General features: G+C 74.4%; 100 protein-coding genes, 1 tRNA gene, 3 pseudogenes and 1 riboswitch (2 of these 105 cut by a window edge). Of the genes and pseudogenes, 57 read left to right on the top strand and 47 right to left on the bottom strand.

The window, feature by feature from the left end; all coding sequences use genetic code 11:
• Positions 1–147 carry the 5' end (the start) of a CDP-glycerol glycerophosphotransferase family protein gene (locus ACIOFR_RS05135; protein WP_400992550.1) on the bottom strand. The gene continues 2052 nt to the left of window position 1, outside the view, so only the first 147 of its 2199 coding nucleotides appear in the window; the start codon lies at positions 145–147; the stop codon falls past the left edge of the window.
• A 508-nt stretch (positions 148–655) separates the two neighbouring features.
• Here ACIOFR_RS05135 and ACIOFR_RS05130 point away from each other — a divergent pair.
• The 4 genes from ACIOFR_RS05130 to ACIOFR_RS05115 all read left to right on the top strand — a co-directional run bounded on the left by ACIOFR_RS05130 (position 656) and on the right by ACIOFR_RS05115 (position 2926).
• On the top strand, positions 656–1564 hold the full coding sequence (locus tag ACIOFR_RS05130) for a hypothetical protein (protein ID WP_400992549.1): 909 nt from the start codon (positions 656–658) through the stop codon (positions 1562–1564).
• Between the two features lie 189 nt (positions 1565–1753).
• On the top strand, positions 1754–2020 hold the full coding sequence (locus ACIOFR_RS05125; RefSeq protein WP_371500857.1) for a hypothetical protein: 267 nt from the start codon (positions 1754–1756) through the stop codon (positions 2018–2020).
• A 144-nt stretch (positions 2021–2164) separates the two neighbouring features.
• On the top strand, positions 2165–2587 hold the full coding sequence (locus tag ACIOFR_RS05120; protein WP_400992819.1) for a YjbQ family protein: 423 nt from the start codon (positions 2165–2167) through the stop codon (positions 2585–2587).
• A 114-nt stretch (positions 2588–2701) separates the two neighbouring features.
• Entirely contained in the window at positions 2702–2926 is a 225-nt protein-coding gene (locus ACIOFR_RS05115) for a hypothetical protein (RefSeq protein WP_400992547.1), read from the top strand.
• Between the two features lie 17 nt (positions 2927–2943).
• Here ACIOFR_RS05115 and ACIOFR_RS05110 read toward each other — a convergent pair whose 3' ends face one another.
• Positions 2944–5979 carry an AAA family ATPase gene (locus ACIOFR_RS05110; RefSeq protein WP_400992545.1) on the bottom strand — a complete coding sequence of 1012 codons (3036 nt, stop codon included), beginning with the start codon at positions 5977–5979 and terminating at the stop codon, positions 2944–2946.
• Positions 5976–7145, bottom strand: a complete 1170-nt coding sequence (locus tag ACIOFR_RS05105; RefSeq protein ID WP_400992543.1) for an exonuclease SbcCD subunit D — start codon at positions 7143–7145, stop codon at positions 5976–5978. Before ACIOFR_RS05105 ends, ACIOFR_RS05110 begins: the two co-directional genes overlap by 4 nt.
• Positions 7146–7550: 405 nt before the next feature.
• On the opposite strand from ACIOFR_RS05105, the gene ACIOFR_RS05100 reads away from it, so the two are divergent.
• The 3 genes from ACIOFR_RS05100 to ACIOFR_RS05090 all read left to right on the top strand — a co-directional run bounded on the left by ACIOFR_RS05100 (position 7551) and on the right by ACIOFR_RS05090 (position 9640).
• A complete protein-coding gene (locus ACIOFR_RS05100; protein WP_400992541.1) occupies positions 7551–8165 on the top strand; it encodes a hypothetical protein in 615 nt (204 codons plus the stop codon).
• A 74-nt stretch (positions 8166–8239) separates the two neighbouring features.
• Positions 8240–8617 carry a glyoxalase gene (locus ACIOFR_RS05095; protein ID WP_400992539.1) on the top strand — a complete coding sequence of 126 codons (378 nt, stop codon included), beginning with the start codon at positions 8240–8242 and terminating at the stop codon, positions 8615–8617.
• A gap of 219 nt (positions 8618–8836) precedes the next feature.
• Entirely contained in the window at positions 8837–9640 is an 804-nt protein-coding gene (locus ACIOFR_RS05090) for an SGNH/GDSL hydrolase family protein (protein ID WP_400992537.1), read from the top strand.
• A 48-nt stretch (positions 9641–9688) separates the two neighbouring features.
• Here ACIOFR_RS05090 and ACIOFR_RS05085 read toward each other — a convergent pair whose 3' ends face one another.
• Together ACIOFR_RS05085 and ACIOFR_RS05080 are read right to left on the bottom strand one after the other, a co-directional pair.
• Positions 9689–10825, bottom strand: coding sequence for a polysaccharide deacetylase family protein (locus ACIOFR_RS05085; RefSeq protein ID WP_400992535.1), 1137 nt, complete (start codon positions 10823–10825; stop codon positions 9689–9691).
• 146 nt (positions 10826–10971) lie between these two features.
• On the bottom strand, positions 10972–12792 hold the full coding sequence (locus tag ACIOFR_RS05080) for an AMP-dependent synthetase/ligase (RefSeq protein ID WP_400992533.1): 1821 nt from the start codon (positions 12790–12792) through the stop codon (positions 10972–10974).
• A gap of 384 nt (positions 12793–13176) precedes the next feature.
• On the opposite strand from ACIOFR_RS05080, the gene ACIOFR_RS05075 reads away from it, so the two are divergent.
• The 5 genes from ACIOFR_RS05075 to ACIOFR_RS05055 all read left to right on the top strand — a co-directional run bounded on the left by ACIOFR_RS05075 (position 13177) and on the right by ACIOFR_RS05055 (position 18416).
• Positions 13177–15960, top strand: coding sequence for a nitrate- and nitrite sensing domain-containing protein (locus ACIOFR_RS05075; protein WP_400992531.1), 2784 nt, complete (start codon positions 13177–13179; stop codon positions 15958–15960).
• Positions 15957–16373, top strand: a complete 417-nt coding sequence (locus ACIOFR_RS05070; RefSeq protein ID WP_400992529.1) for a roadblock/LC7 domain-containing protein — start codon at positions 15957–15959, stop codon at positions 16371–16373. The genes ACIOFR_RS05075 and ACIOFR_RS05070 overlap by 4 nt, the downstream gene beginning before the upstream one ends.
• 7 nt (positions 16374–16380) lie before the next feature.
• A complete protein-coding gene (locus ACIOFR_RS05065) occupies positions 16381–16818 on the top strand; it encodes a DUF742 domain-containing protein (RefSeq protein ID WP_400992527.1) in 438 nt (145 codons plus the stop codon).
• The gene (locus ACIOFR_RS05060; protein WP_400992525.1) at positions 16799–17425 is read left to right on the top strand and encodes a GTP-binding protein; all 627 of its coding nucleotides are present in this window, start codon (positions 16799–16801) and stop codon (positions 17423–17425) included. Before ACIOFR_RS05065 ends, ACIOFR_RS05060 begins: the two co-directional genes overlap by 20 nt.
• 343 nt (positions 17426–17768) lie before the next feature.
• The gene (locus tag ACIOFR_RS05055) at positions 17769–18416 is read left to right on the top strand and encodes a winged helix-turn-helix domain-containing protein (protein WP_400992523.1); all 648 of its coding nucleotides are present in this window, start codon (positions 17769–17771) and stop codon (positions 18414–18416) included.
• Positions 18417–18465: 49 nt separating this feature from the next.
• Here ACIOFR_RS05055 and ACIOFR_RS05050 read toward each other — a convergent pair whose 3' ends face one another.
• Positions 18466–19458 carry an aldo/keto reductase gene (locus ACIOFR_RS05050; protein WP_400992521.1) on the bottom strand — a complete coding sequence of 331 codons (993 nt, stop codon included), beginning with the start codon at positions 19456–19458 and terminating at the stop codon, positions 18466–18468.
• A 112-nt stretch (positions 19459–19570) separates the two neighbouring features.
• Here ACIOFR_RS05050 and ACIOFR_RS05045 point away from each other — a divergent pair, with 112 nt between their 5' ends.
• The 3 genes from ACIOFR_RS05045 (at position 19571) to ACIOFR_RS05035 (ending at position 25783) form a co-directional block, all read left to right on the top strand.
• Complete coding sequence (locus ACIOFR_RS05045) at positions 19571–20050, top strand: group III truncated hemoglobin (protein ID WP_400992520.1); 480 nt, start codon at positions 19571–19573, stop codon at positions 20048–20050.
• 70 nt (positions 20051–20120) lie between these two features.
• Positions 20121–23522, top strand: coding sequence for a BTAD domain-containing putative transcriptional regulator (locus ACIOFR_RS05040; protein WP_400992519.1), 3402 nt, complete (start codon positions 20121–20123; stop codon positions 23520–23522).
• A gap of 119 nt (positions 23523–23641) precedes the next feature.
• Entirely contained in the window at positions 23642–25783 is a 2142-nt protein-coding gene (locus tag ACIOFR_RS05035) for an MMPL family transporter (RefSeq protein ID WP_400992517.1), read from the top strand.
• Between the two features lie 87 nt (positions 25784–25870).
• On the opposite strand, the gene ACIOFR_RS05030 is transcribed toward ACIOFR_RS05035, so the two are convergent.
• Positions 25871–26449, bottom strand: coding sequence for a Clp protease N-terminal domain-containing protein (locus ACIOFR_RS05030; RefSeq protein WP_400992516.1), 579 nt, complete (start codon positions 26447–26449; stop codon positions 25871–25873).
• A gap of 3 nt (positions 26450–26452) precedes the next feature.
• On the bottom strand, positions 26453–26689 hold the full coding sequence (locus ACIOFR_RS05025; RefSeq protein ID WP_400992515.1) for an RNA polymerase subunit sigma-70: 237 nt from the start codon (positions 26687–26689) through the stop codon (positions 26453–26455).
• Between the two features lie 70 nt (positions 26690–26759).
• Between ACIOFR_RS05025 and ACIOFR_RS05020 the strand changes: the two genes are divergently transcribed.
• From ACIOFR_RS05020 to ACIOFR_RS04995, 6 genes are all read left to right on the top strand, one after another.
• Entirely contained in the window at positions 26760–27332 is a 573-nt protein-coding gene (locus ACIOFR_RS05020) for a TetR/AcrR family transcriptional regulator (protein WP_400992513.1), read from the top strand.
• Positions 27333–27358: 26 nt separating this feature from the next.
• Complete coding sequence (locus ACIOFR_RS05015; RefSeq protein WP_400992512.1) at positions 27359–27928, top strand: DUF4865 family protein; 570 nt, start codon at positions 27359–27361, stop codon at positions 27926–27928.
• 9 nt (positions 27929–27937) lie between these two features.
• Positions 27938–28333 carry a carboxymuconolactone decarboxylase family protein gene (locus ACIOFR_RS05010; RefSeq protein WP_400992510.1) on the top strand — a complete coding sequence of 132 codons (396 nt, stop codon included), beginning with the start codon at positions 27938–27940 and terminating at the stop codon, positions 28331–28333.
• Positions 28330–29220 (top strand): phosphotriesterase, encoded by an 891-nt coding sequence (locus ACIOFR_RS05005; RefSeq protein ID WP_400992509.1) that lies wholly within the window; start codon positions 28330–28332, stop codon positions 29218–29220. The genes ACIOFR_RS05010 and ACIOFR_RS05005 overlap by 4 nt, the downstream gene beginning before the upstream one ends.
• Before the next feature lie 140 nt (positions 29221–29360).
• On the top strand, positions 29361–30806 hold the full coding sequence (locus tag ACIOFR_RS05000; protein WP_400992507.1) for a PLP-dependent aminotransferase family protein: 1446 nt from the start codon (positions 29361–29363) through the stop codon (positions 30804–30806).
• A 160-nt stretch (positions 30807–30966) separates the two neighbouring features.
• A complete protein-coding gene (locus ACIOFR_RS04995) occupies positions 30967–31830 on the top strand; it encodes a universal stress protein (RefSeq protein ID WP_400992505.1) in 864 nt (287 codons plus the stop codon).
• Positions 31831–31952: 122 nt separating this feature from the next.
• Here the strand turns inward: ACIOFR_RS04995 and ACIOFR_RS04990 are convergent, their stop codons facing one another.
• Together ACIOFR_RS04990 and ACIOFR_RS04985 are read right to left on the bottom strand one after the other, a co-directional pair.
• The gene (locus ACIOFR_RS04990) at positions 31953–32708 is read right to left on the bottom strand and encodes a CbtA family protein (RefSeq protein ID WP_400992503.1); all 756 of its coding nucleotides are present in this window, start codon (positions 32706–32708) and stop codon (positions 31953–31955) included.
• Positions 32709–32732: 24 nt separating this feature from the next.
• Positions 32733–32945 carry a CbtB-domain containing protein gene (locus tag ACIOFR_RS04985; RefSeq protein WP_371500897.1) on the bottom strand — a complete coding sequence of 71 codons (213 nt, stop codon included), beginning with the start codon at positions 32943–32945 and terminating at the stop codon, positions 32733–32735.
• Between the two features lie 298 nt (positions 32946–33243).
• On the opposite strand from ACIOFR_RS04985, the gene ACIOFR_RS04980 reads away from it, so the two are divergent.
• The 3 genes from ACIOFR_RS04980 to ACIOFR_RS04970 all read left to right on the top strand — a co-directional run bounded on the left by ACIOFR_RS04980 (position 33244) and on the right by ACIOFR_RS04970 (position 35880).
• On the top strand, positions 33244–33801 hold the full coding sequence (locus ACIOFR_RS04980) for a histidine phosphatase family protein (protein ID WP_400992501.1): 558 nt from the start codon (positions 33244–33246) through the stop codon (positions 33799–33801).
• A gap of 215 nt (positions 33802–34016) precedes the next feature.
• Positions 34017–34673 carry a Pr6Pr family membrane protein gene (locus tag ACIOFR_RS04975; RefSeq protein ID WP_400992500.1) on the top strand — a complete coding sequence of 219 codons (657 nt, stop codon included), beginning with the start codon at positions 34017–34019 and terminating at the stop codon, positions 34671–34673.
• 76 nt (positions 34674–34749) lie between these two features.
• The gene (locus ACIOFR_RS04970; protein WP_400992498.1) at positions 34750–35880 is read left to right on the top strand and encodes an alpha/beta hydrolase; all 1131 of its coding nucleotides are present in this window, start codon (positions 34750–34752) and stop codon (positions 35878–35880) included.
• On the opposite strand, the gene ACIOFR_RS04965 is transcribed toward ACIOFR_RS04970, so the two are convergent.
• Positions 35873–36202, bottom strand: coding sequence for a phenolic acid decarboxylase (locus ACIOFR_RS04965; RefSeq protein WP_400992496.1), 330 nt, complete (start codon positions 36200–36202; stop codon positions 35873–35875). The two genes, ACIOFR_RS04970 and ACIOFR_RS04965, sit on opposite strands and share 8 nt — an antisense overlap.
• 155 nt (positions 36203–36357) lie before the next feature.
• Here ACIOFR_RS04965 and ACIOFR_RS04960 point away from each other — a divergent pair, with 155 nt between their 5' ends.
• Both ACIOFR_RS04960 and ACIOFR_RS04955 read left to right on the top strand, forming a co-directional pair.
• Entirely contained in the window at positions 36358–37206 is an 849-nt protein-coding gene (locus tag ACIOFR_RS04960; RefSeq protein ID WP_400992495.1) for a helix-turn-helix domain-containing protein, read from the top strand.
• Positions 37207–37356: 150 nt separating this feature from the next.
• Positions 37357–37528: riboswitch (cyclic di-AMP (ydaO/yuaA leader) on the top strand.
• A gap of 1 nt (position 37529) precedes the next feature.
• Positions 37530–38702, top strand: a complete 1173-nt coding sequence (locus ACIOFR_RS04955) for a hypothetical protein (protein ID WP_400992494.1) — start codon at positions 37530–37532, stop codon at positions 38700–38702.
• Between the two features lie 3 nt (positions 38703–38705).
• On the opposite strand, the gene ACIOFR_RS04950 is transcribed toward ACIOFR_RS04955, so the two are convergent.
• Positions 38706–39191, bottom strand: coding sequence for a hypothetical protein (locus ACIOFR_RS04950; protein WP_400992493.1), 486 nt, complete (start codon positions 39189–39191; stop codon positions 38706–38708).
• A 78-nt stretch (positions 39192–39269) separates the two neighbouring features.
• Between ACIOFR_RS04950 and ACIOFR_RS04945 the strand changes: the two genes are divergently transcribed.
• On the top strand, positions 39270–39572 hold the full coding sequence (locus tag ACIOFR_RS04945; protein WP_400992491.1) for an antibiotic biosynthesis monooxygenase: 303 nt from the start codon (positions 39270–39272) through the stop codon (positions 39570–39572).
• A gap of 3 nt (positions 39573–39575) precedes the next feature.
• On the opposite strand, the gene ACIOFR_RS04940 is transcribed toward ACIOFR_RS04945, so the two are convergent.
• A complete protein-coding gene (locus ACIOFR_RS04940) occupies positions 39576–40370 on the bottom strand; it encodes an IclR family transcriptional regulator (RefSeq protein ID WP_400992489.1) in 795 nt (264 codons plus the stop codon).
• Positions 40371–40560: 190 nt separating this feature from the next.
• Between ACIOFR_RS04940 and aceB the strand changes: the two genes are divergently transcribed.
• Both aceB and ACIOFR_RS04930 read left to right on the top strand, forming a co-directional pair.
• Positions 40561–42240 (top strand): malate synthase A, encoded by a 1680-nt coding sequence (gene aceB, locus ACIOFR_RS04935; protein WP_400992487.1) that lies wholly within the window; start codon positions 40561–40563, stop codon positions 42238–42240.
• A 196-nt stretch (positions 42241–42436) separates the two neighbouring features.
• Entirely contained in the window at positions 42437–42823 is a 387-nt protein-coding gene (locus tag ACIOFR_RS04930) for a gamma-glutamylcyclotransferase (RefSeq protein WP_400992485.1), read from the top strand.
• 9 nt (positions 42824–42832) lie between these two features.
• Here the strand turns inward: ACIOFR_RS04930 and ACIOFR_RS04925 are convergent, their stop codons facing one another.
• The 4 genes from ACIOFR_RS04925 to glsA all read right to left on the bottom strand — a co-directional run bounded on the left by ACIOFR_RS04925 (position 42833) and on the right by glsA (position 47184).
• Positions 42833–43537, bottom strand: a complete 705-nt coding sequence (locus tag ACIOFR_RS04925; protein ID WP_400992484.1) for a hypothetical protein — start codon at positions 43535–43537, stop codon at positions 42833–42835.
• Positions 43538–43589: 52 nt separating this feature from the next.
• The gene (locus ACIOFR_RS04920) at positions 43590–44198 is read right to left on the bottom strand and encodes a hypothetical protein (RefSeq protein WP_400992482.1); all 609 of its coding nucleotides are present in this window, start codon (positions 44196–44198) and stop codon (positions 43590–43592) included.
• Positions 44199–44419: 221 nt separating this feature from the next.
• Positions 44420–45439 carry a glutamine synthetase GlnII gene (glnII, locus tag ACIOFR_RS04915; protein WP_400992481.1) on the bottom strand — a complete coding sequence of 340 codons (1020 nt, stop codon included), beginning with the start codon at positions 45437–45439 and terminating at the stop codon, positions 44420–44422.
• Between the two features lie 89 nt (positions 45440–45528).
• The gene (gene glsA / locus ACIOFR_RS04910; protein ID WP_400992479.1) at positions 45529–47184 is read right to left on the bottom strand and encodes a glutaminase A; all 1656 of its coding nucleotides are present in this window, start codon (positions 47182–47184) and stop codon (positions 45529–45531) included.
• A 494-nt stretch (positions 47185–47678) separates the two neighbouring features.
• Between glsA and ACIOFR_RS04905 the strand changes: the two genes are divergently transcribed.
• The 3 genes from ACIOFR_RS04905 to ACIOFR_RS04895 all read left to right on the top strand — a co-directional run bounded on the left by ACIOFR_RS04905 (position 47679) and on the right by ACIOFR_RS04895 (position 52219).
• Entirely contained in the window at positions 47679–49814 is a 2136-nt protein-coding gene (locus tag ACIOFR_RS04905) for a TRAP transporter permease (RefSeq protein ID WP_400992477.1), read from the top strand.
• Entirely contained in the window at positions 49811–50809 is a 999-nt protein-coding gene (locus tag ACIOFR_RS04900) for a TAXI family TRAP transporter solute-binding subunit (protein WP_400992475.1), read from the top strand. The genes ACIOFR_RS04905 and ACIOFR_RS04900 overlap by 4 nt, the downstream gene beginning before the upstream one ends.
• 111 nt (positions 50810–50920) lie before the next feature.
• Positions 50921–52219 carry an ammonium transporter gene (locus ACIOFR_RS04895; RefSeq protein ID WP_400992473.1) on the top strand — a complete coding sequence of 433 codons (1299 nt, stop codon included), beginning with the start codon at positions 50921–50923 and terminating at the stop codon, positions 52217–52219.
• 59 nt (positions 52220–52278) lie between these two features.
• Here ACIOFR_RS04895 and ACIOFR_RS04890 read toward each other — a convergent pair whose 3' ends face one another.
• From ACIOFR_RS04890 to ACIOFR_RS04855, 8 genes are all read right to left on the bottom strand, one after another.
• Positions 52279–53376, bottom strand: a complete 1098-nt coding sequence (locus tag ACIOFR_RS04890; protein ID WP_400992472.1) for a hypothetical protein — start codon at positions 53374–53376, stop codon at positions 52279–52281.
• Positions 53377–53511: 135 nt separating this feature from the next.
• Positions 53512–54894, bottom strand: a complete 1383-nt coding sequence (locus ACIOFR_RS04885; protein ID WP_400992470.1) for an 8-oxoguanine deaminase — start codon at positions 54892–54894, stop codon at positions 53512–53514.
• A 63-nt stretch (positions 54895–54957) separates the two neighbouring features.
• A complete protein-coding gene (locus tag ACIOFR_RS04880) occupies positions 54958–56421 on the bottom strand; it encodes a nucleobase:cation symporter-2 family protein (RefSeq protein ID WP_400992468.1) in 1464 nt (487 codons plus the stop codon).
• Positions 56422–56709: 288 nt separating this feature from the next.
• Positions 56710–57624 (bottom strand): factor-independent urate hydroxylase, encoded by a 915-nt coding sequence (gene pucL / locus ACIOFR_RS04875; protein ID WP_400992467.1) that lies wholly within the window; start codon positions 57622–57624, stop codon positions 56710–56712.
• A gap of 25 nt (positions 57625–57649) precedes the next feature.
• Positions 57650–57985 (bottom strand): hydroxyisourate hydrolase, encoded by a 336-nt coding sequence (gene uraH / locus ACIOFR_RS04870; protein WP_400992465.1) that lies wholly within the window; start codon positions 57983–57985, stop codon positions 57650–57652.
• Positions 57986–58034: 49 nt separating this feature from the next.
• The gene (uraD, locus tag ACIOFR_RS04865) at positions 58035–58550 is read right to left on the bottom strand and encodes a 2-oxo-4-hydroxy-4-carboxy-5-ureidoimidazoline decarboxylase (protein WP_400992464.1); all 516 of its coding nucleotides are present in this window, start codon (positions 58548–58550) and stop codon (positions 58035–58037) included.
• Positions 58551–58743: 193 nt separating this feature from the next.
• Positions 58744–59115, bottom strand: a complete 372-nt coding sequence (locus ACIOFR_RS04860; RefSeq protein WP_400992462.1) for a helix-turn-helix domain-containing protein — start codon at positions 59113–59115, stop codon at positions 58744–58746.
• Positions 59112–59381 carry a thiamine-binding protein gene (locus ACIOFR_RS04855; RefSeq protein WP_400992461.1) on the bottom strand — a complete coding sequence of 90 codons (270 nt, stop codon included), beginning with the start codon at positions 59379–59381 and terminating at the stop codon, positions 59112–59114. The genes ACIOFR_RS04860 and ACIOFR_RS04855 overlap by 4 nt, the downstream gene beginning before the upstream one ends.
• A gap of 205 nt (positions 59382–59586) precedes the next feature.
• Between ACIOFR_RS04855 and ACIOFR_RS04850 the strand changes: the two genes are divergently transcribed.
• From ACIOFR_RS04850 to ACIOFR_RS04820, 7 genes and pseudogenes are all read left to right on the top strand, one after another.
• Positions 59587–60432, top strand: a complete 846-nt coding sequence (locus ACIOFR_RS04850; RefSeq protein ID WP_400992459.1) for a TIM barrel protein — start codon at positions 59587–59589, stop codon at positions 60430–60432.
• A gap of 57 nt (positions 60433–60489) precedes the next feature.
• Positions 60490–61383 (top strand): 2-hydroxy-3-oxopropionate reductase, encoded by an 894-nt coding sequence (locus ACIOFR_RS04845; RefSeq protein ID WP_400992457.1) that lies wholly within the window; start codon positions 60490–60492, stop codon positions 61381–61383.
• Positions 61384–61728: 345 nt separating this feature from the next.
• Positions 61729–62871 carry a glycerate kinase gene (locus ACIOFR_RS04840; protein WP_400992455.1) on the top strand — a complete coding sequence of 381 codons (1143 nt, stop codon included), beginning with the start codon at positions 61729–61731 and terminating at the stop codon, positions 62869–62871.
• A gap of 166 nt (positions 62872–63037) precedes the next feature.
• Complete coding sequence (allB, locus tag ACIOFR_RS04835) at positions 63038–64399, top strand: allantoinase AllB (protein ID WP_400992453.1); 1362 nt, start codon at positions 63038–63040, stop codon at positions 64397–64399.
• Between the two features lie 13 nt (positions 64400–64412).
• Positions 64413–65465, top strand: a pseudogene (alc, locus tag ACIOFR_RS04830) (allantoicase); the annotation flags it as partial.
• 257 nt (positions 65466–65722) lie between these two features.
• A pseudogene (locus ACIOFR_RS04825) lies at positions 65723–67183 on the top strand (catalase).
• 250 nt (positions 67184–67433) lie between these two features.
• On the top strand, positions 67434–68213 hold the full coding sequence (locus tag ACIOFR_RS04820) for an IclR family transcriptional regulator (RefSeq protein ID WP_400992452.1): 780 nt from the start codon (positions 67434–67436) through the stop codon (positions 68211–68213).
• Between the two features lie 113 nt (positions 68214–68326).
• Here the strand turns inward: ACIOFR_RS04820 and ACIOFR_RS04815 are convergent, their stop codons facing one another.
• On the bottom strand, positions 68327–69070 hold the full coding sequence (locus ACIOFR_RS04815; RefSeq protein WP_400992451.1) for a pyridoxal 5'-phosphate synthase: 744 nt from the start codon (positions 69068–69070) through the stop codon (positions 68327–68329).
• 149 nt (positions 69071–69219) lie between these two features.
• On the opposite strand from ACIOFR_RS04815, the gene ACIOFR_RS04810 reads away from it, so the two are divergent.
• From ACIOFR_RS04810 to ACIOFR_RS04795, 4 genes are read left to right on the top strand one after another with little or no spacing between them, the layout of a single operon-like run.
• The gene (locus tag ACIOFR_RS04810) at positions 69220–70104 is read left to right on the top strand and encodes a metal-dependent hydrolase (RefSeq protein WP_400992449.1); all 885 of its coding nucleotides are present in this window, start codon (positions 69220–69222) and stop codon (positions 70102–70104) included.
• Between the two features lie 59 nt (positions 70105–70163).
• Complete coding sequence (locus ACIOFR_RS04805) at positions 70164–71249, top strand: PDR/VanB family oxidoreductase (RefSeq protein ID WP_400992447.1); 1086 nt, start codon at positions 70164–70166, stop codon at positions 71247–71249.
• A 15-nt stretch (positions 71250–71264) separates the two neighbouring features.
• Positions 71265–72113, top strand: a complete 849-nt coding sequence (locus ACIOFR_RS04800) for a M24 family metallopeptidase (protein WP_400992445.1) — start codon at positions 71265–71267, stop codon at positions 72111–72113.
• Positions 72110–73828 (top strand): SDR family oxidoreductase, encoded by a 1719-nt coding sequence (locus ACIOFR_RS04795; RefSeq protein ID WP_400992444.1) that lies wholly within the window; start codon positions 72110–72112, stop codon positions 73826–73828. The genes ACIOFR_RS04800 and ACIOFR_RS04795 overlap by 4 nt, the downstream gene beginning before the upstream one ends.
• A 19-nt stretch (positions 73829–73847) precedes the next feature.
• On the opposite strand, the gene ACIOFR_RS04790 is transcribed toward ACIOFR_RS04795, so the two are convergent.
• The 11 genes from ACIOFR_RS04790 to ACIOFR_RS04740 all read right to left on the bottom strand — a co-directional run bounded on the left by ACIOFR_RS04790 (position 73848) and on the right by ACIOFR_RS04740 (position 87684).
• Complete coding sequence (locus tag ACIOFR_RS04790) at positions 73848–75059, bottom strand: MAB_1171c family putative transporter (protein WP_400992442.1); 1212 nt, start codon at positions 75057–75059, stop codon at positions 73848–73850.
• Positions 75056–75598, bottom strand: a complete 543-nt coding sequence (locus ACIOFR_RS04785; RefSeq protein ID WP_400992441.1) for a ParH-like protein — start codon at positions 75596–75598, stop codon at positions 75056–75058. The genes ACIOFR_RS04790 and ACIOFR_RS04785 overlap by 4 nt, the downstream gene beginning before the upstream one ends.
• Before the next feature lie 67 nt (positions 75599–75665).
• Positions 75666–76094 carry an XRE family transcriptional regulator gene (locus ACIOFR_RS04780; RefSeq protein ID WP_371500963.1) on the bottom strand — a complete coding sequence of 143 codons (429 nt, stop codon included), beginning with the start codon at positions 76092–76094 and terminating at the stop codon, positions 75666–75668.
• A 169-nt stretch (positions 76095–76263) separates the two neighbouring features.
• The gene (locus ACIOFR_RS04775) at positions 76264–78354 is read right to left on the bottom strand and encodes a tetratricopeptide repeat protein (protein ID WP_400992439.1); all 2091 of its coding nucleotides are present in this window, start codon (positions 78352–78354) and stop codon (positions 76264–76266) included.
• A gap of 89 nt (positions 78355–78443) precedes the next feature.
• The gene (locus ACIOFR_RS04770; RefSeq protein WP_400992438.1) at positions 78444–79664 is read right to left on the bottom strand and encodes a hypothetical protein; all 1221 of its coding nucleotides are present in this window, start codon (positions 79662–79664) and stop codon (positions 78444–78446) included.
• Between the two features lie 742 nt (positions 79665–80406).
• Positions 80407–80703, bottom strand: coding sequence for a hypothetical protein (locus ACIOFR_RS04765; protein WP_400992437.1), 297 nt, complete (start codon positions 80701–80703; stop codon positions 80407–80409).
• A gap of 178 nt (positions 80704–80881) precedes the next feature.
• Complete coding sequence (locus tag ACIOFR_RS04760) at positions 80882–82066, bottom strand: XdhC family protein (protein ID WP_400992435.1); 1185 nt, start codon at positions 82064–82066, stop codon at positions 80882–80884.
• Positions 82067–82166: 100 nt separating this feature from the next.
• On the bottom strand, positions 82167–83651 hold the full coding sequence (locus tag ACIOFR_RS04755) for an NCS2 family permease (RefSeq protein ID WP_400992433.1): 1485 nt from the start codon (positions 83649–83651) through the stop codon (positions 82167–82169).
• Positions 83652–83957: 306 nt separating this feature from the next.
• Positions 83958–86318 carry a xanthine dehydrogenase subunit D gene (gene pucD / locus ACIOFR_RS04750; protein WP_400992432.1) on the bottom strand — a complete coding sequence of 787 codons (2361 nt, stop codon included), beginning with the start codon at positions 86316–86318 and terminating at the stop codon, positions 83958–83960.
• Positions 86315–86800, bottom strand: coding sequence for a (2Fe-2S)-binding protein (locus ACIOFR_RS04745; protein ID WP_400992430.1), 486 nt, complete (start codon positions 86798–86800; stop codon positions 86315–86317). The genes pucD and ACIOFR_RS04745 overlap by 4 nt, the downstream gene beginning before the upstream one ends.
• Positions 86797–87684, bottom strand: a complete 888-nt coding sequence (locus tag ACIOFR_RS04740; protein ID WP_400992429.1) for an FAD binding domain-containing protein — start codon at positions 87682–87684, stop codon at positions 86797–86799. The genes ACIOFR_RS04745 and ACIOFR_RS04740 overlap by 4 nt, the downstream gene beginning before the upstream one ends.
• A gap of 458 nt (positions 87685–88142) precedes the next feature.
• Between ACIOFR_RS04740 and ACIOFR_RS04735 the strand changes: the two genes are divergently transcribed.
• From ACIOFR_RS04735 to ACIOFR_RS04720, 4 genes are all read left to right on the top strand, one after another.
• On the top strand, positions 88143–89735 hold the full coding sequence (locus ACIOFR_RS04735; protein WP_400992427.1) for a PucR family transcriptional regulator: 1593 nt from the start codon (positions 88143–88145) through the stop codon (positions 89733–89735).
• Positions 89736–90114: 379 nt separating this feature from the next.
• Positions 90115–90621 carry a hypothetical protein gene (locus ACIOFR_RS04730; RefSeq protein WP_400992426.1) on the top strand — a complete coding sequence of 169 codons (507 nt, stop codon included), beginning with the start codon at positions 90115–90117 and terminating at the stop codon, positions 90619–90621.
• A gap of 24 nt (positions 90622–90645) precedes the next feature.
• Positions 90646–92790 carry a bifunctional polysaccharide deacetylase/glycosyltransferase family 2 protein gene (locus ACIOFR_RS04725; protein ID WP_400992424.1) on the top strand — a complete coding sequence of 715 codons (2145 nt, stop codon included), beginning with the start codon at positions 90646–90648 and terminating at the stop codon, positions 92788–92790.
• Between the two features lie 40 nt (positions 92791–92830).
• Entirely contained in the window at positions 92831–94069 is a 1239-nt protein-coding gene (locus ACIOFR_RS04720) for an acyltransferase family protein (protein ID WP_400992423.1), read from the top strand.
• 93 nt (positions 94070–94162) lie between these two features.
• Here the strand turns inward: ACIOFR_RS04720 and ACIOFR_RS04715 are convergent, their stop codons facing one another.
• A complete protein-coding gene (locus ACIOFR_RS04715; protein ID WP_400992818.1) occupies positions 94163–95245 on the bottom strand; it encodes an alpha/beta hydrolase in 1083 nt (360 codons plus the stop codon).
• A 578-nt stretch (positions 95246–95823) separates the two neighbouring features.
• On the opposite strand from ACIOFR_RS04715, the pseudogene ACIOFR_RS04710 reads away from it, so the two are divergent.
• From ACIOFR_RS04710 to ACIOFR_RS04685, 6 genes and pseudogenes are all read left to right on the top strand, one after another.
• A pseudogene (locus ACIOFR_RS04710) lies at positions 95824–96057 on the top strand (sugar ABC transporter ATP-binding protein); the annotation flags it as partial.
• Positions 96054–97166 (top strand): ROK family glucokinase, encoded by a 1113-nt coding sequence (locus tag ACIOFR_RS04705; protein WP_400992422.1) that lies wholly within the window; start codon positions 96054–96056, stop codon positions 97164–97166. The pseudogene ACIOFR_RS04710 and the gene ACIOFR_RS04705, both read left to right, overlap by 4 nt.
• Before the next feature lie 63 nt (positions 97167–97229).
• Positions 97230–97316 (top strand) — tRNA-Leu (locus ACIOFR_RS04700).
• Between the two features lie 315 nt (positions 97317–97631).
• The gene (ggt, locus tag ACIOFR_RS04695; RefSeq protein WP_400992420.1) at positions 97632–99419 is read left to right on the top strand and encodes a gamma-glutamyltransferase; all 1788 of its coding nucleotides are present in this window, start codon (positions 97632–97634) and stop codon (positions 99417–99419) included.
• Positions 99420–99551: 132 nt separating this feature from the next.
• Positions 99552–100355, top strand: coding sequence for an exodeoxyribonuclease III (locus ACIOFR_RS04690; RefSeq protein WP_400992419.1), 804 nt, complete (start codon positions 99552–99554; stop codon positions 100353–100355).
• 177 nt (positions 100356–100532) lie between these two features.
• Complete coding sequence (locus tag ACIOFR_RS04685) at positions 100533–101168, top strand: hypothetical protein (RefSeq protein WP_400992417.1); 636 nt, start codon at positions 100533–100535, stop codon at positions 101166–101168.
• A gap of 36 nt (positions 101169–101204) precedes the next feature.
• Here ACIOFR_RS04685 and ACIOFR_RS04680 read toward each other — a convergent pair whose 3' ends face one another.
• Positions 101205–101933, bottom strand: a complete 729-nt coding sequence (locus tag ACIOFR_RS04680; protein ID WP_400992415.1) for a lysoplasmalogenase — start codon at positions 101931–101933, stop codon at positions 101205–101207.
• Positions 101930–102790 carry a sterol desaturase family protein gene (locus tag ACIOFR_RS04675; RefSeq protein WP_400992414.1) on the bottom strand — a complete coding sequence of 287 codons (861 nt, stop codon included), beginning with the start codon at positions 102788–102790 and terminating at the stop codon, positions 101930–101932. Before ACIOFR_RS04675 ends, ACIOFR_RS04680 begins: the two co-directional genes overlap by 4 nt.
• A gap of 136 nt (positions 102791–102926) precedes the next feature.
• On the opposite strand from ACIOFR_RS04675, the gene ACIOFR_RS04670 reads away from it, so the two are divergent.
• Positions 102927–104363: a DUF2398 family protein gene (locus ACIOFR_RS04670; protein WP_400992412.1), complete on the top strand. Its 1437-nt coding sequence runs from the start codon at positions 102927–102929 to the stop codon at positions 104361–104363.
• A 67-nt stretch (positions 104364–104430) separates the two neighbouring features.
• On the opposite strand, the gene ACIOFR_RS04665 is transcribed toward ACIOFR_RS04670, so the two are convergent.
• The 4 genes from ACIOFR_RS04665 to ACIOFR_RS04650 form a co-directional block, all read right to left on the bottom strand.
• Positions 104431–104634 (bottom strand): cold-shock protein, encoded by a 204-nt coding sequence (locus ACIOFR_RS04665; RefSeq protein WP_400992410.1) that lies wholly within the window; start codon positions 104632–104634, stop codon positions 104431–104433.
• Between the two features lie 66 nt (positions 104635–104700).
• A complete protein-coding gene (locus ACIOFR_RS04660; RefSeq protein WP_400992409.1) occupies positions 104701–104889 on the bottom strand; it encodes a hypothetical protein in 189 nt (62 codons plus the stop codon).
• Positions 104890–105058: 169 nt separating this feature from the next.
• A complete protein-coding gene (locus ACIOFR_RS04655) occupies positions 105059–105676 on the bottom strand; it encodes a TetR/AcrR family transcriptional regulator (protein ID WP_400992407.1) in 618 nt (205 codons plus the stop codon).
• 204 nt (positions 105677–105880) lie between these two features.
• Positions 105881–106792, bottom strand: coding sequence for an acyl-CoA thioesterase (locus ACIOFR_RS04650; protein ID WP_400992406.1), 912 nt, complete (start codon positions 106790–106792; stop codon positions 105881–105883).
• A 114-nt stretch (positions 106793–106906) separates the two neighbouring features.
• On the opposite strand from ACIOFR_RS04650, the gene ACIOFR_RS04645 reads away from it, so the two are divergent.
• Positions 106907–107743: a hypothetical protein gene (locus tag ACIOFR_RS04645; RefSeq protein WP_400992404.1), complete on the top strand. Its 837-nt coding sequence runs from the start codon at positions 106907–106909 to the stop codon at positions 107741–107743.
• Positions 107740–110373 carry a DUF6493 family protein gene (locus ACIOFR_RS04640; RefSeq protein WP_400992402.1) on the top strand — a complete coding sequence of 878 codons (2634 nt, stop codon included), beginning with the start codon at positions 107740–107742 and terminating at the stop codon, positions 110371–110373. The genes ACIOFR_RS04645 and ACIOFR_RS04640 overlap by 4 nt, the downstream gene beginning before the upstream one ends.
• 53 nt (positions 110374–110426) lie before the next feature.
• Here ACIOFR_RS04640 and ACIOFR_RS04635 read toward each other — a convergent pair whose 3' ends face one another.
• The 3 genes from ACIOFR_RS04635 to ACIOFR_RS04625 form a co-directional block, all read right to left on the bottom strand.
• A complete protein-coding gene (locus ACIOFR_RS04635; RefSeq protein WP_400992817.1) occupies positions 110427–111608 on the bottom strand; it encodes an MBL fold metallo-hydrolase in 1182 nt (393 codons plus the stop codon).
• 367 nt (positions 111609–111975) lie between these two features.
• Positions 111976–112431 carry a MaoC family dehydratase gene (locus tag ACIOFR_RS04630; protein WP_400992400.1) on the bottom strand — a complete coding sequence of 152 codons (456 nt, stop codon included), beginning with the start codon at positions 112429–112431 and terminating at the stop codon, positions 111976–111978.
• A 93-nt stretch (positions 112432–112524) separates the two neighbouring features.
• Positions 112525–112947, bottom strand: coding sequence for a pyridoxamine 5'-phosphate oxidase family protein (locus ACIOFR_RS04625; protein WP_400992398.1), 423 nt, complete (start codon positions 112945–112947; stop codon positions 112525–112527).
• A gap of 348 nt (positions 112948–113295) precedes the next feature.
• Here ACIOFR_RS04625 and ACIOFR_RS04620 point away from each other — a divergent pair, with 348 nt between their 5' ends.
• Positions 113296–113904: the 5' portion of a hypothetical protein gene (locus ACIOFR_RS04620; protein ID WP_400992396.1), read on the top strand. 249 nt of this gene lie beyond the right edge of the window; the window shows 609 of its 858 coding nt (coding positions 1–609); its start codon is at positions 113296–113298; its stop codon lies beyond the right edge, outside the window.

The following is a 113904-nucleotide window of genomic DNA, read 5'->3' as shown; positions in this document are numbered from 1 at the left end:
GCCGCAGCCGTCGGGGGAGAGGTCGTCGACGGCGATCACCTCGACCTCGCCGGGCCGGGCGTGCTCGGCGGTGAGCGAGTCGAGGCAGTGCGGCAGGTAGCGCTCGACCCCGTGGACCGGCAGGACGATGCTCAGGAGGGGGCTCACGCGTGGGTTCTCCGCGACGGTGCTGGACGGCTCTCGGCTGGTTCGCCGGTGCGGCCAACTCTAGCGAGCCGCGGCGGCGGGCCGATCACGGCCAAGGCGGCGGGTGCGCGGTGCGGGCGGGCGAGGGGAGAACGGCCGCGGGGCCGGAGAACGCGACCGCCGGTGCCGCGCCGTGCGAGCGGCGGCACCGGCAGTCCGGTGTGGCGGTCCGGCCGACCCTCAACGACCGACCGCCGGTCCCGTCCACCGCGGGGGAGTCGAACCGTCGCAGCGTCGAGACGGTTGAGCAGTGACTCACTGCAGTGTCGGAAGACTATTCATATGTCGAACACACAAGCTCGGGGCTCTGGGGAGCTGTCCGGTGTTGCTGCCCTGGTAGAGATATTGCTTGGAGGTTTCGGCCGCGTCAATCCCTCCGATGTGTTCAGTTTCTGAATGATGTCCGGGGCATTGCCCCGGATGTCTCCCGGCTCCTATATTGACGCGAAGTCTCATAAAGGAGCTCCGGATGGGCCGGCCGACCCCCTCCGCCAGGCCGGTCAGCCCCGCCCTGAGACTCCTCGTGCTCGGTCCCCTCGCGGTCGCCGCCGGCGGTGTCTCCCTCGCCCTGACCTTCTTCGGCGGATCCACCGAGGACCTCTTCGCCTGGCGGATGTCCCCGGTCACCGCCGCCCTGCTCGCCGCCGGGTACGGCGGGTCCTGCGTCATGCTCGGTCTCGCCCTGCGCGCCCGGGCCTGGGAGAAGGTCCGGGTGGTCACCGCCGCGAGCGCGCTCCTGATGCTGCTGGTGCTCGGCGCCAGCCTGCTCGGCCACCGTACCCTCCACCTCTCCGGCGGCTCGCTGCCGGCCTTCGCCGCCGCCTGGGGCTGGCTCGGCGTCCACCTCGCCGCCCCGCTGCTCGGCCTGGTCGCCCTGGGCGCACAGTGGCGGGTCACCGGCGCGAAGCCGCCCCGCGCGCCCCGCCTGCCCTGGTGGGTCGCCGCCCCCGTCCTCTCCAGCGGCCTCACCGTCACCACCACCGGCCTCCTGCTGTACGCCCTGCCCGAGGCCGCCGTCCGGCGCTGGCCCTGGGAGGTCCGGCCGCTGGACGTCCGGGTGCTCGGTGCCTGGTGCCTGGCCTTCGGCTTCGCCCTGCTGCTCGGCTGGTGGGAGGCCGAGCTGCGCCGGGTGCGCGGCGGCATGGCCGCGCTGGTGGTCACCGGCCTGCTCGGGCTGGCCGGCCTGGTCCGCAACGGCGGGCGGATCGACTGGTGCGGCCCGGGCGCCTGGCTGGTGGTCCTGCTGCTCGCCGCCCTCGCCGGCCTCGGGCTCTCGGGCGTCGGGGTCTCCTGGCTGATCGATCCGCCGCAGCGGGCGGCCGGTCCGGAGGTCCAACTGCAGGAGGGCGCCGGGGTGCGCCCGGCGCGGTCCGCCTGACTCCGTGCAGGCCGGGGGCGTGAATCCCGGTTTCGATGCCTACTCGTGACCCAGGCCACTCGTACCTGGTGATGTGTCAGTTCCTGCCGCACGATACGGTGGCAGGACACCAGGACGGTTGCGCGGACTCCGTCTCACACGGATAGTCTTCGCCTCACGGCCCTGGCGCCTCGTAGGGGTGGGAAACTGATGGAACACATGCAAGTGCGGACGCGGCCACGCGTGCCCGCGGTCCAGTGCGGAGTCGGCACGACCGGCCGCCGGATCGAGCGGCACCTCGCCGTGCTGGGCGCACCCGCGCTCCCGGCGGTGGACACCGCCGAAGCGCTCGGACTGATAAGGGAGCTGACGCCGCGCGGCGCCGGCACCCCGGCCACGCCCCGGCGGGCGGCCCGGGTGCGGCTGCTGACCCCGCTGCGGCGGCTCCGGCGGAGTCTGTTCGGCAGCCGGGGCTGACCCCGGCGGGCCGACGGCCCGGGAGGCATGGCCGAGGAGTACCGGCCATGCCTCGCTCAGTCATGTCCGCAGCCGCTCCCGCCGTCGTCGCCACGCCGGACCGGGCGGTCCGGAGCCGGGCCGATGATCCGTCAGGATGGCGCCATGGCGGACAACTTCCACACCATCGTCTTCGAGATCACCACCGGCTCCGACGAGGCGGCCGTCGACATCACCGAGCGCTGCTCGGCCTTCCTGACGGGCGCGGCGGCCGGCCGCAGCGGGCTGCTCAACGTCTTCGTCCCGCACGCCACGGCGGGGGTCGCGGTGATCGAGACCGGCGCGGGCAGCGACCGCGACCTGCTCGCCACCCTGCGTGACCTGCTCCCGCCCGACGACCGCTGGCGGCACCGGCACGGCAGCCCCGGCCACGGACGGGACCACGTGCTGCCCGGGCTGGTCGCCCCGCACGCCACCCTCCCGGTGGTCAACGGACAGCTCGCGCTAGGCATCTGGCAGTCCGTGGTGCTGGTCGACACCAACGGCGACAACCCGCGGCGCTCGGTCCGGCTCTCCTTCCTGGGCTGAGCCCGCGGGCGGCGGGCCGCGACCCGCGATCCGCAGCCGGTGCCGTCCCGTCCCTCCCGTCCCGGCGGCCGGACGGGGTTTGCGGCGGCCGGGTGCGGCGGGTAGGAAGACGACATGACCACCGACCGGCCCGCTCCCGCCGACGCCGCCCCCTCGTGCGAGCTCGCGCCCGCCGGCGACCCGGCCCGCGGCCTGACCGCGCCCGCCGACGGGGCCGGGCCGCGCGCCGACTGCGTCCTGTGCGGGGAGCCCACCGAGTACCCGGCCGACCACCGCGGCAGCACCCTCTGCCCGGTCTGCACCTGGCAGCAGGCCCAGCGGATCGCCTGCTCGGGCTGACCGGCGGCGCCTGGCCGCTACCTGTCCTCCCGGCCCGCCAGCCGCAGGGTGGAGCCCTGCCGGTGCTTGCGCACCAGCAGCTGCGAGGGGATCCGGCTGCGCAGGTCGGCGACGTGACTGACGATGCCGACCGCCCGGTCCCGTTCCCGCAGGCCGTCCAGCACGTCCATCACCTCCTCCAGGGTGTGCTCGTCCAGGCTGCCGAAGCCCTCGTCGATGAAGAGGGTGTCCAGCGGCATCCCGCCCGCCTCGTCCGTCACCACGTCGGCCAGGCCGAGGGCGAGCGCCAGCGAGGCGAAGAAGCTCTCCCCGCCGGACAGCGTCGCGGTGTCCCGCTCGCTGCCCGTCCAGGCGTCGACCACCCGCAGCGACAGGCCGGAGCGCTTGTTCCCGGAGACCAGGCCGTCGCTGTGGACGAGCGTGTAGCGGCCGCCCGACATCCGCACCAGCCGGTCGCTGGCCGCCGCGGCGACCTGCTCCAGCCGGGCCGCCAGGACGTACGACTCCAGGCGCATCCGCAGCGCGTTGTCCGCGGGTGCCCCGGCCACCAGGCCGGCCAGCCGGCTGATCCGGCCGTACCGCTCCAGCGCCGGGGCCAGGGCGGCGGCCAGCTCGGTGAGCCGGGCGCCGATCCGGCCGAGCGCGAGGCACCGCTCCCGGGCCGCGCTGTCCTCGGCGGCGGCCCGGCGCAGCCGCTCGGTGGCCCGCAGCAGCTCCGCCTGGGCCAGCTCCTGGTCGACCGGCGGTTCGGCGGCCGCCGCCATCAGCTCCGGGTCGGCGAGCCCGGCCTCGGCGGCGGCCCGGTCGGCCTGGAAGCGCTCCAGCCGCTCGCGCAGCGCGGTGCGCTCGGTGGCGGGCAGGACGGCGGCGCCGGCCGCGTCGGCGTCGGCGAAACCGGCCGCCAGTGCGGCCTCCCGCAGCTCCCGTTCGGTCTCGGCCAGCCGCTCGGCGGCCTGCGCCGCGGTGTGGGCGGCGGCCAGCGCGGCGGCCACCGACTCCGCCAGCGCCGCGGTCCCGGCGGCCCGCGCGGCGACCGAGGGCGCGTCGCCCCGGGCGGCGGCGATCCGCTCGGCCAGGGTCTCGACCTCGGTGGCCAGCGCCTGCGTCCGGGCCGCCAGGGCGGCCGTCCGCTCGCCCGCCTCCCGGAGCCGCTGCTGCCTGCCCTGCTGCTCGCGGACCAGCTGGTCGATCCGCTGGGCGGTCTGGCCCAACCCGTCGGCGGCCCGCAGCGCCTCGGCCCTGGCCTGTCGGACCTCGGCCAGCTCGGCCGCGAGCGCGTCCCGGCCGAGGGTGCCGGCCGAGGCGGCGGCCGCGGACTCCTCGACCCGCAGGGCCGTCAGCGCCGCCTCGGCGCCGTCGTGCTCCTCCTCGGCCCGCCGCTGGGTGTCGCGGGCGCGCCGTTCGTCCGCCGCGGTCACCGGTTCGCCGGCCGGGCGGGCCGGCGCCGGGTGCTCGGCGGAGCCGCAGACCCGGCAGGCCTCGCCGGGGTGCAGGGCGCCGGCGAGCTCGGCGGCCATTCCGGCCAGCCGCCGTTCCTGGAGGTCGAGGGTGCGGGCGCGGGCGTCCTGGGCCAGGGTGCGCAGGTCGAGCACGGTGTGCTCGGCGGTGGCGATCCGGGCGCGCAGGGCGTCCCGGCGCTCGGCGGCGGCGAGCCGGTCGGTCAGGTCGGCGCGGCGGCCGTCCAGGTGCTCGACCCGGGACTCGGCAGCGCGGGCGGCGGCCTGCTCCTCCTGGAGGGCCTTCAGCCGGCCGTCGTAGTCGACCAGCCAGTCCTGGGCCTCCTCGGCCAGCTCCTCGGCGCGGGCCCGCTCGGCGGCCAGCCCGGCGAGCTCGCCGGTCAGCTCGGACCGCCGCCGTTCGTCGGCCCGCGCGGCCTCCAGCCGGCCGAGCTCGGCCCGCAGCCGGTGCTCGGCCCCGGCCAGGCCGGTCGGGGACGCCTCGCGCAGGCCGCCGTCGAGCGGCAGCGCGGACCGCCGGACGCGGTCGTCGTCGGTGGCGGTGCGCAGTGCGGCCGAGGCGGTCGCCCGCAGGCGCAGCAGGGTCTCCACGCCCACCGCGGCCTGTGCGGCCGCCAGCCGTTCCTGCTCGCCCGCCAGTTCGGCCGCCCGGGTGGCCAGGGCGGCGGCCGCGACGGCGGCCGCGCGGTGCCGGCGCTGGCGGTCGGCGAGCCCGGCCGCGCGCTGGCGGCGCTGCTGGGCCGCGGTGTGCGCCAGCTCGGCGCCGGCCAGTCCGCTCCCGGCGACGGCCAGCTGCTCGGCGGCGCCGACCCGCAGGACGGCCGCCCAGGCCAGCACGGCGTCGGTCAGCCCGGCGGAGCCGTCCGCCGGGCCGTCCTCGGCGGGCAGCCACTCCTCGGCCGGCTCGGCCAGCGGGCCGGCCGCCTCCTCGGCGCGGGCCGCGAGGTCGCGCAGCCGCCGGCGGCCGTCGCGGACGGCGGCCTCCTGCTGCTGGCGCTGCTCGGCCAGCCAGCGTTCCAGCAGCTCGAAGCGGCGGGTGTCGAAGAGCCGGCCGAGGAGCTCGGCGCGCTGCTTGGAGTCGGCGCGCAGGAAGCGCGCGAAGTCGCCCTGCGGCAGCAGCACCACCTGGCAGAACTGGTCCCGGCTCATGCCGACGAGCTGCCGGATCTCCTCGCCGGCCTCCTGGTGCGACGTGCTCAGCGCCTGCCAGAGCGGCGCTCCGCCCGCCGGGTCGGCGACCGCCTCGCGCAGCAGCGTGCGCGGCTTCTCGACCGTCCAGCCGGTGCCGCGGCGCTTGGGCCGGCGCTGTTCGGGGCTGCGGGTGATCTCCAGCCGCCGCCCGCCGAGGGTCAGTTCGAGGCGGACCTCGGTGAGCCGGTCCGGATCGGCGTGGTCGCTGCGCAGCGGATTGCCCTTGCGGGCCCCGGGCACCTCGCCGTACAGGGCGAAGCAGACCGCGTCCAGCACGCTGCTCTTGCCGGCGCCGGTGGCACCGCGCAGCAGGAAGAGCCCGGTGTCGGCGAGCCGGTCGAAGTCGACCCGCTCGGTGCCGGCGAACGGGCCGAACGCGGTGACGGTCAGGTGGTGGAGTCTCACCGGCTCTCCTCCCGGGCTCGTTCGGTGCTCCGCCGGACCGACTCCAGGCCCTCGACCAGCCAGGCGTGCTCCGCCGCGTCGACCGGCCGGCCGGCCCGGACGTGCCGGACGAACCCCTCGGCGACCTCCAGATCGCTGCGGCCGCTGACCCGGGCCGCGTACGAGAGGGTGCCGTCGGCCTCGCCGCCCTCCGGCTCGAACAGCAGCTGCAGGGCGTGCGGGAAACGCCGGCGCAGCTCCTCCATGGGCTGGGCCGGGCGGACCGGGTCGGTCAGCACGGCCTGCACCCAGGACTGCTCGTGCGGGGTGTGCCGGGGGTCGGCGAGCAGCTCGGCGAGGGTGCCGCGGAGCCGGGCCAGCGGCCGGGGCACCGGGCAGTCGATCCGTTCGGCGGCCACCGAGCCGTCGGCGGCCAGGTCGACCAGCCACATCGACTTGCGGTGGTGCTCCTCGGAGAAGGAGTACGCGAGCGGGGAGCCGCTGTAGCGCAGGTGCGGGGCGAGGGTCTGGCTGCCGTGCAGGTGGCCGAGGGCCGCGTAGTGGACCCCGTCGAAGACCGAGGCGGGCACGCTCGCCACCCCGCCCACCGTGATGTCGCGCTCGCTGTCGCTGGCCTCGCCGCCGGTGACGAAGGCGTGCGCCAGCACCACCGCCCGGGTGCCGGCCTCCCGGCCGGCCAGGTCGGCGCGGACGGCGTCCATGGCGGCGCCGAGGACCCGGTCGTGCCCGCCGCGGTCGAGGCCGAAGCGCTCCCGGACGAGCGCGGGCTCCAGGTACGGCAACCCGTACACGGCCACCGGGCCGTGCTCGTCGGCGAGCAGGACGGGGACGGCGCAGCCGTCCGGGTCGGTGCGCAGGTGGATGCCGGCGCGGTCGATCAGCCGGGAGGCGACGCCGAGCCGCCGGGCCGAGTCGTGGTTCCCGCTGATGAACACCGTGGGCACGCCGAGGCCGGCCAGCCGGACGAGCACGTCGTCGAAGAGCGCCACGGCGTCCAGGCCGGGCAGCGCGCGGTCGTAGACGTCGCCGGCGACCAGGACGGCCTCGACCCGCTCCGCGCGGACCACCTCGACCAGGTGGTCCAGGAAGGCGCGCTGGGCCTCGTGCAGGCTCTCGCGGTGGAACGAACGGCCGAGGTGCCAGTCCGAGGTGTGCAGCAGCCTCACGCCACCGCCTCCGCCCGCATGCCCGCCACGCCCTGCTCCCTCTCGATCACCGGCCGGCACGGGGACCGGCCGACCAGCACCGAGTATCACAGGAACCACCGACAGGCCGGGCGGTTCCGGGACGATCGGGGCGATCGCGGCCGGGGTTCGGTAGGGTCCCCGCACGCGGGCGGCCCGGGGTGCCGGACCCGCCCGGCCGGCTCCGGTGCGCGCGGGCCGGGGGCCGGGGGCGGCCCGGCCGTGCCCCGGGCGGCGGCCAGGACTGTTCATCGACCGTCTGTTCGGGGAAGATCAACAGGCGGAGTGCGAGGCGGGCCCGCCGAGCCCACTCCGTGGCCCGGCGCCGGTCGCGGCCCCACCGACCGCCGGCCGCCGAGCCCGCGACCCGAGCCCGAAGGGAGACGCATGGGCCGCATCGAGTACAGCGCGGAGATCTCCGACCTGCTCGGCCGCGTGCGGCGTCGCCCGACGGCCGGCTGGCCGTGGCGGCCCGGGGAGCCGGTACCGGCGGGCCTTCCGGTGAAGCAGTCCTGGGGCTGGCTGTTCGCCCCGGACGGGCGGGTGCTCACCCTGGTCAACCCGAAGGACGGCATCGTCAGCCTGCCCGGCGGCTCGCTGGAGCCGGAGGACCTCGGCGACCCGGGCGCCGCGCTGGCCCGCGAGTCGGCCGAGGAGGCGCAGGCGGAGATCGGCCGGCCGCACTACCTCGGTTACCTGTACGACCGGGTCGGTTCGGCCAACGGCGGGCACGAGTGCGCCCGGGTCCGGATGGCGGCGGCGCTGCACCGGGTCGGCCCGACGGCACCGGACCCGGCATCCGGGCGGCACTACCGGCGGCTGCTGGTCGCGCCCGGACTGGCGGTCGAGCTGCTGGGGTGGGGCGCGCCGGGGCTGCGGCAGGCGCGGGCCGCGGTGGCGTGCGCCGTCGGCCGGCTGGGCGTGCCCGCCGTGGCCGACGAGACCATCGAGGAGCTGCCGACGGCCGGCTGCCGCTTCCCCGACGCCGGGCCGGCCCGCTGACGCCGTGCGCTCTGGCACGATGGCGGGCGCGCCCGCCGTGGTGCGCCCGCCGCCGAGCCCGGGAGCCGACCGCCGTGACCAGTCCCGCCGCCGAGCCCGGCCTCTTCCACCACGTCGAACTGTGGGTCGACGACCTGGCCGTGGCCGAGGCGCAGTGGGGCCCGGTGCTCCTGGCGCTCGGCTGCGAGCCGTTCCAGCACTGGGCGAACGGGCGCAGCTGGCGGCTCGGCCGTGCGTACCTGGTGTTGGAGCAGTCCCCGGCGCTGCTCCCCGGCGGCCACCAGCGGCTCCGGGCGGGCCTCAACCACCTGGCGGTGCACGGTTCGCGGGCGGCGGTGTCGGCGGCGCTGTCGGCCGGCTGGCGGCTGCGGGTGGACACCGGTGAGGCGGTGCACCTGATCGACGCTCAGGGCTTCGAGCTGGAGATCGTTCTGTCGCCGCGCACGGCCTGACGGAAATTCAGGATCCCGTTTCTGGGAGCCCGCTGACGGTTCGCTGAAAACCCGGCGGCCGGCGCTCTGACCTCGACCGAACGTCAACTTCCCGGTGTTCGGGCGCCGCTGGGAAAAAATTCATCCTTCGCGCGAGGGCAACTTTGGCATGACCACTATCCGGGTCGGCTACCGGCTGGTATCCAGAATGTGACCCACATCACTCTCCCGGAGGTGCTCATGCGCCGTGTCCGTAGCCGTGCCCTGCCCGCAGCCCTGACGGCGGTCCTGCTCTCGCTCGCCACCCTGGCCGCCGCCACCGACGCCGGTGCGGCGGGCGCCCGGTACGCCGCACTCGGTGACTCCTACTCCGCCGGCGTGGGCGCCGGCAGCTACCTGGGCGACAGCGGCAGCTGCAAGCGGAGCACCAACGCGTACCCGTACCTGTGGAAGAACGCCCACGGGCCGTCCGCCTTCTCGTTCGTGGCGTGCTCGGGCGCGCGCACCGGCGACGTCCTCAACAACCAGCTCTCGGTGCTGGACTCCTCCACCACGCTGGTCAGCATCACCATCGGCGGCAACGACGCCGGCTTCGCCGACACCATGCAGACCTGCGTGCTGAACAGCGAGAGCGCCTGCCTGAGCGCCGTCGCCGCGGCGAAGAACTACGCCACCACCACGCTGCCCGGCAAGCTGGACCAGGTCTACACCGCGATCCACAGCAAGGCGCCCAACGCCCACGTGGTGGTGCTCGGTTACCCGCACCTCTACAAGATCGGCGGCAGCTGCATCTTCGGCATCGGCGACACCAAGCGCGCGGCCATCAACGGCGCCGCCGACACGCTCGACGACGTGATCGCCAAGCGGGCCGCCAACGCGGGCTTCACCTTCGAGGACGTCAGAGGCCTCTTCACCGGTCACGAGATCTGCGCGAGCGGCACGGTGTGGCTGAACAGCACCACCCTCCCGGTCGACGAGAGCTACCACCCGAAGGCGGCCGGGCAGTCCGGCGGTTACCTCCCGGCCTTCACCGCCGGGGTCTGAGCGGCCGTGGGGGAGCGGCCGTGGCCGGCCGCTCCCCCCGTGGCCCGGTCAGCGCAGGTGGTCCACCAGCCCGGCGGGACGCAGCCCGGCCGCCTCGGCGGCGTCCAGCGCCCGCCGGAGGTCGTCCGCGAGGCTGTCGGTGAAGTGCAGCAGCACCACGTCGCCGGGGAGCAGCGCGCCGCCGTGGTAGACGGTCGAGCGGCCCCAGCTGAAGTCGGCGGTGGCGGTCAGCACGTACCGGATCCCGCAGGCGGCGGCGGCCCGCAGGGTGTCGGCGTTCCAGGCCAGGTAGGGCGGTCGGAAGACGGTCGGCGCGGTGCCGAACCGCCGTACCTGGGCGTCCCGGGCGTCGCAGATCTCGGCCTGCTGCTCCGCCGCCGGGAGCGTGCTCAGGTCGCGGTGCGAGACGCTGTGGTCCTGGATCGAGGAGCCCGGCGCGGCGGTGACCCGACGGAAGTACCCGGGCTGGTTGCCCGCGGCCATCGGCAGCGGGAAGACCGTCACGGGCAGTCGCCGGTCGGCGATCAGCCGGGCCGCCTCGTCGGTGGGCTGCCAGCCGTCGTCGACGGTGAGGAAGACCACCCGGTCCTCGGTCGGGACGTTCCAGGTGGCCACCGCGGGCGCCGGGGCGGCGCCGGTCAGCTCCACGTCGTCGGCCGCGAACGCGCCCTGGCCGTACCAGCCGTGGAGGTGGAGCCGGACGCTGGTGGTGCCGGCGCCGGTGGTGAACCCGGTGGTGAGCCGATGCCAGCCGTCGCCGGTGCCCGCCGTCCAGGCGGGGGCGTCGTCGTGGCCGGTGCCGGTGGCGCCGAGGAAGACGTACGAGCCGCGCACCCACGCCGACAGCGCGTAGTGCGAGCCGGGCCGCACGGAGACGGTCTGGGAGCACTCTCCGGTGGAGTCGGCGGCGGACGGCGTCACGGCCAGTGCCGAACTCCCGGCGTGGGCGGCGGTGGTGAGGACGGCCTCGGCCGGTCCGCAGGTCCAGCCGGGGACCGAACCCGGGTCGGCGAGCGGCAGGGTGGGGATCTCGAAGCCGGGATTGGTGGCCAGGTTGGTGACCGGGTCGGTGACCGGGGCGGTGCCGGTGGCCGGTACGGCCGGGGCGGCCGGTGCGGCGAGGCCGAGCACGGCCAGGGCGGCGGCCGCCGCGCAGGCCGCGACCCGACGCAGGGTGGTGGACACGGAGCAACTCCTGTGTGGGGGAGGAGAGACGGTTGCTCCCGGAGGGGCGGGAGTGGGGTCGGCAGGCCGCACCCGGACCGAGGCCACACAATGGACTGGACCAGTCACCCCGTCAAGACCGCCGGCCGGCACCGCCGTCCGGCGGATCAGCCGGTGTAGAGCTCCTCGATGTCCGAGGCGTACCGCTGCACGATCGCGTGCCGGCGCAGCTTCAGGGACGGGGTGAGCAGACCGTCCTCCAGGCTGAACTCGGTGGGCAGCATCCGGAAGGCGCGGATCGACTCGGCCCGGGACACCGTGGTGTTGGCGGCCGCCACCGCGCGCTGGACCTCGGCGTGCAGGTCCGGGTCGGTCAGCGAGGCCCACGGGTCGAGCTGCTCGCGGCCGCGGGTCTTCTGCCAGTGCGCCAGGGCCTGCGGGTCCAGGGTGATCAGGGCCGCCACGTACGGCCGGTTGTCGCCGACCACCAGGCACTGGGCCACCAGCGGGTGGGAGCGGACGCGCTCCTCCAGGGCGAACGGCGCCAGGTTCTTGCCGCTGCTGGTGACGATCAGCTCCTTCTTGCGCCCGGTGATGGTGAGGTAGCCGTCCTCGTCCAGCGAACCGAGGTCGCCGGTGCCCAGCCAGCCGTCGTACAGCGCCTCCTCGGTGCAGGAGGGGTGGTTGAGGTAGCCGGCGAAGACGGTGCCGCCGCGCACCCAGACCTCGCCGTCCTCGCCGATCGCGATGCTGGTGCCCGGGATCGGCGGCCCGACCGTGCCGAACCTGGGCCGGTCGGGCGGGGCGACGGCCACCGCGGCGGTGGTCTCGGTCAGCCCGTACCCCTCGTAGACGGTGATCCCCACGCCGGAGAAGAACAGCCCCAGTTCGCGGCTGAGCGAGGAGCCGCCGCACATCGCGTTGCGCACCCGCCCGCCCAGGACGGCGCGCAGCCGCTGGTACACCATCCGGTCGTAGGCGGCGTGGCGGATCCGCAGCGCCGCGCTGGGCCCCGGACCCCGGCCGAGGCCGCGCTGCTCGCGGGCGGTGGCCCAGGCGACGGCCACCTCGGAGGCCTGCTCGAAGAGGTCGAGCCGCCCGCTGCTCTCGGCGTTCTCCCGGGCCCGCTGGTGGATCTTCTCGAAGATGTACGGCACGGCGTGCAGGAAGCTCGGCCGGAACGAGGCCAGCGCGGGCAGCAGCGAGTCGGCCGAGAGCCTGCCGTGGTGGCCGATCCGGATCCCGCCGCGGATCGCGGCGACCTGCACCACCCGGCCGTAGACGTGCGCGAGCGGGAGGAAGAGGAGGACGGCGGGGGGCGCCCCGCCGCCGTCGCGGATCACCTCGCCCCAGCCGGTGAGCAGGGTGTCCGCCTCGGCCGCGAAGTTGGCGTGGGTGAGCAGGCAGCCCTTCGGACGCCCGGTGGTGCCCGAGGTGTAGATGACGGTGGCCACGCTGTCGGGTCCGACGGCGAGCCGCTGGCGGTGCACCAGGGCGTCCGGCACGCTGCGGCCGTCCTCCATCAGCGCCGCCACGCAGCCGCGGTCGAGCTGCCAGATGCCGGTGAGGTCGGGCAGCGCGTCGCAGATCGCGCCGATCGTCATCGCGTGGTCCTCGTCCTCCACCACGCAGGCGACGGCCTGGGTCTCGGCCAGGATCCAGCGGACCTGCTCGGCGGCGGCGGTCGGGTAGACCGGCACCGGGATCGCGCCGACGGACCACAGCGCGTAGTCGAAGAGCGTCCACTCGTACCGGGTGCTGGACATCACCGCGACCCGGTCGCCGTACCGCACCCCCCGGGTGAGCAGTCCCTTGGCGAGGGCCAGCACCTCGTCGCGGAAGCGGGCGGCGGTCACCGGCTGCCAGCCGTCGCGCAGCCAACGGGACAGCTGGACGAGGGAAGGGGTCCGCTCCGCGACGTCGTAGACGCTGTCGGCGAGGCCGCCGGTCGCCGCCTCGGCCAGGGCCGGGCTGCTGAACTCGCGCACGCTGCCCCCGATCCGACGGTCCGAGCGGTCGCCCGTCCCGGGGTGGGCCGGGGCCTGCCGGGGCGGACTGGAGCGAAGGTACCGGATCGCCGGATCGCTGCCCAGAGCTGCTGCCGACCTGATCGCGATCGGCACGTGCCAACCTCCGCAGCCCCTCGGAGTGCAGCGGGGCGAACGCGCCATCAGGGGCAAAAGGGGATGATCCGGACAGCCGTGAAGGCAATGGATATTCACCCTTCGAACAGGTGGTCAGGGAGTAGTAAGCTCACGCAGATCCAACGGCCCGGCCCCGTCGCCGGACCGATCCCACCCGCCCCGCGAGGCAGCCCCGGCCGCCCCGCCCGCACCCCTGTCCGCGCCTGGCCCACCCCTCCCGAGGACCCCATGCGTCTGCGCAGCAGCTCGATCCGCGCGAGGATCATCGCGTTGCTCATGGTGCCCATCGTGGCGCTGACCGGGTTGTGGGTGTACGCGACACTGGTCACCACGTGGGACGTCTGGGGGCAGCTCGACGTCAGCGCCACCTACCGGGCCTTCGGCGGCCCCTCCGACCAGTACGTGCACGACCTCCAGGCCGAGCGCTGGGCCGCCGTGATGCGGGTGGCCGACCGCGGCTCCCGGACCACCGCCGACGCCTACCAGGCGGCCCAGGCCGCCACCGACCGCGACCTGCAGACGCTGCGCGCCATGGTCGACGGCGCCGACGCCGGCCGGCTCGACACCGACCAGCGGCGCAAGTTCCGCGACGTGCTGAGCATGTCCGAGCAGCTGCCCGGCATCCGCAGCCGTGCCAACCAGGGCCGGGACGGCTGGGAGACCGTCATCACCGACTACGGCGGCCTGGTCCAGCCGGTCTTCACCTTCCGGTCCTCCTTCGTCGCCACCCAGGCCGGCTCGCTCGCCCGCCAGGGCACCGTCCTGGTCGAGCTGACCCGCGCCCGCGAGTTCCTCTCCCAGGAGGCGGTCGCGATGGAGGCGCTCCAGCTCACCGCGAACCCGGACGACCGCAAGGTGCAGGCGGCCCTGGACTACCAGCACAGTCAGCAGGCCCTGTACCGGATCTACCTGCCCGAGCTGGACCCGCAGGACCAGGGCGACTTCCGCGTCCTTCAGGGCGGCATCGACTGGACCACGATCGTCCGCGCCGAGCGCGCCTTCGAGGAGGCCGACAGCCGGATCCGCGAGGTCAAGAGCAACACCGACGACCCCTGGCGCGAGAACGCCGACCGGGTCCTGGCCGACCTCGCCAGCCTGAACAGCCGGCTGGACGCCGCCAACGGCGACCGTGCCCGGTCCTACGCGGTCAACTCGCTGGTGCGCGGCGGCATCGCCGGCGCCGTCGGCCTGGGCGCCGTGGTCGCCTCGATCCTCATCTCCTACCGGATCGGCCGCAAGCTCGCCCGCGAGCTGGTCTCTCTGCGCAACGCCGCGCTGGACATGTCCGGCAACCGGCTGCCCTCGGTCATGCTCCGGCTGCGCCGCGGCGAGAGCGTGGACACCTCCGCCGAGGTGCTCCAGCTCAACTTCGGCAACGCCGAGATCGGCCAGGTCGGCCGGGCCTTCAACGAGGTCCAGCGGGTCGCCGTCGAGGCCGCGGTCGAGCAGGCCGAACTGCGCCGCGGCGTCTCCGCGGTCTTCGTCAACCTCGCCCGCCGCAGCCAGGTGCTGCTGCACCGCCAGCTCACCCTGCTGGACACCATGGAACGGCGCACCGAGGACCCGGCGGAGCTGGAGGACCTGTTCCGGCTGGACCACCTGACCACCCGCATGCGCCGCCACTCCGAGGGTCTGATCATCCTCTCCGGCGGCTCGCCCGGCCGGGCCTGGCGCAAGCCGGTGCGGATGGTCGACGTGGTGCGGGCCGCCGTCGGCGAGGTCGAGGACTACGCCCGGGTGATCGTCCGGCCGTTCCCGGGCACCGGCCTGCTGGGCAGCTCGGTCGCGGACGTCACCCACCTGATCGCCGAGCTGGTCGAGAACGCCGCGGTGTTCTCCCCGCCGCACACCCAGGTGACGGTGCAGGGCGAGGTCGTCGCGCACGGCTTCTGCCTGGAGATCGACGACCGCGGTCTCGGCCTCAGCGAGCAGGCCCTCCAGGACATCAACCAGCGGCTCGCGGTGGAGCAGGAGTTCGACCTCGCCGACACCGACCGGCTCGGGCTGTTCGTGGTCAGCCGGCTGGCCCGGCGGCACGGCATCCGGGTCCACCTGCGCCCCTCGCCGTACGGCGGCACCTCGGCCGTGGTGCTGATCCCGCGCGAGCTGCTCGCCGAGGCGACCGAGCTCTCGGTCGACCAGGTGCCGGCCCAGCACGCCCCGGCCCCGGCCGGCGACGGCGGGCACGGACGGGCCGCGGCCGCCCCGATCGGCGGCGACGAGCCGGTCCGCGGCGCGCCCCGGCGGGTCGGCGGCGGCCCCAGGCCCTCGCCGGTCCAGCCCGCCAGCACCCCCGGCGGGCTGCCGCGGCGCCGGCCGGGCGGCGGACCGGTCCTGGTCCCGGCGGACGGGGCCACCGGCCGCCACCGCCGCACGGACAGCCCGGTCGAGGAGCACCCGGTGCCCACCAGCCCCGCGCACGCCGCCCCGCCGGTGGCCGGCGGCCTGCTGCCGCGGCGGGTCCGGCAGGCCAACCTGGCGCCGCAGCTCAAGGACCAGGCCGCCACCGCGGAGCCGGCCGAGCCGGCCCGTGAGCGCTCGCCCGAGGAGGCCAGGGCCACCTTCGCCTCCTTCCAGCGGGGCTTCCAGCGCGGCCGGGGCGACCGGCTCCAGCCGGCCTCCCTGACGGTCGTCCGCGAGCAGCCCGAGGAGGCCGGCGCGGCCCCCGCCGGCCGGCCGGCCCGACCCCCCGAGCGGCTTCCCGGTCCGCCCCGGCTCCGGATCGCGCTCCCCTCGGCCCCGGTGCCGTACGCGCTCCCGGCGGCCCCCGCCAGGGCGGCGGTCCCGCAGCCGTCCGGGCCGACTCCGGCCGAGCCCGTCCCGCCCGCGGCCCCCGCGCCGCCCACGGCATCCGCACAACCCGTAGCATCCGCACCACCTGCACGACCCGCACGACCCGCACGACGCGTTCGACCCGCACCACCCGTACGAGCGGCAGAACCCGTACGGCCCGCACCACCTGCTCCCGCAGCACCCGCACAATCCGCACCGGCGGAAGGAACCGAATCATGACCGCAACAGCACGGCCGTCCGGGGACCTCGACTGGCTCCTGGACGAACTGGTGGGCCGGGTGGCGACCCTGAGGCATGCGGTGATCCTCTCCAGCGACGGGCTGGCCACCGGGGTGTCCAGCGGCCTCGGCCGCGAGGACGCCGAGCACCTGGCCGCCGTGGCGGCCGGCTTCCACAGCCTCGCCAAGGGCGCCGGACGACACTTCCAGGTCGGCGGCGTGCGCCAGACCATGGTCGAGCTGGACGAGGCCTTCCTGTTCATCACCGCCGCCGGCGACGGCAGCTGCCTGGCCGTGCTGGCCGACGCGGAGTCCGACGTCGGCCAGATCGCCTACGAGATGGCCCTGCTGGTGAAGCGGGTCGGCGAGCACCTGTCCGCCGAGCCGCGGACCGAGACCCCGCCGGGGAGATGAGGGACCGATGAGCACCGAGGACGCCGACACCGAGCCCGCGCTGGACCTGTTCGCGCCCCGCACTCCCGTGGACGACCGCTGGTTCGACGACGACGCGGGCCCGGTGGTGCGGCTGTTCTCGATGACCGGTGGCCGGGCCCGGCCCGCCGACGACGGCCTGTTCGACCTGATCTCCCTGGTCACCGCGGTCAGTGGGGCCGAGCAGGCCGCCGTCGACCACCCGCTGGCGCCCGAGCACCACGCCATCCTGGGGCTCTGCCGCGACGAGCCGTTGAGCGTCGCGGAGCTGGGCTCCTACACCGACCTGCCGGTCAGCGTCGTCCGGGTCCTGCTCGGGGACCTGAACGACGCCGGGCTCGTCGACGTCACCCGACCCGTCCAGCTCGCCCAACTCCCGGACGAGCGCCTGCTGCGAGACGTGATCAATGGCCTCCGCGCACTCTGAGACAGCCGCCGCCCCCACCACCGGCTCCGACCCCGCCCCGCAGGGGCCCTGGGGGAGCACCGCGCTGAAGATCCTGGTGGCCGGCGGCTTCGGCGTCGGCAAGACCACCCTGGTCGGCGCGGTCAGCGAGATCCGGCCGCTGCGCACCGAGGAGCAGCTGAGCGAGCTCGGCCGCCCGGTCGACGACACCCACGGCGTGGAGGCCAAGCGCACCACCACGGTCGCCATGGACTTCGGCCGGATCGACCTGCGGCCCGGCCTCGCGCTCTACCTGTTCGGCACGCCCGGCCAGGACCGCTTCTGGTTCGTCTGGGACGAACTGGCCCGCGGCGCGCTCGGTGCCGTGGTACTGGCCGACACCCGCCGGCTGGCCGACTGCTTCCCCTCGGTCGACTTCTTCGAACGGCGCCGGATCCCCTTCCTGGTCGCGGTGAACTGCTTCGAGGGCACCGAGTCCTACGCGCCCGACGACGTCCGCACCGCGCTCGACCTCGACCCCGAGGTGCCCGTGCTGCTCTGCGACGCCCGCAGCCGCGAGGACGGCAAGGAGCTGCTGATCCGGCTGGTCGAGCACGCCGCCGACCGGGTCCGGGCCGCCCGCGGATGACCGCTCGGGGCCGGCAACGGCCGGGAACGGCCGGTCAGGTCCGTTGTCCGGCCGGACCGGACGAAAAGGGGACGGGCCGGGCGAGGTCCGGCCCGAGGGGGCGCAGGACCGCGTTCATCTGGTTGAATGGCCCCATGAATCGTGTCGAGGACAGCGCTGAGGGTCGTTTCGACCTTGAGCCGTTTTGGCCGTCCCGACAGCCGCACCTCTTCGACCAGACGTGTCCGGGTTCACCCCGCGCGTCCCGGCGCTCCGCGGCCTGACTCTCCGTCAGCCCGCCTGCACGGCCCGGTTCGACGCGCAGACGCTCCCACCCAGTCGTCACGCGCGAAAGAGCGGCACCATGTCTTCTTCCACGGCCACCCTGCCCGTCCCCTCCGCGACCCCGCACCTGCGCGCGGTCCGGTCCGTCCCGTCGAGCGCCGACCGCCGGCGCGAGCCCGTCCATCCGACCCGCTCCGCCGCGCCCGCCGGTCCGGTCCCGCCGGCCGGTCCGGCCGGGCTGACCGGTCTGCCGGAGGGCGCACTGGTCGCGGCGCTCCCGCACTCCGTGCTCCCGCAGAGCCTGCTCGCCCAGTACGGTGCCCAGTTGGGCGCCGCCGCCGGGCACCCGCTGGTCGGCTACCTGGTGCTGGTCCCGGCCGAGCCGGAGCCCGCCCCCGCGGCGGCCGCCCCGCCGAGGCCCGCCACGCCGCCCGCCGCCCACGGCATCAGCGTGGACCCGGACCGGCGCAACGCCCACGTCGACGGCCGGCCCCTCGACCTCACCTACCTGGAGTTCGAACTGCTGGCCCACCTCACCCAGCACCCGCACCGGGTGCACACCCGTGACCACCTGGTCTCCGCCGTCTGGGGCTACGGCCACGTCGGCGACGGCCGGACGGTCGACGTGCACGTGGCGCGGCTGCGCCGCAAGCTCGGCGCGGCCTACCGCGACAGCATCGTGACGGTCCGCCGGGTGGGCTACAAGTACTCCCCGTCCGCGGCCTGAACGGCGGCCGGGGGACGGTCCGGCACCGGCCCGCCCCCCGGCCCGCCGGCTACCGGCTGAGCAGGTCGATCTCGGCCAGCTCCTCGTCGGTCAGCGGGGCTCCGTCCAACGCGTCGATGTTCTGGTCGAGTTGGGCGGGGCTGCTGGCGCCCACGATCACCGACACCACGCGCGGGTCGCGCAGCACCCAGGACAGCGCCAGCTGCGCCAGGCTCTGCCCGCGTCGCTCCGCCACCTTGTTCAGCGCGCGCAGCTGCTCCAGCTTCGCGCCGGTCAGCGCCTGCTCCTTGAGGAAGTGCCCGACCGACATCCGCGAACCGGCCGGCACCTCACCGCTCAGGTAGCGGTCCGTCAGCAGGCCCTGGGCCAGCGGGGAGTACGCGATCAGGCTGGTCCGGGTGTCGCCGACCGCGGTCAGCAGGTCCTCCTCCTCGGGCCTGCGGTTGAGGATCGAGTAGCTGGCCTGGTTGAGCAGCATCGGGGTGCCCAGCTCGCGCAGGATCGCGACCGCCTCGCGGTGCTGCTCCGCCGAGTAGTTGGAGATGCCCGCGTACAGCGCGCGGCCCGAGCGCACCGCCGTGTCCAGCGCCCCCATGGTCTCCTCCAGGGGGGTGTCCGGGTCGTGGCGGTGCGAGTAGAACACGTCCACGTAGTCCAGGCCCATCCGGCCGAGCGACTGGTCCAGGCTGGCCAGCAGGTACTTGCGCGAGCCGCCGTCGCCGTACGGGCCGGGCCACATGTCGTAGCCGGCCTTCGAGGCGATGAACATCTCGTCCCGGTACGGCCGGAAGTCCTGGGCGAAGAGCGTGCCGAAGTTCGCCTCGGCGCTGCCGTACGGCGGGCCGTAGTTGTTGGCCAGGTCGAAGTGGGTGATGCCGCGGTCGAAGGCTCTGCGCAGCACCGCGCGCTGCACCTCCAGCGGCTGGGTGTCCCCGAAGTTGTGCCAGAGGCCGAGCGAGACGGCGGGCAGCTGCACCCCGCTGCGCCCGGCGCGGCGGTAGGTCATCGAGCGGTAGCGGTCGTCGGCGGCGAGATAGCTCATGGGCAGCATCCTGCCAGGCCCGGGGCGCCGACCGGGACCTTCGGCCCTGCGCCGTCCACGGGGTGGGACGTACGCTGGCGGGCGAGCGGACCGACCGGGAGAGGAGCCGTCGATGCGCCCCGACATCACCGACCGGGCGGACCTCGACCGCCTGCTGCGCCGCTTCTACGCGGCGGCCTTCGCCGACCCGCTGATCGGCCCGTACTTCACCGAGATCGCCGGCCTGGACCTGGAGGCGCACCTCCCGCACATCACCGACTTCTGGGAGCGCGCGCTGTTGCGCGGCGCCGAGTACCGGCGCGACGCCTTCGCCCCGCACGCCGGTCTGCACCGGCGGCGGCCGATGACCGCCGAGCACTTCGGGCGCTGGGTGCAGCTGTGGCGGGCGAGCGTGGACGGCCTGTACCGGGGGGAGCGGGCGGAGCGCGCCAAGGCGCAGGGCGAGCGGATCGCGCTGGCCATGCTGCGCCGCACCTCGGGCGCGGCGACGGACGGCGGCGCGGGCGGTTTCGTCCCCCTCGCGGCCGTCCTGCTGCGCGGCCGTCCGGCGCCCCCGGCGGTCCCGTCGAACCCTCCCGGCCCGATCGCATAGGCTCGTCACGACCCCGGAACGGCGGGCGCGAGGAGGGCGGGTGCGGTACGGCGGCGGAGCTTCGGCGTCCGTGTACGGATCAGCCCTGCCCGGCCCGGGCGGCGGCGAGCGGGTCACCCTCACGCTGCTCGGACCGCTGACCGCCGAGGTCGACGGGCGGACGGTCGCGCTCGGCGGCCCCCGCCAGCGCGCCGTCCTGGCCCGCCTCCTGGTGGCCCGCGGTGCGGTGGTCCCGGTGGACCGCCTGATCGAGGACCTGTGGAGCGGACGCCCGCCCGCGAAGGCCGCCGCCTCGCTCCAGGCCTACGTGTCGAACCTGCGCCGGCTGCTGGAACCCGCCCGCGGCCCGCGCGAACCGGCCCGGCTGCTGGTCAGCCGCGCCCCCGGCTACGCCCTGGAGCTGCCCGGTACGGACCTGGACGCCTGGGAGTTCGAGGCCCGGATGCGGGAGGCCGGCGCCCTGGTGCCGTTCGCCCGCCAGCTGGCGGACCGCGGCGGGGAGCCGCCCTCCCGCACCCTCGCCGCGGCGCTGGCGCTCTGGCGGGGCCCCGCGCTGGCCGAGTTCGCGGACCAGCCCTGGGCCCGCACGGAGATCGCCAGGCTGGACGAACTCCACGTGTCCGCCCGCGAGCTGGCCGTCGAGGCGGCGCTCGCCGAGGACCGCCCCGGCGACGCCGTACCGGACGCCCGCGCCCTGGTCGACGACCACCCGCTGCGCGAGGAGGCCCGGCGGCTGCTGGCGCTCGCCCTGTGGGGTGCCGGCCGGCAGGCCGAGGCGCTGGACGCGCTGCGCGCCGCCCGGGCCGTGCTCACCGAGGAACTCGGCCTCGACCCGCACCCGGCGCTGGCCGCGCTGGAGACGGCCATCCTCAACCAGCACACCGACCTGCTGCCGTCCGTCCCCGCGCCGCTGCCGCCCCCGGTGCGCGGCGCCGCCCCCCGCCACCGGAACGCGCCGCCGGGCCCGATCTTCGTCGGCCGCGACGAGGAGCTCCGGACGCTGCGCCGGGCCGCCCGCGAGGTCGAGGCCGGCGAGCACGCGGTCGCCGTGGTCAGCGGCGAGGCGGGAGCCGGCAAGTCCACCCTGCTCGGCCGGGTCCGGGCCGAACTGCACGACGCCGGCTGGCTGGTGGCCGCCGGCCGCTGCCCCGAGACCGAGGGCGCCCCGCCCGCCTGGGCCTGGACCGAGGCGCTCCGCGAGCTGGCCGGACAGGCTCCCCTGCCGGACCCGCTCGCGCGGCAGCTCGCCCCGCTGCTCGGCGGTGAGCCGGCCCGCCCGGCCGGGCTGCCGCAGGCCGACGCACTGGCCGGCCGCTTCCGCCTGCACCGGGCCGTCGGGGACTGGCTGCGCCGGGTCGCGGCCGGGCGGCCCGTCGCCGTCCTCCTGGACGACCTGCACGAGGCCGACCAGGAGACCCGGGCCCTGCTCGTCGCACTGTCCGCCGCCCGGCTGCCCGGCCTGCTGCTGGTGGTGGCGCACCGCCCGGGGGAGGGTGAACTCACCGACGTACTGGCCGTGCTGGCCCGCAGGTCGCCCTACCGGCTGCCGCTGGCGGGTCTGGCGGAGGAGGAGGCCGGCCGGCTGATCGGCTCGGTCTGCCCGGCGGAGGTCGACCCGGGCACCGTCCGGGCGCTCGCCGAACGCACCGGCGGCAACCCGTTCTACCTGCTGGAGAGCGCCCACCTGCTGGCCGGGGAAGGCGCGCTGGTCGCCGTCCAGGAGGTGCCGCAGGGCGTCCGGGACGTGCTGCGCCGACGCTTCTCCCGGCTGCCCGGCGCCACCGTCGAGGCCCTGCGGCTGGCCGCCGTGGTCGGCCGGGAGGCCGAGGTGGACCTGCTGCTCGCCGCCTCCGGCCAGAGCGAGGAACGGCTGCTCGACGCCCTGGAGGCGGCCCTCGTCGGCGGTCTGCTCACCGAACCGCGCCCGGGGACGGTCCGGTTCATCCACGCCCTGGTCCGCGACACCCTCTACGCCGACCTGAGCTCGCTGCGCCGCACCCGGCTGCACGGCCGGGTCGCCGGGGCGCTGGGCACCCTGCGCCCCGACCGGCTGACCGCGCTCGCGCACCACTACTCCCGGGCCGCCTCCGCGGCCACCGCCGAACTGGCCGTCGACCACTGCGTGCGGGCCGCCGAGGCCGCCGAGCGCCGGTACGCGCACGAGAGCTGCGCCGCGCTGCTCCGGCAGGCCCTGGACGCGCTCGACCTGGTGCCCGAGGGCGCCGACGACCGCCCGGCCCGGCGGCTCGCGCTGCTCGGCGCCCTGCTGCGGGCCCAGGTCCGGGCCGGCGCCGTCGCGGCCGCGCTGGCCACCAGGGCGGCCGCCGTCGGCCTCGCCCGGGAGAGCGGCCGGGCGGACCTGCTGATCGAGGCCTGGACGGCCTGGACCGAGCCGACCCCCTGGGTCGCCCACCCGTACGGCTCGGTCGACCAGGCCGCCATCGACGCGCTCACCGCCCTGCTGCGGCGGGACGACCTGCCGCCGGTCACCCGCTGCCGGTTGCTGGACGCGCTCACCTACGAACTCGACTGCAGCGGCTCGCAGGGCGGCCGGGAGGCCGGTGCGGAGGCCGTCCGGATCGCCCGCGAGGTCGGCGACCCCCGGCTGCTGGCCCGCGCGCTGGCCGCCCAGGCGCGGGTCCACGACTACGAGCACGACCTGGACCTGCGCACCGAGATCGCCGACGAACTCATCGAGCTGGCCCAGGAGTTCGACCTGCCCGCGTACCGCTGGCACGCCGAGCACCTGCACGCCACCGCGGCCGCCGTCCGGGCCGACCTGCCCGCGCTGCGGGCCCACATCGACGCCGGCCTGCGGATCGCCGAGGCCTACGGACTGCCGGAGCTGGTCGACGTCGGACTGTGCCAGCAGGGCATGATGGCGCTGGTCGCGGACCGCCCGGCCGAGGCCGAGGCGCTGTACGTGCGGGCGGTGGGCGGGCTGCGCTCGCGCGGGTCCCTGCACGCGGACGGGTTCGACGCCGTCTACCGGCTCACCCTGGCGATCCAGGGCGGCCGGCTGCGCGACGAACTGCCGCTGGTCCGGGCCGCGGCCGCGATCTACGGCCCGCTGGTCGACGACGTCCTCGCGCTCGCCCTGGCCCAGGACGGCCGGATCGAGGAGGCCAGGGCGGCCCGCACCCCGCGGCGCCCGATCACCCTCGACTACTACCGCTCGTTCTTCCTGGTGCTGCGGGCGATGGTCGTGATGGCCCTGGACGAGCGGGCCGAGGCGGCCGAGGTCCTGGCGGAACTCGCCGAGGTGGAGCACCTGGTGGCCGGCGCCGCCAGCACGTCGATCGCGCTGCGCCCGGTCGCCCTGGTCCGCGGCGAACTGGCCCGCTACCTGGGGCTTGCGGCCCAGGCGGCCGGGCACTTCCGGACCGCCGCCGAGGTGGCCCGGCGCTGGGAGTCCCCGCGGTGGGAGACCGAGGCGTTCCGGGCTCTGGCGGAACTCGGCCCGGACCTCTAACCTGCCTCCGGGACGCGGGCCCGACCCGCAGAGCTCTCCAAGTGACCGCCAAGTCGACTCCAAGCCCGACCGGCGACGCTGAGCAGGTCTTCTGCACCGGACCAGCCGAAAGGCCCGTCATGTCCTCCCTCCTCGGCCGCCTCGGCGGCGCCGCAGCCACCAGACCCTGGCACACCGTGCTGGGCTGGGTCCTGCTCCTCGCCGCCCTGTTCGGGCTCGCCACCGCCTTCGGCGGCACCCCCCGCGACGACTACCGGGTGCCCGGCACCCGTTCCACCGCCGGGCTCGACCTGCTCAGCGAGCGCTTCCCCGAGATGTCCGGGGCCAGCGCCCGGGTGGTCGTCCACGACCGCACCGGCAAGCGCGTCCCGGAGTCGGTGCTGGCCGAGGTCAGCAGCCGGATCGGCGGTGTCCGCGGCGCGGGCCCGATCGCCCCGCCGCTCTACTCCGCCCAGGGCGACACCGCCCTGCTGGCCGTCAACTACCTGATACCGGTGACCTCGTTCAAGGGCTCCGAGGGCCTGGACGCGCTGCGCGAGGCGGCCCGCCCGGCGCAGGACGCGGGACTCCAGGTCGAGTTCGGCGGCCAGCTGCCGGAGAACTTCTCGGCGCCCGACGGAACCGCCGAGGTCATCGGCATCGTCGCCGCGCTGGTCGTCCTGGTGCTGTCGCTGGGCACCCTGGTCTCGGCCGGCCTGCCGCTGGTGGTCGCGCTGGCCGGGCTCGGCGCGGGCACCGCGCTGACCACCCTGCTGGCCGCCGTCACCGACATCAGCCCGACCGCGCCGACGGTGGCCAGCATGGTCGGCCTCGGCGTCGGCATCGACTACGCGCTGCTCCTGGTGAGCCGCCACGTGGAGGGCCTGCGCAAGGGGCTGACCCGGCAGGCGGCGGCGGCCGAGGCCACCGCGACGGCCGGCTCCTCCGTGGTGGTCGCCGGCTCCACCGTGCTGGTGTCGCTGTTCGGCCTCAAGCTGGCCGGGCTGCCCACCTACTCCTCGTTCGGCTACGCGACCTTCGTCGTGGTCGGCGCCGTGATGCTGGCGTCGCTGACCCTGGTACCGGCGCTCTGCTCGCTGGCCGGGCCGCGGCTGCTGCGCCGCGCCGAGCGCCGCGCCCCCGCCCTCGCGAAGCCCGCCGGGCCGACCCGCACCGAGCGCTGGGCACAGCTGATCGGCCGCCGCCCGGCCGCCGCCGCACTGGTCTCCCTGGTGGTGCTGCTGGCGCTGGCCGCGCCGATGCTGGGCATGCGCACCTGGCCGCAGGACGCCGGCAGCCAGGCCGAGGGCAACACCACCCGCAAGGCGTACGACCTGGTGGCCGAGGCGTACGGCCCCGGTGCCAACGGGCCGCTGCTGGTCGCGGTCGACCTGCGCAGCGTGCCCGCGGCGGAGCTCCCGTCGATCACGGCGAGGCTGACCGCGGACCCGGGGATCGCGGCGGTCGCCCCGCCGCTGCTGAACCGGGCCGGTGACGCCGCCGTGCTGTCGGTGCAGCCGGCCACCGGCCCGCAGGACGAGCGGACCGCCCGGCTGCTGGACCGGATGCGTGGCGACCTGCTGCCGCCCGCCGGCGCCGAGGTGACCGGCGTGGTGGCCTCCTTCGCGGACATCTCCCAGCGGCTCTCCGACCGGCTCTGGGTGGTCGTCCCGTTCGTGGTGGCGCTCTCGCTGATCCTGCTCACCGTGCTCTTCCGGGCGCCGGTGATCGCGGTGAAGGCGGCGGCGATGAACCTGCTCTCGGTGGCCGCCGCCTACGGGGTGATGACCGCGGTCTTCCAGTCCGACGCGGGCGCGAAGGCGCTGGGCCTGCCGCACTCGGTGCCGGTCTCCAGCTGGGTGCCGATCCTGATGTTCACGGTGCTGTTCGGCCTGTCGATGGACTACGAGGTGTTCCTGCTCGCCCGGGTCCGGGAGGAGTGGCTCGCCACCGGTGACGCGCGTGGCAGCGTGATCCGCGGCCTGGCGGCGACCGGACGGGTGATCAGCAGCGCGGCCGCGATCATGGTGGCGGTCTTCACCGGCTTCGCGATCGACCCGGACATCACCGTCAAGATGATGGGCGTGGGCATGGCCGTGGCGGTGCTGATCGACGCCACGGTGGTGCGCCTGGTGCTGGTGCCCGCCACCATGACCCTGCTGGGCCGGCTCAACTGGTGGCTGCCGGCCTGGCTGGACCGGCTGCTGCCCGAGCTGCGGATCGAGCACGGCGGCGAGCCGGTGCCGGCGCCCGCCCGCGAGCCCGAGAGCGTCCCGGCCTGACGGGTCGGCCCGCCCGGTGGGGCGTCCCCGATCCGACCGGTCCGCCCGGCGGGGCTGCGAGCCCCGCCGGGCGGACCGGCGTCCGGGTCATCCCAGGGTGGCCTCGACGGCCCGGCGGACGGCGGCGAAGTCCAGTCCGTGGTCCGCGATCACCCGGGCGCCCAGCCCCTCGCCCTCGCGGAGCAGGCCGAGGACCAGGTGGCCGGTGGCGATCCGGCCGGACTCCAGGCGCCGCGACTCCCGCAGCGACAGCTCCAGGGTCTTCCTGGCCCGGGCCGTGAACGGGCTGCGCCCGCCGCGCCCGCCCCTGCCGGCCTCGCCCGGGCGGAACCAGCCGCGGCGCCGGGCCGGCTCCTCCGCCGGCGGGTCCAGCGCGCCCTGGCCGAAGACCGCCTCCACCGCCTCGCGGACGGCGTCCAGGTCGACCCCGATGGCGGCCAGCGCCGACCCGTCCATCCCGCCGTCCAGCAGCCGCAGCGCCGCCGTGCGGGCCGTGGTGTGGTCCAGGCCGCTGTCGACCAGGACGGCGGCGGACGGTTCGTCGGCGTCGGCGAGGACGGCGAGCAGCAGGTGCTCAGTGCCGATGTGCCCGTGCCCGAGCGCCGCGGCCTCCTCCCGTGCCCGCACCACCACCTGGCGCGCCGACGTGGTGAATCGTTCCAGCATTGCTCAGCCTCCGTCCTCGTTCGTGGGGAATCCCCGTCGGGCGTACTTCTTGTGGACCGCCTGCCGGCTCACGCCCAGGCACACCGCGATGTCCTGCCAGGACCACCCCTGGCCGCGGGCGTTGCCCACCTGGAGGTCCTCCAGACGGTCCGCCAGTTCGCGCAGGGCGCGCACGGCGCGCAGTCCGACGGCCGGATCGCGGCTGCTCGCGGCTGCCGCGAGCTCCTTGGTCTCGCTCATGCTGTCAACGTAGGTTGACGCCAGGGGATTGTCAACCACGGTTGACGAGCTGGATTCTGTACCTACTGGTATGTACAGTGGCCTCATGAGCACCCAGGACCGCCTGATCGAGACCACCCAGGACCTCCTCTGGGAGCGCGGCTACGGCGGCACCAGCCCCAAGGCCATCCAGCAGCAGGCCGGCGTCGGCCAGGGCAGCATGTACCACCACTTCGACGGCAAGCCCGACCTCGCGGCCGCCGCCCTGCAGCGCAGCGCCGAACAGCTGCGCGCACTCGCCGAGGAGCAGCTCGGCGGCCCGGGCACCGCGTACCAGCGGATCGCCGCCTACCTCGGCCGCGAGCGCGAGGTGCTGCGCGGCTGCCGGATCGGGCGGATGGCCCAGGACCCGGAGGTGATCGCGGACCCGCGGCTGCGCGCCCCGGTCGAGGAGACCCTCGGCTGGCTGCGCACCCGGATCGCCCAGGTGGTCGCCGAGGGCCAGGCGGCCGGCGACCTCGCCGCGGGCCCCGACCCGGACGACACCGCCGCCGCGATCGTCGCCGTCGTCCAGGGCGGCTACGTGCTCGCCCGCGCCGCCGGCTCACCCGAACCCTTCCACCGGGCGGTCCGCGGCGCCCTCGCCCTGCTGCGCACCTCCTGACGCCCACCGGATCCGAAAGGCCCGCCGTGCACGCGATGCAGTACGAGATCACCCTGCCCGCCGGCCACGACATGCGGACCGTCCACCGGCGGGTCGCCGACCGCGGCCACCTCACGGACACCCTGCCCGGCCTCGCCCTCAAGGCCTACCTGGTCCGCGAACGCGGCGACGGCACCGGCTCCCCGGTCAACCAGTACGCACCGCTGTACCTCTGGCACACCGCCGAGGCGATGGACGGCTTCCTGCGCGGGCCGGGATTCCGCACCCTGAGCGCCGACTTCGGCCGCCCGCCGGTCCGCCACTGGCTCGGCTCCGGGCTCCGGCCCGGCCCGGCCGCCGAGCTGGACCCCGACGCCGCCCGCAGGTCCGTCACCCCGATCCCGGAGACCACGGACCCGGGCGAGGCCGTCGCCCAGGCGCTGGCCGAACGCCACGACCACCCGAACCTGCACTCCGCCGCCGTCGCCGTCGACCCGTACCGCTGGGAGCTGCTGCGGTTCACCCTCTGGCACGGCCGCCCGCCCGCCGGCGCCGGGGCCGACGCCCGCGACTACCGCGTGCTGCACCTGTCCCGCCCCGAACTCCCCACCCGCTGAAGGAGCTCCGTGGAACCCGCCGACCTCACCCCCGCCCCCCTCGACCGACCGGCCGGCTACCGGGTGCTCGACACCCTGATGGACGAGCGGACCCAGCAGGCCACCCTCACCGGCCTGGACCGGCTCGCCCCCGGTTTCCCCGACTGGATCGTCACCAGCCTGTTCGGCGGTACCTACCAGCGCCCCGGCCTGGAGCCGCGTGAGCGCCAACTGCTCACCATGGCGGCCCTGGCGAGCCTCGGCGGGGTGGAACCGCAACTGGCCGGACACATCCGCAGCAGCCTGCGGATCGGCCTGACACCGCACCAGGTCACCGAGTCCTTCGTCCACCTGGCGCCCTACATCGGGGTGCCCAGGGCCCTCGCCGCGCTGCGGGCGACCGCCGACGTCCTGGCCGAGAAGTGACCCGCCGCGCCCCGCGGATCCACACCGTCCTCGGCCCGGTGGACCCCGCCCACCTGGGCCTGTGCGACGCCCACGACCACCTCTTCCTGCGCAGCCGCGCGCTGCCCGGGCTGGAACTGGACGACCCCGCCGCCGCCGAGGCCGACCTGCGCGCGTTCGCGGCGCTCGGCGGCGGTGCGGTGGCCCAGTGGACGCCGTACGGCATGGGACGCCGGATCCCCGACCTGATCGCGCTCTCCCGGGCCACCGGCGTCCACCTGATCGCCGCCACCGGCCTGCACCAGGCCGCCCACTACGACCCCGGACAGCTGCACGGGCTCGACCCGGCCGCGCTGTTCACCGCCGAACTGACCGGCCCCGGACCGCTCGGCCGGGCCGGTCTGATCAAGGTCGCCGGCGGTTACCACGGCCTGGACGCCCACGCCCGCCGCACCATGACCGCCGCCGCCGAGGCGCACCACGCCACCGGCGCGCCGATCGCCGTCCACCACGAGCTCGGCACCGCCGCCCCCGCCGTCCTCGACCTGCTCTGCGACACCCTCGGCGTGCCACCCCGCAGCGTGCTGCTCGGGCACCTCAACCGTCACCCCGACCCGCGGCTGCACCGGCAGCTCGCGGCCTCCGGCGCCTACCTGGTGCTGGACGGCCCGTCCCGGGCGCACCACGCCACCGACCACCACCTGCTGGACACCCTGGTCGCCCTCACCGAGGCCGGACACGGCGACCGGCTGCTGCTCGGCGCGGACACCACCACCGCCCCCGCCCGCGGCAACCCCGGCATGGCGTACCTGCTGAGCGGGCTGCGTCCGCGGCTGGTCCGCGAACTCGGAGCGGACCTCGCCGACACCGTGCTGCGCGCCAACCCGGCCCGGGCGCTGGCCTGGTGACGGCCCGGCCGGGACACCGCAGGCCGGGGGAGCGCCGCAGGTCGGGGGAGCGCCGCCGGTCCGGGCGCACTGCCGGTCCGGGCGCGCTGCCGGTCCCGGCACTCCGCCGGTCCGGAACGCCGCTGGTAGGGTCCGGTCCCGTGTCCGAATCCTGGGCCGACGCCGCCGAACGGATCGGCATCGACCTCCACCTGACGCTGTCCCGCCCCGGCAGCCGGCAGGCCGCCCTCACCCACGCCCTCCGCGAGGCGGTCAGGGCGGGCAGGCTCGCCCCCGGCACCCGGCTGCCGCCCTACCGCTCGCTCGCCGCCGACCTCGGGGTCGCCCGCAACACCGCGGCCGGCGCCTACGCCGAACTGGTCGCCGAAGGCTGGCTCGTCGCCCGCCAGGGCTCCGGCACCCGGGTCGCCGAGCGCGCCGCGCCGCCCGCGCCCACCCGCCGCCCCGCCGGGGAGCCGCCCCGCCCCGCCGGACCCGCCCACGACCTGCGCCAGGGCCGACCGGACGCCGGCTCCTTCCCCCGCACGGCCTGGCTCGCCGCCGCCCGCCGCGCCCTGACCGCCGCACCCGACGAGGCCTTCGGCCCCGGCGACCCGCAGGGCCGCGTCGAACTGCGCCGCGCCCTCGCCGAGTACCTGGCCCGCGCCCGCGGCGTCCGCACCACGCCCGACCGGATCGTGATCTGCTCAGGCTTCGCCCACGCCCTGCGGCTGCTGTTCGGCGGCACCGGCGGCGCCGGACGCGGGCCGCTGCGCGGGCCGTTGGCCGTGGAGGCCTACGGGCTCGCCTTCCACCGCGACCTGCTGGCGCAGGCGGGCGTGCGCACCGTACCGCTGGAGATCGACGAACACGGCGCCCGGACAACGGAGTTGGACACCCACCGGGGTCTACGGGCGGCGCTGCTCACCCCGGCCCACCAGTTCCCCACCGGCGGGTCGCTGCACGCCTCCCGGCGCACCGCGGCGGTCGACTGGGCCCGTACCCGTGACGCCCTCGTCCTGGAGGACGACTACGACGGCGAGTTCCGCTACGACCGCGAACCCGTCGGCTCCGTCCAGGGGTTGGACCCGGAACGGGTGGTCTACCTCGGCTCGGTGAGCAAGAGCCTCTCCCCGGCGATCCGGCTCGGCTGGATGGTCCTGCCCGAGCGGCTGGTCGGGCAGGTCCTGGAGACCAAGGGCCTGCGCGAGGCCTGGGCCGGCGTCCCCGACCAGCTCACCCTGGCCGAACTCCTCGCCTCCGGCCACTACGACCGCCATGTGCGCCGGATGCGGCAGCGCCACCGGCACCGCCGCGACCGGCTCCTCGCGGCCCTCGCCGCCCACGCCCCGCACATCGAGGTCACCGGGATCGCGGCCGGACTGCACGCCCTGCTGCGCCTGCCCGCCGGCACCGAGGCCGCCACCCTCGCCACGGCGGCCCGGCTGGGGATCGCCGTGGACGGCCTCGGCGTCTTCCGCCACCCGGCCGCCGCGGCGGCCCCCGTCACCGACGGACTGGTGGTGGGGTACGCCGGCCCGTCCGAGCACGCCTACGGCGCGGCCCTGGCCGCACTGTGCCGGGCCCTGCCGCCCGACCACGGCTGAACCGGGGCCGGGGCCCGCCGCCCCGGACCGGGGTTCCGCCGGGCCGCCGCTGCGAGCCACGGCGCACCGCCGCCGCGAGGCGCATCCTGGTACCAGGGCCCTGCGCGGCGGTCCCGGCCGGGGCCGGTGCGGAGGGCGTGGATCGTTCCCGGAGGCGATCATGACCAACAGAGCCCCCGCAGGCGTGGTGGCAGGGGTGGACGGCTCGGCCCCCGCCGCGGCCGCCGCAGAATGGGCCGCCCAGGAGGCCGAACGCCGAGGGTGCGCACTGCACCTGGTGCACGCCGTCAACACCGGCACCCTCACCCTCTCGCCACGGACCGGCGCCGCCGTCACCGACCTCATCCTGCGCGAGGCCCAGGACGTCCTGGACGAGGCCCTCGGCAAACTGGCCGCCGCCCACCCGGAGCTGCGCCTCACCGGGGACGTGGTGCCCAGGGACGCCGCCGAGGCCGTCCTCACCGCCGCCGAGCACGCGGAACTCGCCGTGGTCGGCACCCGCGGCCACGGCGGCTTCGCCTCCCTGCTGCTCGGCTCGGTCAGCCTGCGGGTCGCCGCGCACTCCCGGTGCCCGGCCGTCGTGGTCCGGGGCGCACCGGACACGGGGCGTCACATCCTGGTCGCCGTCCGCGACGAACGCGACGGCGAGACCCTGCGGTTCGCCCTGCGCGAGGCCACCGACCGGCGGCTGCCGGTGGAGGCCCTGCACACCTGGTCCCCGGCGGTGGCCGGGGCCGGGCAGGCGGCGCCGATGACCGACGAGGAGGCGGAGGAGGCCAGGCTGCACGAGCAACTGCTGCGCAGCACCGTCGACCCGGCCTCGGAGGAGTTCCCGGACGTGCGGGTGAACGCCCGCCAGCTCACGGGCGCCACCGCGGCGACCCTGGTCGAGGCCTCGCGCCAGGCCGCGCTGCTGGTGGTCTCCCGGCACGAACCCGCGCCGCACTTCGGGTTGCGGCTCGGGACGGCCGTGCACGCCGTGCTGCACCACGCGCACTGTCCGGTCGCGGTGGTGCCGGCCTGAGCGGCGGGCCTGAGCGGCACGCCCGATCGGCGGGCCGCGCTCGGGACCGTCCTCGGGAAGGTCCTCGGGAACGCCGAAGGCCCGGCGGGTGTCCCGCCGGGCCTTCGGGTCGAACGGGCCACTCAGACCGCAGCGGTCCTGGCGGCGGGCGCGCCGGCCGGGGCCGGGCTCAGCAGACGCTCGGCGAGGTGCCCGAAGAGCAGGCCGAAACCGCTCCACAGCGTCACCTGGATCGCCAGCGCCGACAGCCGGAACTGCCACAGCAGCGAGGCCGGGAAGTCCTCCGGCACCTCGTCCACCACCGGCAGCAGCGCGTAGGCCACACCGACGGCGGCCGCGAAGCCGAGCACCGCCACGACCGTCGCGTTCCAGTTGCCCAGGCTCGGCGCCAGCCGGCGGCCGAGGATGGTGGCCGCCACCGCGAGCAGCACGCTGAGCACCATCAGCAGGAAGTACAGCGTGGTGCGCTTGCCGATGGTCTCCGGGTCGCCCACCGACGGCGGGTTGGCCGGGTACTTCAGGAACGGCACGACGTACACCGCGAGCAGCCCGGCGCCGGAGAGCAGCGCGGCCGTGGCCCGGGGGCCGAAACGGCCGACCCGGCCCAGCGCGAAGCAGAACGCCAGCCCGGCGATGCCGCCGAACGCGAGCCCGTAGAGCAGGATGCCGGTCGCCAGGCCGAGGGTGGACTGGAGGCTGCGGCTGACCAGCTCCACCTCGCCGGCGTCGTGCGAGTGGGCGTGCGCCTCCTCGAAGCCGATGGCGGCGTCGACGTGCGGCTCACCCAGGAGGTAGGCCACGACCAGGGCGAGCACGCCGGCGGCCAGGCCCGCGAGCATGCCCCGGACGAGCAGGGATCTGACAGAGACGGAGTTCATGAGCGTTGCTTCCCCTTGTGGAGATCAGTGGCAGGGGAAGCCGAGCAGGTGCCGGCCGTCGTGGACCCACTCGTGCACCGTCTCGCCGGAGATCAGTGCGGTGGCGCCCTGCTCGGCGCCGACGAAGTAGATGACGACCAGCATCAGGATGCCGAAGAACGCCGCCCACGGGGCGATCGCCTTCAGCGAGATGGGGGGAATCGCCGGAGCGGCGGCGGGGGCGATGGGGTGAGCCATGACCGGACCTCCTGGGGGAACTCGCGTCCCGTTCGATGGAGCAGTGGACGACGGAGTCGGGTCTGACTTTCCGGCACCTGACGAGGAGTCGGGCACCGGGTACACAGTGGCGCGACCGTGCCGGGATCCCACCGGCTTCCGTCACACCGTCGTCAATTGTCGAGGTGACGGTACCGTGGGGCGGCGGCTCGGCCAAGAGCTGTCGCAGGAGCGCACGGCGCACGAGGCGGCGCGCGGCGCCGCCGCGCAACCGTACGTGTACGTGCCGGGCTTGCCGCCGGGCAGGAGGAGGGCACCGATGACGGTACGGGTGATGCTGATCTCACCGGCGGCCTCGACCGACCTGCGGGCGGCCCGGTTCGGCTCCGACGCCCCGCTCTCCGCCGCCGGCCTCGACCGGGCCCGCTCGGCCGCCGCCCGGACCCCGGGGGCGGACCGCGTCTCGACCGCCCCCGCCCGCCGCTGCGCCGAGACCGCCGCCGCACTCGGCCTGGCGGCGGACGTCGACCCCGCCCTCGCCGACCTGGACACCGGCACCTGGCGCGGCCGCACCCTCGACGAACTCGCCGCCACGGACCCGGCCGCCCTCGGCACCTGGCTCGCCGACCCCGACGCCGCCCCCCACGGCGGCGAGTCCCTCACCGACCTGACGGCCCGCATCGGCGCCTGGCTCACCACCCGGCCGCCCGGTCGCACCCTCGCCGTCGCCGACCCCGCCGTCATCCGCGCCGCCCTCGTGCACGCCCTCGCCCTCCCCCCGCACGCCTTCTGGCGCCTCGACGTCGAACCCCTCACCCTCACCCGCCTCACCGGCGGAGCCGGCCGCTGGAACCTCGCCTGCGGCGAGCGACTCTGAGCCCTCGGCCCGCCCGGGTCGGTCCCCGCCCGGGTCGGTCCCCGCCCGGGTCGGTCCCCGCCCGGGCGAGGTCGTGTGCCGGCCGGAGGGTCCACCGGTGGCGGGCCGAACGGGTGGCGGGGGCTGTGGTGCCGGTCGGTCTGCCGGATGGTGCGGCGAGCCGGGCTGATGATGTGTCGGACTGATGATCATTCAGCGGCGCGGAGGTCGGGGCCATGCGGGAACGTGCAGTCCACCTCGGGCGGATCGCCTTCGGGCTGCTGGCGGCGGTGGCGCTGTCCGTGCAGGGGTACCACGCCGTCAGCGAGGGGGAGCCGCTGACCGACTACTTCAGCTACTTCACCAACCTCAGCAACATCGCCGGCCTGCTGGTGCTGATCACCGGGGGCGTGCTCGGGCTGCGCGGGCGGCCGGGGGTGCCGGACGGGATCCGCGGGGCGATCGTGCTGTACATGGTGATCACCGGGCTGGTGTACGCGGTGCTGCTGTCGGGCTACCACCTCGGGCTGCTGCTGCCGTGGGTGAACGACATCGTCCACCGGCTGATGCCCGTGGTGTACCTCGCGGACTGGCTGATCGTGCCGCCGCTCGCCCGGCTGAGCCGGGTCACCGCACTGAAGTGGCTGGTCTTCCCGCTGGTGTACCTGGCGTACACCCTGCTGCGGGGGCCGCTGGTGCACTGGTACCCGTACCCCTTCGTCGATCCGAACCTGCACGGCGGCTACGGCCGGGTGGCCGGCGCCTGCACGCTGCTGCTCGGCGCGTTCGTGCTGGTGGCGGCGGCCGTGCGGTGGGCCGGCAACCGGCGGGCGGCGCGGCGTGCGCCGCGGCACGCCCGCACGGGCCCGGCGAGCGCCGCCGACCCGACCTGACGCCGAACGAACTGACGCCGACCCGACCTGACGCCGACCCCGACCCACCCGAACGAGAAGCGGGAGGAGTGCCGACATGGGCCTGACCAGCCACAAGGTCCTGGCGGCCGCCGTGGGCGCCGCGCTGCTGGCGATGGTCGTGACGGTCGGATGCTGGCCGCGGCTGTCCCGCCGGCACTGGGCGGCGGTGCTCGGCCGGATCGGGGCGCTGCTGGCCACCCAGCTGGCGCTGCTCTGCGCGCTCGGGCTCGCCGCCAACTCCTACTTCTCCTTCTACACCAGCTGGGACGACCTGCTGGGCACCGGCGATCCCGGTCCGGTCACCGTCCGCCCGGGGGGTGAGGGCGGACCGGCCGGGCCGGTGCAGGTGCTGGGCCGGGAGGCGGTGCAGGGCGCCGGGCCGAGCGGGCGGGACCCCGCTTCGGCGGGTGAGGTGCAGGCGGTCAGGATCGCCGGTACGCGTTCGGGGCTCAGCACCGACGGGTTCGTGTACCTGCCGCCGCAGTACTTCCAGCCCGCGTACGCGGACCGCCGCTTCCCCGCGGTGGTGGTGCTGACGGGCTTCCCGGGGGACGCCCGGAACCTGCTGACGCGGCTCAACTACCCCGGCGCGGCGCTGCGGTTGAACCGGGAGGGCCGGATGCAGCCGGCCGTGCTGGTGCTGATGCGGCCGTCCCCGGCGATGCCGGCCGACACCGAGTGCGAGGACGTTCCCGGGGGCGCGCAGGCGGAGACCTACTTCACCCAGGACGTGCCGCGGGCGGTCGCCGCCGGCTACCGGGTGGCGGTGCGGCCGCAGGGCTGGGCGGTGATGGGCAACTCCACCGGCGGCTACTGCGCGCTGAAGCTGGCGATGCGCCACCCGGAGGTGTTCCCCAGCGCGGTCTCGATGTCCGGGTACTACCGGGCCGAGGAGGACGCCTCGACCGGCGACCTCTTCGGGGGCAGCCGGCGGCGGCGCGAGGAGGCGGACCTGGTCTGGCGGCTGGCCCATCTCCCGCCGCCGGGGATCGCGGTGCTGCTGGCCGGGTCCGAGCGCGGCGACGGGGACTACTCCCGGGAGACCCGGGCGTTCGCCGCCGCGGTGCGGCTCCCGATGTCGCTGGCCACCGCGACGGTGCCGGAGGGCGGCCACAACTTCCAGACCTGGAGCCGGCTGCTGCCGTCCGCGCTGGAGTGGCTGTCGCCGCGGCTGGCGGTCAGCTGACCGGCTGGAGCTTTCCGGTGTGCAGCTCGCCGACCCGGCCGCCCTCGCCCTCGTACGTCCAGAAGACGCGCACGGTGAGCGCCTCCAGGTCCATGACGTGGCTGACCGTGATGCCGCTCTGCTCGGTCCAGCTGACGAAGTACACCTGCGGGCCGACCTGGGCGACGTGCAGCTTCACGTCCTCCCACTGGCCGGCGGACTCGCCGAGGCCCTCCCAGCGCAGCCGGGTGCCGTCGGCGGAGTAGGAGTTGCGGAAGGCGGCGCCGTTGTCGACGTCGAACAGGTAGGTACGTCCGGCGAAGCCAGGCAGGGGCGCGGTCATCTCGGGGGTGATCCTCTGAACGGTCGGCGGCGGCCGCGGCCGGGGGTCCGGCCGCTGCCTCCAACCTAGCGGACGGGCGCGCGCCCGAGCCCGCTTCGAACGGTCCGGGCGGCCGGCCTTGAGTCTCCCGCGGGGCAAGGTCCTAGATTCGGCACGTGGACGGAACGGAACGCTTGCTCACCATCGGCGCGATGGCCCGGCGCACGGGCCTGACGGCCAAGGCCCTGCGGCACTACGACCGGATCGGCCTGCTGCGGCCGGCCGAGGTCGACCGGGGCACCGGTTACCGGTACTACCGGCCCGAGCAGGTGGCCGGGGCGCGGTTGGTGCGGGCGCTGCGGGCGGTCGACCTGCCGCTGGAGGAGGTCCGGGAGTGCCTGGCCGCCGCCGATGCCGGCGACGGCGGCCGGGTGCCGCAGGTGCTCGCCACGCACCGGCGGCGGCTGCAGGCCCGGCTGGACCGGCTGCGCGGCGCCGTCCACCGGACGGATCATCTGATCGAGGAAGGGACGGAGTCGCTCATGGGTGAGGACGGAGCGGGGGCCACGGCCCCCGGGGACGAGCGGCAGCTCGCGGTGGACCTGTTCAACGGGGTCTGGCGGCTGCTGGAGCGGGAGGACCGCTCGGTGGAGGACGACGACCGGATGGTGCACATGGCGCACGCCTCACGGCACCACTGGGGGCAGGTGGGCACCGCCGTGAACCTCAGCCGGGGCGAGTGGCAGTGCTCCCGGGTGTACGCGGTGCTCGGCCGGGCGGAGCCCGCGCTGTACCACGCCCGGCGCGGGCTGGAGATCTGCCGCGCCCACGCGATCGGCGACTGGGACCTGGCCTTCGCGTACGAGGCGCTGGCCCGGGCGACGGCTGTGGCGGGGGACCGGGACCGGGCCAGGGAGTGGACCGAGCAGGCCCTGGCCGCCGCCGAGGAGATCGCCGCCCCCGAGGACCGCGAGCTGGTCCTCGCGGACCTGGAGGGCATCCCCGGGCAGCCCCGATTCTGGTAGCGCACAGGGGGCGCGGTCGCGGACGTGGGGGCAGGCGGGCTGTGAGGGACGTCTCATTGTCGGTATGCGACCCATCTGCCTAGCCTGCACGGGATGCCCGGCTGGGCAGACCCGCGGTCGGGACGCCTAGTCCTGTCCACCCGGCGGCGGACACCCGACCCACCTTCTGGACAGGAGCGGGGGAACCAGGTTTGTCGCCGTCGCGCCCCGCTCCCTCCGGAGCCGGGCGCGCGGCTCGGGGTGAAGCCGCTCCCCACCGGCGGCCGGGCAGCCTCGTGCCCGAACCCGACAGCTCACCTCGCAGGCGTCGCAGAGGAACCGCCATGCGACTTTCACCGACCCCCGCCCGCCTCGGCCTGCTGGCCGGAGCGACCGTACTCGCCGGCGTCCCGCTGGTCGGCCAGGCGCAGGCCGCCGGTCCGACGGTGACCCAGGACCGCCTGTCGCCGACCGCCATGGCGGCCGACACCGCCACCAAGGCCACCCTCACGGTGCACTCCTCGGGCTGCTTCACCGCCAAGACCCTCGGGGTCGGCGTCCGCGACGCCGCCGGGCACAACCTGGACTTCCCCGGCAACACCTCCAACGTCCAGATCTGCCCGGGCGGGACGACCTTCACCAGCGCCGCCCGCACCCTGCCGGCCGGCACGTACACCCAGTTCGGTTTCTGGCAGGACTCCGCCAACGCCTGGCACAACCTGCCCTCGCAGACGCTGACGGTCGGCGGCTCGACCACCCCGGCCCCGGCGCCCACCCCCACCCCCACCCCCACCCCCGCGCCGACCCCGACGCCCACCCCCGGCGCCGGTGCCCCGGTCGCGGGCAAGTCGCTGACCTGGTCGGACGAGTTCGACAGCCTCTCCGCGTCGCGCTGGACCACGGACAGGAGCAGCTCGTACCGCTACGGCAACCACAACCCGGACGACAACAAGCTCGACTGGCTGAGCAAGAGCGGCGTGAGCGTCTCCGGCGGCAGCGCGAACTTCACCGCCAAGCCGGGCGCCAACAAGCTGGAGAACGGCAAGCAGGCCTGGGACACCGGACTGCTCACCACCGAGTACTCCGCCGAGGGTTTCCAGGTGAAGACCGGCGACTACGCCGAGACCCGGGTCAAGCTGCCCTCCGGCACCGGAGCCTGGCCGGCCCTGTGGACCTGGAAGAACGGCAACGGGGAGATCGACTCCTTCGAGTACCACCCGGACAACCCGAACCTGCTGGAGCTGACCAACCACGTCAAGTCCGGCTCGAAGTACTACACCGACGCCGGTGCGGTCGCGAAGGACAAGTGGGTCACCATCGGCACCTACTACGGCGCCAACTCGGTCGACTGGTACGTCAACGGCACCAAGGTCTTCTCGGACAACACCGGGGTCGGCGCCAACTGGTCCGCGTACCTGATCCTCAACCTGTCGCTGAGCGCGGGCCAGTACCACCCGGCTCCCTCGGGCACCGCGCCGATCACCTTCGCCGCGGACTACGTGCGGGTCTACCGCTGATGCTCAGCCGGTCACGGAGAGCGTGAACGGGGTGCGGTCGTCCGCCGGGTGACGGTCGTCCGCCCCCACCACCAGCAGGTGCCCCTCCGCCCGTGTGCCGGGGGGCACCTGCGCCGCCACCCGGACGGGCGCCAGCACGGTCGCGGTCCGCCCGGGGCCGAGCCCGGCCGGGAAGCCGCAGCGCAGCAGGTGCCCGGCGGCCCCGGGCGCGCAGGAGGCCGGGAAGAACGGGCCCTCGAACGTGAAGCCGGCCGGCAGCTCGATCAGCACCGTGAACGGCGAGGCCGTCCGGTCCGGTCCGGCGTTGGCGACGAAGCCGTGCAGCGTGGTGGCGCCGCCGGGCGGCGCCGGGTCCGGGTCCAGCCGGACCACCCGCAGGTCGGCCTCGGGCGGCGGCGCCGCCCCGAGCGTGCCGAGGACCCCGGCCAGCACCGCCGCCGAGACCGCCGCCACCGCGGCCGCCGGACGCGGACTCACCCTCCCGGACATGTCGGACCTCCCACCGCTCGCACTCTGGTCGATACTCACGGTAGCGACCGAAGATGGCACGAGCGGAGGAGGACACGGGTGTCCGAGCAGGTACTGAGCGAGGTCAGCGGCCGGATCGCCGAGGACCGGGAGGCGGGGTTCGTGACGGCGTACCGCGCCCTGGTCGCGGGCGAGCTGCCCGACGGACTGTTGCGAACCGAGCTGCTGCGCGGGCCGGACCGGCACTGGCGGGTGCAGAGCCTGTGGCGGGACCTGGCGGCGCTGGAGGCGGTGCGGGCCGATCCGAAGATGGCCGCCGCGCCCCGGCTGTTCCGGGAGGCCGGCAGCGAACCGGACCTGGCCGTGTTCGCGCTGATGACCTCGGCCGTCCGGCCCGGCTGACCCTCAGGGTGCGAGCACCTGCCCGAGCCGCAGGGCGATCTGGCGCATCACCGGTACCAGTGCGGCGCTGCCGGCCGCCGACTCCAGGGCCCGGATCCGTGCCTCGGGCCCGGAGACCGAGAGTGCGGTCGGGGTCGGCGCGCCGGGGACCGCGACCGCGATGCAGCGGACGCCGATCTCCTGCTCCTGGTCGTCCACCACGTAGCCCACCTCGCGGGCGTGCGCGAGCTGGGCGACCAGCTCCTGCGGGTCCGTGACGGTGTACGGGGTGTGCGCCTGGAGCGGTTGCGGGCCGAGCAGGGCCCGGGTCTCCTCCTCGGGCAGCTGGGCCAGCAGGGCCTTGCCGACGCCGGTGCAGTGCGGCTGGACCCGGCGGCCGACCTCGGTGAACATCCGCATCGAGCGGCGGGACTGCACCTGGCCGACGTAGACCACCTCGCCGCCCTCCAGGACCGCGAGGTTGGCGGTCTCGCCGGTGGCCTCCATCAGCTCGGCCAGGTAGGGGCGGGCCCAGCTGCCGAGCAGCCGGCCGGAGGTCTCGCCGAGCCTGATCAGCCGGGGGCCGAGGGTGTACCGGCGCGCGGTGTCCTGGCGGACATATCCCTGCTGGACGAGGGTACGGATCAGTCGGTGGATGGTCGGCATGGGCAGGCCCGAGGTGCTGGAGAGCTCGCTCAGGGTCGCGATGCCGCCCGAGTCGGCGAGCGCTTCCAGCAGCTGGAAGGCGCGCTCGACGGACTGCACGCCACCGGCGGCGCGTTCGGTGCCTGTCGGTGCTGCGGCGGGGGTGCTGGCCACCGGCGTTCCCTTCACTGTCGGAGGAGGAGTAGAGTCCCAGCGATCTAGCTCAACAAACCGTTGAAATTCTGTATCGCGGAAACTACTCTCCACCCTACAGAACGAAACCCGCCGGTAGGTGGGTTCGGATCCGGGAGGTTCCCACCGGAGCTCCCCGAGCTTTCCCAACCGTCCAAGGAGTGTCCTGCCCATGGGTGCAGATCAGGGACCCGCCCCCAGCCTCCGCCCGGGAGTGCCCCCGGGCGTTTCCGCCGCAGCCCCGGTCGTCACGGTCGCCGGTCCGCGCGTGCCCCGTGCGGAGGAGGTGCTCACCCCGGAGGCGGTCGCCTTCGTGGTCGGCCTCCACCGAACCTTCGAGGGCCGCCGGCAGGAGCTCCTCGCCCGACGCAGGGCCCGACGCGCCGAGATCGCAGCGGCGGGCACGCTGGACTTCCTCCCCGGGACCGCCGAGGTCCGGGCCGGAGACTGGCAGGTCGCGCCCGCCCCCCGCGCGCTCCAGGACCGCCGGGTCGAGATCACCGGCCCGACCGACCGCAAGATGGTGATCAACGCCCTCAACTCCGGTGCCCGGGTCTGGCTCGCCGACTTCGAGGACGCCACCGCCCCCACCTGGGAGAACGTCCTCTCCGGCCAGATCAACCTGATCGACGCCTTCGAGGGCCGGATCGACTTCACCTCCGAGGCCGGCAAGGCCTACACCCTCAAGCCCGCCGCCTCGCTCGCCACCGTCGTGGTCCGCCCCCGCGGCTGGCACCTGGACGAGAACCACCTGCTGGTCGACGGCGTGCCGGTGGCCGGCGCCTTCCTCGACTTCGGCCTGTACTTCTTCCACAACGCCGCCCGGCTGCTCGCCAAGGGGGAGCAGGACCCGAACTCCGGCCCCTACTTCTACCTGCCGAAGACCGAGAGCCACCTGGAAGCCCGGCTCTGGAACGACGTCTTCACCCACGCCCAGGCCGAGCTCGGCATCCCGCACGGCACCGTCCGGGCCACCGTGCTGATCGAGACCATCACCGCCGCGTTCGAGATGGAGGAGATCCTCTACGAGCTGCGCGAGCACGCCGCCGGGCTGAACGCCGGCCGCTGGGACTACCTGTTCTCGATCGTCAAGAACTTCCGCGACGCCGGCGAGCACTACATCCTGCCGGACCGCAACAGCGTCACCATGGCCTCCCCGTTCATGGCCGCCTACACCCGCCTGCTGGTGCAGACCTGCCACCGGCGCGGCGCGCACGCCATCGGCGGCATGGCCGCCTTCATCCCGTCCCGCAAGGACCCGGAGGTCAACGCCGCCGCGCTGGTCAAGGTCAAGGCCGACAAGGACCGCGAGGCCGTCAACGGCTTCGACGGCTCCTGGGTCGCCCACCCGGACCTCGTCCCGGTCGCCCGCGCCTCGTTCGACGCCGTCCTCGGTGAGCACCCACACCAGAAGGACAACCCGGGCCCGGCCGAGCCCGTCACCGCCGCCCAGCTGCTCGACATCGCGGGCGCCGGCGGCAGCTGCACCCGGGCCGGCCTGCACAACGCCGTCCAGGTGGGGGTCCGCTACATCGAGGCGTGGATCCGCGGCCTCGGCGCCGTCGGCATCTTCAACATGATGGAGGACGCCGCCACCGCCGAGATCTCCCGCTCGCAGATCTGGCAGTGGATCAACAACGGCGTGGTGCTCGCGGACACCGGCGAGAAGGCCACCGCCGAGCTGGTCCGCCGGCTCGTGGCCGAGGAGCTCACCGCGCTGCGGGCCGAACTGGGCGACGAGGGCTACGCCGGTGGGCGCTGGCCCGAGGCCGCCAGGCTCTTCGAACAGGTCGCGCTGGCCGAGGAGTTCGTCGACTTCCTCACCCTGCCGGCGCTGCGCCTGCTCGACTGAACGGGCCCGATCCATCCAGCCGCGAGCCGTCCGCAGCCTGCCGGGCTGTAGCACCGCCCGCACCGCTCACGCCGTTCCGTACGGCCGTCGCGCGACGGGTACGGGACGGCCCACCGGCCCGGCCCGGCCGAGGGCACACCTGGGGAGGTCCCGCCCCCGGCCGGGCCGTGCCGTCCCCTTCCGGAGGTACCACCCGATGGCACGCATCTTCTTCAACGGCCAGGCCATGGTCGGCGGCCCGTTCCACCCCTCGGTCGCCGGCATGCTGATCGGCGCGGTCCGCACCGCGCCCGGCCACCGGTTCTTCTCGATCGGCGACGTCTGCCCCGGCCTGCTGGCGGACCCGGCCGTGGACACCGCGATCGAGGGCGAGCTGTACGACGTCCCGCTGGAGCACCTGCGCGACGTGATCCTCCCCGGGGAGCCCCGCGCCCTGGAACTCGGCGTGATCGAGCTGGCCGACGGTTCCGCCTGCCTGTCCATGGTGCTGGCCCGGGGCGAGCTGGAGCGCGGGGTGCACAAGGAGATCACCGAGCACGGTGGCTGGCGCGCCTACCTGGCCACCCTGGGCCGCACCGCCTGACCCGGCCGGTCACCCGCCGTCGCGGACGTCGGCCAGCTCCGCCCGGACCAGCTCCAGCAGCCGTCCCATCCAGTTCCGGCCCGAGCGGCCCTGCTCGCCCCAGTACGCCGAGCCGGGATCGCCGTAGCGGATCGGAGCCTCCCCGGTGGCCAGCAGGACCCGCGCGGCCGCCGGATGCTGGGCGAACTTCGCGCGCAGCACCCGGGCCATCAGCGCGGGCCGCGCGGCCGGCGCGGCCCCCGGCAGCCCGTCCAGCGCCCGGAACGCCTCGGCCGCGCACGGGTAGTCGACCCCGTCGACGGTGACCTGCCCCGGGCTCTCGTTGTACAGGTCGGACAGGGACAGCTCGTCCACCACCACCGCGGCCTCGAAGGGCGGCTCCTGCTCGGCGTTCAGCCGCTCGATCTCCGCCCGGATCTCCGTCAGCAGCCGCTCCGGCGTCAGGAGGGTGTGCACCGCGGCGAACCGCCAGGACACCAGCCCGGCCGCGGCGCCCCGGGAGCCCTCGGCGATCCGGGACGCCACCCAGCCGTAGCCGACCCGCTCGGCGAACTCCTCGACGGTCAGCAGCCCGCAGCAGTCGAGCAGTCCGTCCGCGTACACCGTCAGCTCGGTCAGGTAGTGGACACCGGCGTGGTGGACGAAGACCTGACGCGCCGTGCCGGGGACGCGTTCGCCGTCCGAGTACCTGAAGGTGCTGCGCCCGTCCGACATGGCGGCCAGCATAGGCGGACGCCGGACCGGCCCGCTCCCGGACTCGGCCCGCTCAAGGCACGGTCGGGTGGGAGAGCTCGGCCGCGAGCGAGAGCCGTCGGCAGAGCGTCAGTTCGGCGTTGGCGCGCCGCCAGGCCGCGGCGTCCTGGTACTCCGCGGCCGACCGGTCGTCCAGCAGGGCGGACCGGTGGGCGGCGAGCGCCGCCAGCCCCTCGCCGTCCAGCCGTCCCCCGCCGGCCAGGCAGGTCGCGACGAGGTGGTCCAGCCCGGGCGCCGCAGGGCCGGCCAGCCGGCGGTGCGCGAACCGGACGGCGTGCAGGGCACCCTCCCTCGGGGCGGCGTGCCAGCGGTCGCAGAGGTGCGGATTGCGCTCGTCGCGCCGCGGGGTGCGCTGCCCGGCCCGCTTCGCCGCCCGCCGCACCAGGGCGTAGGCGTGCAGTTCGCGGTGCCAGGCGGCGCGGCTGGCGTCGAGCTCGGCGAGGGCCCGCAGCAGCGCGTCCTCGTCCCGCTGGAAGTGCCCGGCTCGGGACTCCAGGAAGTCGAGCGTGGCGTGGAAGCCGAGCGGCCGGTACAGCTGCACGCAGGAACGCAGCTTCGACACCCGCTTCCCGAACGGGAGGGCGGGGTCACGGACCAGCCGGGCGAAGGTGCCGTAGCTCACGACCGCTCCACCGGCTGGACGACCGGTGCCGTCGGTCGGGGATCGGTGGGTTGACGGCCGGTGAGATCGTGCATGGAGCGCCCCCGGGGATGCCTGCGGTGCTGATCACGCGCAGGGATCGGCCGAATATAGGACATCCCGCCGGGGCTGTCCACGCCCGCCCGCCCGCCCGGCCCCGCCCCGGCCGGGCAGCCGGACCGGGGCCGGGGCCGCGGCGGGCCTCAGGCCTGGAGGGCGCGTTCCAGTGCGGTGCAGCAGGTCTCGGTGATCAGCCGGGTCACCACGTACGGGTCGACGTTCGCGTTCGGACGGCGGTCCTCGATGTAGCCCTTCTTGTCGACCTCCACCTGCCACGGGATGCGGACGGACGCGCCACGGTCGGACACGCCGTAGCTGTACGCGTCCCACGGGGCGGTCTCGTGCAGGCCGGTCAGACGGGACTCGATGCCCACGCCGTACGAGCTGACGTGCTCAAGGGGCCGTCCCCCGGTGCCCAGCGCCTCGCAGGCGGTGATGATCGGGTCGTAGCCCTCCCGCATCGCCCGGGTGGAGAAGTTGGTGTGGGCGCCGGCGCCGTTCCAGTCGCCGGGGACCGGCTTGGCGTCGAGGCTGACCCGGACGCCGAACTGCTCGGCGGTGCGGTGCAGCAGCCAGCGTGCGATCCACAGCTGGTCGGCGACGTCCAGCGGCGACAGCGGGCCGACCTGGAACTCCCACTGGCCGGGCATGACCTCGGCGTTGATACCGCTGATGCCGAGGCCCGCGGCGAGGCAGTACTCCAGGTGCTGCTCGACGATCTCGCGGCCGAAGACCTCCTCGGCGCCGACACCGCAGTAGTAGCCGCCCTGCGGGGCCGGGTAGCCACCCTCGGGGAAGCCGAGCGGGCGGGCGCCCTTGAAGAGGGTGTACTCCTGCTCGATGCCGAACAGCGGCTGCTGCTTCGCGAACCTCTCGGCGACCGGGGTCAGCCGCGCGCGGCTGTTGGACTCGTGCGGGCTGAGGTCGGTGGCGAGGACCTCGCACAGCACCAGGAGGTTGTCGCCGCCGCGGATCGGGTCCGGGCAGGAGAACACCGGCTGCAGCACCCGGTCGGAGGCGTGCCCCTCGGCCTGGCCGGTGCTGGAGCCGTCGAATCCCCAGCGCGGCAGGTTGTCCCAGTCGGACAGGATCCGGGTCTTGGAACGCAGCTTGGCGGTCGGGGTGGTGCCGTCGATCCAGATGTACTCGGCGCGGTGACTCATGGTGGGTCCCTTCGGGAAGGTGGTGCCGACGGCACGGATGTGCCGCGGCAGGTGTGCGGTTGGTCTCGGGTCGGGCGCGGAAGGCACCCTCAGGCGCTGCGCCGGGCGGCCCGCACGGATCCGGCGGGCCGGTCGGCGGGTCGGCGCAGCGCCTCGGCGACGGCGGTGTGACCGCCCAGTTCGGCGTCCGACAGCGGGGTGCCGCCCCAACGGTCGGTGGCCGTGGTGTCGGCCCCCTGCTCCAGCAGGTAGCCGACGACGTCGAGGTGGCCTTCGGAGGCGGCCAGGTGCAGCGCGGTCCGGCCGTCGTAGTCGCCGGCGCGGACGGCGACGCCCGAGGCGAGGGAGGCGCGGACGCCGTCCAGGTCGCCGGTGCTCGCGGCCCAGAGCAGGCGGACCGTGCCGTCGGCGGTGCTCTGGTTCCGTTGCAGACGGGGGTCCCGCCGGCCGTCACGGTCGCCGGCCACCAGCGAGTCGTAGATGTGGAAGTTGTACTTCTCGACCAGCCGGCGGCAGAACTCGATGCCGCGCACCGAGTTGCCCAGCTGGTCCAGCCGGGGTGACCAGATGGCGATGCCCATGACCTGCGGGATCACCAGCATCAGCGCGCCGGACACCCCGCTCTTGGCCGGCAGCCCGATGGTGAAGGCGAACTCGCCGGAGTAGTCGTACATGCCGCACGAGGACATCAGCGAGAGGCACTTCTGGACCGAGCCGTTCGAGAAGACCCGGTCGTTGGTGAGCGGCACGACCCCGCCGTTGGCCAGGGTGGCGGCGACCGAGGACAGCCCGCCGGCGTCGAGCTCGACCGAGCAGCACTGGAAGTAGAACTCCAGGGTCTCGATCAGGTCGGTGCCGTCCGGGAACGCGCCGTGCTCGCGCATGAAGTAGCCGAGCGCGAAGTTGCGGTCGGCGGTCTGCCGCTCCGACAGGTAGACGGCGTTGTTGAAGCCGACCGGGCTGCCGCCCGACAGCGCGCGCCAGGTGTCGGCGACGTAGTCGAAGCGGTCGGCGATGGCGAGCTCCGGCTTGATCAGCGCGCAGCTCATGATGGCACCGGAGTTGATCATCGGGTTGTGCGGAAGCCCGTCCCCGTTGACCGACAGCTCGTTGAAACCCCGCCCGCTCGGTTCCCGGCCGACGTGCCGGTGGACCAGGTCCGCGCCGTGCTCCTCCAGGGTGAGGGCGTAGTTGACCGGTTTGCAGACGGACTGCACGCAGAAACCCACACCGGCGTCGCCGATGCTGAACCGCTGCCCGTCCACCGTGCAGACGGCGACCGCGAACCGGTCCGGCGGCACCCGCTTCAGCTGCGGGATGTAGTCGGCCACCGATCCCCGCCGGTCGGACAGCAGATCCTGGTAGATCCCGGTGAGGTCGGCCACGAAGGACGGGAAGTCCGGGATGACGAGCTCACCGGTGACGGCGCGGGCGAGCAGCCCCTGGTTGCGCCGGCAGAGCCTGGTGAACCCGGCGAGGTCCAGGCCCTGACCGTCCGCGGGCGCCTCGCCGGGCACGTCCCCGACGTCCCTGAACCGAGGGTCGTCGAGGGTGATGCCCGCCTGCCGCAGGCGCTCGGTGATCTCGGTACGGGAGATCCGGCCCTGCGCGTCCTTCGTGAAGGAGTCGAAGAGCGCCCGGTGTTCCCCGGCGTCGTCCGGCCCGCTCGTCCCGGCCGCCGACCGGACGCGGTCGGCGGCCGGAGGGCCCCCACCCGCCGCTGCGACCTCTTTCCGCGGTTTCACCGCGGCGGCTCCTGATGTCGTTCCCATGCTGCTGCTCATTTCCCCTCGGACGGCCCGATGGCAGGGCCGATTCCATCAGGACGGAAGCCGGGAAGAAACCGGAAACGGGCCGCCGATCCTAATCTCCGGGTGAATCGGCCGGGGGATTCCGGCTCTCCCCGACAATTCTTTCGGTAGGTCGTCACCGCAGCGGGACGCCTCCGTCCGTCCGCCCGATCGGGCGGCAGCGCCTTGCGGCACAAGGGCACCTGAGGAGGCTTCCGCGTTACCGGCGGCACGGTGATCGGTTCCCCGAGAGGCCGCCGACAGTCGCCCGGGGAGGCCGATGTGTTTCGGTCCCGGGTACCGAAGACATACCGGCGGTGGACCGAGAGTTCGAGGCCCCGGTGGATTGTCGGCTTGCCGATCACAATCCTCTGCTGATGGGCTGGCGCAGCACGCCGGCGTCCGCAATCGGTTCCGCCGGGCCTGCGGAGAGAAAAGGACCAATTCCGTTGTCCGATCGAATTCCACGCCCGCACGAACGCGCACCCACCGCAGGGGCGCCGGATCCGGCCGACCCGGCGGGGGAGCCCGGCACCGGCCGGCCGAGCGTCGAGGAGCTGGTCGCCGCGTACGACCAGGAGCGCCCGATGCGCAGGCTCTCGCCGCCCGTTCTCGCGGCGGTGTCGGCGATCTGCGCGGCGCTGTCGGTCTTCGTGCTCCTGTCGGTCTTCCTCCCGCCGGCCAGGGGCACCCAGTACTACCTGACGGTCTTCCTGGCCGCCGCGCTGCCGCTGTGCTTCCTCACGCACCGCGCGGGGCTGCGGACGCCGGCGGCCAGGCTCCCCTGGCTCCGGACGGCCGCCCGCGGCGGCCGTCCGGAGCGGGACGACCCGGGGGTGTGCGACTGGTTGCTGGCCGCCGTCGCGGTGGCCGTCTGCCTCTACCCGTTGGCCGACTTCGACGGCTTCCTGGAGCGGCGTCAACTGCCCACCACCACCGACACGGTGGCCGGGTTCCTGCTGCTGCTCCTGGTCCTGGAAGCGTGCCGGCGGACCACCGGCTGGACGCTCCCGGCGTTCTGCGTGGCCTTCCTGCTCTACGCCTACTACGGGGGGCTGCTCCCGTACGAGTGGTCGCTGGCGCACGGCGGGTTCGACGTCGACGCGATCGTCGCCAACCTCTTCATGGGCACCGACGGGTTCTACGGCGTGCCCCTGAGCGTGGCGGCGACCTACATCGTGCTGTTCACGATCTACGGCTCCGTCCTCGAACTCTCCGGCGCGGGCAGGTTCTTCATCGACCTGTCGTTCGCCGCCTTCCGCGGCTCGCGGAGCGCCCCGGGGCGTACCGTGACGGTCGCGGGCTTCCTGCTCGGCACGGTCTCCGGCTCCGGCGCCGCGACCGCGGTGAGCCTCGGCTCGGTCGCCTGGCCGCTGCTGCGCCGGGCCGGCTACAGCAGGGAGCAGGGCGGCGGGATCCTCGCCGCCGCCGGGATCGGGGCGATCCTCTCCCCGCCGACCCTGGGCGCCGCGGCGTTCGTCATCGCCGAGTACCTGCGGGTCGGCTACCTCACGGTGCTGCTCTACGCCACCATCCCCACCGTCCTGTACTACCTGGGCATCCTGCTGGCGGTCGAGATCGACGCCCGCAGGTCCCTCACCCGGGCGGTCGACGTGGAGCGTGAGCCGGTGCTGCGGCTGCTGGCGAGGTTCGGCTACCACTTCCTCTCACTGTTCCTGATCATCGGCTTCATGGCCGCGGGCCTGCCGCCGTTCAAGGCCGTGGTCGGCGCCACCGTGCTGCAGTTCGCCCTGTCCTTCCTCGACCCGAGGCACCGGCTGACCCCGAGACGGCTCTACACGGCGCTCGCCGAGGGCTGCAGGTCGGTGCTGCCGGTGGTGGCGACCTGCGCGGCGGCCGGGATCGTCGTCGCGGTGGTGACCCAGACCGGGCTCGGCCTCAACCTCGCGGCGATCATCGTGGACGCCGCGGGCGTCCTCGGCGGCGACCCGACGGTGCGGCTCACCCTGACGGTGCTGCTCGCCGCCGTGGCGGTGTCGGTGCTGGGGCTGGCGGTGCCGGTGACGGCCTCGTTCATCATCTCCGCGGTGATCATCGCACCGGCGATGACCTCGCTCGGGGTGGCCACCCCCGAGGCGTACATGTTCATCTTCTACTACGCCGTGCTGTCCGAGGTGACGCCTCCCACGGCACTGGCCGCCGCCGCGGCCGCCGCCATCACGGGCGGCAGCCCGATCCGGACGATGACGCAGACCTGGAAGTACGCGCTGCCCGCCTTCCTGGTGCCGTTCTCCTTCGTCCTGACCGACAACGGAGCGCACCTGCTGGGGCAGGGCCCGCTCGTCGACATCGCCTGGACCACGGCCGTCTCCGCCGTCGCGGTGGCCGCGCTGGCCGCGGCGACCGGCGGTCGGCTGCTCGGGCCGGCCTCCGTGACCGAACGCGGGCTCTGCGCGGGCGCCGCCCTCCTCCTGCTCTACCTGGAGCCGGTCTCGATCACCGCCGGTGCGCTGCTGCTCGCCGCCGCCGTCGGAGGTCACCTGCTGCGCCGCCGCTCGACGGCGGGCGCCGCCGACGGCCCGCGCGACCCGTCGTCCCTCCCGAAAGGAAACACCTCCTCATGAAGTACGTCCGTCACCGTGCCCTTCGCTTCGCCGCCGCCTGCGTGGTGGTCCTGACCGTGGCGGCCTGCGGCGGCAGACAGTCCGGTGCGGCGGCCCGCGGGGGTGATTCGGCCGGTGGTGGCCGGCTGACCGTCGCGACCGGCAACACCACCGGCGTCTACTACCAACTGGGCGGCAGCCTGGCTCAGTTGATCTCGGACGACATCAAGGGCTACCGGGCGACCGCGACGGCCACGGGGGCGTCCGTGCAGAACGTCCAGGGTCTCGTGTCGGGCAGCTACGACGTGGCCTTCGCCCTGATGGACACCGCCGGCGACGCGGTGAACGGCTCCGGCTCCTTCTCGCAGCGGCAGCCCGTGGAGGCGCTCGCCCGGCTCTACCCGAACTACACCCAGGTGCTGGTCCGCACCGACTCCGGCATCGCCTCCGTGGCGGACCTGCGGGGCCGGCGGGTCTCCACCGGCTCGCCCGGATCCGGCACGGAGGTGATCGCCCGTCGGATCCTTCAGGCGGCCGGACTCGATGCCGACAAGGACGTGAAGGCGCAGCGCCTCGGACTGCCGGAGACGGTCGACGCGATGAAGGACGGCACCGTGGACGCCCTCTTCTGGTCCGGCGGTCTGCCCACCGGCGGGATCACCGACCTGACCACCACGCTGGGGGACAAGGTCCGCTTCCTCGACGTCTCCCCGCAGCTGGGGGTGTTGCAGAAGCAGTACGGCGAGGTCTACCGACCCGGCACCGTGCCGGCCTCGGTCTACCGGCAGCCGGCCGACGTCCCGACCGTGGCGGTGCCCAACCTGCTGCTGGTGAAGAAGGGCTTCGACCCCGAACTGGCCGGGAGGATCGTCGACCTGGTCCTCGACCACCGGGCCGAGCTGGAGCGGGCGAACGCCGCGGCCAGGGAGATCGGCACCGACACGGCAGCGGAGACCGGACCGGTCCCGCTGAACCCCGGTGCGAGGCAGGCACTTGCGGCCCGCGCCGGCCGGTAGGGCCGGTCCCACCGGCGCCGCCGGGCACCCGGGCGACCGGCCGGCGCCCACCACCACCCCGACCCCGCACCGGACGATCCGGGCGGGCCTGTCCCTGAGGAGATTTCGACAGTGAACGGCGCAGATACCGCCTTCGTTCTGATCAGTGCCGCACTGGTCATGCTGATGACGCCGGGCCTGGCGTTCTTCTACGGCGGCATGGTGCGGGTGAAGAGCGCGCTGAGCATGCTGATGATGTCCTTCGTCTCGCTCGGTGTCGTCAGCGTGCTGTGGGTGCTCTACGGGTACTCGCTCACCTTCGGCGACGACCTCGGCGGCGGGCTGCTGGGCGACCTCGGCCATGTGGGCCTCCGGGGCTTCGGGCCGCAGAGCCTGCTGGCCGACGGCGGGATTCCGGTCTTCGCGTTCGCCCTCTTCCAGCTGATGTTCGCGGTCATCACGCCCGCGCTGATGAGCGGTGCGCTGGCCGACCGCGCGAAGTTCAGCGCCTGGGTGCTGTTCGTCGCGCTCTGGGTCACCTTCGTCTACTTCCCGGTCGCGCACTGGGTGTGGCAGGCGGACGGATGGCTGTTCAGGCTTGACGTGATCGACTTCGCGGGCGGTACGGCCGTCCACATCAACGCGGGCGTCGGCGCGCTCGCCGCGGTCCTGGTGGTCGGCAGGCGGATCGGCTTCACCAAGGAGCCGATGCGGCCGCACAGCCTGCCGCTGGTGATGCTGGGCGCCGGACTGCTCTGGTTCGGCTGGTTCGGGTTCAATGCCGGATCCGCCCTCGCCGCGAACGGAACGGCCGCGAACATGGCGATGAACACGCAGGTGGCGACGGGCGCCGCGATGATCGGCTGGCTGGCGTACGAGCGGCTCAGGCAGGGCGCGTTCACCACGATGGGCGCCGCCTCCGGCGCGGTGTCCGGCCTGGTCGCCATCACCCCGGCGGGGGCCCACGTCAACGCGTTCGGGGCGATCCTCATCGGCCTCGTCGCCGGCGTCCTGTGCTCGACGGCGGTCGGCCTCAAGTTCAGGCTGGGCTACGACGACTCGCTGGACGTCGTCGGCGTCCACCTGGTCGGCGGCGTCGTCGGCACCCTGCTGGTCGGCGTGCTGGCCACCGGCGGCCGTGCCGGCCTCGGCCAGCTGGGCCGGCAGGCGGTCGGCGCCTTCTCGGTGATGGCCTTCTCGTTCGTCGTCTCCTGGATCCTCGCCAAGGTCGTCGACCTGACCGTGGGCTTCCGGGCGAGCGAGGACGACGAGACCTCCGGGGTCGACCAGGCCTTCCACGCCGAGACCGCCTACGACTTCGGCGAGCTGGCCGGCTCGCCGACCCTGTGGCACACCGGACCCGTCACCGGCCCGGGCGGCATCGCGCCGGTCGTCCCGAAGTACCAGGAGGGCGGAAAGACGAGGCTGTGAGGCCGAAGGCCCGCAGGCCGCCTCCCCGGACCCTCGACGGGTCCGGGGAGGCGGCGTGTTCAGGGGTGCAGGACCCGGGACGCCGTGGCCGCGTTGTCGGCGGCGGCCTGGGCGCGGACCGCGCCGGTCACGCAGACGTCGTCACCGGGCCAGGCCTCGCGCCAGACGTAGCCGTTGACGCAGGTGTGCGGGCCATAGGGGCCGTTCACCCAGCGGCTGGTCCGGGCGGCGTTGTCGGCAGCGGTCTGCAACCGGGTCGCGCCGGTCACGCAGGCGTAGTCGCGGACGTCGCCCTCGCGCCAGACGTAGCCGCCGACGCAGGTGTTGGGCCCGTAGACCGGGGTCGAGGAGGCGGTGTAGACGGTGACCGAGGCGGTGGCACCGCTGATGGTGGCGGAGATCGAGACGCCGTTGGCGTTCAGCGCGGAGAGCGGCAGCCGGGCGCCGCCGTCCAGGGTGCGCTGGAGGTACGGCGTGCCGTTGACGATCTCGTGGATCAGCACCAGGTCGGCGGGGATGCCGGCCGAGTAGCCGAGCTTCCGGGTGAACTCCACGGTGTAGTAGTGGAACGGGTCCGTTCCGATCGGCACCCGCAGGAGTTGCGGGCTGCTCGCGTCCGGGCTCTGGAAGGAGGTCAGGGTGCGCGTGCTCCAGCCCGACCCGGCGGTGGCGACCCGGGTGCGGTCGGTCCAGCCGAGCCGGTCCAGCTGGTAGCCGACCAGCCCGACCGGCAGCGTGCTGCCGTACGTGCCGTTCCAGCCGCTCCCGTACACGTTGGCGGCGCTCATCTCGTCCCACGGGTCGTCGTACTCGCCGGGCTGGGACCACGGCGCGTTCCGGTAGCCCGTGTCGTTGGAGAAGGAGTGACCGAGGCCGTAGCCGTGCAGCAGCTCGTGGGCGACCGAGACCGAGCCCAGCCCGGTGCCGTCCAGGTAGACGGCGCCGGGGCTGCCCCACCAGTCGATCGAGACGTTGGTGACGACCACCGTGCGGTGGCCGGCCGGAACGGTGTACCCGCCGGCCTTGGCCGCATCGACGCAGTCCTGGAAGCGTTGCCAGCGGCTGCGGGCCTGCTGCTCCGCCAGCGTGAACGGCATCGTGTACCGGGCGCTCGCCAGGGGCGCGGGCCCGAGAGCCCGAATCTGGCCGGTTTCCATGCGCGGGGCGGTGGCGGTGCAGCGCGGCCCCGGACCCTCGCCGTGGGTCCGGGGCCGCGCCCTCGCCGGCCGGTGGGGCCGGTCGAGGATCCGGTGCCGTGCCGTCCCGGGCGTGGCACCGGAGTCGGTGGGGGATCAGACCCGGGAGGCGAGCTCCTTGGCGGCGCGGGCGCAGGCCAGCGCGATCCGGTCCTCGTTGACGGTGGTCAGGGTGCCCTGCTCGACCACGGCGTTGCCGTTGACGAACAGCGCGGTCAGCGGCGGCAGGGCGCCCATCGTGAGGGCGGCGACCGGGTCGGCGATGGACGAGTGCATGATGCCGTCGACCTTCCACAGCGCCAGGTCGGCGAGCTTGCCGGCCTCGATGGAGCCGATCTCGGCCTGGCGGCCGAGCACGCGGGCGCCGCCCATGGTGCCCAGGCGCAGCGCGCCGCGCGCGGTGAGTGCGTCGGGGCGGCCGTGCAGCCGGTTGATCAGCAGCGCGTTGCGCAGCTCGGTGCCGAGCTCGCCGGACTCGTTGGAGGCGGTGCCGTCCACGCCGAGCCCGACGGGCACGCCGGCCCTGAGCATGTCGGGGACGCGGGCGATGCCGGCCGCGAGACGGGCGTTGGAGGACGGGCAGTGCGCCACACCGGTGCCGGTCTCGGCGAACTTGGCGATGTCGGAGTCGTTCATGTGGACGCAGTGCGCCATCCAGACGTCCTCGCCGAGCCAGCCGACCGACTCGAAGTAGTCGGTCGGGCCCATGCCGAAGAGCTCCTTGCAGAACTCCTCCTCCTCGGCCGTCTCGGAGCCGTGGGTGTGCAGGCGCACGCCCTTGCGGCGGGCCAGCTCGGCGGCCTCGCGCATCAGGTCGGTGGTGACCGAGAAGGGGGAGCAGGGCGCGATCGCCACGTGCAGCATCGAGCCGAAGGACGAGTCGTGGTACGTGTCCACGGCGGCCTCGGAGGCGATCAGGATGTCCTCGGTCCGCTCCACGGCGAAGTCCGGCGGCAGCCCGCCGTCGCTCTTGCCGCGGGACATCGAGCCGCGCAGCGCGGTGAAGCGCAGGCCCAGCTCCTGGACGGCCTCGATGGAGGCGCCGAGGATGTCGCCGCCGTCCTTCGGGAAGACGTAGTGGTGGTCGCTGGCGGTCGTACAGCCGGACTTGAGCAGAGCGGCCGCCGAGCCCTGGGAGGCGGCGTGCACCAGGCGGTCGTCGATCCGGGCCCAGGTCGGGTAGAGCGCGACCAGCCAGTCGAACAGGATGGTGTCCTGGGCCAGGCCGCGGGTGATCCACTGGTAGAAGTGGTGGTGGGTGTTGACCAGGCCGGGGGTGATCAGGTGGCCCTCGCCGTTGATCCGGCGCACCACGTTGTCCAGCCACTGCGGCGCGGGGCCGTCGCCGACCGACTCGATCAGGTTGCCGAGGATGACCACGTGGCCGCGGGCGTACTCGGTGTCGTTCGCGTCGACGGTGGCGACGGCGACGTTCTCGATCACGATCCGCTGGTCGGCGGGCGGGGGCTGGACTGCCATGGTGTGACTCCTATGGGGGCGAGGTGGGGGGCGCGCGGGCGAGCGGTGCGCGCCCCCCACCGATCAGGACGGTGTCGCCGTTGACACCGCCGCGCCGGGCGGCTCGGCGGTCGGGGACCGGCGGGCATCGCCGACGTGGTGGAAGAGCAGGTTGAGCAGGACGGCCATCACGCAGCCGGCCGAGATTCCGGAGTGCATCAGGGTCCGGACGGCCTCCGGGAAGGCGTCGTAGAAGGTGGGCACGGCGATCGGGATGATGCCTACCCCGAGCGAGACCGACACCAGGACGGTGTTGGCGCCGGACTCCATGCCCGCCTCGGCGAGGGTGCGGATGCCGCTCGCCGCGACGGTGCCGAAGAGCACGATCCCGGCGCCGCCGAGGACGGGCTGCGGCACCAGCGAGACCAGCGACCCGAGGACCGGGAACAGGCCCAGCAGGATCAGGATCCCGCCGCCGGCCGCGACCACGAAGCGGCTGCGGATGTTGGTCAGCGCCACCAGCCCGATGTTCTGGGCGAAGGCACTGGCCGCGAAGCCGTTGAAGACCGGGCTCACGGCGGTGGCCAGACCGTCGGCGCGCAGGCCGGCGGCCAGGGTCCGTTCGTCGGCCTCGCGGTCGACGATCTTCCCGAGGGCCAGCATGTCGGCGGTGGACTCGGTCATCGAGACCACCATGACGATGCACATCGAGGCGATCGCCGCGGCGTCGAGGACCGGCGCCCCGAAGTGGAACGGCGACGGGAGCGCGAACACCTTCGCGTCCCCGACCGGCCCGAAGTCGGCCAGGCCGAGCGGGAAGGCCAGGGCGGTGCCCAGCGCCAGCCCGATCAGCAGCGCGAGCTGCTGCCAGAAGCCGCGGAGCAGCCTGGTGCAGAGCACGACCGCCGCCAGGGTGAGGGCGGCCAGGCCGATCGCCCGCACCGACCCGTAGCCGGGTGCGCCGGGCGCTCCGCCGCGGGCCCAGTTGACCGCCACCGGAAGCAGCGAGACCCCGATGAGGGTGATCACGGTGCCCTGCACGACCGGTGGGAAGAACCTGATCAGCTTGCAGAAGTACGGCGCCGCGAGGAAGCACAGGAGCCCCGCGACGATCACCGCGCCGAAGATCACCGGTAGGGCGTCCTGCGGGCCTTCCTCCTTGGCGACGGCGAGCATCGGGGCGACGCCGGCGAACGAGACGCCGTTCACGAACGGCAGCCGGGCGCCGATCCGCCAGATGCCCAGGGTCTGGAGCAGGGTGGCCAGGCCCGCGGTGAACAGACTGGCCGAGATGAGCAGGGCGAGCTCGGCGGGGGACAGGCCCACGCCGGCGCCGACGATGAGCGGGGGCGCGACGACGCCCGCGTACATCGCGGCGACGTGCTGCAGACCGGTGCTGAACAGCTTCACCGGGGGCAGCAGCTCGTCCACGGGGTGGACGGCCTTCGGGCCGGACGGGGTGCCGGGGAGGCCGGACGTGCCGTCCGGGCGCGAAGGTCTGTCAGGGGTGGAACCGCCGTCTGCGGTGCTGGTCGAGCGCAGTGCCATGTCGAGCCCCTCTTGTGCCCGTGGCTCCCGACGCGCCCGTGGCGCTGGAGTGGACCGGCGGAACTCGCCTCGGCCGAGGGCGGGACGGCGGTGCAAGGGTCCCTCGGCCGGTCCCTCCAGCTCCCCGGGGCGGCCGCCGTGAGGCGGGCACGATCTCCGGTGGGTGGGGGTGGAGAAAGCGGTCGTGCAGGTGGTACTGGCGTTACGGGCGGTGCATGCCGTCCGGGACCGTCCGGCCCGCGGGGGCCGGAGGGTGCTGCGGCGACGGACGGCGGTCACGGGGGCGCCTCAGGCGACCGGGATGACCGGGACGACGCCCTCGCGGTGCACGGTGCCCTCGATCAGGCCGTACATCCGGTCGGCGGCGTAGTAGACCTCGTTCTCGTTCTTGAGGCCGAACGGCGCCAGGTCGACCAGGAAGTGGTGCTTGTTCGGCAGCTCCAGGCGGACCTCGTCCACCTCGGCGCGGTTGTTGAGGACCCGGGTGCCCATCGCGTGCAGGGTCTGCTGCAGCGAGTAGGAGTAGGTCTCGGCGAAGGCCTCCAGCATGTGGCGCCGCACGTGGGTGTAGGAGCGGTTCCAGTTGGGCTGGGCCTCGCCGTCGCGACCGCTGTAGGCGTACTTCCAGCGGGCGGTGACCTGGGTGGCCAGGATGCGGTCGTACGCCTCCTGGAGGGTGGTGTACTTGTCCTTGATGTAGCCCCAGAACTCCGAGTTGGTGGAGTTCATGACGGTCAGTTCCTTGAGCCCGGAGATCACCTGGACGCTCTCGCCGTCGTAGACGACCTCGCAGGTGCGGACCTCACCGCCGTTGCGGACGAACGAGTGGCCGACCTCCTCGGAACCGATGAAGCGCGCCGAGCTGTCCGGCGTCCTGATCCGGTCCCAGGTGTACTCCTCGATCCGGATCCGGGCCCGGTGCACCGGCGGGGTGTTGTCGACGAAGTGCCGCGCCAGCGTGATGCCGAAGGCCTCGGCCGACTCGATCCCGTGCTCCTTCGCGAAGGCGTACACGGTGTTCTTGGTGGTGTCGGTGGGCAGGCAGTTGGCGTTGGAGCCGGTGAGGTGGACGTCGTCGAACTCGCCGGAGAGGGCGACCGAGACGTTCAGGTCCTTGATCTCGTGACGGGTCGAGTCACGGTAGACCCGGACGATGCGGTTCTCCGCCTTGCCGTACTGGTTCTGTCCGAGCACGTGGGCCATGGCTGGCTCCTAAGCTTGAAGCGGTCTAGCTTCCGCGGTAGACCGAGTATCCGAACGGGCTGAGCAGCAGCGGCACGTGGTAGTGGTGCTGCGCGGGCGCGACCGTGAAGACGATCGAGACCTCGGGGAAGAACGGCGCCTGGTCGGCGGTGGCGGCGTAGTACGCGGCCGTGTCGAACAGGAGCCGGACGACCGAGCCCGCCTCCACGGCCGGCAGGTCCCTGGCCCGGCCGTCGGAGTCCGTGGCGGAGGTGCCGAGCACCTTCCAGCCACCCTCGGTGTGCAGTGCGAGCTCGACCGGGACACCTTCGGCCGGGCGGCCGAGGCTGGTGTCGAGTACATGCGTGGAGATGCCAGTCATGGGTTGAATGACCTTACTGATGGCAGGAGTTGACTCGCCGTCGACGGGCTCAGGACTCGTCGAGCAGACGGTTGATGCGAATGTCGTTGATCTTGCGCAGCTCGCCGCGGACGATCTCCGCCTCGGTGGCGGCGTCGTTCGGGAACCGCTCACGGAGGGAGGCGAGCATGGTGGCCGCGGTGCGGCCGGTCGCGCAGATCAGGAACACGTGGCCGAACTTCGCCTCGTAGGCGGCGTTCGCCTCGTGCAGGTCGTCGAGGAGCGCGGAGTCCACTCCCCGGATGCCGGCCTGCTCGCGCTCGGAGGTGGCGTCGCCCGTCCGGGGCTTGCCGATCCGGGCGTGGCCGGCCATCGCGTCGGCCAGGTCGGCGGGGGTGAGCGCGGCCATGGCCGCCGCGTTGGCGGCCAGCAGCGCGTCCCGGTCGGACCACGGCCGGGTGGCCGCGACCGAGGCGGCCCAGCCGGGGCTGGAGCAGATCTCCAGCAGCGTCTCACGCAGTTCGGCGGCCGGGGCCGCCGACAGTGTCCCGAGCGCCGCGGGGGACGGATGGGGGTGATTGGTCACGGGTGGACCTCCTGAAGAGTGGTGCCACCCGCACAAGCTAGATCCACCACCCCGGCCCGTCAACACTTTGTTGAACGGTTGGTGGTTACGTTTCGAGCCGGGGCCCGATACCGCCGCACGTCGTGTGCGATTCGCCAAGTGTGCCCGGCGCGGCGGCGGGACAGACTGGGGCGAAACCGGCCGGGGCCCGCTCCTACCTGCCGTCCTGGCGGTTCAGGTAGTTGTACACCGTGAACCGGCTGACGCCCAGCGCCGAGGCCACCGTCTCGACGCCGTGTCGCACGGTGAACGCACCGCGCTCCTCCAGCAGGGCGACCACGCGCTGCTTGTCGGCGCGGTCGAGCTCGGCCAGCGGGCGGCCGTCGAACTGGCGGGCCATCTCGGCCAGCAGCCGGTCCAGTGCGCTGCTGAGGTGCGGCAGCCGGACGGCCAGCGCCGGCGCGCCGTCCCACTCCAGCAGGACGTCGTCGGGCCGCGCCTCGCGGACCTCGACGGCGGTCGCGCCGACCGCGTCGAGCAGCGGCTTTATCGCCGCGGTGAGCGGGTGTTCCAGGGAGTTGCTCACTGCGTACCCACTCCTTCCGGGGTCTGGTTGTCGTCGAGCACGCTGACCTGGACGGAGATCCGGGTCGCCCCGGCGTCCAGGGTCTCGCGGAGCAGCCGGGTCACGGCCGCCAGGGTCTGCTCGGCGTCGCCCTCGGCGCTGGTGCCGAAGGGGCCCACCGAGACGGCGAGGCCGGCTTCGTCCACGACCCGGCGAGCCGCCTTGGCGTGGTCCGGGAAGCTGTCCAGCTCGAACGGTTCTGTCGTGAACTCCACCATCAATCGCACCCGCTCACTGTAGCGAGCGGGTCCGTGGATGACAGGGGCTGGTCGATCGGACGACCGGGCGGGCGTGCGGCGGCCGGGTTCCGGATGCTTCAACAAATTGTTGCGGCAGCCTTGACACTCCGCGGACCGCGGGACAAGCTTCCACCAAGCAGAATCGCTCTTCCGGATCGTGGAAGTTGCGGAAGATGGAAGAGAGAGATGAGAGGTGAACGACGTGACTGCCGCCGCGAAGCACAGCTACACGGTCAACCTGTCGATCCTGTTCAGCGAGCTCCCGCTCCTGGAGCGCCCCGCCGCCGCGGCCGCCGCCGGCTTCACCGCCGCCGAGCTGTGGTGGCCCTTCGGTACCGAGCACACCCCGGCCGCCGCCGAGCTGGACGCCCTCCGCAAGGCCTTCGGTGACGCGGGGGTCCGGCTCACCGGCCTCAACTTCCTCGACGACCTCGCCAAGGGCGCCCGCGGCACCGTCTCGGTGCCCGCCGAGAAGGAGCGCTTCCGGGCGAACGTCCCGGTGGCGGCCGCCCTCGCCGAGTCGCTCGGCGCCACGGCGCTCAACGCGCTCTACGGCAACCGCGTCGAGGGGGTCACCGCCGCCGAGCAGGACGACCTGGCGCTGGAGAACCTCGTGCTCGCCGCCCGCGCGGCCGACTCGATCGGGGCGGTCCTGCTGATCGAGGCCCTCAACCGGCCCGAGTCCCCTGACTACCCGCTGGTCTCGGCGGCCGCCGCCGTCGAGGTGGTGGACCGGGTCAACGCGGCCACCGGACTCGGCAACGCCAGATTCCTCTGCGACCTCTACCACCTGGCGCGGAACGGCGAGGACCTGGCCGCCGTCATCGACACCCACGCCGACCGCTTCGGCCACGTGCAGATCGCCGACACCCCGGGCCGCAACGAGCCCGGCACCGGCGACCTCGACTTCGAGGACCTCTTCGCCCGGCTCACCGCCGCCGGCTACACCGGCCGGATCGGGCTGGAGTACCGCCCGGCGAACGGCGTCAGTGCCGACGGCTTCGGGTGGCTCCCGCGCGAGCTGCGCGCCGCCAGCTGAGTCCACACCCCCAGCCGGGACCACCCCGGCCCACCACGTACGAAGGAACGCGACGCGATGAGCGCCTCCCGCACGATCGCTTTTATCGGCCTCGGCATCATGGGCAGCCCGATGGCCGCCAACCTGGTCAAGGCCGGCCACCGGGTGACCGGCTTCAACCTCACCCAGCCGCCGATCGACGCCCTGGTGGCGGCCGGTGGCCGGGGGGCCACCAGCATCGCCGAGGCGGTCGAGGGCGCCGAGGTGGTCATCACCATGGTCCCCGCCGACCCGCAGGTCGAGGAGGTCATCCTGGGCGAGGGCGGTGTGCTGGAGAGCGTGCCGGCCGGCACCCTGGTGATCGACATGTCCTCGATCACCCCGCAGACCTCGATCAAGGTCGAGGCGGCCGCCGCCGCCAAGGGCGTGCGCACGCTGGACGCCCCGGTCTCCGGCGGCGAGGCCGGCGCGGTCGAGGCGGTCCTGTCGATCATGGTCGGTGGCGACGCGGCCGACTTCGCCGAGGCGAAGCCGCTCTTCGATGCGCTCGGCACCACGGTCGTCCACGTCGGTCCGGCCGGCGCCGGCCAGACCGTCAAGGCCGCCAACCAGCTGATCGTGGCCGTCAACATCCAGGTCCTGGCCGAGGCCGTGGTCTTCCTGGAGAACGCCGGCGTCGACCTGCCGGCCGCGCTGGAGGTGCTCGGCGGCGGGCTGGCCGGTTCGACCGTGCTGAACCGCAAGAAGGCCAACATGATCGACCGCCAGTTCGCCCCGGGCTTCCGGATCGACCTGCACCACAAGGACATGGGCATCGTCACCGACGCCGCCCGGGCCGTCGGCGCGGCACTGCCGGTCGGCGCCGTGGTGGCCCAGCTGGTGGCCTCGGCCCGCGCCAACGGCGACGGCTCGCTCGACCACTCGGCCCTGCTCCGGGGCGTCGAGCGCCTCTCCGGCCGCGGGGCGGAGTAAGACCCCTCGCCGGGGGACGTGCCCTGACAACCGTCCCCCGGCGAGCATCCAGACTCCTCCTGGTGGCGTGTACCTGTCCGGTCGTGCCCGCGCCACCAGGAGGCCGGGCCGGCGGCACGCGCACTCCCTCCCGGGGGCACTTCGGTCGTGCCTGCGCGTCGCCGCCCGGCCCCCTCCCTCGCCGAGGGGAGCCCCATTCGTACGTCGGAAGCGGGACGAGTGGGGAACGGCGGGGAGGGGGTCGCACCCCGTGGGTACCGGAATCCGGGTAAGCACATGCTGTGGTTGCCCCACGTCGCACCCGTTCGCAGCTCGTCAGCCCGACCCGGAAAAGAGGCCCACGCCATGCCCGCCACCCCCGCTCAGGGCCATGTCGTCGTCGCCCCCGACAAGTTCAAGGGCACGCTGGAGGGCGCCGAGGTCGCGGCCCGGATCGCCGCCGGCATCCGTCGCACCCGGCCCGGCGTCGAGGTCCGGGAGCTCCCGGTCGCCGACGGCGGCGAGGGCACCCTGGCCGCCGCGCTGGCGGCCGGATTCACCCGGGTCCCGGTGAAGGTGGCCGGTCCGACCGGCCTGCCGGTGGACGCCGCGATCGCCGTCAGGGGCGACACCGCCGTGGTCGAGCTGGCCCAGTCCTCGGGCCTGGCCCGGCTCCCCGGCGGCCGGACCGCCCCGCTCGCGGCCGGTTCCTACGGGGTCGGCCAGCTGATCGCCCGGGCCGTGGGCCTCGGGGTCGAGCGCGTCGTGCTCGGGCTGGGCGGCAGCGCCTGCACCGACGGCGGCGCCGGCATGGTCCAAGCGCTCGGCATCGGGCTGAGGGACGCCGACGGCGCCGAACTGCCGCCCGGCGGGGCCGCCCTGCGCAGGCTGGCCCGGATCGACCTCGGGTCGCTCGCCGACGGCCTGGCCGGGGTGGAGGTCGTGGTCGCCTGCGACGTCGACAACCCGCTGCTCGGGGCCCGCGGCGCGACCGCCGTGTACGGCCCGCAGAAGGGGGCCGACGGCGACGACCTGGTGGTCCTGGAGGAGGGGCTGACCCGCTGGGCGGACGCCGTCCGCACGGTGACCGGTCGGGACCTGCGGGACGCACCCGGTGCCGGCGCGGCGGGCGGGGTCGGCTTCGCCGCCCTGGCCCTGCTCGGCGCCACCATGCGACCCGGCATCGAGCTCCTGCTCGAACTGTTGGGTTTCGACGAGGCTGTGCGTGGGGCGCGCCTCGTCGTGACCGGCGAGGGCTGCCTGGACGCACAGACGCTCCACGGCAAGGCCCCCGCCGGCGTTGCCGCGGCGGCCACCCGGGCGGGGGTTCGGGTGGCTGCCGTGGCAGGGCGGCTCGAACTGTCGGAGGACCAGTGGCGGGCGGCGGGTTTCACCGCCGCGGTCGCCCTCACCGACCTGGCCGAGCAGCCCGGCGACAGCATGACCAGGGCGGCCGAGCTGGCGGAGGTCGCGGGGGAGCGGCTGGCGGCCGATCTGCTGGCCGACTGACCCCGTTCGACCACTCGTAGGTTCCTACATTGACGTTTTGTTGAAGGCGGGCCTAGGCTCCGAGCACTCGGGGTGAAAGTCTGATGGTCAGACCTCAACTTCCCTCGGTGGCACGGCCAGCCCGTCATCAGCGGCCCCACCAGACGCACCCGGCCCGGAGGTCCAGATGTCCCTCAGCGAGACGCCCAGCACGGCGGTGATCCGCTCCCGCCGCGTGGTCCTGCCGGACGGCGAGCGTCCCGCCGACGTCCTGGTCCGGCACGGCCGGATCGAGCAGATCGCGGAGCACGGCTCCCTGCTCGCCGGCGACCGGCACCTGACCGACCTCGGCGAGCTCGCCCTGCTGCCCGGCCTGGTGGACACCCACGTCCACGTCAACGAGCCCGGCCGCACCGAGTGGGAGGGCTTCGCCACCGCCACCCGGGCCGCCGCCGCCGGCGGCGTCACCACCGTCATCGACATGCCGCTCAACTCCGTCCCGCCCACCACCACCGTGGACGGCCTGATCGCCAAGCGGAAGACCGCCGAGGGCCAGGCCTGGGTCGACCTCGGCTTCTGGGGCGGCGCGATCCCCGGCAACACCGGCGACCTCGAACCGCTGCACGACGCCGGCGTCTTCGGTTTCAAGAGCTTCCTGGCACCCTCCGGCGTGGACGAGTTCCCGCACGTCGAGCAGGCGGACCTGGAGGCGGCGCTCACCGAGCAGGCCCGGATCGGCGCACTGGCGATCATCCACGCCGAGGACCCGGCCGTCCTGGCCGCCGCCCCGCAGCAGCCCGGCGTGCACTACCGCGACTTCCTCGCCTCCCGCCCCGACGACGCCGAGTCCACCGCCGTGGCCCGGCTGCTGGACACCGCCCGCCGGACCGGCGCCCGGGTGCACATCCTGCACGTGTCCTCCGCCGCCGTGCTGCCGCTGCTGCGGCAGGCCCGGGCGGACGGCGTCCGGGTGACCGCCGAGACCTGCCCGCACTACCTCACCCTGTCGGCCGAGGAGGTGCCGGACGGCGACACCGCCTTCAAGTGCTGCCCGCCGATCCGGGACGAGTCCAACCGCGACCTGCTCTGGGCGGCCCTGGCGGCCGGTGAGTTCGTCGCGGTGGTCTCCGACCACTCGCCGTCCACCCCCGACCTCAAGCTGCTCCGGCGCGACGGCGGCAGCGGCGACTTCGCCGCCGCCTGGGGCGGCATCGCCTCCCTCCAGCTCGGCCTGCCGGCGATCTGGACCGAGGCCCGCCGCCGCGGCCACACCCTGTCCGACGTGGTGCGCTGGATGGCGAGCGGCCCCGCCTCGCTGGTCGGCCTGACCGGCACCAAGGGCGCCATCGCCGTCGGTCACGACGCCGACCTGGTCGCCTTCGACCCCGACGGCAGGTTCGCGGTCCGCGCGGAGGAGCTCCACCACCGCAACCCCGTCACCCCGTACGCCGGCCGCACCCTCACCGGCGCCGTCCGCACCACCTGGCTGCGCGGCCGGGTCGTGGACACCGCCGCCGAGCCGTTCGGCCGCCAGATCACCCGCCGATAGAAGGAGACCTCCGTTGAGCACCAGTCAGACCCCGAGCGCTCCCTTCACCGAGCTGGTCGACCTGGCCTCCCGGCTGCTCGGCGCCGGCGTCGTGGCCACCAACGAGGACACCTTCGCGGACGCGGAGAACCTGCTGGTCGCCGAGCCGGCCGAGTTCCGTCCGCACACCTTCGGCCACAAGGGCCAGATCATGGACGGCTGGGAGAGCAAGCGCCGCCGCGGCGTCAGCGCCGAGCAACCGCACCCCACCGACGAGGACCACGACTGGGCGGTCGTCCGGCTCGGCGCGGCCGGGGTGATCCGCGGCGTGATCGTGGACACCGCCCACTTCACCGGCAACTACCCGGAGACCGGCTCGGTGCAGGGCGCCTCCGTCCCCGGGCAGCCCTCGCCGGAGGAGGTGCTGGCCGCCGAGTGGGTCGACCTGGTGCCGCGCACCGCGCTGCGCGGCGACACCGCCCACGCGTTCGAGGTGCGGGACGAGACCCGCTACACCCACGTCCGGCTCAACATCTGGCCGGACGGCGGCGTCGCCCGCCTGCGGGTGCACGGCGAGGTGCGGCCCGACCCGCGCGACCTGGACGGCCTCACCTTCGACCTGGCGGCCCAGGAGTTCGGCGGCGTGGCCGAGGCCGCCTCGGACCGCTACTTCTCCTCCCCGCACAACCTGAACGCTCCCGGCCGCGCCTCCGTCATGGGCGAGGGCTGGGAGACCCGGCGTCGGCGCGACAAGGCCAACGACTGGGTGCAGATCGCCCTGGCCGGGGGCGGCGAGGTCCTGGCCGCCGAGGTGGACACCACCCATTTCGTCGCCAACGCCCCCGGCTGGGCCGACCTGGTGGGCTACGACGCCTCCCGGGGCGGCGACCCCTCCACCGACCCGTCCGGCTGGTTCGAGATCCTCCCCAGGACCCGCCTGCAGCCCGACACCCGGCACCGCTTCCGGCTCCCCGCGGGCCGGCCGGTGACCCACGTACGGATCAACGTGTACCCCGACGGCGGCCTGGCCCGTCTGCGGCTGACCGGCAGGCTCACCGACGACGGCCGTGCCGCCCTGGCGCTGCGCTGGTTCGACGCGCTGCCGGCCGCCGAGGCCGTCGCCGCCCTCACCGGGGCCGGTCTGAACGCGGCCGAGGCCGCCGCGCTCACCGCCTCCCGTCCGCTCGCGGACGCCGCCGCGACCACCGCCGCGGTCGCCGCCCTGCAGCCGACCGACGGCCCCGACGGCGAGCAGACCTCCCGCCGCCGCTCGGCCGTCTGGCGCCTGCTCGGCGTCTGACGCCGCTCCACCTCACCCCGCACCGCCGTAACTGAAGGACCCTCATGTCGAAGATCTTGACCACCGAGTCCGGCGCCCCGGTCGCCGACAACCAGAACTCCGCCTCGGCCGGCGAGTACGGCCCGCTGCTGATCCAGGACCAGCAGCTGCTGGAGAAGCTGGCCCGCTTCAACCGCGAGCGCATCCCGGAGCGCGTGGTGCACGCCCGCGGCTCCGGCGCCTACGGCTACTTCGAGGTGACCGACGAGGTCGCGCAGTACACCCGGGCGGACTTCCTCGCGGAGGTCGGCCGGCGCACCGAGGTCTTCCTGCGGTTCTCGACCGTGGCCGGCAACCTGGGTGCCAGCGACGCGGTGCGCGACCCGCGCGGCTTCGCGCTGAAGTTCTACACCGGCGAGGGCAACTACGACCTGGTCGGCAACAACACCCCGGTGTTCTTCATCAAGGACCCGATCAAGTTCCCCGACTTCATCCACTCGCAGAAGCGAGACCCCTTCACCGGCGTGCAGGAGGCCGACAACGTCTGGGACTTCTAAACCCACTCGCCGGCCTCCACCCACCAGATCACCTGGCTGTTCGGCGACCGCGGCATCCCGGCCTCGTACCGTCATATGAACGGCTACGGCTCGCACACCTACCAGTGGGTCAACGCCCAGGGCGAGGCGTTCTGGGTCAAGTACCACTTCAAGACCAACCAGGGCATCCGCTCGCTGGACAGCGCCCAGTCCGCCGAGGTGCTCGGCGCGGACGCCGACAGCCACCAGCGAGACCTGCACCAGGCCATCGAGCGGGGCGTGTTCCCGTCCTGGACCCTGTACGTTCAGCTGATGCCGGTCGCCGAGGCCGCGGACTACCGCTTCAACCCGTTCGACCTGACCAAGGTGTGGCCGCACGCGGACTACCCGCTGGTCAAGGTGGGCCGCCTGGTGCTGAACCGCAACCCCGACAACGTCTTCGCCGAGGTCGAGCAGGCGGCGTTCTCGCCGAACAACTTCGTGCCCGGCATCGGGCCGTCCCCGGACAAGATGCTCCAGGGCCGCCTGTTCGCCTACGCGGACGCCCAGCGCTACCGCCTCGGGGTGAACCACACCCTGCTGCCGGTCAACGCCCCGCGGGCGACCGCGGTCAACAACTACGGCCGGGACGGCCACTCGGCGCTCAACACCGCAGGCCGCGCCAAGAACTACGAGCCCAACTCCTTCGGCGGCCCGGCCCAGACCGACAGCGCGCTCGCCGCGCCGCTGCGCCTGGACGGCCACACCGGCACCTACACCACGCCGGCGCACACCAAGGACGACGACTTCTTCCAGGCCGGCGAGCTCTACCGGCTGATGTCGGCGGGCGAGCGGACCCGTCTGATCGACAACATCGCGGGCTTCCTGGCCCAGGTCAGCCGCGAGGACGTCATCGAGAAGAACCTGGCCCACTTCCACGCCGCCGACGAGGAGTACGGCGCCCGCCTGGAGGCCGCCGTCGCCGAGCTCCGCGCCGGCGAGGAGGGCTGACCCCGACGCCACCCGACCAACCCTCGCCCCCGGGCCGGCCGGCCCGGGAGAGGACCCCTCCCCCGGGCAGTGGGGAGGGGTCCGTCGCGTTCCCGCGTCCCGGTCGCCCCCGCGGACGGCACGCATATGCCAACCGCACTTTCCGGCCTCACCTGCGACGATATCCGGCAGAGCCGCCCCTGACGGGCACTCAGCTGGCTAGTCTGGACAGCGCGGCCGGTCCGCGCCGCAGCGACGGAGAGGGGACGCCATGTCGGCACCGACCCGGGGCCACCAGGCCACGCTTGGGCAGGGCGGGCCCGGTCCGTTCGGGGTGCTGCGCCGCGCCCTGCGGCTGCTGGAGGCGGTCGACCGCCACCCCGACGGGGCCACCCTCGCCGAGCTCGGCCGGGACCTCTCGCTGCCCGCCGCCACCGTCCAGGGCCTGGCCGAGGAGCTGGAGACCGAGGGCTACCTGCACTGCGCGGACGGCACCTGGTCGCTCGGCGGCACCCTCGCCCTGCTCGGCCGGCAGAACCGCGAACAGCTCATCCGGGCCAAACTGCACCTCAAACTCGCCGAGCTGCGCGACCAGTTGGGCGCCGCCGTCTACTTCGGCCGGTACCAGGACGGCGAGCTGTGCGTCGAGGCGGTCTCGGCCGCCGACCACGCGCCCGCCGTCGACGAGTGGGTGGACTTCCGGGCCACCGCGCACGCCAGTGCGATCGGCAAGTGCCTGCTCGGCCAGCTCGACCACGACGGCCGCCGCGACCACCTCTCCCGCCATCCGATCGCCCGCCTCACCGCCCGGACGATCACCGACCCGGAGCAGCTGATGCACCGCTTGGAGCGGCAGCCGGCCACCGTGCCGGTGCTGGACATCCAGGAGTACGCGCTGGGCACGGTCTGCGCCGCCGTCCCGGTCACGGCCGGCTCCACGGTCGGCTGCCTGGCCACCTCGATGCCGGTGGAACGGATCCACCACCTCAAGGGGGCCGCCGAACTGCTGGCCGCGCAGGCGGCGCCGCTGATGCTGGCGATGGCGGTCTGAGTCCACCCGGCGGGTCCGGGCCCATCCGGCGGGTCCGGGCCCGTCCCGCCGGTGCCCGCCCCGCCGGTCCGCGCGCCGCCGCGCCCGTCGCGCCTGCCGTGCCCGTACGGCCCTCAGGGGCGCAGCAGGCCGCGGGTCCACTCGGCCCCGGGCGTCGGCCGCTCGTAGCGCAGCCGGACGTGCCGGCGGGCCCGGTCGCCCTGCCAGAACTCCACCGCCAGGGCCCGCAGGGTGTACACCGTGTGGCCCGGGGCGACCAGGCCCGGGTCGGCGGCCAACCGCTCCAGGGCGGCGGCCAGTTCGGCCGCGTACGCGTCCGTGGAGTCGATCGGCCCGCTCTGCGGCCCGCCGAGGGCCGCGGCGCGGGCGGCGGGGGAGCGGGTCAGGAACTCGGCGGCGGACAGTTCCGGGGCGGCGGCCTCGACCGTGCCGCGGATCCGGACCTGGCGGCCGAGCGGCGGCCAGTAGAAGGTCAGCGCGGCCACCGGGTGGGCGGTCAGCTGGCGGCCCTTGGGGCTGCCGCGGTCGCCGGCGAAGAGCCAGCCGGCCCCCTCGGCGTCGACGTCCCGCAGGACCAGCATCCGGGCGTCCGGCAGGCCGTCGGCGTCGACCGTGGACAGGGCGCCGACCTGGGCGTCCGGAACGCCGGCGGTGAGCGCGCCGAGCAGCCACTCGACGAAGAGCGGGCCGGGGGCGGCGGGGGCGGCGGCCTGGTCGAAGCCGGGCAGTTCGCGGTCCATCGGCGGGCGCTCCCTCAGCACTCCGGCCACGGTGCCCGGGCCGAGGCCGTCCGGTTGCTCCAGCACGGCGCCGCTCCTCTCGTCGGTCGGGTCCGTCCCGAGCGTCGGTGGTTCCACCCTACTGGTCCTCACACGCCCCCTTCCCGGCACCTCGCGGTCTTATTAGACTCAGTGTCGATAAGAATCGCCGAAACCCTTGTCGGCCGCCCTACCCGCGAGTAGTTTGCTGCTGGTCGCCGCCCCCACCGCAGGTCAGGAGGCACTCCATGCCCCGTCCCACCGACGTCCACGACAGCCTGGTGCTGGAGCCCCGGGACGTCCGCTTCGACTGGTCGCAGCTGCCGCTGCACTGGATCCCCGACGAGCCGATGGCCACCCACACCATCAACGTCCTGCACCTGCTGCTGCCCGAGGGCGAGCGCTGGTTCGTCGAGGTCTTCAAGGACGCCCTGCCGTACGTCACCGACGAGCAGCTGCGCGAGGAGGTCCTCGGCTTCATCGGCCAGGAGGCCATCCACGCCGAGGCCCACCAGGAGGTCCTGGACCACCTGCTCGGCCAGGGCCTCGACCCCCGCCCGTACGTCCGGCAGGTCAGCTGGCTCTTCCACCGCGTCCTCGGCGAGCGGCCCGCCCCCACCGCCGACCGCCGCCGCGAGAGCATCGTCGAACGCGTCGCCTACGTCGCCGCGATCGAGCACTTCACCGCCTTCCTCGGCGACTGGGCGCTCAACTCCCCCGGGCTGGACCAGGCCGGGGCCGACCCGACCATGCTCGACCTGCTGCGCTGGCACGGCGCCGAGGAGGTCGAACACCGCAGCGTCGCCTACGACCTGATGGTCCACCTCGACCCCGGCTACTGGCGCCGGATCCGCGGCATGGCCCTCTCCGGCCCGCTCCTCACCCACCTGTGGGTCCGCGGCGTGCGCTTCCTGCTCGCCGCCGACCCCACCCTCGACGGCCGCGTCCGTCCCACCTGGCGCCAGGCCCGGCAGATCGCCCGGCGCGGCATGCTGCCCGAACCCGCCCGGATGGTCCGCTCCGCCCTGCGCTACCTGAGGCCCGGCTACCACCCCACCCAGGAGGGCTCCTCCAGCCAGGCGCTCGGCTACCTCGCCGGCTCCCCGGCCGCCCGCGCGGCGGCGCAGCACTGACCCCGCCGCCCGGCGCCCGCCCCAGCGACCGAACCGACCCCCCGTCCGGAGCCGCCCCGATGGACCTCCTCACCCCGCCGCCCGACCTCTACGGCCGCCCCCGGCCGGACCGCTTCCTGCGCCGGCTGACCGCCTTCAGCGACTGGTACACCCCCGCCCTCGGCCGCCCCGGCCTGCGCCGCAACCCCCGCCGCCCGGCCCCCCGCCCGGCCGCCCCGCTGCGGCTGGTCGTCACCGGCCACCGCCGGATCGCCGAGGACGTGGCGGAACTCCTGCTCGCCGACCCCTCCGGCGGCCCGCTGCCGCCCTGGCAGCCCGGTGCCCGGCTGCTGCTCACCCTGCCCTCCGGTCGCGAGCGGCACTACTCGCTCTGCGGCGACCCGGCCGAGCGGTACGGCTACCGGATCGCCGTCCGCCGGATCGCCGGCGGCGGGGGCGGCTCGGTGGAGGTCCACGACGACCTGAGCCCCGGCACCCGGCTGACCACCCGCCGCCCCCGCAACGGCTTCGCCTTCTGCGCCGAGCCCGCGGTGCTCCTGCTGGCCGGCGGCATCGGCATCACCCCGCTGCTGCCGATGGCCCGCGAGGCCGCCCGCCGGGGCCTCGACTGGCGGCTGGTGCACACCGGCCGGACCGCCGCCCACCTGCCCTTCACCGAGGAGCTGCGGGCGCTCGGCCCCGACCGCGTCGAGATCCGCACGGACGACCGCCACGGCCCGCCCGACGCCGCCGACCTGCTCGCCCGCGCACCCCGCGGCGCCGCCGTCTACTGCTGCGGCCCCGCCCCGATGCTCGCCGCCGTCCAGCGTGCCCTGGACGCCTCGCCCGCGCGCTCGCTGCACTTCGAACGCTTCGGCGCCGCACCGGTCCTGGACGGCCGCCCGTTCACCCTCCGGCTGGGCGCCGACGGCCCCGAGCTGACCGTCCCCGCCGACCGCTCCGCCCTGGACGTCGCCCGCGAGCTGCGCCCCGACCTGCCGTACTCCTGCCACCAGGGCTTCTGCGGCACCTGCCGGGTCCAGCTGCTGGCCGGCACCCCCGAGCACCGCGACCGCCGCCTCACCCCCGGGGACCGGGCCGCCGGCGCCCTGCTGCCCTGCGTCTCCCGGGCGGCCGAGGGCGAGACCCTCGTCCTCGACGTGTAGGAAGAAGACCGACCGATGCCAGCACCCGCCTTCCGCTACAGCGACCACGACCTCGCCCGCTTCCGGGAGACCCAGCAGCTCGCCTACCACTGCGCCGAACAGGTCGCCGCCTGGATCGAACCCGGCGTCACCGAACGCCAGGCCACCGCCGAGCTGCGCCGCCGCCTGGTCGCGGCCGGCGTGCAGGACTTCTTCCACGTCCCGTTCGCCTGGTTCGGCGACCGCACCGCCTTCCGCCACTTCCACACCCCGCTGCAGTTCTTCGCCGGCAACCGCCGGCTCGCCGAGGGCATGCCGTACGTGCTCGACTGCGCCCCCGTGGTGGACGGCTACACCGCCGACATCGGCTACGGCGGAAAGGTCGGCGACAACCCGGTCTGGGACCGGCTCGCCGCCGACCTCCGGGTCTACCGCGAGCTGATCCTGCGGGAGGTGCGGGCCCGCAAGCCGCTCGACGAGGTGTACGCCGCCGTCGACGCCCAGATCGCCGCCCACGGCTACGACAACCGGCACCGGGTCTACCCGGGCCGGGTGATCGGCCACCAGGTCACCCGGACCACCGCGCGCGGACCGGCCGGCGTCAACCTGTTCGGGTTCGGGGTGCGTACACTCCAGACCCTCGGCCGGGAGCTGATCAGCGAACGGCTGCACGGCCGCTCCCCGCTGTGGGCGGACGGCCGGGCCTCCCGGCACGCGCCCACCCCCGGACTGTGGGCGGTGGAACCGCACATCGGCTTCCGCGAGGTGGGCATCAAGTTCGAGGAGCTGCTGGTGGTCACCGAGGACGACGCCTACTGGCTCGACGACGACCTGCCGCACGTGCGGCGCTGGACCACGCAGCACAGCCTGGAGGAGTCCCGATGACCGTCCGCCGCCGCACCGTCCACTCCGGCGGGTTGCCGCTCGCCGTGTTCGAGCAGGGCGACCCGGCCCACCCCACCGTCATCCTGGTCCACGGCTACCCCGACACCCACACGGTCTGGGACGACGTCGCCGCCGACCTCGCCACGGACCACCACGTGGTCCGCTACGACGTCCGCGGCGCCGGCCGGTCCGGCGTCCCGGCCGCCCGCAGCGAGTACCGGCTGGAACTGCTCGGCGCCGACCTGTTCGCCGTCGCCGAGGCCGTCAGCCCCGACGAGCCGGTGCACGTGGTCGCCCACGACTGGGGCTCGGTGCAGTCCTGGGAGGCCGTCACCGAGCCCGGGGCCGAACGGCGGATCGCCTCCTACACCACCATGTCCGGCCCCTCGCTGGACCACCTCGGCTTCTGGATCCGGCACCGGCTGCGCCGCCCGACCCCGCGCCACCTGCGGCAGCTGCTGGTCCAGGGCGTGCACTCCTGGTACATCACCGCCTTCCACCTGCCGGTGCTCGCCCCCGCCACCTGGCGGCTCTGGCTCGCCCGGGCCTGGCCCCGGGTGCTGCGCGACCTGGAGGCCGTCCGGCCCCGGCCCGGGCACCCGCAGGCGACGCTCAAGCAGGACGCCGTCCGCGGGATCGAGCTCTACCGGGCGAACATGCGGCCCACCATCCGCCGGCCCCGCGAGCGGCCCACCGAGGTGCCCGTCCAACTCGTCACGCTGGAACGCGACCACTACGTCTCCGACTTCCTCTCCGAAGGCCTGGAACGCTGGGTCCCCCGGCTGACCAGGCGGACCCTGAACGCCACCCACTGGTCGGCGCTCCTGGAGAAGGGCCCCGCCGTGGCCGCCCTCGTCCGGGACTTCGCCGCCCGCACCGCCGCCGGGGAGAGCCAGGGGGCGCCGGACAGCGGCAAGCTCGCCGTGGTCACCGGCGCCGGCAGCGGCATCGGCCGGGCCACCGCGCTCGCCTTCGCCGAGCAGGGCACCCGGGTGGTGGCCGCCGACCTCGACCTGGACTCCGCCCGCCGCACCGCCGAACTCTGCACCCTGATCGGCACCCCCGCCCACGCCTACCGGCTGGACGTCAGCGACGGCGCGGCGGTCGACGCCTTCGCCCGGCAGGTCGCGGCCGAGCACGGGGTGCCCGACGTGGTCGTCAACAACGCCGGCATCGGCCACTCCGGCACCTTCCTGCAGACCACCGAGAAGGAGTGGCAGCGGGTCCTCGACGTCAACCTCTGGGGCGTCATCCACGGCTGCCGGGCGTTCGGCGCCCTGATGGTCGAACGCGGCGAGGGCGGACACATCGTCAACCTCGCCTCGGCCGCCGCCTACCTGCCGTCCAAGCTGCTCGCCGCCTACGCCACCAGCAAGGCGGGCGTCCTGATGCTCTCCGACTGCCTGCGCGCCGAACTGGCGCCGCACGGCATCGGCGTCTCGGCGATCTGCCCCGGCATCGTCAACACCAACATCACCCGCACCTCCACCTTCTCGGGCGTCGGCGCCGCCGAGCAGGCCGCCAAGCAGGAACGCGCCTCGAAGCTCTACGCCCGCCGGGGCTTCCCCCCGGAGAAGGTCGCCGCCGAGATCCTGCGCGCGGTGCGCACCGGCAAGCCGGTCGTCCCGGTCACCGTCGAGGCCAAGGCGGCCCGCCTGCTCGGCCGTCTCTCGCCGGGACTGCTGCGCCGCGCGGCCCGGCTCGACGTCGGCTGAGGGGGCCTCGGGGGCAGGCTCAGGGACCGGTGAGCTCCTCGCGGGCGCGGCCGCGCAGCCGGCGGACGGTGGCCGAGCACCGGAACGCGTCCGCGACCCGGCAGAGCCAGGCGGCCTCCGCGTCCGGGTCGGCGGGCGTCTCCCGGGGGACGTAACCGCCGCCCGCCGCGGCCGTCCTGCTCCGGCCCGCGGCCGCCGCCTCCAGGGCGGTGGCCAGGACCGCCGCCTCCACGGTGGCCGCCAGCCGGACGGGGTCGGCGCGCTCCCGCGCGGTGGCCTCGGCCGCCGCCCAGGCGGCCGCCTCGGGGTGCAGGTGGGGCCGCAGGGCGAGTTGCGCGTCCCGGATCTCGATGATCCGCCGGTACAGCGCGAACTCGGCGTCCCTGGGCAGCCGGCGGCGGCCGGCGGCGGCGTCGAAGGCGATCCCGGGGACGGCGGAGTGCAGCGCGCACCACAGCGGGGTCAGCCTGCGGTAGCGGTACCAGGCGCGCAGCCAGCGGAACGGCCGGGCGGACAGGCCCGCCCAGCCGGTGAGGGTGGCACCGCCGATGCCGAGGGTGAGGGCCAGCACGCTGGCGGTGGCCGAGATCCGGTCCTCGCGGGTGAGCTGGTGGCCGGTGGTGAGGGCGTCCAGCAGCGGCCCGATGCTCAGGACCGCCCAGACGAGCCCGACGAAGGCGCCCGCGAGCACCAGCCGCAGACCGGTCCGCAGCAGGCGGTCGTCGACCTGCCGGGCGGCCCGGCCGATCAGCAGCAGGAAGACCGCGAGGCACCAGACGGAGTGCGCGGTGAACAGGGCGTTGTAGCAGGTCAGCGCGGGCCGGCCGGACACGGCGACGTAGAGGCCGCCGACCGCCGGTACGGCTCCCGCGTTGAGGAAGGCCACCGCGGCGACCGCCATCACCGCGACCGTTCCGGCGGCCTGACGCCTGATCAGTCCGCGTCCGCGTTCGGGCGGTTCCACCGAGAGCGCCAGCAGGGCGAGGAACCCCTGGGCCGCGAGCTTGAGTTCACCGCCCGCGAGTGCCAGTCCGAGGGCCCAGGGCGGGTGTTCGCGGGCGCTCCCGGACACCGAGGGGGCGAGCGAGGCCATCGCGAGGGCCATGCACAGCGCGAACGCGACCAGGTACCAGGTGCCCGCGCGCAGGCGGCTGCCGCGGACCTGGTGGAGCCGGACGACGATGCCGAGCAGGGTCACCAGGCAGGCCACCACGGCCGCGAGGTCGATCACGGACAGGAACCCCATCGGGCCGGCCGGTCGAAGATCGAACCGAGCCGGTCGGCCTGGCGGGCCCGCCCGGCGGGGGAGGCGGGCCGGGCCCGGCTGGTGCGGTGCAGCGCCAGCGAGGCGAAGAGTTCGGCCTCCTGCTCCTGCACCTCGCTGTAGACCGTGCGGCCCAGCACGCGCCGGATCAGCTCGCCGGACAGATGCGGGAAGAGCGGCCCGGCCGTGGCGTCGTCGGCCGCGGCGAGCCCGCCGCGGTGGCCGCAGAGCAGGTGGCCGACCTCGTGCAGCACGATGTGCTGCTGGTGCAGCGGGGTGGTGTCGGTCGGGAAGCCGATGTAGTCGGCCCGGTCGGTGCTGACCAGCAGCCCGCACGGGGCCCGGACCCCGGCCGGCAGCGGGATCAGCTCGATCGGCCGGTCCAGTTGTACGGAGAGCGCGCGGAGGAAGCCGGTGATCTCGAAGGGCACGGGCAGCGGGGCGTCGGAGACCAGCTGCTGACACCGCCGCCAGAGCCCTCTGCCGTGCCGGTCCGCTGCTGCCATCGCCACTCCCACCCTGCCGTCCGACCAACAGCCCCCGATCCTAGGCGCGGGCGCCGGACGGGAGATATCACTCCGACCGCTGTGATCTGGCCTCTCTGCGCGCGATCGCCTCGATCATGTCGCTGATGGTGCCCAGCCCTTCGGGGGACAGGGTGACGGCGCGCAGCGCGACCTCCCGGACGCCGGCGTTGCGCATCGCGCCGAGCAGCGCGAGCTCCTCGGTGATCCGGTCGCTCTGCTCGTCGTCGAAGAAGTACGAGGGCGGGACCTGGAAGAACTGGGCCAGCGCCTCCAGGTGACGCTTGGTCGGGTTGTCCCTGCGACCGGTGCGCAACTGCCAGAGATAAGTGGCCGAAAACGTCTCCCCGCTGGCCTCGCGACAGGCGCGGGCGACCTCCTCGTGGCTGTACGGCTCGCCACTCGGCCGACGGACGACCTGGAACAGACGGTCGATCCGGTCGCTGAGTGTGGGCGGGTCAAGGTCCGGACCAGTCAAAGCGCCTCCCTCACGGTCCCACGCCGGCCGGGTGAGCACAGCTGGAGTCGGGATTGTTCCCGGGACATCGTAGTTGGCGCCGACCTGGCGCGGATACCGTGGGGTGGTGCGGGCTCGGTGCACAGTTGGTGCGGATCGAGCGGTGCCGGGCGCGCCGCCCGGCGGACCGTCAGCCCGCCGCGAGGCAGCGGTCGCGTTCGGCGCGGACGTCCGGGTCCTCGTCCTCGGCGAGCAGCGCGTCCAGGAGCTCGACGGCGCGCCCGGCCCGGCCGGACTCCCGCAGGACGACCGCCAGGTTGAAGCGGATCTCCGGGTCGGGGGAGAGCTCGGCGGCCCGCTCCAGCGAGTCGAGCGCGGCGGGCAGATCGCCCTGCTCGTAGGCGAGTCCGCCGCGCAGCGCCCAGGCCGGGGCGTAGTCGGGGACGGCGGCCAGGGCGAACCCGAGCGCCCGGACGGCCTCGTCCGCGGCCCCGGCCTCGATGTGCAACTGGGCCTTCAGGCACCACAGTTCGGGGCTGTTCGGCGCGAGCGACAGGCCGGTCTCGGCGTCCTGCCAGGCGTCCTGGAGGCGGCCGAGCGCGAGCAGCAGGCCGGCCCGGTTGAGATGCGCGTCGGGGAACGCCGGGTCGAGTTCCAGGACGTACCCGAAGTCGTCCACCGCCCCTTCCAGGTCTCCGAGTTCGGCGCGGACGTCGGCTCGGTTGTAGTAGGCCTCGGGGAACGGCGGCGACAGTCGGACGGCCTGCTCGAAGTCGGCGAGCGCCTCGACGGGGCGGCCCAGACCCCGGAAGGCGATGCCGCGGTCGAAGTGGTACTCGGCGTAGTTGGGGTCGAGCGCGATGACCTCGGTGAAGTCCGCGATCGACTCCTCGTGCAGGCCGAGCTGCCCGGTGACCTGGGCCCGGTTGTGCCGCAGGACCGAGCGGTGCAGGGCGTGCTCGTCCGGGTCCAGGGTCTCGTCCAGCTTGGCGAGGCAGCTGTCGAGCAGGGTGAGCGCGCCCGCCAGGTTGCCCTGGTGCAGTTCGATCAGGGCGAGCCCGTTGCGGTTGAAGACCGCCCGGGCGACCCGCTCCTTGGCGTCGGGGAGCTGTTCGGCCAGGGCGATCGCCAGGTTGATCCAGCCCCGGGCGACCAGGTGGTCGCGCTCCTCGGCGCCGAAGTGACGGGTGTACAGCATCGAGGTCGCGTAGGCGGCCTGCATGTGCACCAGCGGGTGGGTGGAGAGCGCGCGGGCCTCGGTGTAGAAGGGGAGCGAACGCTCGGGCAGACCCAGGGCGGCCAGCGAGGTGGTCATCTTGGTGGTGAAGGCCCACCAGGCGTCCAGGTCCTGGTCCGGCCCGGTGAGGGTCAGTCCGCGCTCGCCGAGCTCGACGGTGGCGTGGTAGAAGCCGAGGTCGATGCAGGTGTCCAGGGCCCGCCGCAGGGCGGGGATGCCGGTGCCCGTCGGGTCGCCGCCGTGCTGGGCGTGCCAGGTGAGGGCGCCGCGGGCGAGGGACTCCTCGCCGAGCGCGGCGAGTTCGCGGTACCGCTCGTCGTGCAGGGCGGCCCGCCGCTCGGCCGGGAGGGCCAGGTAGGCCTGCTCGGTGCGGGGGTCGTCCGAGGTGCCGTCGCCGTCCACCCAGGCGCGGGCCGGGTCGGCGGGCAGCGGCCGCGCGTCGGCGTCCCGGTCGGGCACGTCGAGCGCGGCGCAGTGGGTGGCGAGGGCGGGCGCCAGCGGCGTCTCGACCGGTCCGTCGGGCCCGGCCGGGGCGTCGGGGCCGGTGCCGATCACGACGGTGATCAGCGCGGGGTCGGCGCGGCGCAGCAGGACCGCGAGGAACTCCTGGTCGGTCGGGTCGGCGTGCTGCACGTCCTCGACGACCAGGGTGCGCGGACCGTCGTCGAGCGAGCGGACGTACGCGGTGAGGAACTCGACCAGGCCGTGGGTGATCCGCAGGGTGCGCAGCCGGGAGTAGAACCGGGTGCGCTCCTTGGGGATGGCGAGCGAGGTCAGCGTCTCCCGGGTGGCCCGGACGACCGGACGCAGCTCGGGCGCGGTGGAGAGGATCTCGACGTCGTGCCGGGCCACCGCCTCGGGACAGCGCTCCAGCGCGTCCGGGACGACGGCCCGCAGGATGCTGCCGACGGCGGTGTACGGTCCGCGCAGCCGCCGGTGCGCGCTCACGGTGGCCAGCACCTCGGGCAGGCCCAGACCGGTGCGGGCGTCGGCCGCGTCGCTGCGGTGGGTGGCCCGGATCCAGTGGTGCCGGTGCTCGGCCATGTCGGTGCTGCCTTTCGTAGGACGGGGACGGGGACGGGGACGGGAGGGGACGCCGTTCGGACGGCCGACGGTCGGGCCGGACGGCCCGGTCAGACGGCCCGGGCGGCCGGCGTGGCGCGGGCCGCGCGGCGGTCCCGCAGGGCGATGGCGCCGGCCACGGCGAGCTGGGCGATGCTGAGGGTGAGCACGGTGGCGGAGTCGAGCAGTCCGACGGTGGAGCCGCCGCCGGTGAACCGGCCGAGCACGCCGGCCACCACCTGGTAGGCCATCGGAACGGCGGTGGTGACGCCGAGCAGGATGGTGAACGCGTAGCCGAACACCATCAACCAGCTGTACCAGCGGGCCACCCGCAGGTCGGTGGGGTGCAGGTGCGAGTCGTCCTCGGCCGGGCGGCCGGCGAGCCGGCGGATCCGCCGGCGCAGCACGAACGTCGCGGCGCTGTGCAGGTCGACGCAGCCGAGCAGGGTGGTCATCAGCAGGTACAGGTCGGTGCGCAGGTAGAACAGCAGCTGCCAGGCGAGCCGCAGCACGGTCGCGTAGGCCAGGGCCAGGCAGAGCGCGGCCACCAGGGGGTAGCCGCCGTCCGGCCGCCGCAGCAGGTCGGCGACCAGGGTCAGTACGGCCGTCGCGAGCACGTCCGCGAGCATCCCGGCGAGGATCGGCAGGTACCGCTTCCGGCGCGGGACGGCGACCAGCCCGTCCATCGAGGTCTCGGCGACCACGTAGTACAGCCGGCGCCCGAGGCTGAACCGGGAGTGCAGGCCGAGCCGGCGGCCGGCGAGGGCGTGGAAGGCCTCGTGCAGGGCGATCAGCGGGGTCTGGCCGACCAGCAGGAACAGCACGATGAGGCTGTAGTACGGGGTGAAGAAGATGTGGTGGTAGTCGGGGAGGAGGTCCGGGGTGCGGATGCTCTCCACCAGCCAGAGGGCGGTCACGGCGGCGTAGCAGACCCAGGCCGGGGCGCTGAACAGGGCGCGGCCGAGCCGCTGGTGGCGGACGGGGCGGGCCTCGGCGGCGCTCTCGTCCGCGCCGCGCAGGAAGCCCAGCTCGTCCAGCGAGTCGAGCAGGTCCCGGATGTCGACGTCCTCGCCCCAGCGTTCGCGGTACTCCGCGGCGGCCCGGTCGGGCGGCGTGCCCTCGGCGAGCAGGTGGACCAGGTAGGCGCCGTCGACCGGCAGCACCACGTAGGTGTCGGTGTCGGCTCGGCCCACCACGACGTCGTCCCCCTCGGCGTGGAAGACCAGCGGGTGCATCGGCTGGGGAAGGTCCAGCGGGTGCCGGGCGGTGTCGCTGTCCGGACGGGGTGGCAAGGGAACCTCCTGCGTGCGGAAACCACCGAGCCGGGCCGTCCGCGGCAGGCGCGAACGACCCGGTGCGGTACTGGATCAGGCCTGGGCGACGACGATGCAGTCCCAAGGCGCGTACAGGGCCTTGGCAGCGCTGGTCATGCGGACCGGGCCGGCCTTGCGGATGGCGATCTTCTTCATGCGGGAACACCCCTTCTCACGGGTACGGGCTCACGGGTACGGGCTCACGGGTACGGACCACGGAACGGCGCCGGTCAGGCGTCGAGCACGCACGCCCACGGCGCGTACAGCGCCTTGGCGGCACTGGTCATGCGGACCGGGCCGGCCTTGCGGATGGCGATCTTCTTCATGCGGGAGCACCCCCCTCCACAGGTGTCGACGGTGGGCTGCCGCGCGGGTCAGACCGCGACGACGATGCAGTCCCACGGCGCGTACAGGGCCTTGGCGGCGCTGGTCATGCGGACCGGGCCGGCCTTGCGGATGGCGATCTTCTTCATGCGGAATCACCCCCTTGAGCAAGTGGGCAGCGGTGAAGGATCGCTGAGATGAACACCTGGGTGACGGGTCGTCATTTCAGCTGGCTCAGCATGGCGGTGGCCAATCAAGCGTGTCAACGGATGTGAATGGAGATGTCGCCATGTTTCATCTCCGATCATGAGGGGAGGGAGTCCGGAGGGGGTGCGGATGGGGTGCGGACCGACGGAAGAGCCCGACGCCACCGGGGCGTCGGGCAGATGACGAAGCGTCAGGTGCGGTCGATCCGGCTCGGGCCGGTGGTCAGGTCCTCCGCGTTCATGCACGGGGTGAGGGTCACCTCGGCATTCATCCGGAGCCGGAACGGCTCGCAGACGGCGACGATCGCGGCCGGGTCCGCGACGTCCACCACGATCGTCGCGGCCCGGCTGCCGGCGTACGGGTGGAAGGAGGCGGCCTCCGGCTTGAGGGTGCCGAGCACCGACTCCATGATCCCGGGCAGACTGCCGTCGGAGATCAGACGGTTCATCGTCTCGGTGTCGAACTCGACCTGGATCATGGTGCGCATCGTCGGGCCGTCCTTCCGGCACGGGCGGGCACCCGGTGCCGGTGCGGACCGGTGGGGCCGCCCGGGAAAGGCGACCGGCGGGCCGCACCGGGGCGGGCGGCGGACCGGTCCTCGCCTCCCGGTCTCCCGCCGGGCCCGGCCCGGCACATGTCGATCAGGCCGCGGCCCGGCCCGGGCGTCAGGCCGCGTGCGAGCGCTCGCGCGGCCGCTCGGCGGCCTCGGCGCGGGTCAGGTCGTGGTGGATCGGGCCGTGCCCCGCGGAGAGCGGCAGGCAGCTGCCGCCGCGTCGGTGGGCGACGATCTCGGCGGCGACCGAGACGGCGGTCTCCTCGGGGGTGCGGGCACCGAGGTCCAGGCCGATCGGTGAGCGCAGCCGGCCGATCTCGGCGTCGGTCAGACCGACCTCGCGCAGCCGGGCGTTGCGGTCCCGGTGGGTCCGGCGGGAGCCCATCGCGCCGACGTAGCCGACCGGCAGCCGCAGTGCGCGCTCCAGCAGCGGGATGTCGAACTTGGCGTCGTGGGTGAGTACGCACAGCACGGTGCGGCCGTCGATCCGGTCGAGCTGGGAGTCCAGGTAGCGGTGCGGCCAGTCGACCACGACCTCGTCGGCGTCCGGGAAGCGCCGCGCGGTGGCGAACACCGGCCGGGCGTCGCAGACCGTCACCCGGTACCCGAGGAACCTGCCGATCCGCACCACGGCGGCGGCGAAGTCGATGGCACCGAAGACCAGCATCCGGGGGGCCGGGACGTAGGACTCGACGAAGAGCGTGACGGTGCCCTGCCGCCCGTCGTCGCACGGGCGGCCGTCGAGGCCGAGCACCAGCCGGCCGGTGCGCCCGGCGTCCAGCATCGCGCGGGCCTCGGCGACCACGGCGCGTTCCAGCTGCGCGGTGGTCGAGGGGGCGGGGGAGAGCGCGCCGTGGTGGCCGTCGGCGGTGACGGCGACGGTGGCGCCGAGCAGTCCGGCCGGTCCGGCGACCACCCGGGCGAGCGCGACCGGGGTGCCGGAGGCGATGAACGCGATCCCGGCGTCCAGGGCCTCGTCGGTGCCGGGGACGACCGGCTGCACGAAGACGTCCAGGACGCCGCCGCAGGTCAGACCCACCGCGAAGGCGTCCTCGTCGCTGTAGCCGAAGCGCTCCAGGACGGGCTCGCCGCTCTCGATCGCCGCCCGGCACAGCTCGTACACCGCGCCCTCGACGCAGCCGCCGGAGACCGAGCCGATCGCCTCGCCGGCCGCGTCCACGGCCAGGGCGGCACCGGGATCCCGCGGCGCGCTGCCGGAGACCCCGACCACGGTGGCCACGGCGAAGGACCGCCCGGCGGCGTGCCAGGCGTGCAGCTGCTCGGCGATGTCCTGCATGTCCGGTGCTCCTTACCAGTCCAGTGTGCACGGTCGTACGGGAGGTGCCGCGGTACGGGAGCCGGTGGCCCCCGTACCGCGGCGGGTGGGCGGGCGGTGGCTAGTGCACGCCCAGCCAGTCCTTGATCGGGACGAGCGCGAAGTAGACCACGAACACCCCGGTCAGGATCCACATCAGCGGGCCGGGCTCGCGCCACTTGCCGGTACCGGCCTTGATGACCGTGTAGGAGATGACACCCGCGGCGACACCGGCGGTGATGCTGTAGGTGAACGGCATCAGGACGCAGGTGAGGAAGGCCGGGATGGCGACCTCGCGGTCCGACCAGTCGATGTGCCGGGCCTGGCTCATCATCATCGAGCCGATCACCACCAGGGCGGCGGAGGCGACCTCGACCGGGACGATCGCCGCGAGCGGCGAGAAGAACAGCATCAGGGCGAACATCGCGCCGGTGACGGTGGAGGCGAGACCGGTGCGGGCGCCGTCGCCGACACCGGTGGCCGACTCGACGAACACGGTCTGGCCGGAGGCGCCGGACAGGCCGCCGATCGCGCCGCCGGCGCCGTCGATGAACAGGGCCTTGGACAGGCCCGGCATCCGGCCCTGCCTGTCCGCGAGCCCGGCTTCGGTGCCGACGCCGATGATGGTGGCCATCGCGTCGAAGAAGCCGGCCAGCACCAGGGTGAAGACCGCGACCGTGGCGCTGATCGCGCCGAGTCCGTGGCTGCCGAACGCGCCGAACAGGTCGACGCTGCCGAACAGCCCGAAGTCCGGGGCCGAGACCGGGCTGCCCGGCCACACCGGGGCGGAGCTGCTCCAGGTCCTGGCCGGCAGGTCGACGACCGCGTTGACCACGAACGCCACGACGGTGCCGCCGGCGATGCCGATCAGGATCGCGCCGCGGACGTTGCGGGCCAGCAGGACGAAGATCGTCAGCAGCGTGAGGCAGAAGACCAGGACGGGCCAGCCGGACAGCTCGCCGAACGCGCCGAGCGAGACCGGGGTCGGGCCGCCGGTGTGCACGAAGCCCGCCTTGACCAGGCCGATCAGCGCCACGAACAGGCCGATGCCGATGGTGATGGCGTGCTTGAGCGGCAGCGGGATGCCGTTCATGATCTTCTCGCGCAGTCCGGAGACGACCAGCAGTACGATCAGCAGACCGTAGATCACGCACAGGCCCATGGCCTGCGGCCAGGTGGTGTGCGGGACGACCATCGCGGATATCGCGCCGGAGACCGACAGGCCCGCCGCCACCGCCAGCGGGACGTTGCCGACCACGCCCATCAGGATCGTGGTCACCGCCGCCGCCAGCGCGGTCGCCGTGGTGAGCTGCGCGTGGTCCAGCTTGAGGCCGTTGACGTCGGCGCCGCTCAGGATGATCGGGTTCAGCAGGACGATGTACGCCATCGCCATGAACGTGGTCAGGCCGCCGCGGAGCTCGTTGCCGAGGCTGGAGCCCCGGGCGGAGATCTTGAAGTAGGCGTCCAGCGCGTTTCTCGGCGGGGCGGTTGCCGGTGGCGAGGTGAGGGGCTCGTCGGCGGCGGGTGCTTCTTCAGTGGTGCCGGGCTCCGTGGGGATCCGGGTCATGTCCACTCCCAAGGTTCAAAGGGGGTTGGGGTGGGCGAGCCGACCTGTTTGCCGGGCATAGGAGCAGGCGCAGGGGGACTGTTCGACTCACGATGTGCACGTGCGGTGGGCTGCGGCGCGGGGTGGTGCGCACCGCTGCAGAGCCCCGGCGTGGGAGAGGCAGCGGGATGGTGCACGTCGGTCGCGTGTGGGTGGTGCGCCGGTGGGTGGTGCGCTGGGTTCCTCTTGTGGAGCCGTCCGTGGTGGTGCTGCCCCGGGGCGGTGGGGAAGACGGTCGCCGCCCCGGGGAGGTCTGGTGGTGGGGGGCTACAGCGTCCCGGTGAGGTGCTCGGGCCGGACCGGGATGCGGTTCAGGGCGATGCCGGTGGCCTGTCGGATCGCGGCGACGATCGACGGGGTGGCGGAGACGGTGGGGGCCTCGCCGACACCGCGCAGCCCGTACGGGGCGTTGGGGTCGGGCAGTTCCAGGATGTCCACCGGGATCGGCGGGGTGTCCAGGATGGTGGGGATCAGGTAGTCGGTGAAGGACGCGTTGCGCACCTTCCCGTCCTTGACGATGATCTCCTCCATCACGGCCAGGCCGAGCGCCTGGGTGCAGCCGCCCTGGATCTGGCCGACCACCGACAGCGGGTTCAGCGCCTTGCCGACGTCCTGGGCCGCGGTCAGCTCGACCACCTTGATCAGGCCCAGCTCGACGTCCACGTCGACCACCGCGCGGTTGGCGCAGAAGGTGTACTGGACGTGGCCGAAGCCCTGCCCGGTCTCCTTGTCGAAGGGGACGGTCGGGCGGTGGTGGTGCTCGCGGGTGAGGTCGATCGCCTCGTCGCCGAGCAGGTCCACCATCGAGATCAGCGCACCGGCGGACGCGGAGACCACCTTGCCGCCGGCCAGGTCGATGTCGTTCTGGGTCCAGCCGTAGCGCCGGCGGCCCTTCGCGATCAGCGCCTGCTTGACCGCCTCGGCGGCGAGCTTCACCGCACCGCCGGTCATGTAGGTCTGCCGGGAGGCGGAGGTGGAGCCCGCCGAGCCGACCTCGGTGTTGGCCGGGTGGATGGTGACCTGCTCGACGCCCAGCTCGGTGCGGGCGATCTGGGCGTGCACGGTGACCCCGCCCTGGCCGACCTCGGCCATCGCGGTGTGCACCATGGCGACCGGTTCGCCGCCGATGACCTCCAGGCGGACCCGGGCGGTGGAGTAGTCGTCGAAGCCCTCGGAGAAGCCGACGTTCTTGATGCCCACCGAGTAGCCGATGCCGCGGACGATGCCCTCGCCGTGCGAGGTGTTGGACAGCGCGCCGGGCAGCGTGCGGACGTCGAGGTTGTCGAGGTCCAGCGGCGGCGGCAGCGGCATGTCCTTGACCCGCTGGAGGAGTTCGGCGACCGGGGCCGGCGAGTCGATCTGCTGGCCGGTGGGCAGGCGGTCGCCCTCGGCCATCGCGTTCAGCTGGCGCAGCTCGACCGGGTCCATCCCGAGCTCGGCCGCCAGCCGGTCCATCTGGGTCTCGTAGCCGAAGGCGGCCTGCACCGCGCCGAAGCCGCGCATCGCGCCGCAGCTCGGGTTGTTGCTGTAGAGCGCGATGGCGTGCATCTTCACGTTGGGGATCACGTACGGCCCGTGGCCGAGCGAGGCGGCGTTGCCGACGACCGCGGGCGAGGCGGAGGCGTACGCGCCGCCGTCCAGCACGATCCGGCAGTCGGCGAAGACCAGCTTGCCGTCGCGGGTGGCGCCGTGCTCGTAGAACATCTTCGCGGGGTGGCGGTGCACGTGGCCGAAGAAGGACTCGTCCCGGGCGTAGACGATCTTGACGGGCTTGCCGGTGTGCAGGGCCAGCAGCGAGGCGTGGATCTGCATCGACAGGTCCTCGCGGCCGCCGAAGGCGCCGCCGACGCCCGCCAGGGTGAGGCGGACCTTCTCCTCCGGCAGGGCGAGCACGGGGGCCATCTGCTGGCGGTCCACGTGCAGCCACTGGGTGGCGACGTAGAGGTCGATGCCGCCGTCCTCGGCGGGCACCGCCAGGCCGGACTCCGGGCCGAGGAAGGCCTGGTCCTGCATGCCGACCTCGTAGGTGCCGCTGACGACGACGTCCGCCATCGCCCGTACCTCGTCGGTCACCCCGAGCCCGGAGACCAGCCGCTGCTCGTGGCAGATGTTGCCGTAGCCGTGCGACTTGAACTCGTGCGGCTCGTGCACGTAGCCGTGGATCTCGGGCGCGAGGCACTGCTCCTCGGTGACGATCGGGGTGAGCACCTCGTACTCGACCTTGATCTTCTTCACCGCACGGCGGGCCGTCTCCGGGTGGTCGGCCGCGACCAGCGCGATCGCCTCACCGTGGTAGCGGACCTTGTCGATCGCCAGCGCCGGCTGGTCCTGGATCTCCAGGCCGTAGAACTTGGAGCCCGGGATGTCCTCGTGCGTCAGCACCGCGTAGACGCCCGGCAGCTTGAGCGCCTCCGAGATGTCCACGCCGAGGATGTTGGCCCGGGGGTGCGGCGAGCGCAGCGCGGTGCCCCAGAGCATGTCCTCGTGCCACAGGTCCGACGAGTACGCGAACTCGCCCCTGACCTTGAGGGTGCCGTCCGGACGCAGCGGCGAGCCGCCGATGCCGTCCTTGCTCGCCTGCCGGATGTCCTGGAGGTTCTTCTGACCCTGGATGGTGCGAGTGCTCATTCGGAGGCCGCCTTCGCGCACGTGCGGGCGGAAGCGAGCCGCACCGCGTCCATGATCTTCTCGTAACCGGTGCAGCGGCACAGGTTGCCCGACAGCGCCTCACGGATGTCCGTGTCGCTGGGCTGGGCGTCCTGCTCCAGCAGCGCGTCGGTCTGCACCAGCAGGCCGGGGGTGCAGAACCCGCACTGGACGGCGCCGGCGTCGATGAACGCCTGCTGGACCAGGCCCAGCTCGCCGTCCTCGTCGGCGAGGCCCTCGACGGTGCGGACCTCGCGGTCCTGCACCTGGCCGGCCGCGACCAGACAGGAACAGACCGGGATGCCGTCCAGGTAGACGGTGCAGGAACCGCACTCGCCCTGCTCGCAGGCGTTCTTGGAGCCCGGCAGGCCGACGCGCTCGCGCAGCACGTACAGGAGGCTCTCGCCCTCCCACACGTCGTCGGCCTCGACCGGCTTGCCGTTGGCGGTGAAAGTGACCCTCATGCCGCGCTCCTGATCTGCTTGCTGTAGTCGTTCCACGTCCAGGTCAGGGTGCGGCGGGCCATCACGGCCAGCGAGTGCCGGCGGTAGTCGGCGGTGCCGCGGACGTCGTCGATCGGGGACGCGGCGGCCTTCACCAGTTCGCCGAACTGCTGGATCACCTCGGCGCCGAGCAGCTCGCCCGACTCCCACAGCCCGCGCTCGGCGAGCACGCCCTGGAGGTACTCCTCGGCCGCCACGGCGCGGCGCGGCGTGGGGGCGGCCGAACCGATCCCGGTGCCGACGGTGCCGTTCTTCGGGTGCAGCGCGAAACCGAAGGCGCAGACCGCGATGACCATCGCGTTGCGGGTGCCGATCTTGGAGAACTGCTGCGGGCCGTCCGCCACCGGGATGTGGACGGCGCGGATCAGCTCGTCCTGCTCCAGCGAGTTCCGCTTGACCCCGACGTAGAAGTCGTCGATCGCGATCATCCTGGTCCCGCGGACCGAGGCGGCCTCGACGAACACGTCACGGCCGGCCGCCAGCAGCGCGGGGTGCGCGTCGCCGGCGGGGGACGCACCGCCGAGGTTGCCGCCCACGCCGCCGCGGTTGCGGATCTGCGGGGAGCCCACGGTGTGCGAGGCCAGCGCCAGCCCGGGCAGCGGCCCGGACAGCTCGTCGATGATCCGGGTGTACGGCACGGCTGCGCCGAGGCGGACGACATCGCCGTCGTTCGACCATTCGGTGAGCTCGGTGATGCGGTTCAGGTCGAGAATCGCGGATGGCCGGTGCACGTCGAAATTCATCTCGACCATGACGTCCGTGCCACCCGAGATCGGCAGCGCGGTCGGGTACTCAGCCTTCGCCGCGAGTGCCTCGTCCCACGTAGCGGGCCGAAGGAACTCCATGCGGGTGTCTCCTCAAGTCGTCGCCTACCAGAACGGTTGGGCACAGTGCCCGGAACCCGGTCGCTCGCCCGTTCGGAGGCGGCTGCACGGAGTTCCTGCCCGCGGATCTCGGACTCTGCTACCGCCCCGTTGCCGAGGCGTTGAGTCCTGGTCACCGGGGTGTGTCCGGCGGCGTGTGGCCAGTGAACCTCCGACCGCCCACCCGTAGGCAGTCACCGATGGCATGAAGCCCCGGCGGTGGTGCCGCCCGGCATCCTGTACGTTCCTCTAACGAGGGCAACGGCCCAGTCCAAGCGGTTGCGGACCGCTCAGTACGACCGTAATCCGGCCGTGACGGCGGCGCTACGACCCTGTGACCCGGGTCCCTCTTGAGACGTAACGCCGAGGCCGTCGGCTGGGGCACACTGTGAGCCCCCACACCCACCAGACCCCCACCCTCCAGACGAAGGAGTCTGCGGATGCGTGTCCGTGACCTGCTCGCCCCCGGGACCCTCGGGCTCCGGCTGCTCGCCGCCGAGGACGAGCTGGACCGGCAGGTCAGCGGCGTCATGACCACCGACCTGCACGACCCGGGCCGGTACCTGCACGGCGGCGAACTGGTGCTCACCGGCATGCTGTGGCGCACCTCCGCCGAGGACTCGGAGCGCTTCGTGCGCACCATCGTGGCCGGTGGGGCGGTCGCGCTGGCGGCGGGCGAGGCCGAGGTCGGCCCGGTGCCGGCGGACCTGATCGACGCCTGCGCGCGGCACCGGATGCCGCTGCTCGCCGTCCCCGACCACATCGCCTTCGGCGCCGTCACCGAGTTCGTCGGCCGCCAGGTGTCGGCCGACCGCGCCGCCGACCTGGCCGCCCTGGTCGACCGTCACCGGATGCTGGTCTCCGCCGCCGGCGGCGGCGGCCTGGACGCCGTGCTCGACCTGCTCGGCGGCGACCTCGACCTGGACTGCTGGGTGCTCACGCCCACCGGCCGGGTGATCGCGGGACCGGCCGACCGGCTCACCGCGGAGGACCGCGACCAGCTGGCCCGCACCCACCTGGCCGCCCAGCGCCAGCGTCGCCGGCCCCCGCACCGGGCCCGGCTGATCTCCGGCTCGTACTCGCTGCTGCCCGCCGCCGTCGACCCGGCCGAGGAGAGCCCGCTGGCCGACTGGGTACTGGCGGTCGCCGGCGACGTCACCGAGTGGACCGGCAAGCGCCAGCAGCTCGCCGAGAACCTGGCCCGGCTGGTCGCCGCCGAGCGGACCCGCCGTGACGAGGGCCGCCGGCTGCGGCGCCGGCTCGCCGACGAGGTGCTGACCCTGCTGCAGCGGGACGCCGATCCGGCCGAGATCAGCCGTGCCCTGCACGCCTCCTCGGCGATGGCCGTCCGGTACGAGGGCGCCGGGGCGGAGCCCGCGAACGGCGGCGGCACCTGGCTGGTGCTCAGCGCCGAGAGCACCGGCCTGCCCGACGGCGTGCTGCGCACGATCCTGGAGGAGGCGCTCGGCGACGCCTCGGACCGCGCCCTGGTGGCCGGCTCCGGCAACGGCGCGGTCGGCGTCCTGCCCGCTCTCGACGCGGCGGTGCCCGCGGAGGCGCTGCGCGAACTGCTCGCCCCGCTGGAGGCCGGCCTCGGTTCGGAGGGCCGGATCACCGTGGGTGTCTGCGCCCCGGCCGGCGAGGCGGGTGGTCTGCGCGGCGCCCTGGAGGAGGCCCGGCACGCCCGCCGGATCGCCGCCGCCCGGATCGGCCGGGTCTGCGTGGCCGGCCCCGAGGAGCTCGCCTCGCACGTCCTGCTGCTGGCCGCGGTGCCGGACGAGGTCCGCCGGGCGTTCCGCAGCCGGTTGCTGGACCGCGTCATCGCCTACGACATCGAGCACCAGGCGGATCTGGTCAGGACGCTGGAGGCCTTCCTGCGCTCGGACGGTTCGTGGACCCGCTGCGCGGCCCAGCTGCACGTGCACGTGAACACCCTGCGTTACCGGATCGGCCGCATCGAGGAGTTGACGGGTCGTGATCTCTCCCGGCTGGAGGACCGGGTCGACTTCTACCTCGCACTGGAGCTCGCCTAGCGCTTGACGGGGGCCCGTAAAAGTTCCAGGAAATCGGTCACGACTTCATTGCGATCGATTCCAAAAGCGGGCAAATAGGGCCAACTCTCACAGAATATTCCCAGGTTTGTGAGGTAGCTTTCGACCGCAGCGCGAAGGGGGGCCGTCCGAAAAGCGGACGAGTCGCCCCGCGATGCCGCCGGGGTGCGGGGGCCTCCGTGCGCACCCGTACCCTTTCCGCTCGCGGTCGACGTCTTTCGATCCGGCGCGCGGCTGCGAAAGTTGACTGCGTACCGTGACCAATCCGCGTTACCGCATACCCGAGGACCCGCCCGACGCGTATCTGCGGCATGAGGAAACGCTCCAGCTTCGGTCACCCTGGGTGACAGTCCCGGCTGCGGTGGAACCGGATGCCCGGCGGGTCGAGCGGGTCCAGGTGCACACCGAGATCCCGAAGGCCGTCTTCGTCGACCAGAGCGGGCGGCGCGGCCGCGCGCTGCGCGGCTTGGGCTGGATCGCCGGACTGGCCTGCGCAGGCTTCGCGGTCACCGCCCTGACCACCGTCGCCGGGTCCAACGCGCAGGCGCCCGCCATGCCGATACCGACCCGCACAGCGGGCAGCGGCGAGCAGAAGGTGCTGGCCGAGTCCGGCACCGCCGCGCCGACCGCCGCCGCGACGGCCTCCCCCACCGCCTCCCCGTCCGCGGGCCCGGCGAAGACCACCGGCAAGCCCACCGCGTCCGCCCCCGCCACCGGCGCGGCGACCGCCCCCGCCACCGGTAGACCGACCGGCGCGGCGAAGCCCGCGACCGCCTCGGCCAAGCCCGCCACCGCGTCCACCGGTGCCGGTGCCGCCAACACCGCGGTCACCCCCCGATCCGCCAGCTCCGCCGCCAAGCCCCGCTAGGTTGCCGTACCAAGGACCACAGCCATGCTGCGAACCCGAGGCAGGCGAGCGGCCAGCCGCCCGCGCCGCCGCGCCGTCCCGCCCCTGCGATTCAGCCTGCCCACGGTGGTGCTGCTCACCCTGCTCGCCACCCTGCTGCTGCGCGGTCTGGTGACCAACGAGGTCTTCCACGACGCCCGGATCAACGTGTCCGTCGACAAGACCACCGTCCCGCCCGACCTGCTGACCGGCGGCCCGGTCATCGACGCCCGCGGGCCGGGCGCCCCGCGCAACTACCGGGCGCAGGACCACACCATGGCCCTGACCTTCGACGACGGCCCCGACGAGCAGTGGACGCCGCAGATCCTCGACGTCCTCGCCCAGTACCACGCCAAGGCCACCTTCTTCGTGACCGGCTCGATGGTGACCCGCCACCCGGACCTGATCCGGCGGATCATCGCGGACGGCCACGAGATCGGTCTGCACTCCTTCACCCACCCGGACTTCACCCTCCAGTCGGACCGCCGGATCACCTGGGAGATGGCCCAGACCCAGCTGGCCCTGGCCGGCGTCGCCGGCGTGCACAGCGCGCTGTTCCGCCCGCCGTACTCCTCCGACGCGTCCGCGCTGGACGACCTGACCTGGCCGGTGCTGAAGAAGCTCGCCGACCGCGGGTACGTCACCGCGTTCATCGACGAGGACACCGAGGACTGGCAGCGCCCGGGCGTGGACGCGATCGTCGCCGCCGCGATGCCCAAGAAGGCCGGTGAGGGCCACATCGTGCTGATGCACGACGCCGGTGGCGACCGGGCCCAGACCGTGGCCGCGCTCAAGGTGGTGATGCCCAGGCTCCAGGCCGAGGGCTACCGCTTCAGCACCGTCAGCGAGTCGATCGGCGCCGAGACCTCGATGTCCAAGGTCACCGGGTTCCAGCTGTGGGAGGGCAAGCTCTTCCTCGGCCTCGCGCACGCGGCGGTGCTGGTGATGCCGGTCCTGATCGTGCTGCTCGCCCTGGTCGGCACCCTGGTGTTCGGCCGGTTCGCGCTGATGCTCTTCCTGTCCGTCAAGCACGCCCGGCGCACCCGCAGCAAGAGGTTCGGCTGGGGCCCGCCGGTCACCGAGACCGCCACCGTGCTGGTCCCCGCCTACAACGAGCAGGAGTGCATCGCCAACACCCTGCGCTCCCTGATCGACAGCGAGCACCCGATCGAGGTGATCGTGATCGACGACGGCTCCACCGACGACACCGTCCGGATCGTCGAGGAGCTGGACCTGCCCGGCGTCCGGGTGATCAGCCAGCCCAACTCCGGCAAGGCCACCGCACTCAACACCGGCATCGCGCACGCCACCCACGACCTGATCGTGATGATGGACGGCGACACCGTGTTCGAGCCCTCCACCGTCCGCGAGCTGGTGCAGCCGTTCGCCGACCCGGGCGTCGGCGCGGTCGCCGGCAACGCCAAGGTCGGCAACCGGGACAGCCTGATCGGTGCCTGGCAGCACATCGAGTACGTGATGGGCTTCAACCTCGACCGCCGGATGTACGACGAGCTGCGCTGCATGCCCACCGTCCCCGGCGCCGTCGGCGCCTACCGCCGCGAGGCGCTGGAGCAGGCCGGCGGGATGAGCGAGGACACCCTCGCCGAGGACACCGACCTCACCATGGCGCTGCACATCAACGGCTGGCAGGTGGTCTACGCCGAGAACGCCCGGGCCTGGACCGAGGCGCCCGGCAGCATGGCCCAGCTCTGGTCCCAGCGCTACCGCTGGTGCTACGGCACCATGCAGGCGATGTGGAAGCACCGCGGCGCGGTCCTGGCCTCCGGGCCGGCCGGCCGGTTCGGCCGGGTCGGCCTGCCGCTGGTGGCCCTGTTCATGGTGCTCGCCCCGCTGCTGGCCCCGCTCTTCGACGTCTTCCTGGTCTACGGGATCTTCTTCGTGGACGCGCCCAAGACGCTCGCCGCCTGGTTCACCGTCCTGATCGTCCAGCTGGTCTGCGCCGGGTACGCGTTCTGGCTGGACCGCGAGAAGCCGTGGCACCTGATCACCCTGCCGCTCCAGCAGCTGGTCTACCGCCAGCTGATGTACCTGGTGCTGCTGCAGTCCTGGATCACGGCGCTCACCGGCGGCCGGCTGCGCTGGCAGAAGCTCCAGCGCACCGGCGAGGTCGACGTCCCCGTGAACGCCTGAGCCCCGGCCCCACCACCACACCCACCACCGAGAGGCCACCATGACCGCGCCAGCCCACCCCGGGTACGCGCCCCCCGGCAGCGGGCCGTTCGCTCCCGCGCCGGCGGCCGCCGAGCCCGCGCCGGTCCAGCCGGTCCGGGCCGCGCCCGGCCGCGACCGCTACCTCGACCTGCTGCGGGCGCTGGCGCTCGTCCGCGTGGTGTTCCTGCACATGTTCGCGTGGTCCTGGCTGCCCATCGTCTTCCCGTCGATGGGCGTCATGTTCGCGCTGGCCGGCTCGCTGATGGCCCGCTCGCTGGCCCGGCCGACCCTCTCGGTGATCCGCGGCCGGCTGCGCCGCCTGCTGCCGCCGCTGTGGCTGATGGGCGTCATCGCGGTGCCCGGAATGCTGCTGCAGGGGTGGTCCGCGGCCTCCTCCGGGCACAGCACCGCGGGTTTCTGGGGCCGGATGCTGCTGTGGATCCTGCCGCTGAGCGACCCGCCGTACGGCGACCCGCTGCCCGGCCTGCACGGCCTGCTGGACCACGCCTGGGGCGAGCACGCCGCCGGCCCGCTCTGGTACCTGCGCGCCTACCTGTGGTTCGTGCTGCTGTCGCCGATGCTGCTGCGCCTGATGCGCAGGGTGCCGTGGCTGGTGGTGCCCGCGCCGATGCTGTTCTGCGTCGTCCTGGAGCTCGGCTACGTCGACCTGCGGCCCGAGCTGTACAGCATCGTCGACGGCCTGGCCATCTACGGCTCCTGCTGGCTGCTCGGCATGGCGTACCAGGAGGGCATGCTCAACCGCTTCCCGCGCTACCTCGCCCCCTCGGTGGTGCCCTTCGTGATGGCCGCGGCGCTGTGGTGGACGCTGAACGGCACCAATGACCAGGGCGGCCCGGCGACCCTGGAGGACAGCACCCTCGGACAGGCGGTCTGGTCCTTCGGCTTCGTCCTGCTGCTGCTGAACGCCAGCCCGTCCTGGGACGAGTGGCCGCCGAGGCTGCGCCGCTGGGGCGGTCTGATCAGCCTGCTGAACTCGCGGGCCGTCACCGTCTACCTCTGGCACAACCTGGCCATCACCGCGGCGATCAGCCTGATCGGCCTCACCTGGGGCCTGCCGCTGCTGGCCGAGAACGTGCCGTGGCTGCTGGACAGCGAGTGGCTGCCGATGCTGCTGGCCTGGCCGCTGATCGGCCTGTGCATCGTCGCCTTCGGCTGGATCGAGGACGTCGCCGCCAAGCGCCGGCCCCGGCTGTTCCCGTACCCGCGCCAGCCACGCTCGGCCGCCCACCGCCGCTGACCCGCCACCCGCACCGATGCCCAAGGGGCCCCCGGCAGCTGCCGGGGGCCCCTTGGCATCGGTATGCGTCCGGGCGGCGGCCGCCCGGTGCGGTCAGTGCTGGGCGGGGATGACGCCCGACAGCCACTTGAAGATGTCGGGAACCATCGGCTTCCAGACGTCGCTGGCGTGCGGGCCGGTGGTCTCCACCGGGGTGACGGTGGTCGGCGCCTTGGCCGCGTCCCGCAGTGCCACCGCGGCCTCGTAGCCGTCGCCCTTGTTGCCGCTGACGTACAGCGCGGTCTTCGGCGGGGTGGCGGCGGCCTTGAGGATGTTGAGCGGGTTGGACCTCTCCCGCAGGACCGGGTCCTTCGCGGTCAGCGAGTGCGACTCCTGCGCCGGGTCGTTGTAGCCGGAGAGGCTGACGCCGGCCCGGTAGCGGTTCGGGTGCTCCACCGCGAGCTTGGTCGCGCAGTGGCCGCCGGCCGAGTACCCGGCCACCGCCCAGCGGTCGGCCGACGGGTCGGCCCGGAAGTTGTCCAGGATCATCTGCGGCACGTCCCGCGAGAGCCAGGTGTCGGCGTTGACCTTGTCCTTGACGTCGGCGCAGCCGGTGTCGACGTCGTCGCCCAGCAGGTTGGTCCGCGGCGAGACCAGGATGAACGGCGAGACCTCGCCGCGCTGCATCATCGGCTTCAGCTGGTCGGAGACCTTGAGCGTGCCGAACCACGTCTTGGACGAGCCCGGCCAGCCCGGCAGCAGCTCGACCACGGGGAAGTTCTTGTCCTTGTAGGCGGGGTCGTTGTACTGGGGCGGCAGCCAAACCAGCACCTCGCCGTCCACGCCGGACACCTCGCCCTTCAGCTCGGTGTGCTGCACGTCGTTCGGCACCTTCGGATCCCCGACGCCCTTGAAGGACTGGATCACCTTGGCGCGGGTCTTGCCGTCCGAGCCGTTGCCCGCGCTGTCGGCCGCGACCTTCGGGACGGCCCGGACGTGGTCGCCGGTGCCGAGCAGGTCGTCCCAGTTCCCGTAGATCAGGTTGGCGTTGTTGACCATGACGAAGACCATGGTCACGGCCGTCACCTGGCAGAAGAGGATCATCACCAGCCTGGACAGGATCTGCACGGGCCTGGGCCCGCGCACCCGCCCCCAGAGCAGCAGCGCCGCCGCGATGGAGATCGGCACGAGGATCATCGTGACGACGAGGAATGGTGTGCCAGTCAGTTGCATGGATTGTTTCTCGTATCCGGGTTGCGGTCGCCCGGGGCTCAGGGCGCCCAGGGCGTGCTCCAATGGATCAGACGGGGTGGAACGGGTGATCAGTTGCTCGCCGAACTGAAGGAAACCTGAGAGGAACATCACGTTTCTGTGAGTCCCGGTCGAGCGCCGACCCAAGTCTGCCACCCGACCGGACGGCCGCACGGTGCGGGCCCGACCTGTTCCCAGGCATATCCCGACCCGGCCGGACACCGCCGCTCGAACTGCCGTGCCGTCAGAGCGGCTCACCCGGGCGGCCGTACGCGATCTCGACCGGGGACCGCCGGGCGCCGACACTGGTCTCCACGGGCCGCGGCGAAGGGGGGAGCGTCACAGTGGGAGCACGCACGACGGTGGTGCCGCACGGGGTGTTCCTGTTGACGGACGCGTGCAGCGGCACCGGCGGCCGCGGCGCCGCGGTGAAGGGCAACCGCACCCTCCTCCACTCCGACGACGCGCGGACCAGGAACCAGGTGCGGCCGGTCCGGACCGCGATCGACCAGCGGGTGGACGGCGCCGCCGCCCGGGACGCCGGGCCCGGGGTGGTGCTGATCACCCGCAGCCCGCACCACGCCCATCCGGTGGGTGAGCACGTCCCACCGCTGCGACGGGGGAGGATGGCGGGTAGCCACCCGCGCGCGGAGATCGGCCTCGAACGGCTCACCACCGCGATGGCGGGCGGCTCGGAACTCGCCGCGCTCGGCCACGAGCTCCGCCGCCCCGACCCGAAGGAGCGTCCACCCCAGTGACCAGCCCGAACGACAGCGCGCGGCCGCCGGCCCTGCCCACCCTGTTCGGCATCGGCCAGCGCGGCGCCGACCGCCGCAGGCGCACCCTGCCGGCCGGGGTGCTGCGGCTGCCCACCATCGGTGTCGACATCGGCGGCACCAAGGTGGTCGCCGGAGTGGTCGACGGCGAGGGCCGGGTGCTGGACCGGGTGCGCACCGAGACCCCCGACAAGAGCAAGAGCCCCCGGGTGGTCGAGGACGTCATCGTCGAGCTTGTGCTCGAACTCGCCGACAAGCACGACGTCCACGCGGTCGGCGTCGGCGCGGCCGGCTGGGTGGACGCGGACCGTTCCACGGTGCTCTTCGCCCCCCACCTGAACTGGCGCGGCGAACCGCTGCGGGACGCGCTCAGCGAGCGGCTGCGCTTCCCGGTGATCGTCGAGAACGACGCCAACGCCGCCGCCTGGGCCGAGTGGCGGTTCGGTGCCGGGCGCGGCGAGGACCACATGGTGATGATCACCCTGGGGACGGGCATCGGCGGCGCGGTGGTCCGCGACGGCTACGTGGACCGGGGCAAGTACGGGCTGGCCGGCGAGTTCGGCCACATGCAGGTGGTCCCGGCCGGCCACCGCTGCCCGTGCGGCAACCGCGGCTGCTGGGAGCAGTACTCCTCCGGGAACGCGCTGGTCCGGGAGGCCCGCGGACTGGTCGAGGAGGAGTCCCCGGTGGTCCAGCCGCTGCTGGCCCGGGCCGGCGGTACGGCGGCGGGCATCACCGGCCCGCTGGTCACCCAGGCCGCGCGGGACGGCGACCCGATCGCGGTCGAGCTGCTCTACGAGGTCGGTCACTGGCTCGGCGTCGGCATCGCCAACCTGGCCGCCGCCCTGGACCCCGGACGGTTCGTGATCGGCGGCGGCGTCTCCGAGGCCGGCGAACTGCTGCTCGCCCCGGCCCAGGACGCCTTCCGCCGCACCCTCACCGGCCGCGGCTTCCGCCCCGAGGCGGGCATCGTGCCGGCGGCCCTCGGCAACGAGGCCGGCCTGGTCGGCGCCGCGGACCTGGCCCGTCAGGTCGCCCGCCGCTTCCGCACCGTCAAACGCCGCCGCGCCGAGCGCGCTTCGCTCCGCTAGCCGGCCCCCGACCAGCTGGTCGGAGGGGCGCCGAGGATCGGGTACGATTTCCTCATCACTCGGGCGCGGGTGGCGGAATAGGCAGACGCGCTGGATTCAGGTTCCAGTGCCCGAAAGGGCGTGGGGGTTCAACTCCCCCCTCGCGCACCACGAAGTACCGACGAAGCGGTGCTTCCCACAGCGGCGGAAGTCGCTGTGGGAAGCACCGCTTCGTCGTTCCCGCCGACGGAGCCGGTTCGTCGGACACGGCCCGGTCCCGTCACGGAAGGCCGGACGCCCCGGGATCCGGCAGGCTGCGCAGGCATCGGTGGAGGCGGCCGCCAGGACGTGCGCGGTGGCGATCCGTACGGAGCGGTCGGGGTGCCGGCCTCGGGAACCTACCGGCCGGTAGTGCGTCGATGCGCGGTTGTCCTGTCCACCACACCTGTGAAACAACGGGAACTGACGCTGCCTCAGGAGGTCCGTATGAGAGTCCTGGCCCGTTCGGTTCCCGCTCTGGCGATCGCCGCAGCCCTGGTCTGTGCGGGAGGCGTGCCCGCCCGGGCCGCCGCACCCCCGCCCAAGGTCCCGGAGGCCGCCGGATACGGCGGGGCCGTCGCGAGCGTGGACGCGGACGCCACCGCGGCCGGCATCGAGGTGCTCCGCCGCGGCGGCAACGCCGTCGACGCGGCCGTGGCCGTCGCGGCCGCGCTCGGCGTCACCGAGCCCTACTCGGCCGGCATCGGGGGCGGCGGCTACTTCGTCTACTACGACGCCCGCACCGGCCGGGTCTCCACCCTGGACGGCCGGGAGACCGCGTCGCGCCGCTCCGACGAGACCCTCTTCCTGGAGGGCGGCAAGCCGCTGCCGTTCGCCGACGCCGTCACCAGCGGCCTGTCCGTCGGCGTGCCCGGTGCCCCCGCGACCTGGGACAGGGCGCTGCGGCTCTGGGGCAGCCGCTCCCTCGACGAGGTGCTGCGCCCCGCCGAGCGGATCGCCGACCGGGGCTTCACCGTCGACCAGACCTTCCAGGACCAGACCGCGCTCAACCAGAGCCGCTTCAAGGACTTCCCGGCCACCCGCCGGCTCTTCCTGCCGAACGACGCGCTCCCGGTGGTCGGCTCCCGGTTCCGCAACCCCGAACTGGCCGCCACCTACCGCGAGCTCGGCCGCAAGGGCGTCGACGCGCTCTACCGCGGCCCGATCGGCGCGGACGTCGTCCGCACCCTCCAGCACCCGCCGGTCGACCCGGCCTCCGGCCGCAACGCCCGGCCCGGCCAGGTCACCACCGCGGACCTGGCGGCCTATCAGGTGCTGCTCCAGCAGCCGACCAGGGTCGCCTACCGGGGCCTGGAGGTGAACGGCATCGCGCCCTCCTCCTCCGGCGGCACCACCGGCGGCGAGGCGCTGGGCATCCTGCGGCAGAGCGACCTCTCCCGGCTGGACGACACCCAGTACTACCACCGCTTCCTGGAGGCGAGCCGGATCGCCTTCGCCGACCGCGGCCGCTGGGTCGGCGACCCGCGCTTCGTCCAGGTGCCGACCGCGCAGCTGCTCTCGCCGGCCTTCGCGGCCGCCCGGGCCTGCCTGGTGGACCCGGCCCGCGCGCTGACTAGCCCGCTCGCCCCCGGCGACCCGTACCACCCGGCCGCCTGCGCGAGCAACGGCCCGGCCGTCGCCGAGACGTACGAGGGCCCGAGCACCACCCACCTGACGGTCGCCGACCGCTGGGGCAGCGTGGTCTCCTACACCCTGACGATCGAGCAGACCGGCGGCAGCGGCATCACCGTCCCCGGCCGCGGTTTCCTGCTCAACAACGAGCTGACCGACTTCTCCTTCGCGCCCGCCACGGCGGGTGTGCCCGACCCCAACCTGCCGGGGCCGGGCAAGCGCCCGCGGTCCTCGATCTCGCCGACCATCGTGCTCAAGGACGGCCGGCCGCTGTTCGCCACCGGTTCGCCCGGCGGCTCGACCATCATCACCACCGCGCTCCAGGTGGTGCTGGGCCGGATCGACCGCGGGCTGACGCTGGAACAGGCCATCGCCGCCCCGCGCGCGAGCCAGCGCAACACCGCCGCCACCACCGCCGAACCGGCCTTCCTCGCACTGCCCGAGCGGGCCCGGCTGGAGGCGCTCGGCCACGTCTTCGTGGACGGCGGCGAGATCGGTGCGGCCACCGGCGTGGAGCGGCTGCCGGACGGCCGCTGGCGCGCGGCCGCGGAGCCGGTCCGGCGCGGCGGCGGGTCGGCCGCGGTGGTGGTGCCCGGCCGCTGAGCCTTCCGGGGTTGTCGGTGCCGGACGGTATGTTCGGGGTGGGTGCCCAGGTGCGGTCCGTGCGGTCCGGAAGCGGTCCGTGCGCGCCGGGGCGCCCGCCCCTCGTCCGCAGCACCCGGAAGGCCGCCAGCCGTGACAGTCCGCATCGCCACCTGGAACATCAACTCCGTCACCGCCCGGCTGCCCAAGCTCCTGGAGTGGCTGGAGGGCGCCCGGCCGGACGTGCTCTGCCTCCAGGAGCTGAAGTGCGCCGCCGACGCCTTCCCGTACGAGGAGGTCAGGGAGCTCGGCTACGAGACGGCCGCCCACGGCGTCGGCCGGTGGAACGGCGTCGCGGTGCTCTCCCGGCTCGGCCTGGAGGACGTCGTGCGCGGCCTGCCCGAGCAGCCCGGCTACCTCGCCGACGGCGCGCTGCTGCCCGAGGTCGAGCCCCGGGCCGTCGCCGCGACCTGCGGGCCCGTCCGGGTCTGGTCGGTGTACGTGCCCAACGGCCGCGAGGTCGGCCACGCGCACTACCAGTACAAGCTGGAGTGGTTGGAGGCACTGCGCAGGGCCGTCCTGGAGGACGCGGCCGGCCCCCGCCCGTTCGCGGTGCTCGGCGACTACAACGTGGCCCCCACCGACGAGGACGTCTTCGACCCCGCCGCCTTCGCCGGCCTGACGCACGTCACCGAGCCCGAGCGCGCCGCCCTCGCCGCGCTGACCGCCGCGGGCCTCCAGGACGTGGTGCCGCGCCCGCTCAAGTACGACCGCCCCTACACCTACTGGGACTACCGCCAGCTGGCCTTCCCGAAGAACCGCGGCATGCGGATCGACCTCACCTTCGCCAACAAGCCCTTCGCGGACGCGGTGACGGACAGCTACGTCGACCGTGAGGCCCGCAAGGGCAAGGGCACCTCCGACCACGCGCCCGTGGTGGTCGATCTGGATCTCTGAGCGGCCGTTCGCCCCCGGAGAGTTGGTGACGCAGGGTAGCCGGAGGGACCCGAACGGGCCCTACCGGGTGGCCGCACGGCGTGGCGCTGCCTAGCGTCGCGGGTAACCGGGTGTAGCTGTTCGATCACGTGGACGTCGGCGTCCGCCCGCTACACCCGAGAACCTTGGAGGTACGGCATGCGTCGCACGCGTACGGCCGCCGCAGCCCTGCTTGGCGCGACCACCCTGCTTGGTCTCGCCGGGCCGGCGGCCCATGCCAAGGACGTCGCGCCCGCGTGGGTCAGCCCGGCGGAGGCGGCGTCCGGTCAGACCGTCACCGTCAGCGTCACCTGTGACACCAGCTCCGTGAAGACCGTCACCGCCAACTCCCAGGCCTTCGTCGGCGGCTCGGCCACCCTCACCGTCGGCCCCGACGGCAAGTACAGCGGCCCGGCCAAGCTGGTCGCCCAGCAGGACCTGACCGGCGCCGTGAAGAAGGCGCCCCAGGGCAACTCCTGGGGCATCGACGGCAAGTGCCCCAACGGTGACACCTTCACCGGCGCGGTCGGCGTCACGGGATCGGGCTCCTGGGTGATGGGCGGCGCCACCGGTGGCGCCAAGCCGTCCACCCAGCCCGCCAAGCCGTCGACCGAGCCGGCCGAGCCCGCCTGGTCGGGCGAGCCGAGCGGCCCGCACGGCTCGGTCGGCACCGGCCTCGGCGGCTCCATCGACACCGACGGCCGTCAGCTGGCGGCCGGTGGCGTGCTGGTCGCGGCCGGTGTCGCGGGGTTCTGGCTGCTGCGCCGCCGCACCGGCGACGGACAGCAGTCCTGATGCCCCGGACGTCCGCCCCCGCTCAGCGCCCCGTGGTCACGCCGGGGCGCTGAGCCGTACCGCGGCCCGGCCGGCGGTGTAGCCGTCGGCGGGCTTCTCCGCCGGGTCCGGCCCGTCCGACTCCAGTGCCGCGAGGGTGCCGGAGGCCAGCAGGTACTGCGCGGCGATGTACGTCGACATGATCAGCAGCCCGTGGCCGGGGAGCTGCTTCCAGCCCGCGATCCGGGTGGCGATCAGCGAGTCCGACAGCAGGAACAGCGCCCCGCCGACCCCGGTGCGCCAGCCGCGGCCGGCCGAGGTGACCGCCGTGGAGGCGAGCAGCAGGCTGTAGACGGCCACCGGGGCCTTCAGGTCGCCCAGGTCTGGCCAGAGCTGACTGATCATCGTGGCCCAGGCAGCCCCGTACGCCGCCGCGACCAGCAGGCTCCGGCGCCGGTCGTCGAGCGCGCCCTGGCGCACGAACATCGTCACGTAGCAGACGTGTGCGGCCGCGAAGGAGCCCATCCCCGCCAGGAACGCGGTGTCGCTGTCCAGTTGCAGCGCCACGTCCCCGCCCGCGCTCAGCACGAGGGCCGGCGCCAGCAGCTTCGGCGCCCGGGGGCTGCGGGCCAGGGTGTGCGCGGCCAGCAGCGGCATCAGGGCCGGCTTGGTGGCGTGCTGGAGGACGGTGGCGCCGGTCGCGATCGCGCCCAGGTGGGCGGCCGAGGTGGCGGCGAAGCCGGCCAGCAGGCCGCGGGCGGTGCGCAGGCGTCGGGTGATGGTCATGCGGCGGTGCCCTCCGGGCGGTCGATGGTGCCGGGCTGCCAGCCCGGGCCGTTGATGAGGTGGCGGACCCGGTCGCCCCAGCCGGTGGCCCGGGTCACGTCGCGGGCGATCGAGACGTACTCGTGGGTGGCCACCCGCAGTGGGTTGAAGCTGTCCAGGTTCTTCGTCAGGCCGTACACCGGCTTGGTGGTCTCCGGCGCGAAGCTGCCGAACACCCGGTCGAAGACGATCAGGATGCCGCCGAAGTTGCGGTCCAGGTAGCTGCCCTGGGACGCGTGGTGCACCCGGTGGTGCGAGGGGGTGTTGAGGACGAACTCGAACGGCCGGGGCAGCCGGTCGATCCGCTCGGTGTGGATCCAGAACTGGTAGACCAGGTTGACCGAGGAGCAGAAGGCCAGCGCGGCCGGGTGCACCCCCGCCAGGACCATCGGCACGTAGAAGACCCAGCTGGTGGCGCCGGTCCAGGGCTGGCGCAGGGCGGTGGAGAGGTTGTAGTGCCGGCTGGAGTGGTGCACCACGTGGCAGGCCCACAGGATCCGGACCACGTGGTGGCCGCGGTGCTGCCAGTAGTAGCAGAAGTCCTGCGCCAGCAGCATCAGCGGCACCGTCCACCACAGCACCGGCACTCGCAGCGGGGTCAGCTCGTACAGCGCCGAGTAGATCGCCAGGACCGGGATCCTCCAGCCGGCGTCGAACAGCAGGCTGCCCAGTCCCATGCCGAGGCTGGTGCCGGTGTCCCGGGCCGCGTACCCCTGCTCCTCGTCGTCCGGGTGGAACCGGTACGAGACCATCTCCACGACGGTGAGCAGCACGAAGGCGGGTATCGACCACAGCACGACGTCGGGCAGGTTCGGCATGCCGGAGACGATAGGCGACGGCCGAGGACCAGCGGAAGGGGTTGTTACCGGCGCGTAGCCGCGGGGTGCGCGGCCGGGCCGGGCGGGCGGGCGAGCCTGCGGCGGGCGGGGGCCACCGTCTACTCTGGTGGGCGACATGGAGCAGCACGAGCACGCGACCGGCGCCGGGGAGGCGCGGGATCGCACGGGGACCGGGCGCGCGGGCGGGGCGGGGCAGCTCACGGCCCAGCCGTCGGCCGACCTGTACCCGGCCGCGCAGGAGCTCGCCGCCCGGCTGGCCGACGCCTCGCCGGAGGCCGCCCACGACCTGTTCACCGCCGCCTTCGGCCTCTACGGAGCCCGGCACTTCGGCGGCGCGCTCGACCCGGACGACCCGACACCCGCCGGCACCAGCTGGTGGCACGGGACGTCCGCGCACCAGTCGGCCGCGCTGCGCACCCGCCCGCTGCACTACCGCCGCGGCCGGCGCGACGCCGCCGGCCAGGGCGCGAACGGCCCGCACGGCACGGCCGGCCGCCACCGCAAGCCGGAGCGCCCGCGCGGCCCCGCCGAGCCGGCCGCGGCCGTCGAACGCCGCACCGCCGCCCGCCTGCTGCTGGCCCACCCGCTGGTCACCGACACCGGACCGCACGCGGCGGGCTTCGCGCTGATCCACCGCCACGCCGACTGGCTCGCCGAGCGTTTCCAGCGGGTGCTCGGCTACCGGCTGACGGTGGCCGCCCGGCACGCCCGGCTGCGCAAGGCCCCGGTGCCCGGCCGCGCCCTGGCGGGCTTCACCCCAGCCTCGTACGCCTGCCTGGTGCTGGCGCTCGGCGCGCTGGCCGACGGCCGGGCGCCCGACCTCGACCAGCCGCAGGCGCTCGCGGTGCTGCGCGACTGGCAGGTGGTCGACCGGGACCGGGAGGGCGCCCCGACGGTCGACCGGGAGCTGGCCGCCGCGCTGGCCCCGGCGCCCGAGCTGCCCGCCGCGGGACCGGAGCTGACGGTCCGCCGGCTGCTGGTGGAGACACCGGTGGTGCTGCTGGACGAGCTCTCCCCGGGCGAGCGGGAGTGGCTGCGGCGCAACGGGGCGGCCGAGGCCGCGCTGTTCGCCGAGTTCCTCGGGCTGCGGGCCGAGGTCCGGGCCGAGGGCGTGGCCCTGCTGGATCCGGCGGACGAACTGACCGACCTCGCCCTGCCCGGCACCGGCACCCTGGCGCAGGCCGCCCTGCTGCTGGTGCGGCAGCTGGTGGAGGAACTGCGGCCGCTGCCCGAGGAGGCGGTTCCGCCGGCCGTGCTGATACCGGACGCCCTGATAGACGGCGCGCTCGGCGACGTCACCGACGACCACGGCCTGCGGGCCGGGTGGAGCCCCGAGTACCTGGCGGACCGTCCGGCCTTCCGCCGGGACGTGCTGGCGCTGCTCGAACGGATGGGGCTGATCGCCCCGGCCGGGCGTGCCTGGCTGCTGCGGGCGCCCGCCGCCCGCTACGCCCCGGAGGCCGAACCGGAGCCGACGACCGGCCCGGGCCGGCACTCGCGTCCGCAGGACCGGCTGGCCCCGGGGGCGGAAGGCCCCGGCCGCCCGGGCTGACCCGGGGCCGGGGCGCGGTCCTGCGGCTCCGCCGGACGGGCGGGAGGGTGCGGACGGACCCTGGGGCCTAGGTGGGCCGGACGCGTTCGGCGACCGGGCGGAGCTCCTGCACGGTGGGCTCGTACTCGACCGGCTGTCCGCTCTCCAGCTGGTGGTCCTCGATGCCCATGATCGAGTCGTAGTAGACGGTCAGCTCGGGGCCGCCGTCGTCCGGGACGATGTAGCCGTGTCCGTGTTCGGGGTAGTACGTCCGCACGGTGCCGGTAGCCATGGTGCCTCCTCGGGCCGACGACCTATGGTCACCTGCAGTATCCGCTCGTCGGCCGGGCCCCACCACTCAGCGGGCGGCGGCGCTGGCCGCGGGGCCGGCGGGCCGGAAGGTCTCCACGGTGGCGCCCACTCCCAGGGCGCCGAGCGCGAGGGAGGCGGCCACCGCGGTGCAGGCCAGCAGGCGGCGGTGGCGCTGGGGCAGCGGGAAGGCGGTGTCCCGTGGTGCCCGTGGGGCGGGGGACGACTGGGCGTTCATGACGGTGAGCATGCCAGTGCGGTGTTAACGGCCGATACGTCCGGGTTAAGTCTGGACAGGAGCTTGACGACGGGATGTCCGCGCAGGTGGCGAGGGGGGTTCCGGTTCGCCCGAACGGGTGATCGGGGCGGCCGGTGCGGGCCTGCGGGCGACCGTCCCCGGGGCCGGGTCAGCGGGGCTCGTACGGGGTGAGCACCAGCCGTACCACGTCCTCCAGGCGGCGCCGGGCGTCGTCCAGCGTGGTGCGGCCGGTCACCCAGGCCGTCAGCTCGCCCTGCCAGGCGTGGCCGACGATGTGCCGGACCAACTCCCCCGCGGAGGACGGGACCTCGGACATCACCTCGTCCAGCGCGGCCCGGTCGGCCCGGGCCATGCCCTGGAGCGCCTCGCTGGCGAACGGGTCGGTGGAGGTGGCGACCGCGACCCGCAGCCGGGCCAGCTCCGGCTGGCGCTGGTAGGCCCGCATCCCGTGCCGGACGAACCGGACCGTCCGGTCGGTGCCGGAAGGGCCTGAGCGCGGACCCCGCTGCTCGGCCACCAGATCGGCGAGCAGCAGCCGGTGCCAGTCCGCGATCGCGGCGGCCAGCAGGTGGTCCTTGGAGGAGAAGTACCGGTAGGCGGTGCCGAGGGCCACCCCGGAGCGCTCCGACACCTGTTTCATCTGGAGCCGCTCGACGCCGATCTCGGTCACCAGGGCGAGGGCGGCCTGGATCAGGCTTCGGCGCCGTTCGAGCTGACGGGGCGACATCGCCTCCACCGGCCGTGGTGACAGGTCAACCTTGGTCACCCGCCCATGATACGGGGCGGGTAGCCGGGCCGGTATGCGGCCTGATCGGCGCCGGTCCGGCCGTCCGGTCGCCGTGGGCGTCCGGGGCGGGCAGGGTGTCCGCGGTCGGCGCGGCGGCCACGCCGGGGTGTCAACTGCTGCTGGGGGAGCGGTGGTTGTGGCGTGGCGCGGGCCCGCTCCGGCGCGCCGGCGTGAACGCCGGGCCTAGCGGGGGGTGCCGCGCCGTTCGCGCACGAGGGTCTCCTGGACGGCGGAGGCGACCAGCAGGCCGTCCCGGTCGTAGAACTCGCCGAGCGCCAGGCCGCGGCCGTCCGAGACGGACGGGCTGCGCTGGGCGAACAGCAGCCAGTCGTCGGCCCGGAACGGCCGGTGGAACCACATCGCGTGGTCCAGCGAGGCGAGCGTGATCAGCGGCGGCCCGGTGCGCTGGAAGCGGTGCGGCTGCAGGTGGAGGGCGGTGGTGGAGGCCAGGGTGAGGTCCGAGAGGTACGTCAGCGCGCAGACCTGGATCAGCGGGTCGTCGGCCGGCAGCGGTGTGCCGGTCCGCAGCCAGACGAACTGCTGCGGCACGCCCGGGAGTTCCGGTGGGAGGCCGGGTGTCCCGGCGGGGATGAAGCGCAGCTCCAGGGTGCGGAAGTCGGTGGACCGGGCGAAGTCCTCCGGGTCGGCCCGCTCCCAGGCGAGGAACGGGTCGGGCAGCTCGTCCGGCCCCGGCACCGGCGGCATGGTGCGCTGCCGCCCGCCGGACTCCTCCGGCACCTTGAAGGAGGCGGAGAGCGTGAAGATCGCCTCGCCGCGCTGCACCGCCGTCACCCGCCGGGTGGCGTAGGACATGCCGTCCCGGACCTGGTCGACCTGGTAGACGATGGGCCGCTGCGGATCGCCCGGCCGCAGGAAGTACCCGTGCAGGGAGTGCACCAGGCGCCGCGGGTCGACGGTCCGTCCGGCCGCCGTGAGGGCCTGCGCCGCGACCTGACCGCCGAAGGCACGCATCGGCGCCCCGGCGTGGCAGCGGCCCCGGAACAGGTTCTCGTCCAGCTCCTCGATCCGCAGCAGCTCGGCGAACGGCCGGACCGGGCCCGCGCCGACGGTCTCCTGGTTCATGGCATCCGTCACGGGCCCATCCTGGCAGATCGGTGCGGGCGGCGGTGTGACCCGGACGACAGGAGTGGATCTGGAACGCGTTCCAGAACAGGGCGGCTGTCGGTGCCCCGCCCTAGCGTTCCGGCCATGACCCGAACCGTACAGGCGTACGCCTGCCTCCAGCCCTCGGCGCCGACCGCCCGGCCAGGCGGCCCGGCCCTCGCGCCGGCCACCTCGGGCGGCCGCACGCCCGTCGGCGGGGTGGCCAACCCCCGGTTCCTCGACGGGTTCCTGACCGCCCCGGCCGCCCGCCACCACCAGCCGCTGCTGCGCGCCTCGCTCGACCCGGTGGTCACCGCCGACGGCGAACGGCTGCGCTTCGAGTCCTGCTCCGGCTGCTGCGGCGTGCACGCCCGCCTCGACGTCCTCGCCGGCGGTCCGGACGGCGCCCCGGTCGGTCACGGCACCACCGACGTCGACGTCACCGACCCGCCGCACCTCGCGGTCGGCCCCGGCGCCCTGGAGGTCACCACCTCCGAGGGCGGCGTGCTCACGGCGCTGGCGAGCGTGGACGCGGCCCGGGACGCCGACCTGATCGCGGTGCTGCTCGCCCGGGAACCCCGGACCGCGGTGGCCGACCCGGCCGACCAGCCCGGGCTGACCCCCGACCGGGTCCGGGCGGCCCCGACCGTCCTCGGCACCGCCGGGCAGATCGGCTACGACGCGGACCGGGCCGAGGCCCGCAACCCCCGGCTGCGCGCGGCACGCGACCTGGTCGCCGCCGGCGCGGTCCGGCCCGCGGCGGACGGGACGGTCACCAGGGTCACCGTCGACGACCACGTCCACCGGGTCCGCACGGCGGCCGACGGCAGCCTCGGCCGCACCAGCCTGTGGTGGGCCAAGTACCGTGGTGGGCGCGGCCCGTGCTCCCACGCGCCGGCCGTCCGGCCGGCCGGCCCCGGCGCGACGGGGGCGGGCCGGTGAGCCTGCTCGAACGGGTCGCCCGCGGCGACCTCGCCGGTACCGTCGCCGAGCTCGGCGAGCTGACCACCGACCAGCGGCGTGCGGAACTGGCCGGGCTGACGGCCCTGCGCCGCGAGCAGCGCGGCGAGTGGTGGCGGGTGCCGGTGGCGGTGCGAGCCGCACTGCTGATCGCCGGGGCGGGCTGCCACAGCGCCCCGTCCGCCGCCGCGGCCTGGATCGGCGGCCAGGACTTCCGTACGAGCGGCAGCTGGGACCGGCCCGAACTGTGGACCGTCCTGCGCTCGCGGCCGGTGGAGTGGCAGATCGCCGTGACCACCCGGCTGGCGCGGCGGCCGGCCCGCAGCTGGAACTGGGACGAGTACCCGCTGCTGGAGCGGCTGGTGCTGGCGACCGGCATGCCCGTGCCGTCCTCGGACGCCTTCGTGGCCGAGTGGCTGCGCCACCGCAGCGCCCCGCGGTTCGGTGCCGCACACCCGACGCTCCGGGAGCGGCTGGAGCACGACCCGTTCGTGCCGGTCCTGGTGCCCCGGCTGTTCGAGGTGCCGGGGACGGGCGTCCTGCTCGCCGCGGACCGGCCGCAGGACGCGGACGGCTGGCCGGCCTGCCTGGCCCGGCTCGCCGACGGCGGCGCGGTCGACCGCGCCGCCCTGATCGACCGGTGCCTGGCCCGGCTGCTGCGCGGCGGCCCGGCCAACGACCAGCGGGGGTTCCTGCGGATCCTCCAAGAGCTCGCGCCGACCCCGGCCGAGAACGCCGCCCACCTGCGCAGCCACCTGGCCCTGCTGGACGGCCTGTCGACCGTGGCCGCCCACGCGCAGCAGGTCCTCACCGAGCTGGACGCCGCGGGAGCGGCCGGCGCCGGCCCGCCCGGTACCGGCCCGCTCGACTCCGACCTGCTGGCCGAGGCCTGCGCCGCGGTGTTCTTCCGCACCGAGAAGAAACTGGTCAGGGCCCAGCTGAGCTGGCTGGACCGGGCCGCCCGACGGGACGGCAGCCGGGCCGGAGCCGTCCTGCTCGCCCTGGCACCCGCCCTCGGACACCCCGACCCGGCCACCCAGGAGCGCGCCCTGGGACTCGTCGCCCGGCACCTGCCGGCAGCCGGTGATGCCGTCCTGCCCGTCCTGCGCACGGCCGCCGAGGCCCTCGACCCGGCCCACCACGTGCGGGCCGCCGACCTGCTCGGGATCGACCTGGCCGATGCGGCCGAGCCGTACCGGGAGTACCTGCCGCCGGCCCCCGGCCCGCGACCGCTGCCCGGCCCGCTCACCGGCCCCGCCGAGGTGGCCGAGGAACTCGCCGCCCTCCTGCACGGCGACCCGGACGTGCCGGCCTTCGAACGCACCCTGGACGGCCTGGTCCGCCACTCCCACCTGGACCGGCCCGCCCTCGCCGAGGCCCTGCGGCCGGTGCTGCGCCCGCACCCCTGGGCCGCCGACCGGTGGGCCGACTGCACGCCCCGGGACCTGCGCTACGTCGCGGCCGCCGCGGCGGGCGAACTGACGCCCCAGCAGGCCTGGTCCGCCCGGACGCCGGGCCGCTCACCGCTGCGCGGCAACCGGACCTCCCCGTTCGGCGCCCAGCTGGCGGCCCGGCTGGAGGAGGCCGCCTGGCAGGTCTGCGCCGCGCCGCCACCGTTCCTGCTGGCCGTCCCCACCGACGCCGTCGGCACCCTGGACCCGGCGGTCCTGATCGACCGGCTGGCGGCGTACGAGGCCGCCAGCGCGACCCCGGGCCCGGTGGACCTCGGCCAGGCACTGCTGCGGGTGGTCCCCGATCCGGCCGCCGCACCGGCCGCCGAGCGGCTGGAGTCCCCGGCCGGACAGCGGCTGGCCCGCTGGCTGCGGGCGGGCGGCCTGCCTCGGCAGGAGGCCGTGCCGCCGGCGCCCGACCGGGCCCGGCGCCGCAGTCGCTGGCCGGAGCGGTTGCGGCGGCCCGCCTTCACCCTGCCCGGCGCCCGGACCGACGAGCCGCTGCCCCCGGACGCGGCCCGGCTGGTCGGGCCGGTCGACGGCCGTCCCGACCGCACGGAGAGCTTCTGGCTCGAACGCAGCGCCGCCCACTGGGTCGCCGCGCTGCCCGGCCACCGCGAGGAGCTCGCGGCCCGCTTCCAGTGGGCCTTCGCGGAGGTCGCCGCGGCCGACCGGCGCGGCCCGGCGCAGATCCTGCCGCTGCTCGCCGGCAGCGGCGGCCCGGCCGGCCGGGCGGTGCACGCGGCCCTCGCCCACGGCCTCGGCGCCCCGGCGGGGGCGGCCCGGGCGGCGGCGGTGGACGCCCTGCTGGTCCTCGCGGCCCGCGGTGACCTGGACGGACCGCTGCTCGGCGCCGGCCTGGCCGACCTGGTGCGCGGGGGAGTGGTGAAGGCCAACCGGGCGGCCGCCGCGCTGCGCTCCGCCGCCGACGCCGGTGCCCACCGGACGGTCTGGTCGGTCCTGGCCCCGGCCCTGCCCGGCCTGCTCGGCGACCGGCCGGTGCACGGCGCGGGCGAGCTGCTGGCGCTCGGTGCGGACTGCGCCCGGCGCTGCTCGGCGCGCGGGCCGATCGCCGAGGTGGCGCAGGCCGGCGCCCGCGGCGGCGCCGGGCGGCTGGTCAGGCAGGCCCGGGCGCTGCACGAGGTCCTGGCGGCGGGATGACGCGAGGCGCCCCACCGGCCGTACGACCGGTGGGGCGCCCCGCGAGGCCGTCGTCAGACCGGGACGCCGCCGTCCTCCACGGTGGCCGGCTTCGCCACCGGGGCGACGGCGACGTGCTCGGGCACCCGCAGCCCGGCCTGCTCCGGCGCGGCCGCCGCCACGGCGCGCCACCAGAGCTTGAGCGGCGGCGGGTCGGCCGGCTCGAAGGGCTTGCCGGGCCTGGGCGCGGCGAGCACCGCGCCGAGCGCGGTGGCCGCCGCGACGGTTCGTTCGGCGGGCTCGTCCCAGGGGTGCGGGGCCAGGTTGAAGGTGGCCCAGTGGACGGGCAGCATCACCGCCCCGCCCAGGTCCAGATGGGCCCGGACGCCTTCCTCCGGGGTCATGTGCACCTCGGGCCAGTAGTCGCTGTAGGCGCCGATCTGCATCATGGTCGCGTCGAACGGGCCGAGCCGCCGGCCGATCTCGGTGAAGCCGGGGAAGTACCCGGAGTCCCCGCTGTGGAAGACCCGGTGCTTCGGCCCGGCCACCGACCAGGACGCCCAGAGGTAGTGCGAGCTGGTGCGCGGACCCCGGCTGCAGTAGTGCCGGGCCGGGGCGGCGGTCAGGGTCAGTCCGGCGACCTCGGCCGACTGCCACCAGTCCAGCTCGACGATCCGCCGGGTCGGCACGCCCCAGTGCTCCAGGTGGGCGCCGACGCCGAGCGGGACCGCGAAGACGGTGCCGGTGCGGGCGAGCCACTTCACGGTCGGCATGTCCAGGTGGTCGTAGTGGTCATGGGAGATCACCACCACGTCCACCGGGCCCAGTTCGCGCAGCGGCAGCGGCACCGGGTGCAGCCGCTTGGGGCCGATCCCCAGGAACGGCGAGCAGCGCTCGCCCCAGACCGGGTCGAACAGCACCCGGCGGCCGTCCAGTTCGGCCAGCACGGAGGCGTGGCCCAGCCAGGTCAGCCGCAGGCCCGAGGCCGGCGGGGCGGCCAGCTCCGCGGGCAGCAGCCGGTGCACCGGCACCGCCGCCACCGGCGCCCGGCGGGTCTTGTCGCCGGTGAACTGCGCCCGGGTCGCCTCCAGCGGCGAACGCTCGTACACCAGGCGCCTGGTGGGGACGGGGTTGCGGAACGCGCCGTCCGCGTAGTTCGGTGAGTTCTGGATCCGCCAGAGGCGGTAGCCCGTCGGATCGGCGCCGAAGGCCTCGGTGCGGACCCGGTGCCAGGTCTCCCTGGGGAGTGCCTTCAGCCGCCCGGGGTTGGCGAGTTCGGCGCCGAGCTGGAGGGCCAGGTCGACCGTGCGGCCGGCGGCCCGGCCGGCGGCTCGGGAGATCCAGGGGACGGAGCTGGGCACGGCACCTCCACGGTCGGGACATCCGTACGACCGCACCGCCGGCCGGTCCGGCCGGGGGTCGGCGTGCCGAGGCGCGTACGGCAGCCGGGTGGGCCAGGAGCCGTGCGACAGCCGTCTCTGCGGACATTACCGGCCAAATGCCCCACTCACGCGGTGGAAACGGGCTCGCCGGTCCGTTCGGCGTACACGGCGGCGCAGGGCCCCGGCCCGGCCCCGGTCACAGGCGGGTCCGGGGCCGGGGCGACGGTGCTCCGACGGCGGCTCAGGCCGTGTAGAAGCGGGTGATGGTCTCCGCCACGCAGTGCGGCTTGGTGCTGCCCTCGCCGGTGATGGTGAAGCGGACCACGGCCTGGACGCCGCCGGGGACGTCCTCCACCGACAGCAGCAGTGCGGTCGCCCGGACGGCGCTGCCGACCGGCACCGGGGCCGGGAAGCGGACCTTGTCCGAGCCGTAGTTCAGCGCCATCCGGACGCCCTCGACCTGGTAGCACTCCTTCGCCAGCACCGGGATCAGCGAGACCGTCAGATAGCCGTGCGCGATGGTGCCGCCGAACGTGCTGTCCTTGGCGCGCTCCGGGTCCACGTGGATCCACTGGTGGTCGCCGGTCGCCTCGGCGAACAGGTCCACCCGCCGCTGGTCGATGGTGTGCCAGGCACTGGTGCCGAGCTCGGTGCCGACCGCGGCGGCCAGGTCGGTGAGGGAGGCGAAGCTGGTCAAGGTGCGCTCCAGTGGGAGAGGGGCTCCGGGCGCCGGCGGGCGGCCCGGGCGGGCCGTCGACCACCGGCTCCGGAGAGTATGCCTACTCGCGGGTCACCTGTCAGCGGGGTCCCCGCCGGGTCGGCGGGTCCGGCCGACCCGGTCCAGCCGGCGGCCGCGGACCAGCTCCGGCGTGATCACCACCCGGGTCGGCGCGCCGCCCTCCGTCCGGCCGGGGACCCGCACCAGCTCGGCCCGCCCGTGCACCAGGACGCTCCAGCCCCGCCCGCTCTCCGGGTCCAGCAGCTCCGCCTGGAAGGCGGCCACCGTGCCGTCCAGCGCCCGGGAGGTCTCGCCGTCCCCGCCGTCCTCGCGCAGCGACAGCAGCAGCCGCCCGTCCGCGGCGACCTCGAAGTCCACCGGGAGGACGGCCGGCAGCGCGTGCTCGGTGTACACCACGCGTCCCACGGGCACGGTGCTCAGCAGGCGGCGGCACTCGGCCTCGCCCAGCGCCTCCAGGCGGTCGTCACGGTCCATGGTCCGATCGTGCAGGGTACCGGTGGTCCGCGACAGGGACCATGGTCCCGCGGCCGCCGTCCGTTGGTCCCGGGCGCCGGTCCGGTGGTGACGGCATGCGGCGGTGGCGTGCGGTGGCGTGCGGTGACGGCGTGCGGCCGTGGTGCACGGCGTGGCGGTGCCGTGGCGGGTGCCGTGGCGCGGGCCGGCCCCGGGGCCGACCGGGTGGCGGCCCCTCACCCGATGCGGTGGATGCGGGCCCGCCGAGGTCACGGCGACGGTAGCTTGTGCGGCGGACGGACACCCGGCCCGCGGCCCGGACGGGCACGGGGGGACCACCGGGCGCACGGGCGCGGGCGAGCGGCACGGATGGGGGCGGTACGGATGACCGGCGGCGGCATCGAGCTGGTGGTGATCGGCGCGGACGGCGGGCCCGAGCGCGGCTACGCCGGGTCCGCGCGCGCGGCGCAGGGCGCGGAGCACCTGGCACAGGTGCTGCCCGGCCGGACCTTCGACGCCGGCACCCGGGGCTGCCGGGTCAGCCGGCCGGCACCCGACACCGACGCCAACGGTCTGCTCACCGTCCTGCGGCAGGCGTCCCAGCGGCCGGCCCGCTGGCTGGTGGTCTGCCTGCTCGGACAGCTGGTCGCCGACCGGCACGGGCGCCGGATCGCCCTGGTCACCGCCGGTTCCACGCCGGACAACGCCTACCGGCGCGGGCTCGCCTGGGACTGGGTCACCAGCGCGATGGTGCACGGGGACCAGGAGGAGACCCTGCTGCTGGTGGACGCGGTGGCGGACAAGGACACCTGGGCCGCGCTCGGCCGCGAGGACGGCGCGGGGGAGTTGCTGAGCCACTCGCGGGTGCCACTGTGGGGCCGGGTCGGCCGGTGGGTCGGCGGCAGACGCGGGCGCGAGACCGTCCTGCCCGGCGGTGAAGGATCGTTCAGCTGGGCCCTCGGCCGGGTACTGGAGCAC

The sequence above is a fragment of the Kitasatospora sp. NPDC088346 genome, assembly GCF_044740765.1.
Classification (GTDB): Bacteria; Actinomycetota; Actinomycetes; order Streptomycetales; family Streptomycetaceae; genus Kitasatospora.
Note: the sequence above shows the minus strand (reverse complement) of the source record. Positions and strands in the feature narration are given on the sequence as shown.

Coding starts and splice junctions, on each gene's coding strand:
- ACIOFR_RS05130 (WP_400992549.1), top strand. CDS start 656: ATGGGCCGGCCGACCCCCTCCGCCAGGCCGGTCAGCCCCGCCCTGAGA.
- ACIOFR_RS05125 (WP_371500857.1), top strand. CDS start 1,754: ATGGAACACATGCAAGTGCGGACGCGGCCACGCGTGCCCGCGGTCCAG.
- ACIOFR_RS05120 (WP_400992819.1), top strand. CDS start 2,165: ATGGCGGACAACTTCCACACCATCGTCTTCGAGATCACCACCGGCTCC.
- ACIOFR_RS05115 (WP_400992547.1), top strand. CDS start 2,702: ATGACCACCGACCGGCCCGCTCCCGCCGACGCCGCCCCCTCGTGCGAG.
- ACIOFR_RS05100 (WP_400992541.1), top strand. CDS start 7,551: ATGGGCCGCATCGAGTACAGCGCGGAGATCTCCGACCTGCTCGGCCGC.
- ACIOFR_RS05090 (WP_400992537.1), top strand. CDS start 8,837: ATGCGCCGTGTCCGTAGCCGTGCCCTGCCCGCAGCCCTGACGGCGGTC.
- ACIOFR_RS05075 (WP_400992531.1), top strand. CDS start 13,177: ATGCGTCTGCGCAGCAGCTCGATCCGCGCGAGGATCATCGCGTTGCTC.
- ACIOFR_RS05070 (WP_400992529.1), top strand. CDS start 15,957: ATGACCGCAACAGCACGGCCGTCCGGGGACCTCGACTGGCTCCTGGAC.
- ACIOFR_RS05065 (WP_400992527.1), top strand. CDS start 16,381: ATGAGCACCGAGGACGCCGACACCGAGCCCGCGCTGGACCTGTTCGCG.
- ACIOFR_RS05060 (WP_400992525.1), top strand. CDS start 16,799: ATGGCCTCCGCGCACTCTGAGACAGCCGCCGCCCCCACCACCGGCTCC.
- ACIOFR_RS05055 (WP_400992523.1), top strand. CDS start 17,769: ATGTCTTCTTCCACGGCCACCCTGCCCGTCCCCTCCGCGACCCCGCAC.
- ACIOFR_RS05050 (WP_400992521.1), bottom strand. CDS start 19,458: ATGAGCTATCTCGCCGCCGACGACCGCTACCGCTCGATGACCTACCGC.
- ACIOFR_RS05045 (WP_400992520.1), top strand. CDS start 19,571: ATGCGCCCCGACATCACCGACCGGGCGGACCTCGACCGCCTGCTGCGC.
- ACIOFR_RS05035 (WP_400992517.1), top strand. CDS start 23,642: ATGTCCTCCCTCCTCGGCCGCCTCGGCGGCGCCGCAGCCACCAGACCC.
- ACIOFR_RS05030 (WP_400992516.1), bottom strand. CDS start 26,449: ATGCTGGAACGATTCACCACGTCGGCGCGCCAGGTGGTGGTGCGGGCA.
- ACIOFR_RS05025 (WP_400992515.1), bottom strand. CDS start 26,689: ATGAGCGAGACCAAGGAGCTCGCGGCAGCCGCGAGCAGCCGCGATCCG.
- ACIOFR_RS05020 (WP_400992513.1), top strand. CDS start 26,760: ATGTACAGTGGCCTCATGAGCACCCAGGACCGCCTGATCGAGACCACC.
- ACIOFR_RS04995 (WP_400992505.1), top strand. CDS start 30,967: ATGACCAACAGAGCCCCCGCAGGCGTGGTGGCAGGGGTGGACGGCTCG.
- ACIOFR_RS04990 (WP_400992503.1), bottom strand. CDS start 32,708: ATGAACTCCGTCTCTGTCAGATCCCTGCTCGTCCGGGGCATGCTCGCG.
- ACIOFR_RS04985 (WP_371500897.1), bottom strand. CDS start 32,945: ATGGCTCACCCCATCGCCCCCGCCGCCGCTCCGGCGATTCCCCCCATC.
- ACIOFR_RS04980 (WP_400992501.1), top strand. CDS start 33,244: ATGACGGTACGGGTGATGCTGATCTCACCGGCGGCCTCGACCGACCTG.
- ACIOFR_RS04975 (WP_400992500.1), top strand. CDS start 34,017: ATGCGGGAACGTGCAGTCCACCTCGGGCGGATCGCCTTCGGGCTGCTG.
- ACIOFR_RS04970 (WP_400992498.1), top strand. CDS start 34,750: ATGGGCCTGACCAGCCACAAGGTCCTGGCGGCCGCCGTGGGCGCCGCG.
- ACIOFR_RS04965 (WP_400992496.1), bottom strand. CDS start 36,202: ATGACCGCGCCCCTGCCTGGCTTCGCCGGACGTACCTACCTGTTCGAC.
- ACIOFR_RS04955 (WP_400992494.1), top strand. CDS start 37,530: ATGCGACTTTCACCGACCCCCGCCCGCCTCGGCCTGCTGGCCGGAGCG.
- ACIOFR_RS04950 (WP_400992493.1), bottom strand. CDS start 39,191: ATGTCCGGGAGGGTGAGTCCGCGTCCGGCGGCCGCGGTGGCGGCGGTC.
- aceB (WP_400992487.1), top strand. CDS start 40,561: ATGGGTGCAGATCAGGGACCCGCCCCCAGCCTCCGCCCGGGAGTGCCC.
- ACIOFR_RS04930 (WP_400992485.1), top strand. CDS start 42,437: ATGGCACGCATCTTCTTCAACGGCCAGGCCATGGTCGGCGGCCCGTTC.
- ACIOFR_RS04925 (WP_400992484.1), bottom strand. CDS start 43,537: ATGTCGGACGGGCGCAGCACCTTCAGGTACTCGGACGGCGAACGCGTC.
- glnII (WP_400992481.1), bottom strand. CDS start 45,439: ATGAGTCACCGCGCCGAGTACATCTGGATCGACGGCACCACCCCGACC.
- ACIOFR_RS04900 (WP_400992475.1), top strand. CDS start 49,811: ATGAAGTACGTCCGTCACCGTGCCCTTCGCTTCGCCGCCGCCTGCGTG.
- ACIOFR_RS04890 (WP_400992472.1), bottom strand. CDS start 53,376: ATGGAAACCGGCCAGATTCGGGCTCTCGGGCCCGCGCCCCTGGCGAGC.
- ACIOFR_RS04885 (WP_400992470.1), bottom strand. CDS start 54,894: ATGGCAGTCCAGCCCCCGCCCGCCGACCAGCGGATCGTGATCGAGAAC.
- ACIOFR_RS04880 (WP_400992468.1), bottom strand. CDS start 56,421: ATGGCACTGCGCTCGACCAGCACCGCAGACGGCGGTTCCACCCCTGAC.
- pucL (WP_400992467.1), bottom strand. CDS start 57,624: ATGGCCCACGTGCTCGGACAGAACCAGTACGGCAAGGCGGAGAACCGC.
- uraH (WP_400992465.1), bottom strand. CDS start 57,985: ATGACTGGCATCTCCACGCATGTACTCGACACCAGCCTCGGCCGCCCG.
- ACIOFR_RS04845 (WP_400992457.1), top strand. CDS start 60,490: ATGAGCGCCTCCCGCACGATCGCTTTTATCGGCCTCGGCATCATGGGC.
- ACIOFR_RS04840 (WP_400992455.1), top strand. CDS start 61,729: ATGCCCGCCACCCCCGCTCAGGGCCATGTCGTCGTCGCCCCCGACAAG.
- allB (WP_400992453.1), top strand. CDS start 63,038: ATGTCCCTCAGCGAGACGCCCAGCACGGCGGTGATCCGCTCCCGCCGC.
- ACIOFR_RS04820 (WP_400992452.1), top strand. CDS start 67,434: ATGTCGGCACCGACCCGGGGCCACCAGGCCACGCTTGGGCAGGGCGGG.
- ACIOFR_RS04810 (WP_400992449.1), top strand. CDS start 69,220: ATGCCCCGTCCCACCGACGTCCACGACAGCCTGGTGCTGGAGCCCCGG.
- ACIOFR_RS04805 (WP_400992447.1), top strand. CDS start 70,164: ATGGACCTCCTCACCCCGCCGCCCGACCTCTACGGCCGCCCCCGGCCG.
- ACIOFR_RS04800 (WP_400992445.1), top strand. CDS start 71,265: ATGCCAGCACCCGCCTTCCGCTACAGCGACCACGACCTCGCCCGCTTC.
- ACIOFR_RS04795 (WP_400992444.1), top strand. CDS start 72,110: ATGACCGTCCGCCGCCGCACCGTCCACTCCGGCGGGTTGCCGCTCGCC.
- ACIOFR_RS04785 (WP_400992441.1), bottom strand. CDS start 75,598: ATGGCAGCAGCGGACCGGCACGGCAGAGGGCTCTGGCGGCGGTGTCAG.
- ACIOFR_RS04775 (WP_400992439.1), bottom strand. CDS start 78,354: ATGGCCGAGCACCGGCACCACTGGATCCGGGCCACCCACCGCAGCGAC.
- ACIOFR_RS04765 (WP_400992437.1), bottom strand. CDS start 80,703: ATGCGCACCATGATCCAGGTCGAGTTCGACACCGAGACGATGAACCGT.
- ACIOFR_RS04760 (WP_400992435.1), bottom strand. CDS start 82,066: ATGCAGGACATCGCCGAGCAGCTGCACGCCTGGCACGCCGCCGGGCGG.
- ACIOFR_RS04755 (WP_400992433.1), bottom strand. CDS start 83,651: ATGACCCGGATCCCCACGGAGCCCGGCACCACTGAAGAAGCACCCGCC.
- pucD (WP_400992432.1), bottom strand. CDS start 86,318: ATGAGCACTCGCACCATCCAGGGTCAGAAGAACCTCCAGGACATCCGG.
- ACIOFR_RS04745 (WP_400992430.1), bottom strand. CDS start 86,800: ATGAGGGTCACTTTCACCGCCAACGGCAAGCCGGTCGAGGCCGACGAC.
- ACIOFR_RS04740 (WP_400992429.1), bottom strand. CDS start 87,684: ATGGAGTTCCTTCGGCCCGCTACGTGGGACGAGGCACTCGCGGCGAAG.
- ACIOFR_RS04735 (WP_400992427.1), top strand. CDS start 88,143: ATGCGTGTCCGTGACCTGCTCGCCCCCGGGACCCTCGGGCTCCGGCTG.
- ACIOFR_RS04725 (WP_400992424.1), top strand. CDS start 90,646: ATGCTGCGAACCCGAGGCAGGCGAGCGGCCAGCCGCCCGCGCCGCCGC.
- ACIOFR_RS04720 (WP_400992423.1), top strand. CDS start 92,831: ATGACCGCGCCAGCCCACCCCGGGTACGCGCCCCCCGGCAGCGGGCCG.
- ACIOFR_RS04715 (WP_400992818.1), bottom strand. CDS start 95,245: ATGATCCTCGTGCCGATCTCCATCGCGGCGGCGCTGCTGCTCTGGGGG.
- ggt (WP_400992420.1), top strand. CDS start 97,632: ATGAGAGTCCTGGCCCGTTCGGTTCCCGCTCTGGCGATCGCCGCAGCC.
- ACIOFR_RS04685 (WP_400992417.1), top strand. CDS start 100,533: ATGCGTCGCACGCGTACGGCCGCCGCAGCCCTGCTTGGCGCGACCACC.
- ACIOFR_RS04680 (WP_400992415.1), bottom strand. CDS start 101,933: ATGACCATCACCCGACGCCTGCGCACCGCCCGCGGCCTGCTGGCCGGC.
- ACIOFR_RS04675 (WP_400992414.1), bottom strand. CDS start 102,790: ATGCCGAACCTGCCCGACGTCGTGCTGTGGTCGATACCCGCCTTCGTG.
- ACIOFR_RS04670 (WP_400992412.1), top strand. CDS start 102,927: ATGGAGCAGCACGAGCACGCGACCGGCGCCGGGGAGGCGCGGGATCGC.
- ACIOFR_RS04665 (WP_400992410.1), bottom strand. CDS start 104,634: ATGGCTACCGGCACCGTGCGGACGTACTACCCCGAACACGGACACGGC.
- ACIOFR_RS04660 (WP_400992409.1), bottom strand. CDS start 104,889: ATGAACGCCCAGTCGTCCCCCGCCCCACGGGCACCACGGGACACCGCC.
- ACIOFR_RS04645 (WP_400992404.1), top strand. CDS start 106,907: ATGACCCGAACCGTACAGGCGTACGCCTGCCTCCAGCCCTCGGCGCCG.
- ACIOFR_RS04625 (WP_400992398.1), bottom strand. CDS start 112,947: ATGGACCGTGACGACCGCCTGGAGGCGCTGGGCGAGGCCGAGTGCCGC.